This window comes from Gordonia sp. LMA167 (assembly GCF_058130025.1).
Genome location: NZ_CM176708.1, coordinates 4420453 through 4535795 on the forward strand (window position 1 = coordinate 4420453; position 115343 = coordinate 4535795).

Below are 115343 nucleotides of genomic sequence, written 5' to 3' on the forward strand. Positions count from 1 at the left end.
CGGCCCGCCAGGTCGATCTCGGTGCTCTCCACCCCGGCCAGTGGTAGTGCCGTGTCGAGCCACTCCCCGTCGGATTCCTCGGCGACGGCACCGAGCAGGATTCGATCCAGGCCGGCATCGAACGTGCCCTGGCCGAAGCCGGACAACCCGAACCTGGATCGCTGCGCATCGTTGATGCCCCACCGGATGTTGCTGCCCGTGAGCCATTCCCGCACGATGTCGAGATCGTCGTCGGTCATGTCGAAGCGCTGCCGCACCGGTGCGCGGCCGAGTAGGTCGAGGACGGCGCCCGCCGACACGCGTCCGGCGGCGAGTTCGACCACCGCCGCCACCACGTCGAGCACCGGATTGGTGTGCCGCAGCCCGCGGTCGGCGAGGCGGACCCGGAGTTCGAACGCGGGGTGCCCGAGGCCGGGTTGTCCGAAAGCACCGCGGATGAGCGGGGCGAATGTCTCGACATCCGGGCACATGATCAGCACATCGCGGGGTTGCAGTGTCGGGTCGTCAGCGAACAGGTGCAGGAGGCGGTCACGCATCACCTCCACCTGGCGTTCGGGCCCATGACACGAGTGGATCTCGACCGACGAGTCGGCTGCCACCACAGCGGTGTCGAGTCGGTCGTCGCGCAGGCCGGACTGCAGTGCGGCCAGCACCGACGGCGCTTTTGTGCCGGCGGGCGGATGATGCACGACGCGGTCCGCAACGCTTTCGACGCGACGTTGCAGTTCCTGCACATCTCGGGACAACCCGGCCAGCAGCGGATGGGCGAGGGCGGGCGGCGGGTGATCCACTCGCCGGCCACCAGGTGTCGGCACGGTGTCGGCCACCGCGTCCCACAACGCCGGACTCGGGTGCGGCACGAACAGGTGGACGTCGCGGTGCACCGATACCGCCGCCAGGACGGCAAGCAACGATTCGGTGACACGGGTCGGCCCGAAGACCGAGAGCCGCTCCGGCAGGTCGGTGACCGTCGGGTCTTCGCGCAACGTCTCACAACATCCCGCCAACAGCTCGGCCGGGTGGGGCCGGCCGATCTCGCGGCGTACAGCCCGCCAGACGTCGGGCTGCCAGAGGAGATCGTCGGGAACGGCTGCCCCGGCCCCGTCGGTGTCGTCGCCGATCGCCCAGGCGGCGAGCATGGCGGGTCGCTGCCGCCCATAGCCGTCGAACAGCTCCGCGACCTGGCGTGCGGTGGCGAATCGGCGTCCGCGGCGATGTTCGTCGGTGCCGTCGCCGTCGGCCCCCACGTGCCGGGCGAGCACGGCCAGTCGCGGATCCCCGATCATGCCGTCGAGCACGCGCAGGACCGCCCAGGTCATCGCGGCCGGTCGCCACCGTTCGCCGGCCGCCGCGGGGTGTTTCGCATCGCCGGGGCGCCGGTGCTCGGACCCGGCAACGTCGGCGATGATGCGGTCGGTCAGGGCCGCCGGAGAGGCGAAATCGAGGTTCGCGGCCACCCCGTCACCGTCACGCGTGGCACCGAGCCGGGTGGCCAGCCGCTGCTGTAACCAGCGTTCCACGCCGGGGGCGGGAACCGCCACGATCTCGGTCGTCATCGGGTCCGTGAGCGGCACCGCCAGCAGATCCGCCAGGGCGTCGGCGAGAGTGTCCGTCCGTTCGGCCCGGTGGAGGTGGAACATGTGATGCCGCCCTTACAGAGTGTCCGTGTCGGGGTGTCCTCGTCATGGTGTCCGCGACGTACCGGCGATGGTCAGGAACGTACCGGCAATGTGGCCTCGGCGATGAGGTGTGATTCCAGGATCGCGCGGAACTCGTCCGGGATCGGCGTCGGCCGACCGGTCTCCGTGTTCACCGACACCATCGTCGTCGCGGCGACCGCGCACGTGGTTCCGGTGGGATCCATCAAGGTGAGCGAGAGGTGGAAGGACGTGTTGCCGATCCGGCTGACGCATGACCGGACGGTGACCGGCTCGAGCGAGTACTCGAGCACCGCGGTGAACACGATCTCCTGACGGGCCACCAGCACCGAGAACCCGGCCGGCCGTTCGGGCAACCACGTCGCGAAGGATCGAACCCGGGACTCCTCGAAGATCCGCGCGAACTGCACATTGTTGATGTGGTTGTTGATGTCCATGTCGCCCCAGCGCAGCTGGATCGACAGATCGAGGTGTACGTCTGCCACGATCGGCAACCCTAGCGCCTGCCGCCGACATCGGGCCGACCGGACGAGTCGGCCGTCGCGACCTCCGGGCCCGGACCCCACCGGAGGAACACACGACTCGGGGCTCCCCGTGTTCCGGGCCGCGGGACCGTACACTCACCGCAGGCAGTACAGGCGAGGGGGAGATCGTGATCCTGGAGACCGTTCGGTTACGGCTACGTCCGGTCGCGATGTCCGACGTCGACGCACTCGTGGAACTCGACAGCGATCCGGCGGTGATGCGGTTCGTGACCGGCGGCGCGCCGACGTCGCGTGAGGTGATCGAGGAGTGGGTGCTGCCCCGCGCCGAGGCCGAGCGACGGGCCCACCGCACCGGGATGTGGACGGCGCTCGACCGCCGCACCGCCGACTTCCAGGGCTGGTTCGCGCTGCGCACACCCCGGCACAGCCATCGGTCCGAACTCGAACTCAGCTACCGGCTGCGCCGGGAGACATGGGGTCGCGGGCTGGCGACCGAAGCCGCACGGGCCTTGCTGTCGACCTCTTTCCGGGACATCGGCGCCGATCGGGTGTTCGCCAGCACCATGTCCGCGAACACCGCTTCTCGCCGGGTGATGGAGAAGATCGGCATGCGGCTGTCCGCGATCCGCATGTGCGACGACGAGCTCATCTCCGGTTCCGGGGCCGGAGAGGTCGAGTACGAGTTGCTGCGCAGTCATTGGGAGACGATGACGATGAGCTGGTCGCAGGCGCCCGGCCGGCCCTGGACACCGATCCCGACCGCGTCGTGGTCGCCTCGCCATCAGCGCGTGCCCGACCTCACGGCCTGAGTGATCGGGCGGGCGGCTGAAATGCGCCCCTGAGGAGTCCGACGGCGGCGAATCGCCGACGTCGGGCCGGACGTGGGCGGTTTTCAGTGGCCGGCGGATTCGGACAGATCCGGCGGTGGGAGACCCGGGTGGGGTCCCTCGTCCGGAGGTTTCGTCGTTGATTGACTACCGTGAGTGGTGCGAGGCCCGCAGCCCCCTCCCACGACAGGAGATGTTCTTCAGATGAGCAGCCCCACTCCGACCACATCGCGCCCTCATGTCGTCATCGTCGGATCCGGTTTCGGCGGACTCTTCGCGGCACAGCGCCTGGCCAAATCCGATGTCGACGTCACCCTGATCGCGAAGACGACCCACCATCTGTTCCAGCCGATGCTGTACCAGGTGGCGACGGGCATCATCGCCGAAGGCGAGATCGCGCCGGCGACCCGGATCGTGCTGCGCAAACAGAAGAACGCGAAGGTCCTGCTCGGCGATGTGTTCGACATCGATCTCGAGGGCAAGAAGGTGACGTCGCGACTGCTCGAACGGATCACGGTCACCCCGTACGACAGCCTCGTCATCGCGGCCGGCGCCGACCAGTCCTATTTCGGCAATGATCACTTCGCCGAATACGCCCCTGGCATGAAGACCATCGACCATGCGCTCGAGCTGCGCGGTCGCATCCTCGGCGCATTCGAGCAGGCCGAGCTCTCCGACGACCCCGAGGAGCGGGCGAAGTTGCTCACCTTCGTCGTCGTGGGTGCCGGCCCGACCGGTGTCGAGCTGGCCGGCCAGATCGCGGAGATGAGCGACAAGACGCTCAAGGGCACCTTCCGCAACATCGACCCGACGGAGGCGCGGGTCATCCTGCTCGACGCCGCACCTGCCGTGCTGCCGCCGTTCGGGCCCAAGCTGGGCTCGAAGGCCGCCAAGCGTTTGGAAGGCATGGGGGTCGAGATCCAGCTCAACGCCATGGTCGTCGGTCTCGACTACGACGGGCTGGTGGTCAAGGATTCCGACGGCAGCACCCGCCGGATCGAATCCCAGTGCAAGGTGTGGTCGGCCGGTGTCCAGGCGAGCCCGCTGGGCAAGCAGCTCGCCGAACAGTCCGGGGTGGAACTCGATCGCGCCGGTCGCGTGAAGGTGCTGCCGGATCTGACCATCCCGGGCAATCCCTACGTGTTCGTCGTCGGCGACATGATGGCCGTCGACGGGGTGCCCGGCGTCGCCCAGGGCGCGATCCAGGGTGGCCGCTATGCGGCGGACGCCATCAAGGCCGGACTGCACGGGCAGACGCAGGAACAGCGCAAACCGTTCCACTATCACGACAAGGGATCGATGGCCACGATCTCGCGGTTCAGCGCCGTCATGCAGGTGCCGATCCCGGGCTTCAAGAAGAAGTTCGAGACCGAGGGATACTTCGCGTGGCTGGGCTGGCTGGCGTTGCACCTGGTGTACATCGTCGGGTTCCGCAACCGTCTCAACACCCTGATGAACTGGTTCTTCGCGTTCACCACGCGCGGCCGCACACAGCTGGCGGTCACCGAGCAGCAGGTCTACGCACGTACTGCGCTCGGCGCTCTGTCCGAATTGGAGAACAAGCCGGCCCCCGAGGTCGTGGCACAGGTCGCCCAAGGCGACTCCCCACCGTCGGACGGTGAGAAGGCCGAAGCCGAGGCCAGCTGAGCGACGTCTCAGCCGGGCGTCGGGGCCAGCTCCAGATCGTCACACAGCACGCGAGCGGCGTGCGTGGAGTCGGCAAGCGCCGTGGTGAGCGTGGCCCCGGCGATTCCCTCGGGGCGGGCGAGTTCCAGCCGGGAGGCATACGCCGTCGACGACACCTCGGCCGGGCGGGCGTCGGGGTAGCGCAGAATGCTGCTGATGGCGCGGTGGCCGGTGCTCGCGGGCCCGCCCAGACCGAGCCGATGGCGCAGGACGGGCGATCCATCGACATCGAGGTGCAGCAAGCCCTGCCAGCGGGCCCGCGCGATGTGCTCGGCCGACTCCTCGGATCTGCCCAGTTGGGCGTGTTCGGCGATGATCACGGTGCCGGTCCGGTCGCAGCGCACTCGCGTCGACGTGTGATGTGCTGCGCCGCCGGCCACCACCGTGGGTTGCGGATCGACGTGGAGGCGCGCACCGGCGGCGACCTCGATGGTCCAGTCCATCCGCGAGTCGATCCGTTGCCGCGACGGCAGGGCGAGTGTCGCGGCGACGGTCTTGAGGTGCAGGATCGCACCGGGTTCGACGATCACACGGACGTCGATCGTGTCCCCGCCCAGGGGCGTGGCGGCGGTGCTGATCAGGTGGACGGTGTCGGCGCCGGTCTGGCGCGCGGCGAGGCCGCCGATCGCTCGCACACGCGGCGAGCGACCAACGGCCGCCACGATCTCGATCTCGGTGCGCACCGGGTCAGCCGGCCACCGAGATCTCGGCCAGCTGCGTACGCACCCAGGCGAGCACGTCGGTGGCCGTCGGATCGTCGTTCAGGGAGATCATCGCCGTCGGACGTCCCTCGCGAACCCGCTCGGCGTCACGGCGCATGACGTCGAGGTCGGCGTGCACCCGCTCCGCCAGGTCCGTCTTATTGATCACCAGCAGATCCGAGTAGGTCACACCGGGACCCCCCTTGCGCGGCACCTTGTCTCCGCCTGCGACGTCGATCACGAAGATCTGGACGTCGATCAGCCCGGTGGAGAACGTCGCGGTGAGGTTGTCACCCCCCGACTCGACCAGGATCAGGTCCAGCGGTGGGTTGGCCGCGACGAGATCGTCGATGGCGTCGAGATTGGCCGTGATGTCATCGCGGATCGCGGTGTGCGGGCACCCGCCGGTCTGCACGGCGGTGATCCGCTCGTCCGGCAGCACCGCGTTCCGTCGGAGGAAGTCGGCGTCCTCGGTCGTGTAGATGTCGTTGGTCAGCACCGCGACGGAGAGTTCGTCGCGCAGCTGCCGGCACAACGCGGCCACGAGTGCGGTCTTGCCCGAGCCGACGGGACCGCCGACACCGATGCGCAGGGCCTCGCCGGGTTCGCGGCGCCGGCGCGGTCGGCCGTGGTCGTGGCCGTGGGGTTGTCCGTCGATGAGATGCGGGGGCATGTCGTCCTCTCGGATTCGGGTGCATTTTCCTCAGAGTGGGCGCCACCATCGGCGCCCCGCGTCAGGACATGAACAAAGGCATGTCACGGCGCTCGTGACGTTCGGCGAAGACGTCGAACGTCGGGTCGGACAGGTCGGCGAGTTCCACTGCCGCCGCCGCGGCGACACGTTCGCAGTCGACACCGAGGTCGGCGATGACGACGGCGACGTCGGCGGGATCGAGGGCCAGTAGCCGCTGACCTGCGGTCGCCGCCCCACTCATGGTGGTGTAGGCGAGGATCAACGCCGTGTGGAATCCGGACAGGCGGCACACCCGACCGACCGCACCGACGATGACCGGCTGGTGTGTCTGCGGGGCGTGTTCGGACCAGTCGACATCCGGCCACATGCGGCGGGCGAGCCGCAGCATGCCCCTCCCCTGTGCCAGCGACGCCCGCCGTGCCGCGGCCGACGGTGTGCGCGCATCGGTCTCCCGTTGCGCAGCCGGAACCTGCAGGGTGTCGTCGGCGACCGCAGCCGCGATCGACGCGGCCACCAGCCCGGTGGTCGCGACACGTCGGTGCAGGAACTCGGCCAGACTGCCGGCGTCGGTGACCACACGGTCGGCGATGGCCTGCTCGACCCCGCCGGAGTGGACATGACCGCCGACCGGCAGGCGGGAGTCGGCCAAGGTCAGCATCATCGCCAACTGCGACCGGGATTCGGGTGCGGGGTCCATGGGTTCGACCAACTTCTCGACACGTACCTCAGAAGAGGAAATACCGTTGCGCCATCGGCAGTTCCGAGACCGGCTCGCTGTCCCAGATCTCGCCGTCGACGCGCACCGTGAACGTGTCGGGTTCCACCGAGATCACCGGGGTCGCAGAGTTGTTGGGCATGTCGGCCTTACCGATGCCGCGGGTGTTGCGCACCGCGACGAGCCGACGGTCGAGTCCGAGCGTCTCGTCGAGTCCTGCGTCGAGTCCGCCCTGGGCGACGAAACTCACCGACGTCGCGGCGGCGGTCTTCGGCGCCGCACCGAACATCGGACGTGGCAACACCGGTTGCGGCGTCGGGATGCTCGCGTTCGCGTCACCCATCGCCGCCCAGGCGATGGCCCCGCCCTTGATGACCAGGTCGGGCCGAACACCGAAATATGCGGGGTCCCACAGGACGAGGTCGGCGAGTTTGCCGGTCTCGACCGAGCCGATCTCGTGATCGAAACCGTGGGCGATGGCCGGGCAGATCGTGTACTTCGCGATGTAGCGACGCGCCCGGTTGTTGTCCGCGGCACCGTCCCCGGGCAGTGCACCGCGTTTGGTCTTCATCACGTGCGCGGTCTGCCAGGTACGCAGCACCACCTCGCCGATCCGGCCCATCGCCTGGGAGTCCGAACCGATCATCGAGATCGCGCCGAGATCGTGCAGCAGATCCTCGGCCGCGATCGTGGACGGCCGGATCCGGCTCTCCGCGAACGCCAGGTCCTCGGGAACGGTCGGATTGAGGTGGTGGCACACCATCAGCATGTCGAGATGCTCGTCGAGCGTGTTGACGGTGTGCGGCCGGGTCGGGTTGGTGGAACTCGGCAACACGTTGGGATGCGATGCGACGGTGATGATGTCGGGTGCATGGCCGCCACCCGCGCCTTCGGTGTGGTAGGCGTGGATGCTGCGTCCGGCGATGGCTCCGATGGTCTGCTCGACGAAGCCCGCCTCGTTCAGGGTGTCCGAGTGCAGCGCCACCTGGACGCCGGTCTCGTCGGCCACCCGCAGGCACGCGTCGATCGCGGCCGGGGTGCTGCCCCAGTCCTCGTGGAGTTTGAAACCCGATGCACCGGCGACGATCTGCTCGTGCATGGCCTCGGCCGAGACGGTGTTGCCCTTGCCGAGGAGGGCGATGTTCATCGGCCAGTGGTCGGTGGCGGCGAGGATGGAGGCCAGGTGCCAGGCACCGGGGGTGACCGTGGTGGCCTTGCTCCCCTCGGCCGGGCCGGTGCCGCCGCCGATGAGTGTGGTGATGCCGTTGCCCAGCGCCTCGTCCATGATCTGCGGGCAGATGAAGTGGACGTGGCAGTCGATTCCGCCGGCCGTCAGGATCTTGCCGTTGCCGGCGATGATCTCGGTGGATGGGCCGATCACGAGGTCGGGATGGACCCCGTCCATGGTGTCCGGGTTGCCCGCCTTGCCCATCGCGGTGATTCGGCCGTCCCGAATGCCGATGTCGGCCTTGATGATCCCCCAGTGGTCGAGGACGACCACACCGGTGATCACCGTGTCCGGCGCCCCCTGCGCACGCGTCGCGCGGCTCTGGCCCATCGACTCTCGGATGACTTTGCCGCCTCCGAAGACAGCCTCGTCGCCGGCGAGACCCGGCCCTCCGCAACGATCTTCGGTGACCTCGATCAGCAGATCGGTGTCCGCCAGACGAATACGGTCACCGGTGGTGGGGCCGAAGAGTTGCGCATAACGGTCGCGCCCGAGAGTTGCCATCAGTCGATCACCCCTGGTGCGTCGAGCGAGATACCGTGGACCTCGCGGGTGCCGCCGAGCGGGACGAGGGAGACCGACATCTCGATACCCGGCTCGAATCGGACGGCGGTGCCGGCCGGGATGTCGAGCCGGCGCCCGCGAGCAACCGCACGGTCGAAATCCAACGCGGCGTTGGCCTGTGGGAAGTGGACGTGGCTACCGACCTGTACCGGACGGTCCCCGGTGTTGACGACGGCGAGCGTGACGACCTCGGCACCCTCGTTGAGTTCGATGGTGCCCTCGGCGGGCAGGACCTCGCCGGGCACGACCGACGACTGTGTTCGCGACATCTGCAGGGCCTCTCGCCGGGCTAATCGATCGGATTGTGCACGGTGACCAGCTTGGTCCCGTCCGGGAAGGTGGCCTCGACCTGCACGTCGTGCAGCATCTCCGGGATGCCGTCCATCACCTCGTCGCGCGTGAGGACCTCGCGTCCCGAGGTCATCAGCTCGGCGACGGTGCGGCCGTCACGGGCGCCCTCGAGGACGTGATCGGTGATGATCGCGACCGCCTCCGGGTGATTGAGTTTCAGACCCCGACCCTGGCGGCGACGTGCCAACTCGGCGGCGTAAGAGATGAGCAGTCGCTCCTGCTCATGCGGCGACAGACGCACCAGATCCTCTCCTAGCGACACGGATCCGGTCCACGACCCGAATCCACCCGGGACAGCGACACGGCGTGACCCGGCGCTGTCGTAGATGACATCCTGCCACGCAACCCACGCCGCGGCTCGACGAGCGACACTCCCGGCCCGCAACCACGGTCAGGTCGGCAGACCGCCGCCGCTCGCGCGCAGTTCCGCCAGCCGCGCCGGTGTGCACAGTGGTGCGATCGCGACGACTTCGTCGATACCGAACGCTCCGGCGGCCGCGCCGCGCTCGAGGACCAGGGCCAGCGACAGGGCAGTCGCGGGCTCGTCGACGACATCGCCGGACTGTCGATCGAAATACGATTGCAGCCGCTGCGCCGCGGTCGGCATCGCCGACCGGAAGAATCCGATCACGGCAAGCCAGCGGGTCACCAGATGGCCCGGATGCATGTCCCAACCCTGGTAGATCCCGCGCTCGAGCGAACGCACCACCAGCCCGTGGTGCCGCCGCAGGGCCGAGTCGATCTGCTCCGGCGAGCCTGACGGCATGACCTGGGTGGATCCATCGCTGATCCAGACGCCGGTCTGTGCGGCCGCGGCCTGCATCACCGATTTCGCATGGTCGGCGACGGGGTGTGTCAAGGACTGCTGCGACGACACGATCCCGCAGGCGGCACTGTAGTCGTAGGTTCCGTAGTGCAAGCCGGTCAGACGGGGCGTGCCGCGGTGGATCGCCTCGGCGACGGTCGCCCGACCGTCGGGCCCGAGCACCGCCTGGGGGATCTCGACCTGCAGCTCATAGCGCAGCTGACCGTCGGGGAGGCCATGGGCGCGTTCGAATGCCGCACACAGGTGGTTGACCGCGTCGACCTGCCGTGGGTCTCGCAGCTTGGGCACCGTGAACACGAATCCGTCCGGGACACCGCCGGCAGCCTCCAGAACCAGTTCCAGCGAGCGCAGGCCGCGGGCGCGTTCACGCTCCCCCAGGCCTTTCGCCCGGACCCCGGCGCTGCGCGGCGCATGCGGTCGCATCTGCGTCCATTCGGCGAGGATCTCACCCGCGCGTCGTGCGTGCGCATCCTCGGTGGCGTCGTCGCGCCAGCCGTAGCCGTCTTCGAGGTCGATGCGCAGATCCTCGATAGGGTTGTCCTGCAGCCGCTTTCGGGCCAGTCCCACCACCTCGGAGCCATCTGGGGACAGTTCGGTGAGCAGGTCGAGCGTCGAGGTCGCCAGCACGCCGGCGGCCTCGCCCCACACGGTGGGCGTGGCGGACTCGACATCGGCCGCACTCACGTAGACGGTGTGCGCAGGCTGCGCGGAAGCGCGGTCTCCCGGATACCCCGCGGCCAGGTCGGCGTCGACGGGACGCAGGATCGCTTCCAGCTCTGCCCGTTCCCTGGCCGAGAGCGTGCCGCCCGTCATGGAGCGGGAGGGAAGGTCGGTACCTCGACCCCCTCGGGAAGTTCGATGTTCTGCAGCCGCACCTGAGACGCGGCGACCAGACGACCCTGATCGTCGGTCATCGTGACACGCCACAGTTGCTGCCGACGTCCACGGTGAATCGGTGTCGCGGCGACCGTCACCGTGCCCGAACTGACCGACTTGATGAAGTCGGTGTTGTTGTTGACGCCCACCGCGGTGCCGCCGATCCCGGTCGTCTGCAGCCAGGTGAAGGCGCTGCAACTGGCGACGCTCTCGGCCACCGCGCAGTAGACACCGCCGTGCACGATGCCGAAGGGCTGGTGATGCCTCTCGGACAGTTCGAGCGACGCGGTCACTCCGTCCGGCCCGACGTCGGTGAGTCGGAGCCCGAGTGAGGTGTCGAACCCGCGTTCGAAGGTGTCCTTGATCATCTGTTCACTGTCCACGCTCATACCCATGAGATTGTCACGGAAGCGCGACGGGGGCGTGTCCAGGTGGCGGGACCCGGTCTGCCGGCGGGCTGCCGGGTTCCTCCCCCGGGTATCACCAAACTCTCCACAAACATGTGGAGGAAGTGACGACGCCCGGAGGAGGAACCGAGCTGGGCTCGGCCCGAAACGGGGTCCGGGAACGGATGTGCCCCACGCCTCGTTGAGGAAGCGTGGGGCACATCCGTCGTGGACCGGGGGTCTCTGCAGCCCTCAGGACTCTCGCGCGGTCCGACGTGCCATCAACGTAGGGTAGCCTTACCAATATTGTCAAGCCGTGGCGCAGGCGAAGCGGAACCGGTCGGCGACGTAACGACGGTCGGCATGCACGGGTAGGAGAAGCAGAAGTAAAATGCGAAGAATGAATGGGCTGGGCGACCTCGAACGCGCTGTCATGGACACCTTGTGGGCGAGTTCGACGCCGCAGACGGTGCGACAGGTCCACGAAACGCTGTCACATGACCGTTCGCTGGCCTACACCACCGTCATGACGGTGCTGCAGCGGCTCGCGAAGAAGAATCTGGTCACCCAGATCCGTGACGACCGCGCTCACAAGTACGTGCCCACCCACCCTCGCGAGGACCTCGTGGCCAGCCTCATGGTCGATGCCCTGAGTGAAGCCGAGGCGCCGGGATCGCGGCATGCTGCGCTCGTCTCGTTCGTCGGGCGGGTCGGTGCCGACGAGGCCGCGGCTCTGCGTCACGCGCTCGATGAGCTCGAAGCGGCCCGCGGGACGCACGAGACAAGCTAGATTCGGCCCCACGACAAGTTCCACACAGAACCAGATCACCCCACCATCAGCAGCGATACCAGACAGCCCACTCAAGGACGTTTTCGATGACCGCGCTCTTCTTCGGCATCCTGACCTTGGCGCTGGTCGGCCCTGCCGCGGAGTCGTTGTCCCGCGCGTCCTGGCCGGTCAAGGCACCTCGGGCGGCGATGACGTTGTGGCAGGCGATAGCTCTTGCCGGCGTGCTGTCCGCGTTCAGTTGTGGCCTCGCCATCGCGTCGAACCTGCTCGCACCCGGTGAGGACGGCGCTCCCACCACCAACCCGCTGCACGAGATCGAGCGACTCGGTCTGCCGATGTGGCTCACCCTGGTCGGTGTGTTCGCGCTCACGCTCATGGTCGGCGCGCGCCTCATGTACACCGTGATCCGCGTGGGTGTCCGCACCAGGGCCCGCCGCTACGCCCACCGACAGCTCATCGACATCCTCGATCGCTGCGATCGCAGCGCGACGAGTGACAGGTCGCACCCGCTGTTCGCCAGCGACGTCCGCATGATCGACGTCGAGCAACCCCTCGCCTATTGCCTGCCCGGCCTGCGGCAGCGCGTGGTCATCAGCGAAGGCGTCGTCGCCCGCCTCTCCCGGGAGGAACTGACCGCCGTACTGACGCATGAACGTGCTCATCTCCGGGCGCGTCATGACCTCGTCCTCGAGGCGTTCATCGCGCTGCACGAGGCTTTCCCCCGGTTCGTCCGGAGCCGCTCGGCGCTCGGGGCCGTCGAACTTCTGGTCGAAGCCCTCGCCGACGATCAGGCCGTCCGGGCGACGGCCCCGACGACGCTGGGTCGCGCGCTCGTCGCATGTGCCGACGCGGTCGCCCCCCGCGGCGCGATGGCGGTCGGCGGACCAACGACGCTGGCCCGGATCCACCGACTCCGCGACGAGCAGCCCACCCGCCTGATCGCGCTGACCGCCTATGCCGCCGCCGCCGCGATCCTCGTCGTCCCGACGCTGGCGGTGGCGATTCCGTGGCTGACCGAACTCAGTCGACTGATCTCGGCGACATGAGTCGCGCCACCCTCCGGGTCGTGGGGCGATCGTCCACACAATAGGCTTGGTGCCATGACCACTCCCGCCTCATCCGGCTCTGCTTCCACCGACCCGACAAAGGCCCAGATCGGCGTGACCGGCCTCGCCGTCATGGGTTCGAACATTGCCCGCAACTTCGCCCGCAACGGCTACACGGTCGCCCTGCACAACCGGAGCATCGCCAAGACCGACGCGCTGCTCGAGAAGCACGGCGGGGACGGTTCCTTCATCCGCACCGAATCGATGGCGGAGTTCGTCGCCGCGCTCGAGCGACCGCGGCGGGTCCTGATCATGGTGAAGGCCGGTGACCCGACCGATGCGGTGATCGAGGAACTCGCCGACCTCATGGAGGACGGCGACATCATCATCGACGGCGGGAACTCGCTGTACACCGACACCATCCGCCGCGAGGCCGCGATGTCCAAGCGCGGACTCAACTTCGTCGGCGCAGGTATCTCCGGTGGAGAGGAGGGCGCTCTGAACGGTCCGTCGATCATGCCGGGCGGGCCCAAGGAGTCCTACGAGTCGCTCGGCCCGCTGCTGGAGCAGATCTCCGCGCACGTCGACGGTGAACCGTGCTGCACCCACATCGGCCCGGACGGTTCGGGACACTTCGTGAAGATGGTCCACAACGGCATCGAGTATGCCGACATGCAGCTCATCGGCGAGGCCTACGACCTCATGCGCAAGGCCCTGGACCTGCCCGTCTCGGAGATCGCCGACGTGTTCCGCGAGTGGAACTCCGGCGACCTCGACAGCTACCTGGTCGAGATCACCGCAGAGGTGCTCTCCCAGGTCGACGCCGAGACCGGCAAGCCGCTCGTCGATGTGATCGTCGACGCCGCGGGCCAGAAGGGCACCGGCCGCTGGACCGTGAAATCGGCCTTGGACCTGGGTATCCCGACAACCGGTATCGCGGAGGCCGTGTTCGCGCGGGCACTGTCCAGCGCCACCGATCAGCGCAAGCAGGCGCAAGGTCTCGAGTCGGGCACCCTCGCGGCCGCGCCCACCGACAAGAAGACCTTCATCGACGACATCAACAAGGCGCTCTACGCGTCCAAGGTGGTCGCCTACGCCCAGGGCTTCGACCAGATCGCCGCCGGCAGCGCCGAGTACGACTGGGACGTCCACCCCGGTGACCTCGCCACCATCTGGCGGGGCGGCTGCATCATCCGGGCCAAGTTCCTCAATCGCATCCGGGACGCGTATGCCGAGAATCCGGACCTGCCGAGCCTGCTGCTCGCCCCGTACTTCCGCAGCGCCGTCGAGGACGCGGTGGACAGCTGGCGGCGAGTGGTCGCGACGGCCACCACGATGGGCATCCCAGTCCCCGCGTTCGCATCGTCGCTCGCCTACTATGACGCGCTGCGCAGCGAGCGGCTCCCCGCCGCCCTCACCCAGGGACTGCGCGACTTCTTCGGCGCGCACACCTATCAGCGCATCGACAAGCCGGGCACCTTCCACACATTGTGGAGTGACGACCGGTCCGAAGTGACTGCGTGAGAGGAGCGCTCGAAACATCGTGCAATTCCTGGAAGGCCATGCGCCCACCCACGATCTGACCTACGACGACTTGTTCATCGTGCCGAACCGGTCGGATGTCGCCTCGCGATTCGACGTCGACATGTCCACGAGTGACGGTAGCGGCACGACGATCCCGATCGTGGTGGCCAACATGACCGCCGTCGCGGGCAAACGCATGGCCGAGACGGTGGCACGACGGGGCGGATTGGTCGTTCTGCCCCAGGACCTGCCGATCTCGGCGGTCGCCGCGTCGATCGACTACGTCAAGACACGGCACCTCGTCGCCGACACCCCGGTGACGCTGACCGCCGAGGACTCCGTGTCGGACGCGCTGGCGCTGATACCCAAGCGTGCGCACGGTGCGGCCGTCGTCGTCGACGACGGCCGTCCGATCGGCGTCGTGACCGAGAAGCGCTGCCGCGACGTCGATCGTTTCGCCCGGGTGCGCGATGTCCTCGATCCCGACATCGTCACGCTGCCGGCCGACACCGCACCCCGCGAGGTCTTCGACGCCCTGGGTGACCTGCATCTCGGTCTGGCCGTGCTGGTCGACGACACCGGGCGGCTGGCCGGGGTGGTGACACGCCTCGGCGCGCTGCGGCAGGGTATCTATCGCCCGAACACCGACGCCGACAACCGGTTGCGCATCGCGACCGCCGTCGGTATCAACGGCGACGTCGTCGGCAAGGCCAAGGCGCTGGCCGCCGCGGGTGCAGATCTACTCGTGATCGACACCGCCCACGGCCATCAGGAGAAGATGCTCACGGCACTCGAGGCGGTGGCGGCCGCCGATCCCGGCGTGCCCATCGCCGCAGGCAACGTCGTGTCCGCGCAGGGCACCCTCGACCTGATCAACGCAGGTGCCTCGATCATCAAGGTAGGCGTCGGTCCGGGCGCGATGTGCACCACACGAATGATGACCGGTGTCGGGCGGCCACAGTTCTCCGCGGTCGCCGAGTGTTCGGCGGTGGCCCGTGAACACGGGGCACACGTCTGGGCCGACGGTGGCGTCCGGCATCCGCGCGACGTGGCGCTGGCCATCGCGGCCGGTGCGTCCAACGTGATGATCGGCTCGTGGTTCGCGGGCACCTACGAATCGCCCGGCGACCTGCAACAGGATGCGGACGGGCGTTACAAGGTGAGCTTCGGGATGGCGTCCAAGCGAGCCGTCGCCGCCCGGTCCGCCACCGACAGCGCCTACGACCTCGCACGCAAGTCGCTGTTCGAGGAAGGGATATCGAGTTCGCGAATCCGCATCGATCCCGAGCGGCCCAGCGTCGAGGACCTCATCGACCACATCTGTTCGGGTGTTCGCAGCACCGCGACCTACACCGGCGCCCGGACGCTGGGCGAACTCCATGACAAGGTCGTGCTCGGCATCCAGTCGGCAGCCGGATTCGCCGAAGGACGACCCCTGCCGGGTGGGTGGTGACGGGTGGAGACCCTCCTCCTCGTCGCCAGCCTCATCGGTTTCATCGCGCTCACCCTGGGCACCGCGGTCTTCGTCGCCGCAGAATTCTCGCTGACCGCGCTCGAACGGTCCACGATCTCCGACGACGTGGCCACTCGGGCCGACCGTCGGTCCCGCCTCGTCCAACGTGCGCATTCGACCCTTTCGTTCCAGCTGTCCGGCGCCCAGCTCGGCATCACCATCACCACCCTGATCACCGGCTACATCGCCGAACCGGTCCTGGCGCGGATCTTCAACCCGGCCCTGACCGGGCTCGGCCTCAGCGATTCGGCCGCGTCGGGCGTGTCACTGGCACTCGCCCTGATCCTCGCGACGTCGTTGTCGATGGTGCTCGGCGAGTTGATCCCCAAGAACCTCGCGATCGCCAAGCCGCTCGCGGTGGCCCGCGCCACCGCCGGCGTCATGACGATCTTCTCCGCCGCGTTCCGGTGGGCGATCAACGGGCTCAACGGCTCGGCCAACTGGCTGGTCCGCCGGTTGGGCATCGAACCGGCCGAGGAGTTGCGATCTGCGCGATCCCCGCAGGAACTCGTCTCGCTGGTACGGAATTCGGCCCGTCAGGGCTCCATCGACCCCGGCACCGCCGCGCTCGTCGACCGATCGCTCAAGTTCGGCGAACTCACCGCCGAGGATCTGATGACGCCGCGGGTGACCGTCGAATGCCTCGACCGCGAGGACAACATCCGCGACCTCGTCATGGCGTCGTCGCGGACCGGTCATTCCCGGTTTCCGGTCGTCGTCGACGGCGACCTCGACGACCTGGTCGGCGTCGTCCACATCAAACAGGCATTCACGGTTGCACCCGAACGCGCCGCCGACACCACGGTCGCGTCGATCGCGCGCAACGTGCCGCGGGTACCGGCGAGCCTCGACGGCGATGCCCTGATGGAACGTATCCGCGCGGACGGGATGGAGCTGTGTGTGGTGATCGACGAGTACGGCGGGACCGCCGGCATCGTCACCACCGAGGATCTGATCGAGGAGATCCTCGGTGATGTCGTCGACGAGCACGACCACGAACGCGCCGACATCGCCGAGGACGGCGACGGCTACCTGTGCTCCGGACTGCTGCGCATCGACGAGGTCTTCGAGGCGACCGGCTATCGGGCCCCGGAGGGTTCCTACGACACGCTCGGCGGACTGGTCATGTTCTGCCTGGGCCGGATCCCCTCGGCCGGCGACACCGTGGATCTGCCGAATCGTTCGTCGGTCGGCGACGGAGACGACGACGAAGAGGACACGCCCATGCCGGGCACGGAGACCGTCTGGCGCGCGACCGTGACGCAGATGGACGGCAGGCGCGTCGACGTGGTGTCACTGCGACCGGTCACCGATCCGGCGGGACCCGCGGATGAGTGATGTCTGGGCCGTACTGCTGACCGTCGTGCTGCTGGGCGGCAACGCCTTCTTCGTCGGCGCCGAGTTCTCCCTGATCTCCGCACGCCGCGATCGTCTCGAGGCACTCGAGGACGCCGGCAAGAAGCGCGCACGAACCGTGATCCGGGCCAGTGAACGTCTGTCGCTGATGCTGGCCGGGGCGCAATTGGGCATCACCATCTGTTCGATCCTGCTCGGCCGCGTCGGTGAACCCGCGGTGGCACATCTGATCGAGAAACCGCTGGACCTCGCTCATGTGCCGGAGGCCCTGTTACATCCGATCTCCTTCGCCATCGCGCTGTCGCTGGTCGTGGTGCTGCACATCCTGATCGGCGAGATGGTGCCGAAGAACATCGCGCTCGCCGGGCCGGAGCGGTCGGCCATGCTGCTGGTCCCCGCTCACCTCATGTTCCTCCGGCTGGCCCGACCGCTGATCGCCTTCTACAACTGGCTCGCCAACATCTCGCTGCGTCTGATGCGGGTGGAACCCAAGGACGAACTCGCCTCGAGCGTGTCACCGGGCGAGTTGGCGCAGATGCTCGGCGAATCGAAGCAGGAGGGTCTCATCGACGCCGAGGAACACGAACGGCTGACGCGTGCCCTGCAGTCGGTGAGCCGGATGGTGAGCGAGGTGATGATCCCGCTCGACCAGCTGCACAGTGTCGCCGTCGAGGTCGACGCGGCGACAGGCGGCACCGGCCCCACCCTCGGCTCCGTCGAACATGCGGTCAGCGACACCGGGTTCTCCCGCTTCCCGGTGCGCGGACCCGACGGCACGTTCACCGGCTACCTGCACCTCAAGGACATCCTCGACGACATCCTCGACGAGCGGATCGGCCCCGACACCATCATCGGTATCGACAAGGTGCGCACCCTGCCGGTCATCGCGTCGACGACCCCACTCGACGAGGCGACCGCGGCGCTGCGCCGGACCACCGCACACCTCGGAGCGGTGGTCGACGACAGCGGCCGTACCGTCGGCATCGTCGCGATGGCCGATCTGGTCGAAGAGTTCGTCGGCACCGTCCGCGACGAGACGCACCGGGTGTGAGCTCATGACCGCCTCCACCGCCTCCCGAGAAGTGCAGCGCCGACTGCACCGGTCCGAGTGGCACGCCCTGCGTGACGCTCACCGTGCCCGCGTGGACGAGCTGATCGGACCTTATCTGCGCGCCCGGCGAACCGGCGTGAAACATCCGGTGATCGACTTCCTGTTCACCTACTACGCATCCCGACCGGGCCACGTCCGCCGGTGGCATCCCGGGTACGGCGTCGCCCTCGACGGCGGGGATGAGTACCTGAGCCTGCGCGGGTACCGGCGGGTCGAGACGGGGACCGATCACCACGGTGTGAGCGTCGACCCGGCATACCTGCGGCGTCGCGTCGGCGCGCTCGAGGCCACATCGGCGCTGCTGCGGGCCACCGCCTCGCGTCCCGCTCATCTGAGCTGCTTCGGTCTGCATGAATGGGCGATGGTCTATCGGACCGCGGACACCCGCCATCAGATCCCACTGCGCCTCGGTCCCACCGGCACCGACGCGGTCGTCGAGGACATGTCGTTGCGGTGCACGCACTTCGACGCATTCCGTTTCTTCACTCCGCAGGCGCGCGGGCGCAACTCCGACGAACTGTCCCGGGAACGCCAACTCGCCGATGAACAGCCCGGCTGTCTGCACGCGACGATGGATCTCTACCGAGTCTGCTTCACACTGGCGCCGCTGCTCGAATCCGACCTGACCCTCGCCTGTTTCGAATTGGCGCTGCGGGCACGCGAACTCGACATGAGGGCGAGCCCGTACGACCTGCGCGACCTCGGCTATGAACCCGTCGCGATCGAGACCCCGGCCGGCCGTGCACACTACGTCCGTGAGCAGGTGGCGATCGCAGCAGACGGCGCGGTCCTGCGCGAGGCGATCATTCACCGTTGTACCGAGCTGTCGAGCCTCCCGCTGGTCGAGTAGCCGACGAGCGTAGCGAGGAGATGTATCGAGACCCTCCCGACCCGAGCCACCACCTGCCGAAGCGCTGATTACCGGCGAGTAGCATGTAGGGGTCGATTCATCGCTGGAGAAAGGCTGTCATGTCTGACCGGATCAACGTCAACGGGCTACAGGTCGCTTCCGTCCTGTACGACTTCATCAACAACGAGGCGTTGCCCGGCACCGGTGTAGACCAGGACGCCTTCTGGGCCGGTGCGGCATCGGTCATCTCCGATCTCGCACCCCGCAACCGCGAGCTCCTCGGGGTCCGCGACGACCTGCAGGCCAAGATCGATCAGTGGCACCGTGACAACAAGGGCGAGTTCGACTTCGACGCCTACAAGTCGTTCCTGACCGAGATCGGATATCTGGCCGAGGTTCCCGCCGATTTCCAGGTCGGCACCGAGAACGTCGACCGGGAGATCTCCGAGACCGCCGGACCGCAGCTCGTCGTCCCCGTGCTCAATGCGCGCTTCGCCCTCAACGCGTCGAATGCGCGCTGGGGTTCGCTGTACGACGCGCTCTACGGCACCGACGCGATCCCGGAAACCGACGGCGCCGAGAAGGGCACCTCGTACAACAAGGTGCGCGGTGACAAGGTGATCGCCTACGCCAAGGACTTCCTGGACAAGGCGGTCCCGCTCGAACAGTGCAGCTACTCCGACGTCACCGCCTTCGCGGTGGTCGACTCGGCGTTGCAGGTCACCCTCGCCGAGGGCAAGACATCGTCGTTGGCCGACCCGTCAGCGTTCGCCGGATACCGCGGCGAGCCGAGCGCACCGACGTCGATCCTGTTGCGCAACAACGGTCTTCATCTCGACATCGAGATCGACGCCGAGTCGCCCATCGGCACGACCGACCCGGCAGGCATCAAGGATGTGGTCGTCGAGTCGGCGATCACCACGATCATGGACTTCGAGGACTCGGTGGCCGCCGTCGATGCCGACGACAAGGTCCTCGGCTATCGCAACTGGCTCGGCCTGAACAGAGGGGATCTCGCCGAAGAGGTCACCAAGGGCGGCAAGACGTTCACGCGTGTGCTCAACCCCAACCGCGACTACCTCGCGCCGGACGGATCGTCGTTCGACCTGCACGGCCGTTCCCTGCTGTTCGTCCGCAACGTGGGTCACCTGATGACCAACCCGGCCGTCCTCGACGCCGACGGCAACGAGGTGCCCGAGGGCATCCTCGACGGCCTGTTCACCTCGCTGATCGGCATCCATGGGATGAACGGTGCCGGAAGCGAAGCGACCGGGCCGGGTGTCTCCGCCGAGGGGCTGCAGAACTCCCGCACCGGCTCGATCTACATCGTGAAGCCGAAGATGCACGGCCCCGACGAGGTCGCCTTCACCGTCGAGCTCTTCGACCGCGTCGAGAAGGTCCTCGGCCTGCCGGAGAACACGCTCAAGGTCGGCATCATGGACGAGGAGCGCCGGACCACCGTCAACCTCAAGGCCTGCATCAAGGCCGCTGAGGATCGCGTGGTGTTCATCAACACGGGCTTCCTCGACCGCACCGGCGACGAGATCCACACCTCCATGGAAGCCGGCGCGATGATCCGCAAGGGCGAGATGAAGCAGCAGAAGTGGATCGCGGCCTACGAGGATTTCAACGTCGACACCGGTCTGGCCGCCGGCCTGCAGCACAAGGCGCAGATCGGCAAGGGCATGTGGGCCATGCCCGACCTGATGGCCGACATGCTCGAGCAGAAGATCGGTCATCCCAAGGCCGGCGCGACCACCGCCTGGGTGCCGTCGCCGACCGCGGCGACGCTGCACGCCCTGCACTATCACCTCGTCGACGTGTTCGAAAGGCAGGACGAGATCGCCAAGCGCGACCCGGCGTCCGTCGACGACATCCTGACCATCCCGCTCGCACCGAAGACCGACTGGTCGGCCGAGGAGAAGAAGGAGGAACTGGACAACAACTGCCAGTCCATCCTCGGCTACGTGGTGCGCTGGATCGATCAGGGCGTCGGCTGCTCCAAGGTCCCCGACATCCACGACATCGCGTTGATGGAAGACCGCGCGACGCTGCGGATCTCCAGCCAGCTCCTGGCGAACTGGCTGCACCACGGGATCGTCACCACCGAGGACATCGTCGCCGCGCTCGAGCGGATGGCACCGGTCGTCGACCGGCAGAACTCGGGGGATGCGTCCTATCGGCCGATGGCCCCGGACTTCGACTCGAGCATCGCCTTCCAGGCGGCCAAGGAGCTGATCCTCGAAGGCGCGAAGCAGCCCAGTGGCTACACCGAGCCGATCCTGCATCGCAAGCGGCGGGAATTCAAAGCCGCCAACGCCTGATCGGCCGGTGTTCCGCGCTGCGCAGCGGTGCGCATTGTCGCCACCATGGTGTCGTCGGTCCTGATGTCCGCTATCGTCGTCGTTTGTCACCCCGGTCACAACCGGACCGGGGTGACAGATGACGGACCGAGCTGCGGAAGGCGGGGGGTTGGCACACCATCGGAGTACTGACGGCCGCTCATCGGGGCGTGGACGCGGAGTCAGTCGAGGTCTGGTCGGCTCCCTGTTGGGGGTGGTGCTCGTCGCCGCCCTCGTCGTGGTGTGGGTTCAGCTCGGCGACCACATCGACCGGCAGGGTGATCAGGCCGCGGCGAACTGCGTGGAAGGCAGGACCACGGTGCCCGTCATCGCCGACCCCGACATCGCCGCTGCACTGGGCACCATCGCTCAGGAATACTCGAAGACCGATCCCGTCGTGCGCGATCATTGCATCGCCGTCGAGGTGCGCCCTGGTGACGCCAAGATCACCCTCGACGGCCTCGCCGGCACGTGGGACACCGCCTCACTCGGCGCGTACCCGGCGGCGTGGATGCCACAGTCCTCGATCTGGGCGGCCGACCTCATGACCGCACGGCCCGACATCGTCGACGGCGATCCCAGATCGCTGGTCAGCTCGCCGGTCGTGCTGGCCACGGCGCCACAACTCGCTTCCGCCTTCGACGGCAATCTCGATTGGCGCCAACTACCGACCCTGCAGCAACGCGATTCGAGCCTGGGCGACGTCGGACTCGGCAGCTGGGGATCGATTCGCCTCTCGATGCCCACCGGGGCGCAATCCGACGCGACTGCCCTCGCCGCCCAGGCGGTGGCGATGCAGGTCACCCGAACCACCGGGACGCTCACCGAACAGGACGCGAGTTCACCCCGGGTGGAATCCAGTGTCGAGGCCATGCTCTCGGGTGCCCCGCAGTCGCCCGACGGCTCGCCGGTCGGGGCGGCCCGGTTGATCGCCGACGCCGACGACCCGGCCACCGCGTCCATCCATGCGGTCGCCATCACCGAACAGTCCCTGTACCAGCTCACCCGCGCCGACACGACGCAGCGGCTCGCCGAGGTCATCCCGGGCGGTCCGACGCCCATCGCCGACTACCCCATCATCCGGCTCACCGGACCCGACGTGGCGCCCGAGCAGACCGACGCCGTCGCCGAGTTCGTCGAGTTCGCGAGTCAGCCGGAGCAGCTGAAGAAACTCACCGGGCTCGGGTTCCGCGGCGACGCGCCGATGCCGGCGAAGACCGCGACTGTCGGGTTCCCGGTCACCGACGACCCGATGCCCAACCCCGAGACCGCCGCCACCGTCACGATCAATCGACTCGTGTACGGCCCCGACAGCGGCCCGCCCATTGCGCCGAAACCGTCGGCCCCGGCATCCTCGACCGAACCCGCCGCGACGAGCCCCGCGGCCGGAGGCTAGTCGCTGAACGCCTCGACCGGCGGGCAGCTGCAGACCAGGTTCCGGTCGCCGTAGGTGCCGTCGATGCGTCGCACCGCCGGCCACACCTTGGCCCGCGCGCCCGCCGACGGCAATCCCTGCGGATACACCGCGACCTCCCGCGAGTAAAGGTGATCCCAGTCCGCGACGAGAGCCTCCGCGGTGTGCGGTGCATTGCGCAGCGGGTTGTCGTCGGCCGGCCACTCCCCGGCCCCGACCCGATCGATCTCGGCGCGGATGGCGATCATCGCCTCGCAGAAGGCGTCGAGCTCATCGAGGTTCTCACTCTCGGTGGGTTCGACCATCAACGTGCCGGCCACCGGGAAACTCATCGTCGGGGCGTGGAACCCATAGTCCGCCAAGCGCTTTGCCACGTCGTCCACCGTGACACCGGTGGCCTTGGTCAACGGCCGCAGATCGAGGATGCACTCGTGGGCCACGAATCCGTTCTCGCCCGCATACAGCACCGGAAAATGATCGGCCAGTCGCCGGGCGATGTAGTTGGCCGACGCGATCGCGGTCAGCGTCGCCCGACGCAGGCCGTCTGCGCCCATCATGGCGATGTAGGCGTACGTGATCGGCAGGATCGAGGCCGACCCGTACGGGGCGGCCGAGATCGTTCCCTCATCGGGCAGGTCGTCGGCCAACGGATGTCCGGGCAGGAATGGCGCGAGGTGTTCACCGACGGCGACCGGTCCGACGCCCGGGCCGCCCCCACCGTGTGGGATGCAGAACGTCTTGTGCAGGTTCAGATGGCTGACGTCGCCGCCGAAGCGTCCAGGTCGGGCCACGCCGACCAGCGCGTTCAGGTTCGCGCCGTCGACGTAGACCTGGCCGCCGGCGTCATGGACCGCGGCGCAGATCTCCTCGATGTCATGCTCGAACACACCGTGCGTCGACGGGTAGGTGATCATGATGGCCGCCAGCGCATCCCTGTGCTTGCCGATCTTGGCGCGCAGGTCATCGACGTCGACGTCACCGTTCTCCCGGCAGGCGACCACGACGACCCGCAGACCGGCCATCACAGCTGACGCGGCGTTGGTTCCGTGGGCGCTCGAGGGGATCAGACACACGTCACGTTCGACGTCCCCACGGCTGACGTGGTAGCGCCGGATGGCGAGCAGGCCCGCATACTCGCCCTGCGAGCCGGCATTCGGCTGGACGCTGACGCGGTCGTATCCGGTGATGGCGACCAGCCAGTCCTCGAGGGTCGAGATGAGTTCACGGATGCCGACCGTATCCGACGACGGAGCGAACGGGTGCAGACGCGCGAAACCGGGCCAGGTGATCGGCTCCATCTCGGCCGTGGCGTTGAGCTTCATCGTGCACGACCCCAGAGGAATCATGCTGCGGTCCAGGGCGATGTCCTTGTCCGAGAGCCCGCGTAGGTACCGGAGCATCGCGGTCTCGGTGCGGTAGCGGTTGAACGCCGGATGCGTGAGGAACTCGCTGCGGCGGGTCTCGATCGGCTGGGAGAACGCATGGCTCCGCACACCTTCCGCGCTGAAGGCGCGCAGAACCGCTGCGAGGTCGTCTCCCGATGTCGTCTCGTCGCAGGCGATGCCGATGGTGTCGGCGTCGATCAGCCGGAGATTGATGTTGCCGTCGCGCTTGGCGTGGGCCACCACAGCCGCGGCCTGACCCGGCGCCCGAACCACGATGGTGTCGAAGAACGAGGAGTGTGCCACGGAGAACCCTGCGACCGTCAGGCGATCCGCCAGGAACACCGCGGCGTCGTGAACGCGTCGTGCGATGGCACGCAGACCGTCGGCGCCGTGATAGGACGCGTACATTGCGGCGACGATCGCCAGCAAGACCTGCGCAGTGCAGATGTTGCTGGTCGCCTTCTCCCGACGGATGTGCTGTTCGCGGGTCTGCAGCGCGAGCCGGTAGGCGAGGTTGCCGTCGGCGTCCTTGGAGACGCCGACCAATCGGCCCGGCAGCTGCCGCGCGTGCGCGGAGTGGACCGACAGAAAGCCGGCGTGCGGTCCGCCGAATCCCATCGGCACCCCGAATCGCTGCGTGGTGCCGAAACAGACGTCGGCGCCGGCCTCGCCCGGTGGGATGATGAGGGTGAGCGCCAACAGATCCGCGCCGACGGCGACGAGCGCGCCGGCCTCGTGCGCCGCGGCGATGATCGGCGCGACATCGAGGATGCGGCCGGAGGCGCCGGGCGTCTGCAGCACCACACCGAAAAAATCACCGTCGGGCAGACCACACCCGGGCATCGCGGGATGCAACGACGCCTCGACCACCTCGATGCCGAGTGGTTCTGCGCGTGTCTCGATCAGCGCGCGGGTCTGCGGGAACAGATCGGTGTCGACCACCAAGCGGGACGAACGCGACTTGCCGGCGCGACGCATCAAGGTCATCGCCTCGGCCGCCGCGGTCGCCTCGTCCAGCATCGACGCGTTGGCCACCTCCATGGCGGTCAGATCGGCGACCATCGTCTGGAAATTGAGCAGCGCCTCGAGGCGCCCCTGACTGATCTCGGGCTGGTACGGCGTATATGCGGTGTACCAGGCTGGGTTCTCCAGCACGTTGCGCAGGATCACCGGTGGCGTGAACGTGTCGTAGTAGCCCAACCCGATCATCGACCGCGCCACCACGTTCCGTGCGGCGAGTTCGGCGAGTCGGTCATGGACGCTCTGCTCGGAGATGGCGTCGGGCAGCGCGGCCAGCCCGTTGGCGCCCGGGTCGTCGGCGATCACGGCCGGCACGACTTGCCGGGCCAGATCGTCGAGGGTGGGCACGCCGATTTCGGCGAGGATGCGCTCGGTCTCGTCGGCGTCGGGTCCGACGTGGCGGTCGACGAACTCGGCCGGCTCGGTGTGGGGAGTGGCGGACATGACGGGCTACCTCTCGGCGGTCTGCGGCCCTCCCCCTCTGTCATGTTCGTCGGTCCGCTCGCGGACACCGAAACGCCTGAGAGATTCGGCCGGCCCGCTGTGGGCCGACCTTTCACCGTGGGCGGACCCGGGTCACCCCGGGTCACTTTCCAGAGACGCCGTCAACATCACGGTCCTGGGTGCCTGAGAGTTTGACGAGGAGGTGTTGCTCCTTCGGCGGCCACCTCGAACCCGATCGGTGGCTCTCTCCCGCAACGCAGCGACGTCCAGCCAGTATACGTCGATGCCCGGGCACCGCAGTGCACGCGGGAGGTGAGCGGGCTGCCTCAGCCGGTACGGCGGGTGCGGCTCTTGCGACGTGCGGCCAGTTCGTCCTCCGGAGCGGTTTCGGTCACACCTCCGTCGGCGCGCTCGCCCGGGAAATCTGCGATGGTGCCGGTCAATTCGCGCATGGCTCCGCTGACCGCGATGCCGAAAACGCCCTGACCGCCCTGAAGCAGGTCGACGACCTCCTCGGCCGACGTGCACTCGTAGACGGTGGTGCCATCGGAGAAGAGGGTGATGCGGGCGAGGTCCTCGACGCCACGCTTGCGCAGATGGTCCACCGCCACGCGGATGTTCTGCAGCGAGATCCCGGTGTCGAGCAGTCGCTTCACGATCTTGAGGACGAGGATGTCCTTGAACGAGTAGAGACGCTGGCTCCCCGAGCCGGCCGCACCGCGGATCGACGGCACGACGAGTGAGGTCCGGGCCCAGTAGTCGAGCTGGCGGTAGGTGATGCCGGCGATCTGACACGCGCTCGGCACCCGGTAGCCGATGAGTTCATCCGGCACGGTGTCGTTCGGGAACAGTCCCGGCGCGATGTCGTCGAGGCTGCCCTGGGTTGCCGTACCGGGACGGACATCGCGGCTGTCACCATCGCGGGTATCACTGCCAGGCGACCCCTCCGTCGGTGACGTCACCTCGTCGTCGAACGGCTCATCGCCCACTGCAGACTCCCTCGCAACGCCTGGATCGACTCGACAGACACCGAACCCCGGGCGTGAGCCTCGAGGACTGGTTCAACAGTACGCGCCTGACGGACGATCATCCTCCGTCCCCGCTGAAATCGGGAGACGTGTCGACGGTAGGTTGCTCTCGAGAACCAATCAACGCGACGCGCCCGCGAGCCTCAACCTCAACTTGAGATCGAGCAAATGGTGACCTCGCGGTGCCCATTCCGTGACCATTCGCGGCTCATGCGCCGCCACTGGCCTTGAAATCGTCCGGGGACACGTTGTCGAGGAATTCTTTGAACTTCTCGACCTCGTCTTCCTTGGCATCCGCCGGTGCGCCCGCGTCACCGTCCTCGTCGGGGATCAACAATCCTGCTTCGGTGAGGACGTCCTCATCGGCGATGATGGGCACCCCGGCCCGCATGGCGACGGCGATCGAATCAGACGGTCGCGCCGACACACGTAGATCGTCGCCGAAGACCATCTCCGCGTAGAAGGTGCCTTCCTGCATGTCGACGATCCGAACCTCGCGCAGGGTCTGGCCGAACTCGACGATCAGATTCACGATCAGGTCATGTGTCAGCGGCCGAGGCGGCTCGATCCCCTTTTGCTGCAGCGCAATCGACGCGGCTTCACTCTGCCCGATCCAGATCGGCAGATAGCGTTCACCCTCGACCTCGCGCAGTAACAGCACGGGCTGGCTCTGCGGCGGCTCGACCCGAATGCCCACGACTCGCATCTCGCCCATCTGGCACCCGCCTCCTCATGATCGCCGGATAGTTGACGTCGGCCGACTCGCTGCGGCCGAACCGCTGATCACGACGCTACACCGCATCGGGACCCCACGAGGGCCGCCGAATACCGATCAGTCGAGCACTCCCCGAACCGCAGCCTTGACCAATTGCGTGTGCAGTGTGACCGACAATGCGGCGATCTCGCGAACCAGCTCTTCGGCCCGATCGCGGGCCCCGGTGCCCTTGCCCTTGGCGATCGGGCTGGCGATCTGGGCGACCAGTCCGGCCTCACGATCCGCGGACACCTTGAACGCTCTCAGGTGCCGAGTCTCCACCCCATAGTTCGCCAGGGCGGCAGCGGCCTCGACCAGTCGCACCGCATCCTCGTCGTAAAAACCGGCGGGTCCCGAGATCAGCAACCCATTACGCTGCAGTTCGGTGACGAAGGCCGAGTCGACACCCGTCCGCTCGATGAGCGCCTCGCGGGAGACCCGTCCACCCCGGGCGCCGAAGTCGGTGGCCGGCGCGACCGCGGTCCGGGCGGATGACAGCAACCGGGTGCCGCCGGCACCCGCACCACCGTCGCCACCGTCGATCGCGTCGAGCTGCTCTTTGATCACTTTGAGCGGCAGATAGCGATCACGCTGAGCGGTCAGCACGAACCGCAGTCGTTCGACGTCGGACGAACTGAACCGGCGATACCCCGACGGCGCCCGCTCGGGCGTGATCAACCCCTCGGATTCCAGGAATCGGATCTTCGAGATCGTGACGTCCGGGAAGTCCTCCCGCAGCAGCGCGAGGACCGACCCGATGGACATCGATCCTTCGCCGCGCTGCCCCGCCGACGACGCCGTCACGGGGTCAGGCGCCCGCTTGGCCGTCGCGCGGGCCACTCAGGAAGACGAGGCGGAACTTGCCGATCTGCACCTCGTCGCCGTTGCTCAGCTGGGCCGTGTCGACCGGTTCGCGGTTCACGTAGGTCCCGTTGAGGCTGCCCACGTCGACGACCTGGAACTCGTTGTCGCCAAGCCGGAATTCCGCGTGACGTCGGCTGACGGTCACATCGTCGAGGAAGATGTCGCTGTCCGGGTGCCGGCCGGCCGAGGTCGTCGCCTGATCGAGCAGGAAGCGCGATCCCGCATTGGGACCACGCTTGACGACAAGCAGCGCCGTGCCGGGCGAGAGCCTCTCCACCCCGGTGTCGGCGGGTTCACTCGAGGCGACGGCTCCGGAATCGAGTTCGGAGATGAACTCCTCCCGGAAAACCGATGTGGTCTCCACCGGCGCCTCAAGGTCCTTGTCGTTATCGCTCACCACTTCTCCTTCGTCTGTCTCTGTGCCCGAGAGCCTCGGCGTCCCCACATCCGGCGGTCCCGGACGGACACGCGAACCGCGTGACCATGCGCTGGCGGTGCCGGTGCATCTTCATCGTGCTCGGGCCTCCGGCTCGCCGACTTCGTCGGACATCGAACCGGACCTGCTGTGAGTAACCGTACCGTGTCGCGGTTGCCACACGGGTGATCGAGTCGACCAGAACACCGACGATCATAGTCGCTGCGCCCTGCTCGACATTCCGCTTACGGGTCGGGCGTTGTCGGCTTGTTACTCCCCGGTCCGACCGGGCAGCAACAAGCGTCAGGCGTCGATGACCCCGCGATAGCCGTCCGCGTCGAGAGTCTCCGCGAGCGCCGCATCCAGGGCCCCCTCGTCTGCCATGCTGATCACGACCAGCCAGCCTGATCCGTAGGGATCAGAGTTCACCAGTTCCGGTGACGACTCGAGCTCTCCGTTGATCTCCGACACCGTACCGTCGAGTGGGCCGTAGATGTCCGAGACACTCTTGGTGGATTCCACCTCGGCGAACGACTCGCCGTGCTCGACGGCGTCGTCGACGGCCGGGAGTTGGACGAAGACGACGTCTCCGAGCGCGTCCTGGGCGAAGTCGGTGATGCCCACTCGCACCGTTGTGGGGCCCGTTCTCTCCACCCATTCGTGCTCTGCCGTGTAGCGCAGCGTTGCGGGCACATCGGTTTCGGTCACTGTCGCACCTTTCTGGTCGGAGGCGACAAAACTGCGAACTTCTTCAAACGCAGGACTTTAGGTCATCTGTACCCGGATCGTCGGGCGGGTCGCCCGATTGCCCCGAATCCGTCGGCGATCACGAGCCGGCAGCCACCCGTGGCATACGACGGACGACCAACAGCGTCTGGTAGGCGTACAGCAGGAACGACCAGAGGTACAGGCCCACACCCCAGATCATGAACGCCCACCCGACCGGGTATGCGATCGTGCCCACCACCGAATCGAGTTGTCCCGCAAGCAACCACGGGAACGCGCTCATCAGGGCAAAGGTTGCGGCCTTGCCGATGTAGAGCACCGGCAGCGCCACCAGTCCACGAGAGCGCAGCAGTGGGGCGGTCGCGAACAACGCGAGATCTCTGCCGATGATCACCGCGATCAACCACCACGGCACGAACTCGCGGATCCCGAACGCGATCGGGATGATGACGATGTAGAGCCGGTCCGCCGCCGGGTCCAGCAGCGCCCCGATCTTCGACGACTGGTTCAGCCATCGTGCGAGCTTTCCGTCCGCCCAGTCGGAGAACCCGGAGAACACCAGGATCGCGAACGCCCACCCGTCGGACTTCTGCACCAGCAACAACCAGAGAAACACCGGGATCAGGGCCAGACGCAGCACGCTCAGCGCGTTGGGCACCGTCAGCAACCCGCTGTCGCGGGGCGTCGGCCCCGTCTGGCTGTCGACCGGTTCCACGGCCTCGGCTCCCCCGCCGGAACTCACCGGAAGATGCCGATGATGCCCTGCAAGGTCTTCGCCCCACCCGACGAGAACAGATTGTCGTGCACCATGTACGTCCACGTGGTCGTCGACCGATGCAGATCCGCGGTACCGAGGTCCACACCGTCATTCGTGATCGATGCCTCGCGGAACGTCTCGCACGCCTTGTCGAGCGCGTGGCCCGGGAGGGTGGCGAACTCGTCCAGGATCAGCTTGTGGAACTCGTCGAGCGGGCTCTGCTTGCCCAACGACCGCAGGTGGATGCTCGCGCGTACGTCGGAGACGAAGGCGAGGTGGTCGGCCCACGCCCGGTCGAGGTGATACAGCATGATCTCGCGGGCCGCCTGCGCCAACACGTCCTTCTCGACGGGCTCGGTCGGGGCGACCGGTTCGGTCTGGGTCTGTTCGGTCTCGACCGGTCCGGTCTCGGCCTGTGTGGTTGTCTCGCCAGCGCCGTCGGTCGGACCACTCTCGTCCATCGACGCCTCGGCGTCATCGGCCGAGCCGTGGTCGGTGGATTCGGATTCGACCGCGGGCGATGTCGCCGTCCCGATCAGTTGCGCGTAGCGCTCGGGTTCACGCTCTTGCAATTCGTCGAGTGCGAGGTCGGTGGTGAGGATCTGCATCCGGCGGGCGACGATGATGTCGCGCTGCTGGTTCACCAGCTTGTTGTACCGCCAGGTGTTGGCATGCAACTCGAGCATGACGCCCTCGGCGACGCGCTGGGCCTGCTCGATCAGGTCGATGCCCTTGGCACCCATCGACCCGTCGTCGGCCTGCGACACCGGGTCGCGCTTGAAGGCGAGGTTCTTGGTGACGACCGGGTCCTCGACGCTGGAGAAGAAGACCGACCGGCCCGGATCACCCTGCCGGCCCGCACGGCCTCGCAGCTGATTGTCGAGGCGTTCGGTGTCATGCCGGCCGGTGCCGATCACGCAGAGCCCGCCGAGTTCCACGACGTCGGTGCGCGCGTCGTCATCGTCGGCGGAACCGCCGAGCCGGATATCCGTTCCGCGGCCCGCCATCTGGGTCGAGACGGTCACCGCACCACGCACGCCCGCCTCAGCGATGATCTTGGCCTCTTCGGCGTCGTTCTTCGCGTTGAGCACCACCGGTGGGACGCCGGCCTTGTCCAGGAAGTAGGCGAGCTCCTCGGACTCGGCCACGTCGTGCGTGCCGATCAGGATCGGCTGTCCGGTCTCATGGATCTCCTTGACGTAGGCGACGATCGCCTCGACCTTGTTGGCCTTCGTGTCATAGACCCGATCTGCCTCGTCCTCACGGATGTTGGCCGTGTTCGGCGGGATCTGCGAGACGAGCAGGTCGTAGAACTGCCGGAACTGTTCGCCGGCGGCGAGCGCGGTGCCGGTCATGCCGCACACCTTGGGATACCGACCGATCAGAGCCTGCACGGTGATCGTGTCGATCACCTCGCCCGAATCGGTCTGGCTGAGTCCCTCCTTGATCTCAACCGCGGCCTGTACGCCGTCCGGCCAACGCTGCAGCTGGGCCACCCGTCCGCGCGACGCGTTGATCAGGTGCACGCCGCCGTCGCGAACGATGTAGTGGACGTCGCGCTCGAGCAGGTAGTGCGCGTGCATCGCGATGTTGATGTGCACGAGGGTCGTGCCGACATGCTCTTCGTCGTAGAGGTCGATCCCGCCGAGTTCCTCCTCGACGAACGCTGCGCCCTCCTCGGTGAGGGTCACGTTGCGGCCGTCGGTGTCGACCTCGTAGTGCTTGTTCTTCATCCGCGCGACGACGTCGTGGATGGCCTGATCGGGAACCTCGGCCTCGGTCGACCCGGCGAGAACCAGCGGCACGAGCGCCTCGTCGACCAGCACCGAATCGGCCTCGTCGATGATCGCCACGTCGGGTGTCGGTGACACCAGATCGTCCGCGGAGAGCGCCAGCTGATCGCGCAGCACGTCGAACCCGATCTCGTTGACCGACCCATAGGTGATGTCGGCGGCGTAGGCCGCCTTGCGGTCGCCACGATCGGAATTCTCCGACACCGCTTTCGCGGTCAGACCGAACGCCGCGAACAATGGCGCCATCCACTCGGCATCGCGCGTGGCGAGGTAGTCGTTCACCGAGATGACGTGGACCCGATGTCCCTGCAGCACATATCCGATGGCCGCGATCGCACCCGAGAGGGTCTTGCCCTCACCGGTCGCCATCTCGACGATGTCGCCCTCGAGCAGACGGAGTGCGCCCTGTAGCTGCACATCGAACGGGCGCATATCCAGTGTCCGGTCGGCGGCCTCACGAACCAGGGCGAGAAACCTTGCTCGATCGCCATGGTCGGAACCGATGTCGAGTTTCTGCGCCTCCGCCCCGAACGCGTCGTCGTCGAGACCGGTCGCCCAGGTGGTGTGCCGATCGGCTTCCTTGATCAACGCAACCGACTTCGATTGGTTGCGGGACGACTGAGAACCCAGGAGTCGCCACATACTGTTGCTCAGCTTGCCCACCGAAACACTTCTCCTCCACTTGTGCGTGTCGCGCATGTGTACTGGTCGCGGCACCGATCTCACGGCGACGGGCGTGGCTGCGCGGCCCGCCCGAACCGACCGCGGGTGCCCCGAGGTCGCCGTCCACGGTACGCGTCACGAGACCGCTGTCCGCGCGAACCACCCGGCCGGACCGAAGATCGCCGCGAGCACGACCATCCGCGGCCAGGTGCTCCTATGATCACCTCGACTGCTGTGAGCGACGACGGTCCCACCCGGGGAGGACACCAGGATGAGCTCGACCGGCGTGCGTGTTCTCCGAGCCGGGGTGTCCGGCTGCCTGATCGCCGTCGGTATCGGCGTGGGTGCATTCAATCCGTGGTGGGTGGCCCTGGCCATCGGTGTACCCGCGGTCTTTGTCGGCATGGCCCTCATGCCGCGCCCGTCACGGATCTCCGAGCTGTCCGAGTTCCGCCGGGGCACGTCGAACCGGGCGGTCCCCATCGAGGTGAACGCGATCACGCGGAGCAGCCTCACCGCCTCGGACCTACAACCGACGATGCTCACCGCGACCCTGCGGCCACCCGATGACACCGCATATGACGCACGCTGGATCACCGCCATGAGCCGGGGCCATTTCCAGAGCCTCGTCGAGCGGCCGTTCGGTACGGTCCCGCCCGACGCGCTCCCGCCGCGAGAGACGAGCGAGGTCCCGGAGTTCGGTGACCAGCCGGGGCGTCGGGCCCTGCTCTATCCCGCCGTCACGATCGCGACTGCGGGCGCCGTGCTGTTCGGCGTTCCCGGCACGGTGTGGGACGTCGACCTCTCGATGCCGTCGATGACCGGCGGCGTCGCAGATACCCCGACGTCCGATCGCATCGTCAAGGACCTCACGGGTCGCCTGCAGGACGTGCTCGGGCAGATCTCCGAGCTCGGATCGTCGGCATCGGACAACATCCTCGGCATCTCGCTCGGTGCCGATCAGACATCGCGCGCCGAGGTCTATGACCCGACCACGGGGCAGTCGGTCAACCTGTGGAAGTACGGCGATCGCGGGTGGCAGGAGCCACAACGCACCGAGACCACAAAACGTCGGCCGGACACCTTCCGCGCCGCCGAGATCGCGACCACCGACATCTCCGCGATGGCGTCCACGATGCAATCGCGGGTGGCCGCCGAGGGCGAGGATCTGGCGCCGGCGGGATTCACCGTCGGTCGGCCGGTGCGTGGTCAACCCGTTCTCCTGGTCGGCGGATTCGGAGAGCACGGCATCACCGACGTCGAGATACAGGGCCGCGCCGACGGCACGGTCGCAGCATTCTTCGATCCCGGCGACTTCGACGCCTCGTTCGGCCTGGCCCGCGCCGCACTGACCGACGCGGGGCTCTCGACAGATCAGAAGATCCTGCGCCGCTTCGAGATCCGCGGGACCGCGAACAACACCCCGACGATGTATGCAGGGCAGATCCAGAACAGTGGCGGAGTCCTGATGGAGTTCAGCGACGACAGACGATACGGCACGCTCACGGTCGTACCCGGAGCCTTCCCGGAGTTCTCGACCTATGCGGGTACCGGCGGCGCGGGGTCGTTCTCCTTCGAGGACGTGTCGCCGGAGGTGTTCGCTTCGGTACGTCGCGACGCCATGGCGCGAGGCGTCGTCGAACGTTTCGATGCCGACGCGGTGGACATCCAGATGTCGTCGATCTTCCAACCCGACGGACAGCCGGTCATCCAGGTGGAGTTGGCCCGAGAATCAGCGTCTGCGGGGACGTATTCGCCGGATGGCCGATTCCTCGAAGAGGGCTACTGACCCGGTCCCGCGTCGATCGCACGTCGAGTCGCCGCGGCCAGCTCGGCGATCGCCGGTTCGGGCGGGTGCAGGGTGCCGCGATCGGTGAGTGTGGTGACGATGTCGTGCACCTTCGTGTAGTAGGTCACCTGCTCGGCAGGCGTGGCGCCGCTACGGGCGTGGTCGTACAGCTTCAGTGCGCGGCGTAGGTCGTCCCGATCCTCGGACGCGAGGTAGCCCGTCCCCAGCCGACGGCCGTTCGTCTCACACGCGATCCACGCCCGGCGCAAGGTGTTCACCGCTTGCTGATAGGCGTCGGCACGCGCCCGATCGCCCGGGTAGCGCTCGGTTCGCAGCGCGGTCGCCTCGTCGAGCGCGAGGTGGAAGTCCTGCACGGACGTCAACGTGACGTCGGTGACCGCGGGGAATTGCAGCAGCATCTGTGGCGCCATCTCATAGGTCCCGTAGTCACGCAGCACCCCGTCGTGTCGACGAGTCGCGTCCTCCCACAGTCGTTCGGCCGCTTCGTCGCTGCCGGCGTCCGCCACGCGCGGTGTGGTCGATCGAGCCGGACCCGGTTCACCGGGAACAGCAGTCGATGTCGTGTCGACGAGCGGTTCCGTCCTCGGAGGATGCTGTGCCGGAGGGTGCTGTGCCGGAGGGTGGTGTGCAGGAACCTGCCTGCGCAGTCGGGCGATCACCTCGATCGCGGCCGGATCGCTCTCCACGACCCCGATCCGCCATCGGGAGATCTCCTCGTGGCCATCGCCGGTGGAGTGCGCGAACTCCAGGGTCAGTGTCCGACGCCCGGTGATGGTGAGGTCTTCGACCACCGTCCCGGCCGCCCCGGTCGTCTCCGCCATCGACCCGAGCGACACCGAATGCAATTCGGCCAGCGGACGACTGACGATGCCGCGCACCTCGTCGCCGAGATACACCGAGTCGGAATCCACCGCGAGCACGACCGCTCCCCGCGGACTCAGGTGTCCGACCGCGGCCGCCGCCAACGACAGCACCAGCAGACCCGCGACCGCTCCCGCGGTCGTGTGCCCGTCGACTCCGACCGCATTGAGGACGACGAGTGCGAGCAACCCGGACGCGGTGCATACCCCGGCCACCTGTGCCGCCATCAGGTGGCGTCGGCGCAGATACTCGGTCCGGCAGGTCACCGCGACCGCGGACACGTTCGATTGCGTCATCGTTCATCGCCTGTTCGGTCGGTTCGGCTACCGTAGGCTGCATGGCTTCCATCGGCGAGGGAACAGCCACGAACCGGAACGATCATCGCATCCCACAACGGCCGGCGGCGATCGGAACAGGCACCCGTCCGCGGAGCACCACGGCCGCGGCCGGTGCGTCGCTGCTCGGTGCGATCGTCAGCGCGATCGTCATGGTGCTCGCCATCGGGACCGGAACCGCGGCGGCGCTTCCCGCGCCCCGTCCGCCCGCGCCCATCAGACCCGCGCCGGCACCACCCGTCCTCCCCGATGACCCGTACTCCCTGTTCGTCGGCCGCAGCTACGCATCGGTGGCCGACATCGGCGGCGCCATCCCCGGCGGCGGGCCGATGCGTATCGTGTTCGGACCGGGCCATCGCGTCGGCCTCTATGCCGGGTGCAATCGCCACGTCGGCACCGCTACGATCACCGGCGACCAGATGCGCATCGGCCCGCTCGCATCGACGAGGATGGCGTGCCCGCCGCCGCGATCGGAGTCCGACCGCTGGCTCGCCTCATTCACCTCTGTGCCCCTGACCTGGCATGTGCTGGGGCCGGTGCTGACGCTGTCGAGCCCGATCCAGACCGTGCTGCTCACCGAGACCACCGTGCGCACCGGCTGACGACCCGGACGCAACCGTCGAAAGGATCCGATGTCCTCGATCACTCCCGCCGTGGTGACCGTCACCGGCGCAGCCGGCCACATCGGCTATGCGGCACTGTTCCGGATCGCGGCAGGCGCGATGCTCGGCCACGACCAGCCTGTCCGATTGCGATTGCTCGAACTGCCTCACGCGGTATCGGCTGCCGTCGGCACCGCGATGGAACTCGACGACGGAGCGTACGAACAGCTGTCCTCGGTGGACATCTACGATGATCCGCGCGCAGCGTTCGACGGCACCGACTTCGCGTTGCTGGTCGGGGCGCAGCCGCGCAGCAAGGGAATGGAACGTGCGGACCTGCTGCAGGCCAATGCGGCCATCTTCGCCGAGCAGGGTGCAACCCTCAACGAGGTTGCCGCAGAGGATCTCCGGGTCATCGTGGTGGGTAACCCGGCCAACACCAACGCTGCGATCGCTGCTGCACACGCACCCGACATCCCGTCGGAACGATTCACCGCATTGACCCGCCTCGATCACAACCGGGCGATCGCGCAGCTCTCCCATCGGGCACACTGCGCTGCCCGCGAGATCAGTCGGGTCTCGGTGTGGGGCAACCACTCCCCGACCCAGTATCCCGACATCTTCCATGCCCGTGTGGCCGGGCGCAGCGGCGCCGAACTCGCCGAGGACCGCGCCTGGCTGGAAGACGACTTCATCCCGACGGTTGCGAAACGTGGGACCGCGATCATCGAGACCCGCGGCGCGTCGTCGGCGGCGTCGGCGGCCAGCGCGACCATCGACCACGTTCATGACTGGGTCCTCGGCACGCCCGACGGCGACTGGACGTCGGCCGCTCTCCCATCGCCGGGCAGCTACGGTGTGCCCGAGGGACTCGTCTGCTCGTTCCCGGTGCGTTCGGTGAACGGTCGCTGGGAGATCGTGGAGGGGCTCGACATCAACGAGTTCTCCCGGGCACGGATCGACGCGTCCGTGGCCGAACTGGCCGACGAGATCGCGGCGGTGGGCGACCTCCTCCCCGCCTGAGGGTTCAGAACGTAAGCTCTGTCCTCATGGCGAAGAAGTCGCACGGTGACAAGAGTCCCAAGAAGATCTCCGGCAAGGTCTACGACGCCGAGATCTTCCGACTGCAGACCGAGTTGGTGAAGCTGCAGGAATGGGTGCGCACCACGGGTTCCCGTGTGGTGGTGATCTTCGAGGGACGCGACGCCGCGGGCAAGGGCGGGACGATCAAGCGGATCAGCGAGTATCTCAGTCCGCGCGTCACCCGCGTGGCCGCGCTGCCCGCGCCCACCGATCGTGAGCGTGGACAGTGGTACTACCAGCGCTATGTGGCGCACCTGCCGGCACCGGGCGAGATCGTCCTGTTCGACAGGTCCTGGTACAACCGTGCCGGTGTCGAGAAGGTGATGGGTTTCTGCACCCCCGAGGAACACACCCGCTTTCTGCGTCAGACCCCGATCTTCGAGCAGATGCTCATCGACGACGGAATCCTGTTGCGCAAGTACTGGTTCTCGGTCTCTGACGAGGAACAGCTCAAACGGTTCCGCTCACGCCTGAACGATCCGGTGCGCCAGTGGAAACTCAGCCCGATGGACCTCGAGGCCGTCTACCGCTGGGAGGACTACTCGCGAGCCAAGGACGAGATGATGGTCCACACCGACACAGCGCTGAGTCCGTGGTTCGTCGTCGAGTCGGACGTGAAGAAGCACGCGCGACTGAACATGATCGCTCATCTCCTGTCCACCATCGAATACGAAGACGTTCCGAGGAACAAGGTCGATCTACCCAAGAAACCGATCGACTCGGGCAACTACCGACGACCTCCTCGGTCCCTGTCCAAGTACGTCCCGGATCACGTCGCCACACTCCTCGGCAGCGATCACTGACGACGGCGTCGGCCCACCCGCCGAAGTGGGTAACATCCCGTGGGTGCCTGCGCCCGGTCTGCCCGCCAACGCCATCGCCCGTATCCGCAAACGACTGAGTTCACGGGAGATCATCTACCTCATCGGCCCGTCAGGGTTTCCGAACTACGGTGACGAGGTGATCGCCAGGGCATGGCTGCGGCACCTGGCCCGCGCCCGCCCACGCGCGATGGTGGTCCTCGACTGCCACAGTCCGGGCCAGGCGTCATTGCTGCTCCGGGGCATTCACCCCGGCGCCGTATTCGTCGACACGTTGTGGCAGCTGACCAACTACGCGGCCGACCGTACCCGCACCGACGGTCCGGACCCGGACATCCCGTGGACCTGGGTCGCCGAGGCGGCGACCCGCTTCGGCCCCGCACCGCGACTCGCCGAAGGAGTCGACGTCTTCCGGCGCGCCTCGTCGGTGCATCTCCTGGGTGGCGGATACCTCAATCAGGTCTGGCCACACCATGTCTCGCTGGTGGCTGCCGCGGCCGAACTGGTCCGCACCAGCGGTGCCGTCGCATACGCCACCGGTCAGGGGCTGCTCCCCCGTTTGGACGGACCGGGATGGTCGGTCCTTCGTGACGCGGCCGACGTGTTCACCGTGTTCGACGTGCGCGACGCCGCCTCAGCCGATGCTCTCGACGGCGCGACGGCCCGGCGGCGGACCGGCGACGACGCCTGGCTGGCGGTGGATGAACTGACTGCCCCGCCGTCCCGGGACATGGGATCTCCACGAGACGGCGTGACATTGTGCCTGCAGTCCGACCTGACCGAGGAGTTCGCCGCGAACGGGACCACGGGGCTCGACGCTCTCACCCGCTTCGTCCACGACACCCTCGACGCGTGGCAGGTCCCGGGCGAGGCCGTGACGGTCGTCGAGGGAATTCCTGGGCGAGACCTGGAGATCCCGACCCGGTTGGCCGACCGTCTGCAGGGGTCCACCCGGATACCGTTCCTCGATGTGTGGCGTTCCGGGCTACCGGTAGGGCGGGGCGACACCTGGATCAGCACGCGTTTCCATCCACATCTGATCGCCGCCGCCGCCGGTGACTCGGGCGTGGCCATCATCGGCCGCCCCGATTACTACGCCACCAAGCACCATTCGCTCACGGCGTCCGGTTCACGCTGGACCGTCGTCGACGATCCTGATCAGATCCCGCAACGCCCCACCGCCGGCGGCTTCTCACCACAGGACCGGGCCCGCGCCGTCGCCGCCAAGAAGGATCTGGCGCATCTGCTCTATCCACGTCGACTGACTCGTTGACGGCGTACTCACCCGGCCCCAGACAAGCCACATCAGGACAAACCACACGTCACCACCCGGCCCCTGAGGAGCCTCGCGAGGAACGAGCGACGCGTCCCACCCGATCCCCGAGGAGCCTCGCGAGGAACAAGCGACGCGTCACGAAGGGCGCCCTTCGTGACGGCCCTCCGCTAGCGCTCCGGGCCTCCTCAGGGATCGGGGGTCGCCCCAGCGAACGGGGTCGCCCCAGCGAACGGGGTCGCCCCAGCGAACGGGGTCGCCCCAGGGATCGGGGTCGCCCCAGCGAACGGGGTCGCCCAGCGAACGGGGCCTCCCCAGCGAACGGGGTCGCCCAGCGAACGGGGTCGCCCCAGCGAACGGGGTCGCCCAGCGAACGGGGTCGCCCCAGGGATCGGGGGTCGCCCAGCGAACGGGGTCGCCCCAGCGAACGGGGTCGCCCCAGCGAACGGGGTCGCCCCAGCGAACGGGGCCTCCCCAGCGAACGGGGCCTCCCCAGGGATCGGGGGTCGCCCCAACGGCCCGGACCACAAGTGGAGCTGTTCCTGTCCCACAGCGGCCGGCCGATACAATCGGCACCACGATGTGGATCGGTTTCGCAGAACTCGACTACCTGCTCGGCGATGTGCATTCGCTGAAGCACAAGCGGTCCGTCGTCCGGCCGATCGTCGCCGAGGTTCGGCGACGGTTCGCTGTCTCGACCGCCGAGGTCGGCTTTCTCGACGTACACCGGCGCACGGTGATCGGGGTCGGCGTGGTGGCCGCCGACCGGGCGCATGTCATCGACGTTCTCGACGCGGTCGAGCGTTTCGCCGGTGGCCGTCCGGAGGTGGAGCTGCTCTCCGTGCGTCGTCGAATCATCTCGTCGACCGACATGTGACAGCTCACCCCAGAACTCCGGCAGCCCGCGCCGCCCGCGCATAGGCCGCGGCGAGCGATTCGACGGTTTCGTGTGCGTTGAGGCCACTGGGGTTGGGCACCACCCACACCGCGGCACCGTGCCACTCTTCGGACTGAGGTCCGACGACGGCGCGAGGTAGGTCGAACGCCGAGCGATAGGCCGTGATCCCAGCGATCGCCACCACCCGAGGCGCGACGCGTTCGACCGTCTCGCGAAGCCGCCGACCGCCGGTACGCAGTTCGTCGGCCGACAGTTCAGCGGCAGTCGCCGTTGCCCGCGCCACCACGTTCGTGATGCCGATACCACGGCTGCACAACAGGTCCCGGTCCTCGTCGGACATGCCGTCGGACGCGTCGATAAGCCGGTCGACGATGCCCGATCGGTACAGAGCCGGATAGAACCGGTTGCCCGGCCGTGCGAAGTGCGCCCCGACCGCCGCCGTCCAGAGACCGGGATTGATGCCGACGAACAGCAACCGACAGTCGTCGCCGATCAGATCGGCCACCTCGACGCCGCGGTACGACAGGAGTTGCTCGCGGGTGAAACCCATCACGAACCGCCGTCGACGTCGCAGACGGTACTCGCATCGGCGGAGGCGAACATGTCGTCAGGCTACGCGTCCGATCCGGGGCGACCCAGGACGATCCGGACTAAACTCTCGCTGTGGCTCGGCTCGCGTACACCGTCCTGGGCGGCCTCGGCGCGCAGATCGATTCCGAGACCGTCGAACTCGGCACGCGCAAGCAACGCGCGGTCCTCGCGCAGCTGATCCTCGCCGACGGTGATCCGGTCAGCGTTGGCCGACTGATCGACGGCATCTGGGGTTCGAGCGCACCCGACCGGGCCGAGGTCTCCGTGCAGGCCTACATCTCCGGCCTCCGCAAGGCTCTGGAGCCCGACCGCAAACCACGGAGCCCGTCGATGGTCCTCGTCACCCGTGGGGCCGGCTACGCGCTGGTCGCCGACGTGGCGCAGGTGGACGTACGACGACTCGTCGGTGCGATCGCCGACGCGCACGATCTCCATCGGAGCGGCGGCGCAGACGCGGCAGCGAGAACCCTGCAGACCGCGCTCGCGACCTATCGGCCCCTGCTGCCGGAGTTCGAGGGTCTGGCATTCCGGGACGAAGCCGCAGCGCATCTGGATCGCACCATCACCGAGGCGAGGGAGTTCTCCTTCGAGGTCCGGCTGGAGCTGGGCGAGCACCGGGCCCTCGTCACCGAACTCGAGGAAGCGGTGCGTCGGTCGCCGCTGGACGAGGGTCTCTGGGTTCTGCTGGCAACGGCACGGTATCGTCTCGGTCGCCAATCGGACGCCCTCGCCGCGATCGCCGACGCGCGCCGGATTCTCGCCGATGAGATCGGCGTGGATCCCGGACCACGACTGCGCGCGGTGGAACGCGACATCCTCGACCATTCCCCGACGCTCGAGACACCACATCGCCCGGGCGCCGCGTCTGTCGGCCGGCCCTCTCCCGCAGTCGATCAGGCATCACCAACGCCCCGAGCTCGAGAAATCCGAGTCCCCGAGACCAACGCCGCGACCGATGAGAAGCACACCCCGACGCTGATCGGCAGAACAGACGAGCTGGCCGTACTGCACCGTGCTGTGCTCGCGTCCCTGCACGGCCCTGGCGGGATCGTCATCGTCGAAGGTGACCCGGGCGCCGGAAAGACGGCACTGCTCGACGAGGCCACACGACGCGCGGCAGCCGCCGCGGATCTCACCGTCCTCTGGGGACGCTGCGTCGAAGATGCTGCCGCGCCGTCGATGTGGCCGTGGGTTCAGGTGCTCGGATCGGTGCTACCGGAGATACATCCCGATCATCGCTCGGACCTGCTCGACAACGACCTGGGCCGCATGGTCACCCAGGGCACCACCGTCATTCCTCCCCCGCGCGAGATGCCCGACTCCACCGCGCGATTCCGTTTCTACGACGAGGCCGCGAACCTCCTGGAAGGCGTCGCGGCAGCACAGCTGCTGGTCATCGTGCTCGATGACCTGCAGTGGGCGGACAGTGCGTCGCTGGAACTCCTCGTCCACATGGCAAGCCGTCGTGCTCCCGGTGTCACCTTCTTCGCCACGCTGCGTACACGGTCCCGTCGATCGGCCGTCACGAACACCCTCGCCGCCCTCGCCCGCCTTCCCGAACATCGACGCATCGAGGTGGGACCGCTGTCCGACGACGACATCGCCGAACTGGTCCGCCGGGAGACCCACGAGTGGCCTGCGGCGGGCACCACCGCCTCGATCGCCCGACGTACGCGTGGAAACGCCTTCTTCGTCCGTGAACTGGCCCGCATCCTGGCCGATCGTGGCAGCATCCCCGACAACTCGGTACCGGCGGGGGTACGCGATGTGGTCCGCGAGCGGCTTCGCCCACTCCCCGACGCCACGGTCGAGTTACTCGAGGTCGCCTCCCTGATCGGCAGTCGTGTGGACATCTCCCTGCTGGCCGGGGCAACCGGACGGCCGGTGGACGAGGTCCTCGAAACGCTCGAGCCCGCGGAGACCGCCGGACTGATCGGGACCGAGCGGGACGATCCGTTCGCCTTCGGCTTCGATCACGACCTCATCCGGGAGGCGATCCTCGGCCGCGTCCGGGCTGCCCGGGCGTACCGACTACACCTGGCGCTCGCCGACCAGTTCGAGGACTCGAGCACTGCCGCCGCGGCCACACAACGGGCCCGTCATCTCTGGGCGGCCGGCCCACTCGCCGATCGTGCCCGAACTGCCCGGGCCCTGCTCGATGCCGGCCGAATCGCACTGCGCAGCTACAGTTTCGACACCGCGGCCCGTCAATTGACCGATGCCTCGGGTCTCGCGAAAGCCATCGGAGAGCACGACATCGAGCTGCAGGCGATCCGTACTCTGCTGGCGAGCGACGTCGCACGCAACGGCTATTTCGCGGCCGATCGTGATCTGTTGCGGCGCGCCCGGGAACTCGGCGAGGCGACCGAGAACCAGGAGTTGCTCGCGCAGCTGGATTACGCACGCTTCGCCGCGCACTCACAGGTCGCCGAGATCCGCATGTCTCATCGCTACGCCGACGAATTGTCCGCGCGTGCAGAACCTTCCGAGAACCCTGTGGTCGTTCATCTCGGGATGCAGGCCGCCGGAATCGATTTGTTCGACCGCGGCCGGATCGGTGAGGCATCTCGACTGCTCGACCAGTACGCGCCACTCGGTGCCACGATCGAGGGGCTGCAGAACGACCAATTGATGATCGCCCGCGGCTTCCGGGCGCTCGCGGCGACCCTGCATACCGGGACAGCCGTCGGACGGGAACTCTTCGAACGGATCGACGCCGGGCCCGACGAGCCGATGTCGTACCTCGGTACCGCGATCTTCTCCGTCACCGCGGCCGCGATCGCAGGCGACGTCGGCTGGGCGCGCGAGGTGGGTGGACGACTGGTGTCCGATTCCGGCCACACCGCCCTGGAGTATCTGCGTCGCGGCGGCGAGCGGATCTACTGGTGGGCACGTGCACTGGCGGGATCTGCGGACGAAGCGCTCGAGAACATCGACCGGTTGGAGCACCCGGGAAATCCGCAGCGGACGGGTGTGGGACTGTGGTTTGCCCTGCACGCGGAGGCGATGATCGCGGCCGGCCGTCTCGATGCGGTCCCGGCGCTGCTCGAGAAGGCACACTCGTTCGCCGAGCGCACCGGGCAGCGGTACCCCGATGCTCATCGGCTGCTGGTCTGCGCCGAGTTCCAGCACGCCACCGAACAGCCCGGCGCAGTGGTTCTCGACACCCTGCGTGAGGCCAGGCGGGTCGCGGCCCGCCAGGAGGCGATGGCCGTCCATGCGCGGGTCGAGGCCTTCGCGATCGATCACGGCTATGCCCCCGACCTGCCCTGATCCGTCGGCCTGACCAACCCGCTCGCGACTTGGACCGCCCCTCCAAGTCGCTTCCAAGTAGCCCTCAAGCGTGGTCGACGAGAGTTCTTCACATCCGGGACAGCCGGAGAGAACGGACCCGCCGGAGACACCGGCCCACAGTGAGGAACCATCGATGACCATCCAATACACGCGCCCCGCCGAATCCGAGAACCCCGACCTGGCGGTACGTCCCGGCACCTCGGTGCTGGCCGAACTCGCCGACCGCATCGCCGGCGACGTCTTCGGACCGGGCGACCCCGGATACGACGCGGCACGTGCCGGATTCAATCTGCTCGCCGATCAGCGCCCGGCGGTGATCGCAGTCCCCGTCAACCATTTTGACGTCGTCGAGGCGGTTCGGTTCGCTGCCGAGGAGAACCTGCGGGTGGCCATCCAGGCAACCGGTCACGGCCCCGGTTCGTCGACCGCCGGTGCGCTGCTGATCAACACCTCGGCGATGACCGACGTCACCGTCGATCCGATCACACGCACCGCCACGGTCGGCGCCGGCGCGAAGTGGGCACCGGTGCTCGAGCAGGCCCAACGACACGGGCTGGCACCGCTTGTCGGATCGACCACCGATGTGGGCGTCGTCGGCTACACGCTCGGCGGCGGATTCGGCTGGCTCGGCCGCAAATACGGCCTCTCGTCGGACGCGGTCCGCTCCTTCGACCTGGTCACTCCCGACGGCAACCCGTTGCGGGTCAGCGCGACCAGCCATCCCGACATCTTCTGGGCACTGCGCGGCGGCGGCGCCGGCAGTCTGGGAGTCGTCACCGATGTCGTCATCGACCTCTTCCCGGTGAGCACGGTCTACGCCGGGAACCTGATCTACCCCGCCCAGTACGCGACGGAGATCCTGCAGCGATTCGCCCAGTGGGCCCCGGAGCAGTCCGAAGATCTGACCTCGGCGGTGACACTGATGAACTTCCCGCCGCTGGAGTTCGTGCCCGAACCCTTCCGCGGGAAGAGCTTCGTCATGGTGCGCGGCTGCTGGTCCGGGGACATCGCCACCGGCAAGGCGGTCATCGACGAGTGGCGGGAGTGGAAGGCACCAGAGCTCGACATGTGGGTCGAGATGCCGTTCGCGGCCGCCGATGCGATAAGCATGGACCCGACGGATCCGATGCCCGCGATGATCACCACCGAATGGATGAACGAGATCCCTGCTGCGGCGATCGACATCCTGACCTCGCGCGTTCTTCCGGCGGCAGGCGCCATGCCGCTGATCCTGTTCGCGGAGATCCGCCACGCGGGCGGCGCTGTGGCCCGGGGTGCTGCGGGGTCGCCGAATGACACCGGACGAGACGGAACGTTCCTGCTCGAGTTGGGCGCGGTGGTGCCCGATCCGCACGTCGGACTCGCCATCGAGTCGGCGATGCGGTTGACCCGAGAAGCGCTGGCGCCGTATGTGACCGGAGCCGCCTATCTGAACTTTCTGGAGGGAGAGGAGAAGACGGCCCGATCGGCGACCGCGTTCAGTGACACCAATCGCCGTCGACTGGCAGCCATCAAGGCCGCGCTCGACCCACAGAACCGCTTCTGCCACGGTGTCGCCTTCGGCTGAGCCGACCCGGATGATTTCGGCCCCGACCGCATGATGCGGCCGGGGCCGTCTCCTGTCCACAGTCCACCGCGAACACCCTCGGGCTCAGGTCTGCATCGGCGCATGACCCGGTGCCCGGTAGGCTCGCCCCGACAACACGAGGAGGACTCCGATGCAGTCAATCGACCGACGTCTGCGGCCGTGACACCCGACGCGAACCCACTCGTCGTGGTCGACGCGGCCAATGTCGTGGGCTCGGTACCGGATGGCTGGTGGCGCGATCGCAAAGGCGCCACCGAACGCCTCCGTGATCGTCTGGCAGGCCTCGTCGAAAATGGCCTGACCGCTATCGACGGTCCAGCCGACGTGGTCATGGTCGTCGAAGGACAGGCCCGAACGGTCGAGTCCACCGCGTCGGTCGCCACGATCGCCGCGACAGGGTCCGGTGACGACCGGATCGTCGAACTCGTCGCCGAACATCCCGGCCGGCGCCGGATCGTCGTCACCGCCGATCGAGAACTGCGTCGGCGGGTGGTCGCGCTCGGTGCCGAGGTACTCGGTCCGTCGACACTGACGCACGGAGCGAACCACCCGGGACCGAAAACGGACTAACGGGCTCGTCGATCCGGGTCACTCGAGGGTGCGGGGGCCCGGTCGGCGGGTCGCCACGTGAACCGGCGATCGAGTCCCGTCACCCGCACCTTCCCGGTGACCCGTAGCTTGCCGGTGACCCGGATTCTGCCCATCACACACCACCCTTCGTCCCTGTGCGGGACACGAGGCCTTGACGACGCCAGGTTACCCGGTGAGGTGGGCCCGCCGAAGCGGCGCGAATCCCGCTGTGCAGGATCGAGGTCAGCGGTACATCCGGACCAGCGGGCACGTGAACGGATCACGCTCGCCGAGACCGGCCTGATTCAGGTAAGCGATCACGATCCGATACGACCCGATCAACGAGGTCTCCGTGTACGACACGCCGTATCGGGCGCAGTGCGCACGCACCAGCGGTTGCACCTTCACGAGGTTCGGGCGGGGCATGCTCGGGAACAGGTGGTGCTCGATCTGGTAGTTCAGTCCACCCATCATGAAGTCGGTGAATCGCCCGCCCCGGATGTTGCGCGACATCAGCACCTGGCGGCGGAGGAAGTCGACGCGCATCCCCTTGGGCACCAGAGGCATTCCCTTGTGATTCGGAGCGAACGAACCGCCGAGGAGCAGACCGAACAACGCCAGGTGCACGACGATGAACACGGCCGCGATATGCACCGGCATGACCACCAGGGGCAGGATGAGCCCGAACAACAGCCGGGCCACGATCAGGGCGAGTTCGAGGAGGCGATGGGCCACGGGCGCTTTCCCTACCAGGCCTTGGACACTGGCGATGTGCAGAGCGACACCTTCGAGGGTCACCAGCGGGAAGAACAGCCATCCCTGACGCCGGGTGAACCATTTGTAGAATCCGGAGCGGTCGTTGGCATCGGCAGGAACGAATGCCAGCGGCCCCGGCGCGATATCGGGATCTTCGTCGATCATGTTGGGCGCCTTGTGATGCCGATTGTGCTTGGCGCGCCACCAATGGAGGGACAGGCCTGCGAAAGCGCCGGCCAGGATGCGCGCGGTCCACTCGTTGGCGGCCGACGAGGCGAACATCTGTCGGTGCGCTCCGTCGTGGCCGAGAAACCCGAATTGGGTACTGATCACGGCGAGGATCGCGGCGAGGCCGACCTGCCACCACGAGTCCCCGACCACCAGGACGCCGGCCCACACTGCCACGAACGCCGCGACCGTGACTGCGATCCGGCTGATGTAGAAACCGCGCCGGCGGTCGAGGAGACCGGACGCGCGAACCTCGGCGACGAGTTCGGAGTACGAACTGACGAATCGGTCGCGGACAAGCGTGGGACTGTTCTGGTCGGGCACGGAGGAGCCTCGTTGCTTTCTGCTTTGGCCTGGCGCCACGGACTCGATCCGTGAAGGGCGCCCTACGAGACTCAAGACCTTTGGGACAGCAATGCATCGCGTCGGCGCCCTCCAGTGTGCCAGATACCCCGGCCCCTGGCACCCCTCGACGCCGCGGGTCAGCCCATCCGTCGGACACGAGCCGGGGAGGTGTCGAGGAAATCCTCGAGTATCTGCACGACCTCGTCCGGCGATTCGGCATGCGGATAATGACCGACGCCGGGCAGCACGGCGAGGCGGCTGTCGGGGATCGCCTCGTGTGCCGCCTCGCCGTGTGCGACCGGGATGATGTTGTCGCGCTCACCCCAGATCAGCTGGGTGGGCAGGGACGCGTTGAGATAGAGCCGGTTGAGCGCGCTGACGGCCTGCCCGCGATGATCGACCACGGATCGCAGGGTCCGCAGGAACGCCTGCCGCGTGGCACCATCCGAGAGCGATGAGTAGGCGCGCCAGGTCTGATCGGCCCGTGGCGAGTGAATCCCCGCCGCCGACGCCCACGAGCGCAGCTTGTCACCCACCCGCAGAACCGGTTTCGGCGCGATGATCGGCAACAGTAGCTCGGCGCCGGGTGCCGCCAGCAGACGTAGCATCCAGCTGACGTCCGGCCCGAGTCCACCGCTGCTGATCAGCACCAGACGCTCGCAGCGATCGGGATGCTGATAGCTGAACTGCATCGCGATTCCGCCACCCAGCGACTGGCCCACCACGGTCACCCGCTCGACCTCCAACTCGTCGAGCAGATCACGGAGAAAAGCGGCGAACGCGCCCAACGAGTAATCGCCGCGAGGTTTGGCCGATTCGCCGTGCCCGGGGAGGTCGGGAGCAATGACCCGGTAGCGGCGCGACAACGCAGGCAGGATCGCGTCCCAGGTGGTCGCGCTCCCGGCCATGCCGTGGATCAGGAGAATCGCGTCCCCGGAGCCGGCGTCGCGGTATGCAACCCGGTCGCCGTGCAGGTCCAGGTGGTGGTAAGAGGTCACTGACATCACTCCCAGGCGGTTTGGTCAGAGTCGAGATCGGTCAGGCCACGCCCTGGGGACCGATGAAACCACGAACATCGGATCTCGGCTCTGCCCCCCGAACGAGACGTCGTCGCCATGAGACGGGATGCACCGATTGTCATCGTGAGTACGGACGCGGTCAACGTGAACCGCGTCGCCGCACGTCACCAGGGGTCTGGCGGCGCGCCCGGCGCCCGGGCGCAGTCACTCGGAGCGCGAGAACTCCGACGCCCGGGTCACCTGGTCGGCGGTGATGGCGACCCCGGTGTAACGCTCGAACTGGCGTGCCGCCTGTAGCGCGATGACCTCGGCGCCGGTGATCACGCGCTTGCCCGCGTCCCGGCCGGCCCGGATCAACGGCGTCTCACTCGGAAAGGCGACGACGTCGAAGACGACGTCGGCGGCCGAGATCTGCGATCGGTCGAATGCCAGGGCACCCTCATCGGCTCCGCGCATCCCCAGCGGAGTGACGTTCACCAGAATCGATATGGCCGCTTCCGGCACCGTGGACGCCCAGACATATCCGTACTTCGCCGCCAACGCCGATCCCGCGTCGGCATTACGCGCGACGACTGTCACCTGATCGAAGCCGGCACCGCGAAAGGCGGCGACGACGGCCTTGGCCATGCCGCCGGATCCGCGGATCGCCACCGATGCCGACAGGTCGAGGTCGTGCTCGGCGATCAGCTGTGCGACCGCCTCGTAGTCGGTGTTCGATGCGGTGAGCCGTCCGGCATCATTGACGATCGTGTTCACCGATTCGATGGCCGACGCAGACGGCTCCATCTCGTCGACGAGCGGGATCACCGCCTCCTTGAACGGCATCGACACCGAACAGCCCCGAATCCCCAACGCACGCACCCCACGGATGGCGCCGTCGATGTCGTCGGTGCCGAACGCCTTGTAGATGAAGTTCAACCCGAGTTCGTCGTAGAGATAGTTGTGGAACCGGGTGCCGATGTTCGACGGGCGTCCCGACAGCGAGATGCACAGGGTCATGTCCTTGTTCAGGATGGGCATGCGGCAACCCTAACCGCCGCGGCGCCCGACACAACTACGCTCGCCGTCATGAGTGAGATGCGCAGTCGTCATATTTCCGTCGTCATCGGCGCCGCCCCGGACGATGTCTACACGTTTGCCGCTGATCCGCAGAATCTGCCGACGTGGGCATCGGGATTGGCCTCCGGCGTCCGGGTCGATGGCGATGACCTGATCACGGAATCGCCGATGGGCCGGGTACGGGTCCGATTCGCGCCGCCGAATCCGTTCGGAATCCTCGACCACGATGTGACCCTTCCCAACGGTGCCGTCGTCGCCAATCCGCTCCGCGTCATGGCGCATCCCGACGGCTCCGAGGTCGTGTTCACCGTCCGCCAACGCGACCTCGCCGACGACGAGTTCGATGCCGACTGTGCTGCGGTGGCGCACGACCTCGCAGCGCTGAGGGATGCGGTGGTGGCCGGCCTGCACTGACGCTCAGATCGTCGCGCCCCGGCGCGAAGCCCGTGAGACCAGATCGTGACGTCGTCGTGCGCCAAAACACGATACCAATGATTCACAATTACCCCATTGGTCACATTGGTAACATCCGTCACAGTCGGAGGTCATGTGCGGCGACGATTCATGCACGGCGCTCATCTCTCGCTCGTGGGTGTCCTCGCGATATCCGCGTGCCTGCTGGCGACGACGCACAGGGCGGGCTACGCCGACGCGGCCCCGTGCGGCAATGGGGGCTTCGGTTCCAGCATCCCCGACACCGGATCGTTGGGCTCCAGTGGTTCGCTGGGGTCCAGCGGCTCATCGGGGTCCAGCGGCTCGAGTGGTTCGAGCGGTTCCCTGGGTAGTTCGGGCATACCGAACATCGGTCCGCAAGGCCCGTTGTCGCCGTACGTCGGCTTCAGCACCCGTTCGGTCGCGTGGGTCACGGGCCCCCTCAGCATCAACAGGACGTTCAGCCGTTTCGCCATCAGCGGCACCGACCTCGGCGTCAGCTGGGACAACGGCCGTGGGCAGACCCTCATGGCCTTCGGCGACACCTTCGGCAACTGCAATGCCGTCGGCCAGCAATGGCGCCACAATGTCCTGCTACGGACCGATGACGACCGCCTCGCGGACGGGATCCGGGTACCGGACGGAATCGCCGGTGACGTCCGCTCGGGGTCGGTCATCGCGCCCGGAGAGCCGAACTATGCCCAGGAACTCATCCCGGCGCTGGGAATCTCCGCCATCGAGGTCACCACGATCCCGACCGCCGCAATCTCGCTTCCCTGGGGATCCGGCTTCCGGCAGTTCATCAACTACATGTCCGTGCGCTCCTGGGGATCCGCGGGCAACTGGGTGACCAACTTCTCTGCGATCGCCTATTCGGACGACAACGGCCAGACGTGGCAGACCGACCAGAGCACGATCCTGATCAACGCGCCCGTCGCGCTGAACCTGCCGACGGCGATGCCACCGATCGAGTACAACAACGGAAAATACCAGCAGAACGCCTACGTCAAGGGGCGCGCCGACTCTGCCGCGGACAAGGACTACATCTACCAATTCGGCACGCCGAACGGACGATTCGGCGCCGCGTTCCTGGCACGCTTCAAGCCCGCGGACATCTTGTCGCTCGATCGATATCAGTACTGGGCCGGCAAGGGCCTCGGATGGGTCGACGACATCACGCAGATCCCCGACGACGGTTCGGCGATCGTCGTGCCCCAACCCGTGACCGAGTTGTCGGTGGCATTCAGTCCCTACCTCGGCAAGTACGTGATGCTCGACGGCGACAACGGCATCCGCCTACGCACCGCCGAGCACCCCGAAGGACCGTGGAGCGCGCCGACCTACATCGTGACGCCCGGCGCCCTCGTGGTGTACGGCCCGATGATGCTCCCCAATTCCCCTGCACTCCAGGGAAGTTCGAAGGACCTCTACTTCAACGCATCTCGGTGGAGCGACTACAACGTCCTGCTGATGCACACCGATCTCAGCCGCGTACCGAAGTAGCGACAGCACTCGCCACGGCCTACTTCCCGAAACCGGCGTCGCGCAGGGCCTGTGCCATCGATCCGCTCGGCTGAGTGCGATTGCCACCTCGTCCACCGTCACGTCGCCCCTTGGCGCCTCCCTGCCGTTGGTTCGACCGTTGTCCACGGCCCTGTCCGCGATCGCCTGCCGCCACCTTCGACGGGCCCTTGCCGGCGCCGCCACGAGGCTCGTCGTCCAGCCGCAGACTCAGACCGATGCGCTGCCGTTCCACATCGACGTCGACGACCTTGACGCGAACCACCTGACCCGATCGGACCACCTCATGCGGATCGGACACGAACTTGTCCGACATGGCCGAGACATGGACCAGGCCGTCCTGGTGCACGCCGACGTCGACGAACGCGCCGAACGCGGCAACGTTGGTCACGACGCCTTCGAGCACCATGCCGGCCCGCAGGTCGGCGACCTTCTCCACTCCCGCGGCAAAGGTGGCCGTGGCGAACGCCGGACGCGGGTCACGACCCGGCTTCTCCAACTCCGCGAGGATGTCGGTCACCGTGGGGATACCGAAACGGTCGTCGGCGAACTCTGCCGGGCGGATCGCGCGCAGGGCCCGTGAATCGCCGATCAGCTCGGTGATCGCCAGACCGGAACGGTCCAGGATGCGGCGGACCACCGGATAGGCCTCGGGATGCACACCCGACGAATCCAGCGGGTCGTCCCCCTCTCGGATGCGGAGGAATCCAGCACACTGCTCAAATGCCTTGGGCCCCAGACGCGGAACGTCGAGCAAGCTCTTTCGGCTACTGAACCGGCCGACCTTGTCGCGGTGGTCCACGATGGCCGCGGCGAGGCCCGGGGTCACCCCGGACACCCTCGACAGCAACGGGACCGACGCGGTGTTGAGGTCGACGCCGACGGCATTGACAGCGTCCTCCACCACAGCGTCGAGGCTCCGGGCCAGCGTGCCGGGCGTGACGTCGTGCTGATACTGGCCCACGCCGATGGACTTCGGGTCGATCTTCACCAGTTCGGCGAGCGGGTCCTGCAACCGTCGGGCGATCGACACCGCGCCGCGCAAGGACACATCGAGCTGCGGCAGCTCCTGTGACGCGTACTCCGACGCCGAGTACACCGAGGCGCCGGCCTCGCTGACCACCGCCTTTGCCGGCGCGGTCGCCCCGGACGTGCGGATGTCGTCGATCAGTTCGGCCGCCAGCGCATCTGTCTCCCGGGACGCGGTACCGTTGCCGATCGCGATCAGCTCGACACCGTGCCGAGCGACCAGGGCGGCCAGGGTCGCCTTGGCCTGGTCCCACTGCTTCTGTGGCTGATGCGGGAAGACCGCGCAGGTGTCCAACACCTTGCCGGTCGCATCGACGACCGCAACCTTGACCCCGGTGCGGAACCCGGGGTCAAGCCCGAGCGTGGGCCGCGTACCCGCCGGCGCCGCCAACAGCAGATCCTTGAGATTCGTCGCGAACACGGCGACGGCGTCGGCCTCGGCGCGCTGTCGCAGCCGCACCCTCGCCTCGATCGACGCCGAGACCATCAACTTGGTGCGCCAGGCCCACCGAGCGGTTGTCACCAGCCATCGCGTCGCAGCCCCGGGGTGGGAGCCGTCGATGCCCAGCGTGGCCGACACCATGGCCTCATAGCCGTCGTCATCCCCGCCATCGAGGGTCAGGGTGAGTGCCTCTTCCTTCTCACCGCGCAGAACAGCCAGCACCCGGTGTGACGGCATCGACTCGAGTGGCTCCGAGAAGTCGAAGTAGTCCCGGAACTTCTGCGCGGGAGCCGCCGTCTGAGCGGCCTCCGAGCGCGCCGCGGTGCGCATCGAACCGTCGGCCCAGAACTTCTCTCGTATCGCGCCCACCAGTTCCGCGTCCTCGGCCGCTCGTTCCACCAGGATGTGGCGAGCACCGTCGAGTGCGGCGCCCGAATCGCCGACCGCCTCGCAGACGAACTCCGCCGCCACCTCATCGGGCACCAGCGACGGATCGGCCAGCAGCCGGTCCGCCAGCGGCTCGAGACCCGCCTCGCGGGCGATCTGCGCCTTGGTGCGGCGCTTGGGTTTGTAGGGCAGGTAGATGTCCTCGACGCGAGCCTTGGTCTCGGCGGCGAGCAAGGCCGTGCGCAACTCGTCGGTGAGCTTGCCCTGTTCCTCGATGGAGGCCAGCACCGCGTCCCTGCGTTCGTCGAGCTCACGAAGATAGCGGAGTCGCTCGTCGAGTGTGCGGAGTTGCGCGTCATCGAGGCTGCCGGTGACCTCCTTGCGATACCTCGCGATGAACGGCACCGTCGAGCCGTCGTCGAGGAGCCGCACCGCGGCGGCGACCTGGCCCTCCCCGACCGACAGTTCCTCGGCAATGCGTGCGTTCACGGACTTCACAGCTGAGCTCGAATTCACCTCGTGGACCCTACCGAAGTCCGGTGACACCGGCCCGCAGGCGTCGCCGCGGCGGCGACCGCCGACTGCCGAAACGGCCGAACGCCCATGGTCACCGTCGGTGTGCGGCGATAATCGAGGGCGCCGATGGCCCGCGGAAGGGTGAAACCCATGAACGATGTCGACGTACTGGTGGCCGGTGCCGGACCGATCGGCCTCACCGCCGCGATCGAACTCCGTCGCCGCGGTGTGCGCGTACGGATCGTCGATCCGCTGATCGAGCCACCGCAGTACGCGAAGGCCGTAGGCGTGCAGCCGCGTACTCTCGAGGTCTTCGAGGGCATGGGCGTACTGCGCGACATCCTCGACGCCGGCCTCGAGATGCGCGGACAGGTCGTCTACGTCAACGGGACCGAGGTCTCCCGGATCGACCTCGAGGTGCCCGACGACGTCCCGTTCCGCTTCCACTCGATACCGCAATACGAGACCGAGCGGGTGCTGCGAGGGCGACTCGCCGATCTCGGCACCACCATCGAGCGCGGATCCGGCCTCACCGGGTTCACGCAGGACGCGGACGGTGTCACGGCGACCCTGTCCGGACCGGGCGGTGAGGAATCGCTCCGGGCCGGCTACCTCGTCGGCTGCGACGGGGCCCACAGCGTTGTCCGGAAGACGCTGGGCCTCTCCTTCGAGGGTGCGGCGTTCGAGGAGCAGTACATGCTGGGCGACGTCGCGGTGGACTGGTCGCAGCCACGTGGTTACGGGGTGCGGTCGATGCACCAGACCGAGGGGGTCACCGATGACCTGCTGGTGTGCATCCCGCTGCCCGGCCATGGCCGCTACCGCATGTCCATGCTGGTGCCCGACGACCTGGCGGCGCAGCCCACCGTCTCCCCGGACGGAATCGCCCACGGCTTCGAAGGTGCACGCACACCGGAGCTGTCGCACATCCAGGCCGTGGTCGATCGACTCTCGCCGGAGCCGGCCACCGTCTCCGACCTCCGATGGTCCTCGGTGTTCCGGATCAGCCACCGGATCGTCGACTCCTATTCGAGAGGAAGGGTTTTCGTCGCCGGCGATGCCGCGCACATCCATCCGCCGACCGGCGCCCAGGGGATGAACACCGGCATTCAGGACGCCCACAATCTTGCCTGGAAACTCGCTCTGGCGGTGCAGGGCGCGGCCGCGGACGGTCTGCTCGCGACATACGACGCGGAACGACGTCCCGTCGGGGAGGAAGTGGTCGGCAGAACCGTCCGTAGCGCGCGGGAGGGGATCGGCGCGGACGCCACCGACCCCCGGTACATCATGCGCCGCGAGGCGCAGCTGCTCATCCGCTACTCCGACAGTCCCATCGTCGGCTCCCCGTCGGGATCGGCCGGTCCGCAACCCGGAGAACGAGCGCCCGACGCCGCCGGGTTGTCCCGCGAGGTGGTGAACTTCGGACTCCGTCTGTACGCACTTCTCGACCGACGTGATCACACCTTGCTCCTCTACGCCGGCGACTCGGCCGGAGCCGGCGACGTCGGCACCTTCGAAGCAGTCGCGGCGGAGGCGATCGCGGCCGCGCGCGGACGTCTCGGCGTCTACCTCGTCGCATCACCGGAGGCCCAGGTCGGCAGTACCGTTCTCCCACTCATCCGGGACGCCGACGGACTGTTCGCCACCGGGTACCGGCCGGATGGGAACTCGGCCTTCATCGTCCGCCCCGATGGCTATCTCGGGTATCGAGGCGGCGTCGACGGCGGTTCGGTGACGAAATATGTGGCCCTGACCTTCGGTTGACCCGGCGTCGGCACAACTCGCACCACCGGCGCTCGCCGATGCCGCCCTCCCCATGGCCGACAAGCGCACCTTGAAACCCACACAGCACCACCCGCCAGGTGTCACTAGCCTTACCGTTGCATTTCCAGTATCTTCGACTGCACATGGATTCCGCCGGGCAGCAGCACACCTTCACCGGGGCGTGCGCGATCGGGACAACCGACTTGGACAAGTTTACCGAAAGCACTACCGGAACCCTTTCCCCAATTGTTACGGTGCATGCTCAGCGGGCAGCGTCGGCCCCACCGGTGCCCGGCGATGCCGCCGCAGGCAACTTCGCAGGGAGGACGAGATGGTCGTAGGGGACCCACACGTCACCGCCTTCTCGGCCGGGTCCGCGACCGCCACGTCCTCGGCCACCGACACGGACACGGCCCATGACGAGGGGGCACCGGCCGGCACGCCTGCCAACGCCGCGGGTCGAGGACGCGGTGACCTACTGGGAGCAGATACCGCACCTCAATCACCTGGACACCGACGGACAGGGGTAGTCACCACGAGCCTGAATACCCTCGGCCGGGCCGTACGGATGGGGTTCGAGGCGTTGCGATTCGGTATCACCGACCTGGTCACGATGCGGTTCCAGTGGCGCGAGACACTCACTCAGGCGTGGTTCATCATCTCCGTGACAGCGATCCCCGGCATTCTCATGGCGATCCCGTTCGGTGTCATCGTCTCCGCGCAGGTCGGCAATCTCGTCTATCAGCTGGGAGCGAACTCGCTCATCGGCGCCGCCGGCGGGCTGGGCGTGATCAAACAGGGTGCGCCCGTCGCAACCGGCCTGCTGCTCGGCGGAGCCGGAGCAGCCGCCATCGCGGCCGATCTGGGGGCACGCACGATTCGCGAGGAGGTGGACGCGATGCGGGTCATGGGGGTCAACCCGGTGCAGAGGTTGGTCGCGCCCCGGATCGCCGCGATGGTTCTCGTCGCACCCCTGCTGAACATACTCATCATCGCCATCGGTATCGGCGCCGGCTACATCGCAGCGGTGGCCGCACTCGATGTCGCTCCGGGCAGTTACTGGATGTCGTTCGGCGCGTTCACTTCTGGCATCGATGTCTGGGTCTCACTGGCCAAATCGATCATCTTCGGCCTGCTGGTCGTGGTGATCGGCTGCCAGCGCGGACTCGAGGCGCGCGGCGGACCACGAGGTGTCGCCGACGGCGTGAATGCGGCCGTCGTGCTGTCGGTCGTCTCGATCATGGTCGTCAACACCGGCATCACCCAGGTCGTCAACATGTTCTTCCCGATGAGGATGGGGTAGCCATGACCGCACCGTCCTCACACAAACCCTTGCGGCCCTTGACGTCGCTGCCGTCGCGTCTGCACCTCGGTGCCGCCGTCGACACGATCGGGTTCGCAGTCGCGTTCACCTGGCAGGTCTTTGCCTCCATCCCGCTGACGCTGCGGCAGTACCGCGCCCAGACGATGCGGACCATCACCGACATGACCTGGGGCCGAGGTTCACTGATCGTGGGCGGCGGGACGGTCGCGGTGATGGTGGTGATGGGCGCGGCAGTCGGCGCCTCGATCGGGATCGAGGCCTACACGGCATTGGAGTTGGTGTCGCTCGGACCGCTGAGCGGCGTCATCTCCGCCTTCGCCAACACGCGCGAGCTCGCCCCGATCGCGGCAGGAGTCGGGTTCGCCGCACAGGCCGGCTGCCGGATGACCGCCGAGATCGGGTCGATGCGGATATCCGAGGAGATCGACGCCATCGAGGCACTCGGAGTCCGATCCGTCGGATTCGTCGTCACCACCAAGGTCATCGCGGGCGTGGTCTCGATGATCCCGACGTTCATCATCGCGCTCGTTGTCGGATACCTGTCCACCCGACTGATCGTGACCACCTTCCATTCGGAGCCGTCCGGGGTCTATGACCACTACTTCACCCAGTTCGTGGTCGGCTGGGACATGGTCGCCGCGGTGATCAAGGTGTTCGTCTTCACTGTCGCGATCATCCTGATCCATTGTTACCAAGGATTTTTCGCGACCGGAGGCCCGGAAGGTGTCGGCATGGCCTCCGGACGTGCGATACGTGCCAGTCTGGTCGCCATCATCGCGTTGGACATGCTCATGACGATCGTCCTGTGGGGCTTCCAGTCCCCGTTGAGCTTCACGGGGTGAGGGCGTGCCCGCATATGGACTGCCCGGTGTCGCGACGTCCCGTCAGGGGGCACGGATCATCGGCTTCGTCGTGGTGATCGCAGTCGTCGTAGCGGTCGTGGCCTGGCGGGCGGTACCGTCCGGCAGCCCCACCGGCCCCGGCCAGATTTCGATCACACTGGTCACCGACGAGGTCGGCGAAGGTGTGGAACCGGGCACCGAGGTGCGTCGCGACGGCGTCCGGATCGGTACGGTGCACTCCATCGATCGGTCGGGAAACACCCAGCACCTCACAGTGTCATTGGACGACACCGCGGTGTCCGGGCTAACCGACACGATGGCCATCGACTATGCACCGGCAAATCTCTTCGGCATCACGCAGATCAGTGTGCACACGGGGACGGGTGGTGCCCCGCTGGTCGACGGAGCGGAGGTACGCCTCACCGGCGCCGATCGCGTCCATGACGCGACGACCTCGACCCTGCTGCTGTCCCTCGGGCAGTTGACGGGTGACGTGCTCACCCCGCGACTGGCCGGCCTCATGGACCAGATCGCCCGGGACACAAGAGCATTCACTCCCCTGCTGCAAGCGATCGTCGTCACCGTCGAATCGATCGCCGACACCCAGAAGATGCCGTATGCCAAGATCGTCGACGGCCTCGGGGAAGCCTTCCTCGGCCTTCCGTCGACACTGCACGGTGGACTGGTCCTGCTGGACTCGGTCTACAACGAGCCGTACCTGGAGTCCCCGGTCCGGCGGGCGAATTTCGACGCGACGATCAGCATGTTGGGCACAAAACTCATCCCGTCGGTGGCCGGGCTGCTCAGGTCGATCCGGCCGTACTATTCCGGCCTCGCCCAGGCCCCCGTGCCCCTGCTCGATGCCGTCGCCGACACGGTCGGAGGGCCGACAACCGGTTCAGACCTCGGACTGTTGCTCACCCGGTTGTCGCACTCCTTCCATGACTCACCGGCCGGTCCGATACTGAATCTCGCGGTCGAGCTCAACAGCGGTGTGGCGACCCACGCGTCCGGAGGACGCCCGTGAGATCCATTCCGTCACTCCTGCTCCGGGTCGGTGCCTTCGCCGCCGTGATGATGCTCGTGCTGTTCATGATCTTTCGGACCATCGAACGGCCGGTGGCCGACGCAAACGACACCTTCACGGCGGAGTTCACCGACGCCAACGGCCTCCATCCCGGCGATGATGTCCGGCAGTTCGGTGTCGCGGTCGGGAACGTCACGACGATCAGTCTCGACGGGACCAACGCCCGGGTGGTGTTCACCATGCAGCCGTCGCATCGGCTCACCACCGCCACCGTCTTGGCGATTCGGTACCAGAACCTCACCGGGCAGCGCTACATCGACATCCAGCAGCCGTCGCAAGCGGGTTCGACGTCGCCGAGTTCGGTACCGCTGACGACCGGTGCGACGATCGACACATCCCACACGGTCCCGTCTTTCGACATCACCACCCTCTTCAACGGGCTGCAGCCGGTCTTACGGGACCTCTCTCCCGCCGACCTCAACAAATTCACCGGAAGCCTCCTGGCGGTCGTCCAGGGCGAGGGCGCCGGCATCGGACCTGCCCTGGATGCCATCGAGAAGCTGAGCGAGTACACCACCGACCGCCAAGCAGTCATCTCGACCCTCGTGCACAATCTCGCAGCGGTCTCCGATGAGATAGGCGGCAGGTCGGGTCACGCCGTCGCGCTGATCAACGAACTGACAACTCTGTTCGTCAACCTGGACAGGAAGCTTCCCGGACTTGTCAGCTTCGCAGCTCAGATCCCACCCGTCCTCGATCCACTCGACCATCTGATGGGCCAGATCGGTCTGGTCGGCGACCCGAACCAGCCACTCGACCGATTGATCAACCAGGCATTCGGCGATCCGGAGGCCGCGGTCGACACCCTCAACCGGCTACCCGGACTTCTCCAGTCGTTGGCGGCACTCACACCGGGGTCAGGTGGGTTCGCCTGCAGCAAAGGCACAGTCGACCACGGACGTGCGATCGACGTCCTGTTGGGCGGGCAGAGGATCACGATATGTCGAGGATGATCAACCGGCGAAGCCGGAGTGGACACCAGCGCAACGACCACCGGTGGTCGGACCTGCGCTGGGGCATCGCAGGACTCGCAGTCCTCGTTGCAACAGCGCTCACGATCGTACTGATCAGCACGATCGATCTCGACAGCCACGAATACCGCGCGCAGACGACCGACGCCGGTTCCATCAAGGTCGGGGACGACGTCCGGGTGGCCGGCATCAACGTCGGCTCGGTCACCGCGGTCGATCTCGGTTCCGACCATGTCGACGTGCGGTTCATCGTGAAGGACACGGTCTTTGTCGGCGCCGAGTCCACCCTCGCCGTACGTATGCTCACGGTTGTCGGTGGCTACTACCTCGCCCTGACGCCCGCCGGGACGGTGCCGCTGAGTGATCAGACGATTCCTCCACAACGAGTCCTGTTGCCCTATAACCTTCCCGAGCTCTTTCAGGACGCGGTGACCCCCCTCGACGACATAGACGGCACCACGATGCGCAAGACACTGGCGCAACTTCAGTCCGCAACGGTGGCCAATCCGTCGTCGATACGGCGTGCCATCGACGCCACAGGCACCATCGTGCAGCTGCTCAACCGGCAGAACGCCGACATATCCCGAACATTGGCGATGGCCGACGAGTACGTGACCGCGATCAACGGCATCAGATCTCAGTTCGGCCGGATCATCGCGAGCTGGAACAGCCTCGAGGACAGTGCCGAGGAGTCCATGCTCTCGGTCGGCTCCGCACTGAGCACGGTGGCCCGGCTGCTGGCGCGTCTGAGTCCGATCGCACGACAGTGGAACAGCAAGTTCCGGCCGATGGCCGAAGCGTTGTCGAGATCGGTACCCCCGTTGCAGGAGCTCGCGGCGAAGTTCAACGAGTTCCTCGAGTCCGTCCGCCGGATCGGCGGAGAACTACGGGCATTCGCCGATGACCCGCAGCCTGCGCGGATCTGCATTCCCGCCCCCGGAAGGTCATGCTGATGATCCGTCGAATCTTCCGGTCGCGACTGCTCGTCGGCATCGTCGTCGTGGCAACCATCGCCGGCGCGGGTATCTCGATGTATCGCGCGACTGTCACGAAGGAATCGACGACCGCCTACTGCGCGCTGATGCCCGACAGCATCGGTCTCTACAACGGGAGTGCGGTCACGGTGCTCGGTGTGCCCGTCGGTCACGTGACTTCGGTCGAGCCCGACGGCACGAGGGCCCGCGTCGACTTCCAGATCACCGTCGATCGACGGCTGCCCACCGATGTGGGCGCGACCACGCTGTCACAGACCGTGATCGCCGATCGACGTCTCGCACTGATCGGGACCGAGCCCGGTCACGACGAGCCGGCATGGAAGCCGGACGATTGCATCACCAAGACGACGACACCCAAATCGATCACGGAGACACTCGCCGCCATGTCGAGTCTGGCCGACGAACTCAACGGGGCGGACGATCCGACCGAAAAAGGAGCTCTGGCAGGCGGTTTGGCCGAGCTGGAGCGGTCGACGGCGGGTACCGGAGATCAGATCAACGCAATCGTCATGGGCCTGGGGAAGGCCTTGAACTCCCCTGACGCGGCCATCGGACACATCGGCGCGCTGCTCGATGCCCTCGCCGATCTCTCTTCGGCGGCAACCAACGGGTGGGGCGACATCAAGCGGATGCTGACCCGCCTACCACGCACGATGGACTCCGTCGACGAACACCTCATCGGTCCTTCTGTGGAGATCATCGACCGGCTTCGCGACGTGCTGCCGATGTTCAACGACATCACCACCCTGTTCGGCGGCACCATCATCCGACAGATCCAGTCGATCCAGAACCTACCCGCGATGATCGCGGCCGGAGTCACCTCACTGGGACAGACACTGCAGATGATCCCGGTCTTCACCGGGGCCTTCGAGAAGGCGATCGACCCGATGACCGGACATCTGTCGCTCACCTACACCCCGCCGCCGGACGTCACCCCGGCCGCGGTGCAGACCGCGCTGTGTGGCCTCACCTACGCCACCAACCCGAGCGCATGCAGGGAGCCGAAGCCGATCACCGATCTGATGCCCTACCTGCTCGGTTCGGGGGCGCACCGATGACGACGCGGAATTGGCGGCGGCGAGCCGTCGCCATCGGTGCGGTTGCCGTGACCCTCGCGACCGGCATCACGGGCTGCAGCACCGACCTCGTCGGCACGGCCATCCCGGTGGTCGGCTCCTCCGACCGAGGCACCTATCCGCTGCACGTCCAGTTCTCCAATGTGCTGAATCTGCCCGCAGGGGCACCGGTCGTCGCCAACGGCGTTCAGGTCGGCACGTTGACCGGGCTGCACGTCGAGGATGCCGCATTCGTCGTCGCCGACATCGCTGTCGACGACGGTGTGGACCTGGCCCGCAACACCACCGCGATGCTGCGCCAGGCAGCGCCGCTGGCCGACGTCCACATCGCACTGCGCACACCGACAGATGCCTCGACCGACACGCTCCGGCCCGGCGACACGATCGGGCTGAAGCAGACCACCGAGGCACCGCAGATCGAGGACACACTGGCCGGGTTGGCGACCGCCACCGGCAACGGGACCTTCACCAATTTCATGGCCACGGTGCGCCAGATGAACCAGGCGTTCCCCGATGACATCCGACGGACCGCCCGCATGTTCGACGTCATCGGCAGGGATCTCGATGATCTGGCCGCTCATCAGGATTCGATCACCAAGCTCCTCGACGGGATGACCGCCACGACCGGTCAGGTGATCGACGAGAAGGACCGACTGCAACCACTGCTGACCTCGCACGGGGTCACGCACACCACCGAGGCCATGAGTTCGATCGTCGGCATCCTGTACATCCTCACCGACCTCGGTCAGATCGCCCCGCCGGCCCAGTGGCTCGCGCCGATGCTCGGCTCAGCGGATCGGGCCGTATCGGCGGTGATGCCGATGCTCTTCTCCAGCAATCCACTCGACACCACCGCACCGTCCAACCTCCGCAGGCTCACCGACCTGATCCGCGACGACCTGATCCCCTTCGTCGCATCGGGAGCGAAGGTGGACATCTCCTCGCTCTCGACCGGACACGATGTCTCGATGTCGGCGAACACGCAGAGCGCACAGATGATTCGCGTGCTCCGAATGATCGGTCTGGTCCGATGAGCAGGGGTTCGACGCTCTCGCTCGTGGCGATCGTCGCCGTCCTCATCACCGGCATCTCGTACTTGACGTTCGGTGTGCTCGGCGTCGCCCCGCTGCAGCAGGCGTCGTCGGCCACATTGGTGATGACCAATTCGGGCGGCCTGGAGGTCAATTCGCCGGTCCTGATCACCGGTTACGAGATCGGGAGCGTCACCGATCTGCGCGTCGGACAGGCCGGGGTCGAGGCCGACATCCGTTACCGCACCGAGTATCCGATCCCGACGTCGAGCATCGTGAGCGTCGCGACGCTCTCCGCCCTCGGTGAGCCCTATCTGGAGTTCACTCCGACGACCGAGGGCGGCCCTTACCTGGGGGATCGTCAGGTCGTCGACACCCGGCAGACCACGAAGCCGGTGACCATCGCCGAAACCGCCACTCGCGCAGTCGACATGCTGGACCAATTCGATCCCGCGGTGATCTCACGACTCGTCGACACCATCGACACGGCATTGGCCGGAACCGACACGGTGATCCCCACACTCGCACGATCGACCCGCCTGCTCGCCGAGACACTGATGGCCCAGAATCCGCAGTTCGAGAAGCTGCTCACCAGCCTGCAGTCCGTCGGAGACGATCTCGCCTGGCTCGGACCGACACTCGAAGAGGGCGGCCCGGCGTGGGCGTCGGTCGGCGACCGCGTCATCAGTCCCCTGGCCACCTCGATGGGCGCACTCACCGACGAGCGCGACCCGAGCGTCTACACCACCGGAGACGGACTGATTCCGTTCCTGCACCGCACCAATGACCTGCTCGTCGAACTCGGCCCCAGCCTCGAACCGCTGGCGCCGATACTGCAGCCGGTCATGAGGAACGCGGCCACCGGCCTGGCCGGTCTGAACATCGGCGTGCTCGTCACCCAGGCACTCGGGACGGTCGGCGCCGATGGGGCGATCCACCTTCAGCTCGATATTCGACAGCCCCAACCGAAGTGAGGAACCATGTCCACAACGACCAGCGAGTCTGACACCACGACCGACACCACAGACACGGTCGAATCCACGACACCCGAAGCGCCTGAGCGATCCTGTGGCCCCGATACCGCGCCGAGCGATGTCACACGGTCGCGCCGACAGCTGTCCGTGTCGGTGTCGACCGTTGTCGTCGGAATTGTCATCGCCGCATTGCTGGCGGCCTGCTGCACGTTTGCCGGCCTCTGGTTGTCCGCGCGCTCGACGGTGTCGGCCGCCGAGGCCCGAGCGGCCGACACCCGGCACGCCGAACAGGTGGCCACCGACTACGCGGTCGGCGCCGCCACCACCGACTATCGCGACCTCAGCGCATGGTTCGACAAATTGAAGAGCAACACCAGTCCCGCACTGTCGGCAAAGTTCGATGCCACCGCACCACAACTCCAGCAGATCTTGACCCCTCTGAACTGGGTCTCCACTGCGTCTCCGATCACCTCCACGGTGTCATCGAGTGCCAACGGTGTCTACCAGGTCGACGCATTCGTCACTGTCAGCTCCACGAGCAAGCAAGCGCCCAACGGCGCGAAGACCACGGTTACCTACAAGGTGACCGTGGACGGCAACAACGGGTGGACGATCACCGACGTCGGCGGACTCGACGGCGGCCTGCCGAACTGAGGTCTGCTGCTGTCACGCCCGGCTCACACGCTGCCGGCAGGACATCCGGACCTGTGCGCAGCTCACTTCCCCGGATGCCGGTACTCGTACCGCACGTCGGATATCGTGCCACCCTGCTCGACCGAACCCAGAACGTGCCGCCACACCGAATCGGCTTCTGCGAGTAGAACATCAGTCGCGCGCAGGATCACCGGGTGCGAATCGCCGGCGACCACGGTCGTGCGGGAGTGACGGGCTCGACGCACCGTGCGGTGCGCGACGATGTCGCCTGTCGAGGGCAGGGGGTCTGCCCCGGAAGCCGGGTGGAAGAGAATGTCCCACTCCATGGCCCACCTTGGCTCCGCCACGAAGAAACGTGACTGCGCAGAAGTCGAATGACGCCGACAGTAGCCCGTCAGATGTTCGATTCGACTGGCCAAAGTCAACTCCGAGTCACCGCCGGTCACCCCAGGCGGCGGATCAACTCGAGGAACACCGCACGCTCCCGCTCGTCGAGAGGTGCGAGAAACTCACTCTGCACGCCGCCGAGCACCTCGCTCAGTCGCTGCAACTCGATCCGACCCGCATCGGTGATCCGCACGACATTGCGTCGACGATCGTCGGGATCGCCCATGCGAACCGCGAATCCGGATTCCACGAGCAGCCCCAGCGAAGTCGCCACGTCGCTACGGTCGAGCGACGCGGCCCGACCGAGGTCGGCCTGGCTGACCGGTCCGATCTCATCGAGTGCGGCCAGGACGCGGAAGTAATAGGCCCGCGACCCCGCAGCGGTGAACGCGCGCTGCAATTCGGCATGCGCACGCAGATGCGCGCGGCTCACCAACCATGTCGCCTGATCGTCGAGGCGTCGCACCATGGGCCCATCATAACAAGTCGTTGGCCGCACCAACGAAATCAGGGTATCGTTGGCTATGCCAACGATTACTGTGACAAGGAGCCCCCGATGATCCCGTTCGGACCCCAACTCATCGGCCAGACGGAGAAAACCCTCAACGCGCTGCTGACCATCGCGCTCGGCGGCGCCGACATCTCCGAACAGGAGTGGGTGACGCTGCGTCTCGCCGACCAGAACGAGCACCGACGACCACTTCCCGAACACGTCCGCGACATGACCGGGATCGCCGGTGCCGAGACTCTCGTCGACGGCCTCACGGCGCGCGGTTATCTCGCCGACGGAAGCCCGACCGAGCTCGGTCGGGCATTCCTGGATGCCACTGGCCGGCGGATCACCACACTGACCGCGCCGCTCTGGGCCAGTCTCTCCGACGACGACGTCGCCGCAGCGACCCGGGTGCTGAATGCGGTCGTCCTTCGCGGCCGCGAGATCGCCGCGGGTGCGACCGTCCCACGCTGACCGCGCAGCCGGGGTCCCCCGTCGTCGACACCGCGACGAGTTCCGGCTACCCCGTGTCCACCGGAAGTCCGGTTCGCTCACGCGCCGCGTCGATACCCCCGGCGTCCGTGACATCGGTGAAGCCCTGTGACCTCATGATCGCGACGGCACGCGCGGATCGGTTCCCGGTCCGGCAGTACACGATGTACGGCGCATCTTTGGGCAATGTGGAAATCGCCTCCGCGAATGTCCCCGACTCCAGGCTGATGTTGCGGGCCCCCTGCAGATGTCCGGCCGCATACTCGGCCGGGGTCCGCACGTCGATGACAACCGCGCCGGTCGACAGAGACGACGAGGTCGTCTCGGCGGTGGTGTTCTCCGATGAGGTACCGCACGCCGCAAGGAGGACCGTGCCGACGAGTATCGACAACAGGATTTCGGCGATGCGGGCGCGCACACGTCCATTCTGCCTCCGCGCAGTATCGTCCGGCCTGATCCCACTTCATCTCGCCCCAGGGCGTCGCGTAGTTAGATGATCTGGTGGCGACGCATACGATTGTCGGTCGGCGAGACACAGCGTGACGGGGTCCCGGGTGATCCTGCTGGCAGCCTTCGCGCTGTCGGTGATGGCCGATCCGGTCTCGTCCGTCGCCTACGCGATCGAATCAGCTCTGCGCGCCCTGCACGGCGACGTCGGCCTGTTGATACCGACGATGCTGCTGGTGTTGACGATCATCACGATCGTGGTGCTCAACTATCGCCAGTTGATCGACCGCTACCCCGAGGGTGGTGGAGCCTCGGCCGCCGTCGGTGAAGCGTTCGGGGATGGCTGGGCGTTCGTGCCCATCGGCGCGTTGATCGTCGACTTCGTGCTGACGATCGCGATCAGCGTCTCCGCGTCGTCGTCCGCGATGATCTCCTACGCACCCGCGCTCTCCCCTTGGCGCATCCCGATGGCGCTGGCGTTGACGCTGGCCGTGGCCGCGGCGATCCTGCTCGGCCACCTGGGCCGACTCCTGTTCGCACTGATGACGATCTCTTTCGTCGCGGCGGCGGCCACGGTTCTGCTGATGGGGATCGGTTCCTCCCCGCACACAGGGGTCGCCGCATCGGCCACCGCGGAGTCGGCCACCTCCGGCGCACCCGTGTGGTCGGTTCTTCTGGCCTTCCCCGTCGCGATGGCACTCGCCACCGGCGTGGAAGCACCGTCGACGGCAATCGCCGAACTCGGTCGCCTCGACAGCAACGAACGCCGTCGTTTCGGGAAGGCCACGCTCTGGCTGACCCTGGCCACCGTCGGTGTTCTCACCACCGGCATCGCCGTGGAGGTCACTGTTCTCGACATCGGGATTCCCTCTGGTGATACGACACTGATCGCCGAGCTCGCCCGAGCAGTGACACCTGGAGCATTCTTCGGCATATTCCAGCTCGTCACACTCCTGCTGTTGCTGGCAGCAGCCAGCTCGTCATTCCAGGCCGGGTCAGGGTTGTTGAGCGCGCTGGCCAGGCGGCAGACCACCGATGGCACGACGCACGGGATTCTGCCCGCCTTCCTGGCGCGCACCAATGGCCGCCAGGTGCCGTATTGGGGTGTCATGGTCTTCACCGCATTGACTCTTCTCGTCACCGTCGCCGCGGGCGCTCGAGACCAGACATTGGTGCTCTACTACGCGATCGCCGTGTTTCTCAGTTTCTTGGGCGGCCTGCTGGCGATGGCAGCTTTCTCACGTCGAGAACGTGAGTGGGGTTCATTCGGCCTCAACGTGTTCGGGGCGGTGGTTGTCGCCTTCACCCTGGTGATCAACTTGCTGCGCGTGGTTCCGTTGGCCGCTCTCGCCGCGGCGCTGGCAATCGCCGGGATCCTGTACCTCGTCTGGATCACCTCCGGCCGCCCACCTGGCGTCAGGGCGACGCCGGCCGCCGCATGGGCACCCGAGCGCCGAGCCTCCCCCGAGAACCCGGCCGAACCGCTGTCCTGATCATGGAGCCGCGCGTACGGCCGGACGTCTGATGAAGCGAACGGGATCGCCGCCCGATCTCCGGTGGCCGACATGCCCGATGGTGCCGATCCGGTGCCCGCTCACGCAGAGTTTCCTCCGCGTCCGCAGCCCGTGCCCCAGACTGACTTCATGCACGGACGCGCCGACCCCGGACGACGGCCCCCACAGTCCATGTCGGGCACTCGGTCGGCCGCGGAGCGCGCGTCGACGCGCACCGACGGTCGGCGAACTCCATCCGACCAGTTGACCGATTTGCAGCAGACAGCGGGCAACCAGGCGGTGTCCTCGCTCGTGATGCGGTCCGCCGAACGCCGGAACAGAGGCGGCGAGGGTGTCGGGGACGTCATTGTTCAGCGGGCCCCGTTGAGCCCGGCCGAGAAAGCCTTGAATCTCACCTCTCGTCGCTACGCAGGTGACCCGGTTCTGGAAGCGGCATACGACAACTCACCACCCCTCCGGAAAGGTCGGACGGACCCGGCGATCGCCAAGGTGCAGCAAGGTTTTGTCGCGAACGGATTCGCGATGCCGAAGTCGACGAAATCCGACGGGACGATGGACGGCGTTTTCGGGACCGAGACCAGGGCGACGGCGGTCGCCTTCCAGAACAAGCACGGATTGGCGTTGGAGGACGGCGCGGTCGGCCGCCAGACGATGGGGAAGCTCGACGAGATCGCCGGAGGTGGCGGCAAGGCCGGTGCGCCGGAGATCAATGCCTCGACCGACGAGATGGGCGAGCGCGTCGTAGCCGGGATGACGAAGGCGAACACGGAGTTCGGTCCCGACAAGGGGGTCTGGTACGACTACAACTACCACGCCGAGCATATGCGGGACCCGGCCAACTATCCGTGGAACGACGACTGGCGCAGTGGCCTTGCCGACCCGACCATGTTCGACCGAGTCGGCTGGATGGATTGGAAGCTGAAGCCGGGCACGAGCGCGTCGGCGGGCGTCAAAGCGTGGCTCAAGGGACTCACGATCGCCGAATGCCTCAGTTGCATCGTGGCGATCGAGATCGACACGATGCGAGCGGCGATCGGTGACGACAAGTTCGACACGCTGTTCGGATCGACCAACGGTTCGGTGGCCGACGACAAACGGTTGCGGATCCACACCGGAACCGAAGGCACTCCGATAGAGGGGATGCTGACCTCGGCACACGGTGCCGGCCCTGGCGAGGCCGGCACGATCGGGAGTCGGCCGACCAAGAAGGGAGACTGGGTGTACTTCTACAACCACCCGAAGTATCTGCTGAAGCACCCCGGTGGCGCCTGGCAGGGCGAGAACGCCGTGTTCATGGGCGAGACCGGGGGCGAGCAGATGTGGGCCGGCCTCGGCGCCGGACCGATGACCGAGCGAGACATGCTGCAGGAGATGGCCGACGCCTACAACGGGCCCCGTGACGGCGCCGACTACGCCGGGCTGCTCGGCAGCTACGCGAGCGACGCGCCAGAGGTGTCGTCGCCGAACCAGGCGTACCGCGACCGTGACACGGCGTACCTCAAGAGCCTCTATCTCAAGTACAAGAGCCGAATCCCCACGCAATACCACGAGGGTGGTGGCGAGTTCTCCGACACCGTGACGGTGGCGGACATCCTCAACGATCCCGCATACACGCTCGGCGGAACCGAACGCAAGGGCGGCTATTTTCCAGGAGCTGCCGCCCGACTCGACCCGTCCCGCGTCCAGGCCCTCCGCCAGCCATGACAGACTTCATCGCCTCTGCGACGCTCGTGTCCACCGAGCGCAAACGACCACCGAAGCAGGTGCTTCGGATGGACATCACCGTGGACGGAGGGCCTCGAGACGGTTGGCTCGTCGTCGCGGACTGTGTCCGCACCGACCTCGACGTCTCGCCACGGGGCATTCACACCATCGACCGCTACGAGATCGCGCCTGGATGCGACCTGGTGTGGTTGAAGGGCGACCACGGTGTGTTGGTCTTGCGAGTCGGGCCCGAGCCGTTGATCATTCGTGGCCTCCCGGTCAATCGGTGGTCGGATGCGAACGTCGTCGGCATCGGCGTCACGCGCGGGATCACGGTCGACGGGAAGGACCTGGACGGCGTTTTCGACGGACCGATTCGGCGGCCGAACAGCGAGGTCGATGCGCGGGCACTTTCTGCGGGAGCCGCGATCGGTCAGCGGTTGGCCGGCGACTTCGACCACACCTTCGATGTCGTCGTCGACGAAATGATCACGCGCGCCATCGAACTCGACTGATCGCGCCCAACAGGCACCGCGGATCCACCCGCGATCACCCCGGGCACCGGCCTCCAGATTGCCACCCGGGCGACGGGTGGCCGCACTGCGATCCGCCGGCCGACACGCCCTCGCTGGCGATACGACATCGCACGTTCAACGTCTGCGGGCAAGTAGTTGCGCAGTGTGCCCGGGACCGCGATGCTCATAGCCGAAGCCCTGCGAGCAAGGTTTCGCCCACGACAGCACGAGGACACGGGGTACCGATGAAACACCGAGGTTCGCTACATCGCCGCCCGCGGTCAGGGCACCGTGATGGCTGAGGTCGGCTCGGCACCAACGAGCATCGGAGTTCTGACCAGTGGTGGCGATGCCGCGGGGATGAACCCGGCAGTCCGGGCGGTGATTCGCACCGCGCTGCACCACGGGATCAACGCCTACGCGATCCACGAGGGGTATCAGGGCCTGGTCGAGGGCGGCGAGTTGATCCGGCGCATGGAGGTCGCCGACACCGACGGCATCCTACGCAAGGGCGGCACAGTCATCGGAACAGCACGTTCACAGCAGTTCCGCACCCGGGAGGGCAGGCGGGCCGCGGCCCGCAACATGCTCGAGCGCCGAATTGACGCGCTGGTGGTGATCGGGGGCGACGGCAGCCTCACCGGCGCGAACACGTTTCGCGCCGAGTGGCCGGACCTTCTCGCCGAGGCGGTGGACGCGGGCGAGATCGCCAAAGAGGTCGCCGAGGCCCATCCGTTCCTTCGTCTCGTCGGCCTGGTGGGCTCGATCGACAACGACATGTCCGGTACCGACATGACGATCGGGGCCGACACCGCGTTGCACCGGATCGTGGAGGCGATGGATGCCCTGCGCAGCACGGCGTCCAGCCATCAGCGCTCGTTCGTGGTCGAGGTCATGGGCCGGCACTGCGGTTACCTCGCACTGATGGCATCGCTGGCGACCGCGGCGAACTGGGTGCTGATTCCCGAACAGCCGCCGGCCGACGGCTGGGCCGAGCAGATGTGCCGTGACATCCGGGCGGGCCGACTCATCGGGCGCCGACAGAGCGTCGTGGTCGTCGCAGAGGGCGCCGAAGACCGCGACGGCAACCCGATCACCGCCGAGCAGATCAGAAAACTCCTCGAGGACGAACTGGGCGAGGACACCCGCATCACCACCCTCGGGCACGTGCAGCGCGGCGGTTCACCGTCCGCATTCGACCGGTACCTGGCGACTCTGCTCGGACACGCCGCTGTCGAGCGCCTGCTCACCGACGAACCCCAGTCCCCCGCCCAGTTGATCGGCCTGCGCGGCAACCGGGTGGTCACCTCCCCGTTGATGGAGTGCGTCGAGCAGACACAGGCAGTCGCCGAACGCATCAAGGCCCACGATTACGACGGCGCGATGTTGTTGCGCGGGGGAAGTTTCCGGCAATCCCACAAGATCCTGCAGACGGTCCAACAGGCCGCGCCACGGCCCACTCCCGCGGGCCGGCGACGGTTCCGGCTCGCGGTGATGCACGGCGGAGGGCCCGCACCGGGCATGAACACCGCGGTGCGGGCAGCCGTACGGCTCGGGCTCGACCGCGGCTACGCGGTACTGGCGGTCAAGAACGGCTTCCGCGGACTCCGGCGGGGCGAGGTCCAGGAGATGGGCTGGATGGATGTCAGCGGCTGGGTGTCCGACGGGGGCGCTGAGCTCGGCACCAACCGGTATGTGCCCTCGGGCGCGGCCATCGGGCAGATCGCCGAGCAGATCGTGGCCCACAAGATCGACGGTCTCCTGATGGCCGGCGGATGGTCGGGCTACGAGGCCGCCCACGCATTGCATCTGCACCGCGACGAGTACCCCGCCCTCGACATCCCGATCGTCTGCATGCCGATGACGATCAACAACGACGTGCCCGGAACCGAACTCAGCATCGGCAGCGACACCGCCTTGAACAGCATCGTGTCCGACGTCGACAAGATCCGGCAATCTGCGGTGGCCACCCGCCGGGTCGTCGTCGTGGAAGTGATGGGACGCGACTGCGGATACCTGGCCCTGCTGTCCGGGATCGCCTCCGGCGCCGAGCGGATCTACATGCCGGAGGACCGGATCACCATCGACGATCTGACCACCGACATCCACTCGATGGCCGAGGGATTCCGGTCGGGGAAACGGCTGGGATTGATCATTCGCAGCGAGGGCGCCGACCCTGTGTACAACACCTGGTTCATCACATCGCTGTTCGAGAAGGAGGGCGGCGAACTGTTCGATGCCCGGCAATCGGTACTCGGGCACGTACAAGAAGGCGGCGACCCGTCACCGTTCGACCGCGTCCACGCGACCAGCCTCACCGCCCGCTGCATCGAGTTCCTCTCCGAGCAACTCGAGTCCGGCGGCCGAGCGAGTGCGATGATCGGCTTCCAGTCGGGCCGGCTGCAGTTCACCGACCTCACCTCTTACCCCGCGCTTATCGAGGCGGATGTCAAGCGGCCGGTCGAGCAGAGATGGATGGACCGCCGTACCCTGGCAGAGATCATGCGTCGGTGAGGCTCATCGCCACCCGGCCGCAGCCATCATTGCCTCGGCCCAGGCGATGTGCCCCTCGAAGCCCAGAGACCGGGCCATCGCGAGATACCGGCGCGCCAGGTCCTGGGAAGCCTCCTCGTCGCCTACCGCTGTGGCCAGCAGAGCGCGCAACTTCAGCACGGTGATTTCGGGTATCGCCGCATCCGGGCCCGACGACAGATCCGCCACCCACTCGATGGCCCGGCGCGCCTCGGCGAGCTCGCCACCGGTTGGTCGCTCCAGTAATGTCTCGACGAACAGCGCGGTGCCCGCGACGCCCCATCCGGGCCGTCCCTCACTGCGCAAGTCCTCCACAGCGGCACGCATCGCAGGTATGGCGCGGGCACGATCACCGCGTCGGGCCTGCTCTCGAGCCGCCAACAACTCGAGCACAGGGGCAAGCGACGGAGCACGTTCACGCACGAACCCCCCGGCATCTCCCAACAGTGCCAGCCCCTGGTCTCGCTCGGCCGGCGTGTCGCGATAGAGCAACGCCAGCACTCGCAGGTAGCGCGCCCCCAGGAGTCCGAAGTCGTTGACCACCGCGTGCGCGGGCCCTTCGGTCTCCTCCAGAACCCGCATCATGGAGTCGTCGGCGCGAAGCACCCCGTACATCAACGCGGGTCCGAACGTCCATGTGACAACGAGTGCGAGGGTGCCCGGGTCGCTGTGACGGGCGATGACGCGGGAATCGTCGAGATCCTCCCGCCACCCGGGATGACCGAACCACCATCGGGCGATGCCCCGAAACGCCGTCGCCATCGCCAGTGGCGATCCCAGTCCGAAACCGCTTCCTTTGGCGGGGTCGCCGTCGGCCAGATCGATGACGATCTGCGACCACCGGAGGATGTCACCGAACTGCCCGGCATTGAACCAGTTGGCAAAGGCCAAGAAGGACAATCCGATTGTCAATCCTGGATCTCCGATCGAATCCAGAAGTTCCATCTGGTCGGATGCCTGCCTGGACCCCTCCCCGGGGCGTCCCGCGTAGAGCAGTTCGGCGACCAGGCCGCTCATGCCGATGGCCAGCGACACCTTGTCCCCGGCCAGGGTGCAGAGCTCGCGTAGTTCCGCGAAGCGGCCCCACGTGTGCTGTACCGGTCGTGCCTGCCAATCGGTAGCGCACAACATCGAGCGTGGAGCGATGCGCATCTCCAGAATGTCGGGGGCATCGCCGGGCAACCCGTCGGCGACTCGGCAGGCGCGCTCCCAGCCGACCCGCGCCGCGCCGAGATCGCGACTCGCCGACCAACTCGCGCCACGCATGTGCCAGCCGTAGGCCGCAGGTAGCTCGCCGGCGGCTTCGAGGTGACCTGCGATCAGGGCCGCGTGCTCGTCCTCGGCTCCGCGGTCGCGAATCGCGGCGGCCAGACGCCGGTGTCGGCCGGCGCGGTCGGACCTCAGTTGCGACTCGTAGGCCACCGCACGGATCAGCGGGTGGCAGAACGCATACTCCACGACTGGGAGCGACCGCACCTGATCGATGAGCTCGGCGTCGAGCAGCTCGTCGACCGCCGGCTCGGCCTCCACCTCGGCGAGCAGGTCCGCACCGAATCGGGCCCCCACCACCGCCGCCATGTGCAGGGTGCGCTTGGCTCGGGCGGGCAGCGCGTCAATACGTGCCTCGATGGCCGCCTGCACCGTGACCGGCACACTGACATCAGCGATGTCGAGTTGGCATACGTGGTCTCCGCGTTCGCCGGCAAGCACCCCGCGCTGCTCCAACTCCCGCACCATCTCCTCGGCGAAGAAGGGATTGCCCGCGGCCCTCTCGACGACGATCTCGGCCAGTTCGGCGACCGATGGATCGGAGCCGAGGAGCTCGTCGACCAGCGACGCCGTGTCCGATGCGTCCAGCGGGGACAGGGTCATCTGCTGCAGACCCGATAGATTCAGCAGGCCTCCCCGGTACTCGGGGCGCGAGGTGATGACAACAACCGACGGTGTATCAGGGAGAACTGCCAGAAAGTCGACCAGTAGCGACTCGCTCACCGAATCGATCCAGTGCACGTCCTCGATGATGAGCAGCACCGGCCCGGCGCGTTGCCGCGACGCGGCATTGATCAGCGCGGTCAACCGGCGTCGCCGGGCATCCGGATCGATGTGCGGCAGAGCCACATCGGGGTCGGCGATGCCGAGAAGGTCCTCGAGCAACAACAGATCCTCCGCGTCGGCATCGGAGAGTCGGTTCCGGACCCGCCTGCGCGCGGTCTCCCCATCGAGATCCGCCACACCGAGTCCCGTCCGCAACAGGCCTGCCACGGCGTGGAACGGAACGTCTCGGGCATGCGATTCGCAGAAGGACCACAGCACCTCGACGTCGCGGGCGACCGCGAGGTCGGCAACCTCCCGTGCAATACGGCTCTTGCCGATACCGGGCGGTGCCACCACGTTCACGATCGAACCGCGCCCGGCGATCGCGCCGTCGACGAGAGTGTCGAACAGTGCCATCTCCCGATGCCGGCCGACCAGTCGGGCCCCGGTACGCCCAACCACCCGGTGGCGTCGGCGAACCGCCAGCAACCGTCGTGCACGCACCGGTTCATCCGCGCCCTTGATGTGTACCCACTCCGGCTCCGCCAGCACGGCGAGGCCGTCGACCAACCGAGCGGTCGACTCCGACAACATCACGCCGCCCGGCGGGGCCACCGACTCCATGCGTTGCGCGAACCCGACCTGCTCCCCTATCGCTGTGTAGCCGAACGATCCCGAGCCGAGTTCTCCTGCGATCACCTGACCTGAGTTCAGCCCAACCCGCACGCGCAAGTCCACTGCATCGATGCGAGATACTTCCGCCGCGAGGCCGTCGGCTTGCCGTTGGATCTCCAAGGCCGCCAGGCACGCCCGCGCAGCATGGTCCTCCACTGCGACCGGCGCACCGAACACCGCCATCACTCCGTCACCGGTGTAGTCGACGGTCCCTCCATAGCGTTCGACAACGATCGCCGCCCGCTCGACCAACCCGGTCATGATCTCCCGGAAGCGCTCCGGTTCGACTGCGGCAGCGATACCCATCGATCGGACCACATCGGCGAAGAGCACCGTCACCTGCTTGTACTCCGCACGATCGGCGACCGTTGCCACCGGAGCCCCGCACCGGTCGCAGAACCTGGCGCCGTCGCGCAGACCCGTGCCGCAGGACCCGCACGTGACACCTGCGGCCATAGGGCACCACCGATCCAGAGTTCGCAGCCCCCGACAGTGGTAAGGATAGGGCTTTCACCAGTGCGGAATGGTGTGATCCCCGCCGACTTGGTGCCGTCGATATGGTTACGAACTCTGTCGATCAGGAGCTTGTCGGAGTAACAAATCTGCTGTACTCTCGAACATGCATTCGAATGATGGTCCGCTGGGGGGTGGGTATGGCCGAGCCGAACACGCACGACACGCTGAACACACAGGATGTGCGGGAGTCGTTGTCGGAGGTGCCGGGTCTGCTCACCGAGTTGCATGCGGTGTTGGATCGGTTGGCGGCGGCGGATCTGACGCGCTGTAGTGATGCGGAGGTGCTGGCGGTGGCGCGGGCCTCGGAGCGGGCGGTCAATCGGCAGTTGTTCGAGGGTAATCGCCAGATTCTGGAGTTGTCGGATCGGGGTGTGCCGCGGGCGATGGGGTTTCGGAGTTTGACGAACTTCCTCAATGTCGAGGTGCGGGTCTCCGAACCGGGTCGGCGGAAGGATCAGATCGCGGCGACCGGGCGGATGCGGCAGTTGGGTGGGCAGTGCGCCGAGCCACGCTATCCGGAGTTGGCGGCGGCGTTCGCGCGCGGTGAGGTCGGCCCGGCGCATCTGAGTACGGTGATCGACATTCTGGAGACGATCCCGCAGCAGGCGCCCCACGACAAGAAGGTGGCCGCCGAAGCGTCGTTGGCCGAGTTGGCGGTCAAACACACTCCGGATGAGATCGTGATCCTCGGTCAGCGGGTGTTGGCGCATCTGGATCCGGATGGCGAGTTGACCGACGACAGTGATCGTAAACGTAAGCGGAATCTGTGGCTGAATCGGCAGAACGCGCAGCAGATGTCGAAACTGACCGGCCATCTGGATCCGGAAACCCGGGCGTTGCTGGAGATGATGCTGGCCGCGTGGGCCAAACCCGGCCTCAACAACCCCGAGGATCCCGACGCCCCTTCGGGTGCCGAGGAGGACGCCGACCCCGAGGCGCTGAAGGCGGCCGCCGCCCGCGACACCCGCACCCAGGCGCAGCGCAATCATGATGCGTTGGCGGCGTTGTTGCGGGCGGTGTTTGCAGATGGGTTGCTGGGCAAATCCCATCGGGGGTTGCCGGTGCAGCTGATCGTCAAGGCCGAGCTGAATGATCTGATCCGGGAGACCGGGTTCGGCACCACCGCGACCGGGTCGGTGTTGCCGATCACCGATGTGATCCGGTTGGCTGCCGAGGCCCAACAGTATTTGGCGGTGTTCGCCGATGCGAGCCCGCAGCCCTTGTATTTCGGGCAGGCCAAACGGTGCGCCACCCGGGCTCAACGGTTGGCGTCGTTCGCCCGCCCGGATGGGGAGGTGTGCTCGGCACCCGGCTGTGATCAGCCGGCCTCCCACGTCGAACTGCATCACGCCCGCCGCGACTTCGCTGATGGCGGGTTGACCGACATCATCGATCTGGCCCCGGCGTGTCCGAAACACAACCGGATGGTCGGACCCGGGATCGGCCAGTTCACCACCGGCATCTACGAGGATGGCCCCCACACCGGCCGCACCTGGTGGCGCCGCAACAGCGCCGACGGTGCACCGCCGAACCCGCAGGAGTTCAACCGGCGCCCCGACATCGCGGTGTTGTATGCGCAGCACCTCGAACAGGTCCGCGCACAACTCCACCCACCACCGCAACCAGACGCGCCGCCGCCGGACGGCCCGCACCTACATCTCACCGAGACGATCCCCACACCGATCTCGGTCATCGAAGCACGCCTCGCACTCGCGCTGCTCACAACCCACGCGTGACTGACGACCGATCCGGAACAGCTCGACGCGATGGAGGCCGTCGAGACCTGGATGGCCGGTCGTCGCGTCGATTCGGTGCGCGATGCCGTCGTAGGCTCGGTCGGTGTACCTCGCCGTATAGGTCTGCCGGTCAAAAGGTTCGGAACCGAGTTCGGAACCTCGACCACCGGACCCGAAACATCTCGATATCCTCTGGCCTCGTCTGGAGGAACGTCGCCACCGCCATCGGCGCGCCGCGCCTCAGGGCTGGTTCAAGTGCCGAAGCTTCGCGGGATTTCCGATGCCGTGCACGATGTCGATGCCATCCGGGCCCAAGGTGAAGGCGATCACCACCACAACTCTGCCCCCACTGCGGATCACCACACCGGGTTCACCATTCACCATCGCGACCACGAACTCCAGTCCACGGCCGGACAGCGACCGGATCAACTGCGCGGCGATGGTTGCCGCTCCCCTCAGCTCCGCGACCGGCGCCTCGAAGATGAGGCCTCCCGAGTCGAAATCCCCTGCGGCTCCAGGCGCCAGGACCGAGATGAGGCCGTCGAGGTCACCGTTACCGCACGCCCGCGCGAAACGTTCGCAGAGCTGTCGCGCCTCCTGCGGGTCCGGCACGAATCGGGCACGGCCATCGGCGGCTATCGCCCGGCGGCCACGACTCGCCAACTGCCTTGCGGCATCGGCCGATGTGCCGGGCTATCGTTGTGAACTCGAGCTGGAAGACGTCATGCAGCAGAAATGCCGTCCGCTGCTCCGGCGTCAATCTCTCCAGGACCACCAGCAGGGCCATGCGAACCGAATCGTCCAGGGTGATCCGGTCCTCGACCGGCAGCGCATCATCGGCGACCACGAGCGGTTCGGGCAGCCACGGACCGACGTAGGCGCGGCGGCTGTGCTCGTGGGCACGCAGCCGGTCCAGCACCGCGCGCGAGGCCACGGTCGTCAGCCACCCTTTCGGATTCGACAGCGGGCCACGATGTTCCGCGAGCCGAACGTAGGTGTCCTGGGCCACGTCCTCGGCGTCGGACACCGAACCTCCGATCCGGTAGGCGACGTCCCAGACCAGACGGTGGTAGCGGGTCCACCACTCCGCGATGAGATCGGCCGCCAGCGGCTGCGGTGTATCGGTCATGGGTATCAGACGATCGACATGGTCCGGATGTGACGGTTCGTCACATCGGTGATGCTACAGCCGTCTCCTGTGCGCCCGTCCCGCAAGCGAGGAGAGTCATGAGCACCACCGGCCGCCGCATCACCACGGCCCCGATCGAGCGTCCCACCTGGCTGGACCAGACCACCTGGCCGTTCGCGATCCGAACCCACGACACGGGTCGCGGACGGATCGCCTACACCGACGAGGGAATGGGCCCAACGCTTGTCCTTGTCCACTCCGGTACCTGGAGTTTCATCTGGCGCGATTTCATCGGCCGGCTGAGCAGCCGCTTTCGCGTCATCACCTTCGACCCGCCGGCGATGGGTCTGTCCGACGGCGGCGAGGGCGCGGGCATCAGCCAGACCGCGCACGCCCTCGACTCCCTCGTCCGAACGCTCGGGCTCACCGACCTCGTGTTGGTCGCACACGATCTCGGCGGACCTGCCGCCCTCGAGGCGGCGAGCAGCTGGCCGGAGCGGGTCAGCGGTTTCGCCGCGATCAACTGCTTCGGCTGGCGTCCATCAGGATTCGCGTTCCGGGCAATGCTCGGCGTCATGGGCAGCCCGCTCATACGCGAGTCCGACACATGGACAGGCTGGCTCCCCGCAGCGTCGTCGACCGGTTTCGGTGTGGGCCGACATTTCTCCCATACCGACCGACGTGTCTTCCGGATCGGGATGGATCGTCGCGGGCGACGGAGTTTCCACCACAACATGCACTCCGCGCTGCGGCACGACTACGCGGACGTGGATCGCGGACGCGATGCGATCGCCGAGGGACCAATGCTGACCGTTTTCGGTCAGCGCAACGACCCGCTTCGGTTCCAGCCGAAGTGGCGAGCAGTCGGTGAACACGTGGAGCAGGTCGTGGTGCCGGGCGGGTATCACTTCCCGATGTGCGATGAACCGGCCATGGTCGCGCGCGCACTCGTCGGCTGGTTCGACCGCACCGTCGCCGGATGAATCAGCCCGCCCACGTGCTGTCTGACGTCGGCGGCAGCCTCACCCAGCATGTTCAGCAAGGTCCAAGTGCAACGCCTGGTGGGCATCGAGCATGTGCCGCAGACCCGTATCGAGCGGCCACGGATAGGTGAGCTCGTGTCCGAACCGGTCATCGACGGCGGCGACCGATCCCTGCCGAAGGGAGGTGGCATCGACACGCTCGACGATCGACTCGAACAATTCGATCGGGGTGGCGAGGTAGTACAGCGGCCGGTGCGCGCCGGGTGCGTTCATCCCCGCGGCGTACACCAGTCCGTGCGATGTGATGACCAAGCGATCCGCGGCGATCACGACTTCGCCGGAGATCTCGGCTCTCCCCCACTCCACGGCGGCAGCGCGGGCCTCGTCGACCCGTCGTCGGGTGTCGTCGGTCAGCAACTGTTCGACGTGGTCGCGGTCCATCCTCGCCGCAGAGGTGTACTCCGGACCGAAGTGCCGTTGGAGCACCTCGTCGACGAAATCCAGCAGTGGATCGCTCATCGACTGTTCGTCGCTCATGGCGCGCGCCTTTCGTCCGACTCACGCAACTGCCGCTCAGCGTGCCTCCGACACTACGCCGCCTGACCGGGGCCCTCGGCGGAAAATCTGGAACTCCTCAGGCGGATACCTGCACCAGTGCCCTCGGGTCCCGCATCGTCACTCAGAACGGACTGGAGCCAAGCCTGTCTCGTAATCCCCGGGTCTCGTATCAGAATCAGACCCTGGATACGAGACACAGCGTTGTGTGCATCGTGCTTTTGTACGCGACTCCGCAGCGGAGGTCGAAGGGCATTCAGAATCTGTCTCAAAATCAGAGTCGTGGCGCCTTCCCTGTTTCGCGACATTTTGAGATACAGTGCTCGGCATGAAAGCGGACACGGCGGGCGGATACGCGGGCATGCTGCTCGGCTACGCCCGCGCGGGCGAGGGCGCCCACACGCTCGAATCGCAGTTGGACGCCCTGACCGATGCAGGCATCGATCCGAACCGGATCTACAGCGACGAGTTCGTCGCGATCGCGGCCGGGCAGCGCCGTCCGGGGTGGGCAGCCCTGCTCGACTACGCACGGCCCGGCGACACCACCGTCGTCGTCGGCATCGATAGGCTGGGCCGTACCACGCCCGAGGTTCTGGCGTCCGCGCGTGACCTCGCCGATCGTCAGATCGGCCTGCGTTCCCTTCGCGAGGGGATCGACACCGACGACCCGGCGGGCGCGATGATCGTCGGGGTACTCGCATCGTTGGCCGAACTCGATGATGAACGCAGCAGCGTGGTTGCCGCCACCTCGCATCCGAACAGTTCGTCCGTCGGCCGACCGCGGGCGCTCGATGACGATCAAGCAGCGCTTGCCGAACGGATGCGTGCCGGTGGTCAGCCGGTGCCGACGATCGCCGCGGCCCTCGGCGTCAGCCGCGCCACCTTGTACCGCACGCTGGCCGAAAGGCGTTCGGTCCATTGACAACAACCGAACCAGATGCACCGGACCTCGACATCGTGACACCTCACGGAGTCGTCACCCGGCTGCCGACATCGTTTCCGATCTTCGACGCCGAACTCGACGGCCACCTCGACCCGGACCTGTTCCAGAAGGGCTTCGAGGACGCCAACGCCCGACTGGACGCGCTTCCTCGAACCTGGGCCCGACATCACGCGTCGTCGACCATGGCGTCAGCTCCGGAGCCGGACGACGACGAACCGAGCTATACGCGTGGCTATCGGGCCGCGTTGTACGGGTATATTCGCCACTCGAGCGACTGAGCGCATCCCGGGCATGATCCGTGAACGTTCACCCCGCCTGAGTGGGCAGCTCGTTCAGGAACTCGAGAATCGCGGGCACCGTCTTCTTGCGTGCCGATCCGCCGACCAACAGTCCGACGTGTCCGGCCTTCAGGACGCGTTCGGCGCCCATTCCGTCGCCGACGAGCGCAGTCAGCGGGGCCACCGACGTCGGCGGCGTCACATGGTCGCTGATGCCGTAGACATTGAGGAACGGTGCCGTGATGGAGTCCAGCAACCGCACCCTGCCGCCCATCATCACCTTGCCGGTGACGAGGCTGTTGTCGCGGTTCAGCACTCGTATCATCTCGACAAAGACCGCACCCGGAAACGGCACGTGGTCGTGCGCCCAACGGTTGAGCGCCCAGATGGCCTGTGTCGCTTGATGATCGTGAAGCCTATCGATCATGGTGACGTAACCGGTGAGGTCACCCAGCGGGCGGAGCATCTGGAAGACTCGCAGCAGGGCCGCCGGCGGCACATTGCCCATCTCGTCGAGCACGTCCTCGGGCTCGATGCGTCCCTGCTGGGTCAACCAGGACAGCGGCCCCATCTCCGACCAGTTGGTGGGCGCCGCGAGAGTGATCAGCGCACGCGGTTGCCGTGGCGGATCGGATGCCGCCCACAGCAACGCGATGAGCCCACCAAAGCAGTGTCCGGCAACCACCGGTTCCCGGCCCGACAGCTCGATCACCCGGTCGAAGGCCTGTTGCATGTAGTCGTCGACGTAGCGACTCATGGTGGCCGATGCATCCCGCGCGTCCGGGATACCCCAGTCGAGCAGGTACACGTCGTAGCCGGCGGCCAACAGATGCTCCACGACGCTGTCGCCCGGACGTAGATCCCAGATGTAGCTGCGGTTGACCAGGCTCGGCACCAGCAGGATCGGCGACCCACTTCCGACCCCGGCCCGATAGCGGTTCATGGATGCTCGTCCGTCCGACCAGACGACCGTGCTCGGCGTACACCCGACCCCCGGACGATCCAGGCCGGCGAGGAGCCGGAGCCCGTTCACCGCACGAAGACGGGTTCGACCAACACGGCCGCTGATGACGTCGGGAACTTTCACTCCGGCGATGGTCATGAGCGCACCCCCGGTGCGTCGACCGCCGCTCCCGGTGACTGCGCCGGCGCAACCTGCGCCAGCTGTTCGATGGCGCGGGTCAATCGAGCGACCTGCCGTCCGGTGGGAAACCCGAGCGAACCGGCGATCGCTGTTTGGCCATTGCGGACCATACCCTTGGCGATTCGCTGGACCGAGGTCCAGCCGGTCAGCGCATCGAGGAAGATGTCGGTCCGCACGAAATCCTCGAGCGGTGGCGACACCCTGCGTTCGAGTGTGTAGTACACCTGCGCGGGATTGATGATCCATCCGAGATCGACTGTCATCGGAATCCTTTCTGGGGGAGTTGAATCTCAGGGCTGCGAGCGGGTCTTGATCGCATGGGAGGCGCGTGTCATCGCACCGAGGACTGACGGCCGGGGCCGTCGCCAGTATTCGGCGACGAGCGTGGACGTGATACGACCCGTATTCACCATCGGTGTGCGGAGCCAGCTTTCGTCCAGTCGCCGCACAGTCTCGGCCGCACGCGGATACCAGCGGATCGGATGGTCATGGCCCGGCGGTCCGCAAGTCGGCACCGGAGCGACCCCGGACACGGTGTTCGCCATGCTCTTCAAGGCGGAGTAACCCGACGGGAACATCGCATCCATGTCGACGAAGCCATGGATCTGCCGTCCGTACTCCTCGCAGAGAACCTGATTGCCAGCGTACTCGAGACGCCTACCGTACTCGTGTCCGTCGGGACAGAATGGATCCGCTCCCCCGAGCACGATGTGTGCGGGCGGGAGGCCCGCATGCGAGGCGGCGAACATCGGCGAGATCGACGAATCGGTCCGGTCGATACCGTTCAGCGAGTACTGGCCGAACCAGTCGACCGCGGCAGCATCGAAGAACCCGGTGGCAGCCCGGTCATCCATATGCGCGAGAGTGAGATCGGTTGCCGGATAGACCAATATCTGCCCCGCGATCGATGCGCCCGGATGGTCGCGGAAGTAGCAGCACGCCGAGGCCGCCAGGGTTCCACCGGCCGAGTCGCCGGCGACGATCAGCCGCCTGCGATCCGCTCCGAGTTGGGTTGCATGTCGGTACGCCCAGGCGATTGCCGTCCGCGCGTCTTCGTGGGCGGCGGTGATCGCGGCTTCCGGCGACCGGCGGTAGTCGACAGACACGACGACCGCCGACGCGTAGTTGGCCAGCTTTCGGCAGGTGGCGTCGGCGGTGAACAGGTCACCGACGACGAACCCACCGCCGTGCAACCACACGACGATGGGCGATTCGACCCGACGACGGCGGGGCCAGTACACCCGAACCGGCACTGCATGGCCATCATCGCTGGTTGCCGTTGTGGAACGCGAAGTTCCTCCGATCGTGCGCCGAGTCGTCGTCGCCACCAGAATCTGATAGTCGGCGCGGGCCTGTTCAGGGGTCCGGCCGGAAATGGTCGGCCAGCCTGCGAGGTCGAGCCACGCGGCGAGGGTACGACCTCTGGGATCCATTGTCTTTCGACTCTTCACAGTGTGCTGCGTCACGATCCATAGTATACTGACCGCACGTACGGTTAGTCAACCGCTCCGCCGTCTGCGCTCCCCTGCGAGGGTCTGCCGACATATGCCGGAGCCGTCGGCGGCCTCAACCGCGGGGAGAGCTGCCGCTACATCCCGAGGCGGCGGCGTCCCTTTGCTGCGCCTGCCCGGATGAGTCCCAGCGCCACCTTCACCTTGCGCGGCACGTAGGGATACCAGACCAGTTCTTTACTTTGAGTCGGGATGCGCGGGCTGGTGATGGCCTGCTGACGGCAATATTTGAGGATTCCACTCTGGCCGCCCCAGCGGGCGCCCACACCGGATTGTTTCCAACCACCCATGGGTAGAGCGAAATTGAACACGTTCGAGAAGGCGTCATTGACATTCACGGCACCGACCTCGAGGCGGCGGGCGATCATCTGTCCACGCTTCTTGTCTGCGGTCCACACCGATGCGGACAGGCCGTAGCGAGAATCATTCGCCAGCGCAATGGCTTCGTGCTCGTCTTGCACCTTCACCACGGGAAGAGTCGGTCCGAACGTCTCCTCGCGGATACAGGACATCGAGTGGTCGACGTCGGCCAGGACGGTGGGCGCGAAAAACGTGCCGACTCCGGTGGGAGCACCGCCGGTCACGACCCTGGCGCCACCGGCAACCGCCTCGTCGACGTGACGCGCGACGATGTCCCGCTGCGCGGACGTGGCAAGGGCGCCGACGTCGAATGCGTAACCACGGTCGTCCTGGCCCGTGCGTAATTCGTTCACATTCTCGGTCAGCTTGGCGAGGAACTCGTCGTAGACTGGTTCCTCGACGTACACGCGTTCGATCGAGACACACACCTGCCCGGCGTTGAAGAACCCGCCCCACGCGATTCCGTTTGCGGCGCGGTCGATGTCGGCATCGGCCAGGACGATCGCCGGGTCCTTGCCGCCCAGTTCCAGGCTGTACGGTATCAGCCGGGTGGCGCACTGCTGCGCGACCGCACGACCGGTGGCGGTGGAACCGGTGAACTGTACGTAGTCGACAGTGTCGACGAGTGCCGCACCGGTGCCCCCATACCCCGTGGCCAGAGCCAGGACCGGTGGCGCGCCGATTTCGGTCCAGCCGCGGACGAACTCTGCCGCCGCCAACGGTGTCACCTCGGACGGCTTCAGCAGCACCGCAGCGCCGGCGGCCAGTGCGGGAATCACGTCGAACGCCGGCATGAGGAACGGAAAATTCCACGGCGTCACCACACCGACCACCGGATGCGGGCGGTAGGCGATCTCGAGATTCTTCACCAGCCCCAGCGGACCGTGCGGTCGAGGATGCTTGTCCGCCAGAAACTTCGCGGCGTTCTTCGACCAGTAGTTGAGTAGGTCCGCAGCCATCACCGGCTCGAAGCTCGCGTCGACGCGGGATTTACCGGTTTCCGACTGGAGCACGTCGTTGATGTGCTCGGCGTTGTCGAGGATCCACTCCTGCAGTGCGAGCAGCCACCTCTTGCGCCCCTTGGCCCCCAACGCCTCCCATGCGGTTTGCGCCTCCCGGAGCGCCTGGACCTTTGCCGCGACGGTGTCGGCCGAATCGTTGGGGACGTGGCCCACCACCGTTCCGTCTGCGGGGTTGCGAATCTCAATTGTCTCGGCGAACTCTGGTGCTTTTGCGGTCATGACGGTTCCTTCTCGGTCTGCGGCTGATCGGGTCACTGGGACAGGAGCTTCTTTGCGATGACCTCGTTCATCATCTCGTTGGTGCCGCCCCCGATGCCGAAGACGCGTGCGTCCCGGTAATGGCGCTCCACCTCGGATTCACGCATGAATCCCATGCCGCCATGGATCTGGACGGCTTCGTCGACGACGTGGTCGCAGGCGTAGACAGCAGTGTTCTTGGCCATCGCCACCTCTGCGGTGACATCGTCACCGTTGCACCACCGCGCCACCACGTCACGGACGTAGACCCGCGCCGTGTCGATCTGGCGACTCATCTCGGCGAGCCGGTGGCGGATCACCTGCCGTTGCGACAGCGCGCCGCCGAACGTGTGCCGGTTGCGGGCCCAGTCGATGGTCAGATCGAGGCAGCGTTGTCCGGTGGCCACCGCCTGCACGGAAAGCAACAACCGCTCGGATTCGAAGCGCTGCATGATCTGCCGGAACCCGGTCCCCTCCTCGCCGACGAGATTCTTCGCCGGCACACGCACCCCGTCGAACGTCAGCTCGGCGGTGTCCGAACAGAGCCAGCCCATCTTGTCCAACTTCGATGCGACCCGGAAACCTTCGCTGCCGGTGTCGATGACCAGCAACGAGATCCCGCGGTGGCCCGCTTCACCGGTGCGGACCGCGGTGGTGACGAAATCCGCGCGGGTGCCCGAAGTGATGAAGGTCTTCGCACCGGTCACCACATACTCGTCGCCGTCGCGGACCGCTCGGGTACTGATCGCGGCCACATCCGATCCGGTGCCCGGTTCGGTCACGCCCAAGGATCCGATCAGTTCGCCGGCCAATGTCGGGCGGACATACCGATCGATCAGATACTGATCGCCGCTGGCCGCGATGTGAGGTGTGCTGATGCTGTGGGTCATCAGCGCTGAGCACAGACCGCTGCTTCCGCCGGCGAGGATGAGTTCCTCGTTGGCGATCAGGAAGTCGATGAAATCTCCGACGCCGCCGGCGTCCTCCGCGGCTCCCAATTCCAACAGGCCGAGATCAGCGGCCTTGCGATGTAGTTCACGCGGGAGGGCGCCATCGCGCTCCCACTCGGCCATGAATGGGACGATTTCTTTCTTCGCGAAGCCGTTGACCATCTCGCGCAGCGCGCGACGCTCGGGTGTGTCCCAACCCGACGAGTTCACCATGTTGTCGTTCATCGGGTCACCGCCTGGGCTGCGCCGGTGTACTGCTGACGCAGGGTGCGTTTGAGGAGCTTGCCGGTGGCGTTGCGAGGCAGTTCCTCGGTGAACACCACACGCTTGGGAGCCTTGAACGCCGCGATCCGGGTTCGGCTGAATTCGATCAACTCGGATTCGGTCAGGGTGGCGTCGTCACGGATCACGACCACCGCCGTGACGGCTTCGCCCCACTTCTCGTCCGGAGTTCCGATCACTGCGGCGTCGAGGACCGACGGATGCTCGTACAGGGCCTGCTCGACCTCGATCGGGTAGACGTTCTCGCCCCCACTGATGATCATGTCCTTTTTGCGATCCACGATCGTCACGAAGCCGTCGGAGTCCCTTCGCGCGAGGTCACCGGAGTGGAACCACCCGCCCCGCAACGCCTGCTCACTGGCCTCCGGCAGGCCCCAGTACCCGGCCGTCATCGTCGGCCCTCGCAGGATGAGTTCACCGACCTCCCCGGTGGGCACCGGCCGATCGTTTTCATCGACGATCTGCACGTCGACGTGGAGGAAGGGTCGACCGACGGTGCCCGCATGCGACACGATGTGGTCGTTGTCCAGCAGCAGTGTGCTCGGGCCGAACTCAGTCATTCCGAAGCCTTCGAGAAATGCCCAACCCTTGCCCTGGAAGAAGCGGATCACGGGCAGCGGGCAGGGAGCACCTCCGCTGAGCACGAACCGCATCGCGGACACGTCATGATCGTCGAAGTTCTCGATCTGACTGAGCGCGGCCCACATCGCGGGCACTAGGAAGGCGACCGTGGTGCGGTATCGCGCCAGTGCGGCCAGGGTGTCGGCAGGCGGAAAGGCCTGCTGCAGAACAACTGTGCCTCCCACGTACAGAATTGGCGTGGTAAGCAGGCCGAGCGCCCCGATGTGGAACAGCGGCGCGACGGTCAGCGTGACGTCGTCGCTGCTGAGTCCACCGCCGACGGTGATCATGTTGAAGGCATTCCAGCGGAGGTGCCCGTGAGTGATCATTGCACCCTTCGGGCGGCCGGTTGTCCCGGAGGTGTACATGATCAAGCACACGGCGTCGTCGGTGACAGGTTCGAATGCGACGGGCTCCCCGATCGGCGGGACCGGGCTCGCATCGACGTCGATCAGGGTGCTGACCGGATTGTCGGCCTCGGAGTTGGCCGATGTCGCCAACTCGGCGAGACGGTTCGACGCGACGACGACCTGCGGTTGCGCATCGTCGATAATGTACGCGATCTCGGGTGCTGCGAGCCGGAAGTTCACGGGCACCGACACTGCGCCGAGCGCGGCGGTCGCGAACAAGTAGTCGATGAACTCGATGCTGTTGTCCATCACCATGACCACCCGATCGCCCTGACGGACGCCGTGCGACCGGAGGAACGCTGCGGTGTCGGCGATCCGGGCGCGCAGTTGAAGGTAGGTCACCGACTGCTCGGTGCCGGAGTCGATGAGCGCGATGCGATCCGGTGACCGGTCTGCGCGACGGGTGATCCAATCGGCGATACCGCCGGTGAGCTCGAGTGAGGGGGGCATTGATTCTGCTCCTTGTGATTGATCGATTGCCGGGCGTCGAGTCGCCTGAGCGTGTGATGCAGACCACCATACACATTGACCGTACGAGCGGTCAATTAGTTGAGTGATGATTCGATCCCGGCACACAGTCGAGTGCCGGCGCGCGAGCCGTCCACCCGCCCCCGAGGAACGAGCTTCACGAAGAGCCGTCCGCAACGGAGACCTCACGACCGCAATCGTGGCCGCGAGAGGAGCAGCGAGGAAACGCCTATCGGGCGTCGGCCTCGAGGACCTTGTAGACGGCCGCACGTACCGGGCCGTCGACGTCGACGAGTTCGTCGACGCGCTGTGGTTCACGCATGAGACCGCGCAGGATCAGCGCCACATACGACTGCGCGACCGCATCGTTGGAGATCTGTCCGTCCGGATCGAACCAGGTCCACATCCATTGTGTGCCACCGAAGATCTGCAGAGCCCAGACGGACGCGGGACCGTCGTGGAACAAGCCGGAGTCGATGCCTGCCTGCAAGATGTGTTTGATCAGGTCACGGTATTCGACGCGCAACTCCCTGGAACGCCGCATCGAGTCGGCGTCGTTGAATCGGATGATCTCGCGCTGGAACGCAACCGTCTCGGTCCGGCCATAGGTCTGATACATCGAGAAGGCCCAGACGATCCCGGCGAGTTGCTGGTCAGGACTGGCCAGGCTGCCGGCGATCGCGCGGGCTTCGGTGAGACGCCGTTGCATGTATTGCTCGTGCGCGTCGGCGAAGAGTTTCTCCTTCGTTCCGAAGTGGTGGACGATGGTCCCCTTGCTGATGCCCAGTTCGTCGGCGATGGCGCCGAAGTTCGTTCCGTCGTAACCGTGTTCGGCGACGCGGCGGGTGAAGGCATCGCGGATCTCGTCGCGACTACTCGGGCGGGCCTTGGCCGCCGGTCGCCCCTTGGCCGACGTTGTCTGACTCACGCGGTCGCCTCCCTTTCGCAGGTTCACCGAAGTTGTACGGCAACACAACCCTACCGGTTCGACTGACCGTACGTACGTGTGACTCTCCGTCGAGAATCAGCTCTTCGGAACCGGCTCGAACGCGGGCACGGGTTCACCCTCGTCAAAGGTCACGATCCGTAGCGTGACCTCCTTTCCGGGTGGTAGGAGGCCGTCTCCTGGGCCGGCGAGGATCTGCGCGGCCACCCACGGCCCCTCGTCGAGTTCGACCAGTCCGAGAATTCGTTCCCCCTCCGCCACCCGGTGGTCGACGATCGTGCACACGATGCGCCCCTTCCCTGCCGTCGTCACGGGCGTCACCGCGTCGCTGCCGCACTCGGCACACAATGACGCCGAGGTCGGACGCGAGCAGTGTCCGCACGCGACGCAGCGGGGCACTTCGAGGCGACCGGCCGCGAGGGCGTCGAAATACCATTGCGAGTCGGCCGAGGCGACAGCTCCGCGTCGTGTCATGTCAGTTTTCCCAACCTTGTTCGGGCGCGCCGAGGACGATCGTGCCGTGATGGTCCAGCACTCCACCGTTGCCACTGACGATCGCGGTGGCGTGCTGATCCACCTGGCGCACACCAGCGACTCCGCGGAGCTGGTCGATTGCCTCCATCAGCGGCGTCATCCCCCACAGGTAATACGACGACAGTTGTCCCCCACCGGTGTTGGTCGGCAACGCGCCGCCCGGCGCGAGAGCGCCATCGGCGGCGAGCGCACCGGCCTCACCCTTGTCACAGAAGCCGTAGTCCTCGAGGGTCACCAGCATCGTGTAGGTGTAGCAGTCGTAGATCTCGCGGATGTCGATGTCGCCGGGCTTCAATCCGGCCATGGTCAACGCGGCCGGACCTGCCTGAGCCGCACCCGTGACCAAGCCGAAATCCGAGCCGCGTTCCCACGAGTATCCCGGATGCGACTGTGCCCAGCCGGCGATAGCGACCGGGGGCCGGGGCGTATCGGCCGCGCGTTCGGGAGTGGTGACGACGATCGCCGCGCCACCGTTGCTGACCAAGCAGCAGTCAAGCAGGTGCAAAGGTTCCACGATCCAGCGCGAGGCATGGTAGTCCGCCAGGGTGATCGGCGTTCGCATCGTCGCCACCGGATTGTCGACCGCCCACGCCCGTTGACTGACCGCGACCGCACCGAGCTGATCCTGCGTGACCCCGTAGGTCGACATGTACCGACTCGCCGCCAGTGCATATCGGTGGGTGACGCTGGTGAAACCCGATGCGGTTTCGGCGCTCCGGAAGCCGGTGGCCATCGATGACGACCTGCGGTATGCGGCACCGGTGTCGCCGGCCGGCTTGAGTGGATCGTCGGCAAAGACGCACACCACCACCTCGGCCTCGCCCGACAGCACAGCGTTTGCCGCCTGCGACACCATCAGCGCCGCCGAAGCGCCGAACGCATTGACCTCGGCGAGTATGCGGAGGTCGTGCAGATTGAGCGCCTTCGCCAAGCCGATGTTGAGATCGGTGCCGCCACGCGCATTGACCAGCAAACCGTCGACGTCGCCGAGCGCCATCCCGGCGTCGGCAACCGCTCGGCGCACGGCGTCGGCGGCGAATTCCCGTGCGGTGCGCCCGAACACCTTCCCCACCTCGGTCAGGCCGGCGCCTACGATCATCGCTTGACGGATCATTCGCCACCCTCCTCGTTTCTGTTGGTCACCAGTCTACCACTGACCGTACGTACGGTCTATACTGGGTCGGACGCAACCCAGCGGGAGGACAGAAAATGAAGAGCACAATGCAGGACGTCGCACTGAACGTCGCCGGCCTTTTCGAGCACGGACGCGTAGCTCATCCGGCCAGCATGATCGTCCACTACGACGACGACGCGGTGACCGAACGCACCTTCGCGGAGTTCGGCGACGACGTCGTACGACTTGCAAATGCTCTGCGCAGCATCGGGATTGGCGACGGCGACGTGGTGGCCACCCTGTGCTGGAACAATCCGGCTCACCTCGCCGCCTACCTCGCCGTTCCCTCGATGGGCGCGGTCTTGCACACGCTCAATCTGCGACTGCATCCCGACCAGCTCGCCTATATCGTCGAACACGCCGGCAACCGTGCCATCATCGTGGACCAGACCCTGATCCCGACGCTCGAGGCGATCATCGACCGACTCACCGTCGAGCACGTGATCGTGGTCGGCGACGCTGAGATCGCCACCCCACCGTCGATCACCGTGCACCGGTACGACGAGCTGCTTGCCGGTGCGCCCACCACGATCGACTGGCCTGTCGTCACCGAGACCAATGCAGCCGCAGTGTGTTACACGAGCGGCACGACCGGTAACCCGAAGGGCGTCGCCTACAGCCATCGTTCGATCTACCTGCACACGCTGCAGATCTCCACCGGCAGTGCCTTCGGGTTCAGTGACGCCGACCGGGTCTTTCCGATCGTGCCGATGTTCCACGCCAACGCCTGGGGCTGGCCGCATGCCGCATGGGTGGCCGGGTCCGATATCGTGCTCGGCGACCGGCATCTCGGTGTCGACCACCTCGCTCGCGTCATCACCACACTTCGCCCCACCGCTGCCGCCGCGGTGCCGACCCTGTGGTCCGGTCTGGACACGTATGCGCGAGAGAACGACGTGGACTACTCGGGCCTGCGGCTGGCCGTGTCTGGCGGATCGCCGCTGTCGACCGCTCTGGTGAGGCGACTCGCCGACCACGATGTCGCCCTCACCCAGGGCTGGGGCATGACCGAGACCAGTCCCCTGCTGACCTTCTCCCGCCCCGAACCCGACACCGCTCCCGAGGACCAGGTCACCAAGCAGGCGATGACCGGACACATCGTCCCAGGGGTGTCCGCACGGATCGTCGGTGAGGACGACTCGGTACTGCCGTGGGACGGCGAATCCGTCGGGGAGATCCAGCTGCGTGGCGCAACCATCACCGGCGCTTATGTTGGTGGCGACGGAGCAGACGCCTTCGACGACGGATGGTTGCGCACCGGGGACCTCGGCGCCATCTCGCGCGGCGGCTGGATCTCGATCAAGGATCGACTCAAGGACGGCATCAAGAGCGGCGGTGAGTGGATCTCGACGGTCGAGCTGGAGGCCGCGCTCGCCGATCACCCTGCCGTTGCCGAAGTTGCGGTCTTCGGGGTTCCCGACGACAAGTGGGAGGAACGGCCGCTGGTGTGCGTGGTGGTCACGGAGGGTGAACAGATCGGCGCGTCGGACCTCACCGAACACCTGCGCGACCGCGTCGCACGCTGGTGGCTACCCGAGCGGTGGAGCTTCGTCACCGAGATCCCGAAGACGACGGTCGGCAAGCTGGACAAGCGGACGCTGCGCAACCGTTACGACGCCGATCAGCTTGAGGTGGTGTCGCCCGCGCACTGAACGCCCAACACGACAGGGCCGCCCCGACGACCGGGGCGGCCCTTCGTGTGTCTGCCTGTCGGACTACTTCCGTTGTGGTCGAAGGTAGATCGATTGACTCACCCGATAGGCGCCGAGGCCTTCGGGCCCGAGCTCGCGCCCCAGTCCGGATGCCTTCACTCCGCCGAAAGGTGCTCCGATGTCAAGACTGAAGAAGTTGATGCCGACCGCGCCGGTTGCGATCGTGCGGGCGATGTCCAGTGCGTGGTCCTCGTCGCAGGTCCAGATAGTGCCGCCGAGGCCGTAGTCGGAGTCGTTGGCGATGGCGATCGCCTCGTCGATGGCGGCATAGCCGATGACGCACAGCACCGGCGCGAAGAGTTCCTGCCGTGCGATGGCGAAGGTGTTGTCGAGGTGGGTGAGCACGGTCGGCGCGAGGTAGTTGCCGCCGTCCAATCCGGGCGGCACGACTCCGCCCGTCGCAATCCGGGCACCTGCCGCGGCGGCATCGGCGATGGCGGCCATCGCCCGCTCGCGCTGCGTACGCGAGATCAGCGGTCCGACCCGCGTCCTGGGATCGCCGGGATCGCCGATGGGCATCGACTCGACCATCGCCACAATGGCGTCGACAGCTTCTTGATATCGGCTGTTGGGCACCAGGATTCGAGTCGAGGAGTAGCAGGTCTGGCCCGTGTTGAGCAGGCTTGCCGAAGCCAGACCGCGGGCCATCGACGTCATGTCGGCGTCGTCGAGCACGATCGCGGCACTCTTGCCACCCAGTTCGAGCGTCACTGGTCGCAACAGGCGCCCGCACACCTCACCGATCTCGCGACCCGCGGCCGTCGAACCGGTGAACGCCACTTTGTCCACTCCGGGATGCGCGACCAGGTGGCGACCGACCTCGACATCACCGGGCACGACGCTGAGAACGCCCACGGGCAGGCCCGCGGCATACGCGGCGTCGGCGAGCAGCAACGCGTCCAGGGGGGTCTCCGGCGCCGGTTTCATCACCACCGGACAACCTGCGGCCAGCGCCGGCGCGAGTTTGAACATCGCCAGCGACTGGGGGAAATTCCACGGGACGATCGCTGCCACCACGCCGATGGGAGCTTGGCGGACGACTGTGCTGCCCGGCCGCCCGACCGCAGGCCGTCGCGTCTCGAGTTCCTCATCGAGGATCAGATCGGCATAGTAGCGCAGGATTTCGGCCGGTCCGTGGCCCTCGGCGGGCACCGACAAGCTGATCGGCATGCCGTTCTGCGTCGTGACCAGTGCGGCAATATCTGTCGCGCGGACACTCAGTTCGTCGGCGAACCGATGCAGGACGGCCGACCGATGCACGGCGGCCAACCCCGCCCAGCCTGCGGCCGCAGCACGCGCGGCCGCAACGGAAGCGTCTACGTCGTCGGTGCTGCTGACACTGACCCTGCCGATGGGTTGTCCGGTTGCCGGCGAGCGAACCGTCTGTGAGCGCGAACCCCCGGCGCGCCACGCGCCGCCGACATAGATCTGGTCACGCTGGGTCACAGCCGCGGAGAGTGCCACGGGCGCAGAAGTGGTGGACATGGTTACTCCAGTCAGATCGGATGGAAGTCAGGCGAGATCGGGCACGATGACAGGTTTGACCACCGCGCCGGATCGTAGGTCGGCTTCGGCGCGGTTGATCTCCGCCAGCGGATAGGTGGTGGTCAGGTCGTCTATCGGGAATCTTCCGTCGCGCCACAGATTGATGAGTTCAGGCAGGAACTCGCGGGGGACGGCGCCACCCTCGATGATGCCGAACAGGGTCTTGCCGGGGCCGAGTGCACCCCCCGGGATCGAGAGCTCACGGTCTACAGTGCCGACCATCCCGACCCGGCCGCCCGGCCGTACCGCGCCGATCGCGGCCTCGATCACCGCCGCGCTGCCGGTGGTGTCGATGATCGCGTCGACACCACCGCGCACCGTCGACCGGATCGCGGTGTCGAAGGCCACCGCAGACGAGTCCAGCACGGTGGTCGCGCCGACTTTCTCGGCGACCTCGAGGCGTTTCGGGTTGCGATCGACGGCGATGATCTCGACGCAATCCGCCGTACGGGCGGCCATCACCGCGGCAAGCCCGACTGCTCCGACTCCGACCACCGCGATGGTCGACCCGGCGGGCGCGCGGAGCGCCCGCAGGACCGCACCCGCACCGGTCTGGAAGCCACAACTCATCGGAGCGAGTAGCTCCAGCGGCAGATCATGTTCCACCCGAACAACATTCGACGCCGCGACGACGGTGTGGGTGGCGAACGAGGATTGCCCGAACCAACTCGACGCAACCGGGCTGCCGGACTCATCGGTCATCGGGCCGGCCGAGTCGCCGGCCCGACCGGTCATGTTGAGCGCGAAGAAACGGTAGCAATTGAACGGCTGCCCGGCCCGGCAGGTCTGACACTGCCGGCAGGACGTGTAGGAGATCAGGACGTGGTCGCCCTCCTGCACATCTGTGACATCGTCACCGACCGCGGTGACGACCCCGGCTCCCTCGTGGCCGAGTACCATCGGTGGGCGCGCGAAGAATCCCGCGCGGCGCGGCAGGATGTCGGTGTGGCACACGCCGGTCGCGGCGATCTCGACGAGAATCTCGCCGCGGCGCGGTGCCCTCAGTTCCAGCGTCTCGATCCGTAACGGTGCGTCCCGATCGCGCAGCACTGCAGCCTGAATATGCATGGATATCCCCCTCGTGTTCGATTTCGCGAGTATGGCGATCAGCCGACCGCCCACACGTCGACGTGGTAGCGCGGCGACGCGGACAGGTTGGTGAACCATTTCCGGGCGACCTCGGCGTCGACACCGTGGCGGTTCTGGTGTGCGGTGATGAGCGCGTTCGCGACGCCATCGGCCATGGCACTGGCGCCACACAGGTAGACGTGCGCGCCGGCGTCGAGCCGGTCGAGTATCTCGTCGGCCAAGTCGATGACCCGATCCTGCACATAGACCTTCGGTGCACCCGGGATCCGGGAGAACGCGTGCTCGACCCGGGCGACACCGGCCCGGGCGAAGGCGCGGAACTCGTCGGCGTAGAGCAGGTCTGCCTGCGGGTGGCGGGCTCCGGCGATCACGAGCGCTTCGCCGAACACGACGCCCTCGGCCGCCTGTCCGGCCCGTTCTGCCAGAAACCCCCGGAACGGTGCGAGGCCGGTACCCGCGCCGATCATGATGACCGGCACCGACGGATCTACGGGTAGCCGGAAAGTCGAGGAGGTGTCCCGCACGAACGCGTAGACGTCGTCGCCGGACCGCTTGCCGGCCAGGAAGTTCGAGCACACGCCGCGGTAGCCGCGGCCAGAGCCGTTGCGGGCCTGCTCGGCGAGCACACCGACGGTGATCGAGCACACCTCGGGCTGGCCGTGCGGCGACGACGAGATCGAGTAGTACCGGGGCGCCAGCGGCCCCAGCGAGTCGAGGTACGTCTCGAAGGGCAGTTCGCACGACGGATGCTCCTCGAGCAGATCCAGCAGTGACTTGTGCTCGACGACGTCGGCGCGGAACGCATCCGGGCACGCCAACAGCGCTGACAGCGCTTCCCGCGTCCAGGGGTAGCGGGTGTGTTCCAGCATCGCCTCGACGTGTCGCCGCGACGCAACACCCTGCAGTTCGACATAGTCGCGCAGCAGTTCGCCGATGCTGATCCGCTCCCCGATCGGCAGGAAGGTCGAATTGACATCGCCCGAGCGCAGCACGACGATGGTCCGCGGGTCGAGACCGAAGCGATCGGTCACTCGACTCACGAGCTCGTCTTCGTTGTGCGGGATGACACCGAGGTGGTCGCCGGCCGCGTAGGTGGTGCCTGCCGGCAACGCGAACTCGAGGTGGCGCACGGTCTTGATCGGCAGATCGTCGATCGGGCGGGTGAGATCGGCGGAGGCCGTGAGCCGCATCGGCACGGCACCCCGGGTCGCGACGAATGGTCCCGGGCGCGTCGGCGAAACCACCTCCATCGTGAAGCGGTTCTGCTTGGCTCCCGCGCTCAGGTCGTCGGCCGACAGGTCGACCGCGGTGGCCAGTGCCGGCCACAGCGACTCGAGCCACCCCTCGAAGCTCGCATCGAAGTCACCGGCCGCGTCACCTTCTCCCCGATAGTGCAGTCGAGTACCGCCGGCGGCGTCCAGACCGGCGTCGACGGCTCGTGGGAAGTGTTGGAAGGTCTTGTCCCACTCGGAGTTGCCACACCCGAAGACACTGAACTTCACTCCGGTGGTGTCGATGTCACCCGCCGCGATCGCGGCGGCGAACCGGACCGCATTGTCTGGCGGTGTGCCGTTGTAGGTGGCGGTCACGATGATCGTCACGCCGTCTGCAGGCAGGGCCCTCGCTGCATCGTCCAGGTCGGCGAGCACCGGCGCGAATCCACGGCGCTTGGCCTCGTCGGCGACTATCTGTGCGGTCTCTTCGGCGGTGCCGAAGTTCGAGCCGAAGAAGATGTGCAGCGGGGTCTGGTGGGTGGGGGCGGTGGATTCGACAGCCGGCTCGGATGTCTCGGCCGATCCGACCGCAGTCGACACCGATCCGTCGGTCTCCTCCGGTGCTGCTTCGCGGCGCTCGGCGGGTGTGAAGGCGACCGGCATCCGCTTGATGCCGTTGATGAAATTCGATCGCATCCGCTCGGGTTCGCCGTCTGCGTGGATGTCGGGCAGACGGGTGAGCAGTTCGGTCAGCAAGGTGCGCACCTGCAGACGAGCGAGGTTGGCGCCGAGGCAGAAGTGGGTACCGTCTCCGAAGGAGACGTGCGGGTTGGGATCGCGGCCGATGTCAAACACATCCGGGTTCTCGAAGACCGCGGGGTCGCGGTTGGCAGAGGCGTAATTGATGATGACGCGGTCGTTTTCGCGGATCTGCACGCCGCCGAACTCCATGTCCCGGGTTGCGTTGCGGCGGAACTGGATCACCGAGGGGTTGAACCGCAGCATCTCTTCGATCGCCAACGGCAACAGCGACATGTCCGCGCGCAGCCGATCGAACTGATCCTGATGGGTGAACAGCATATTGATCCCGCCGGCGATGAGGTTTCGAGTGGTCTCGTTGCCGGCGATCATCAGCAGCTGGAAGAAGCGGTCGAGGTCGTCGTCGGTCAGGCGCTCGCCGTCGACCTCAGCGTTGACCACGGTGCTCCACACATCGTTGGTCGGGTTGGCGCGTTTGGCAGCGGTCTGCGCGCGGGCGTAGGTGAACATCTCGGCGAAGGCCGTCAAGAACACCTGCGGATCGCCGCCGTACTCGGGGTCGTCGATACCGACCAACGCGTTGGTCCACGAGTACAGCAGGTGTCGGTCTTCGGCGGGTACACCCAACAGCTCGGCCAGGATGAGTAGCGGCATCTCGGCTGCGACGTCACCAAGAAAGTCGATGTCTCCCCGTTCGCAGACCGAGTTGACCACGTCGCGGGCGGCCCGCGTGATCGAGTCCGAGAGGGTCTTGCGGATCGCCATCGGGGTGAAGGCCTTGTTGACGATCTTGCGGAGCTGCGTGTGCTGGGGCGGATCCATGTGCAGCATCATGCGACGCAGGACCTTCACGTCCGTCGGACGCTGTTCGCGCAGGAACGCCGTGCCACGCCACGACGAGAAATCTGCCGGGTTCCGCGACACCTGTTGGACGAGTTCATGCGACAGCACCAACCAGTACCCTGGGCCACCCTCGAAGGACCCCGAAGCCGGTTCATCCACCCACTGCACCGGTGCCCGGTCGCGCAGGGCGGCCAGCTCTGCATGCGGGATGCCATCGGCGTAGATGGACGGGTCCAAGAAGTCGGGGACGGATGCCATGGCTGCTCCTCATGCTCATCGGCTGGTATCAGGTCTTGACCAACCATACTGACCGCACGTACGGTTAGTCAACGCATCCGCTCGAAGACCTGGCAGACCGCCTGCGAGCACCGCATCTCACCCGACGCCCTGCCACCCAATGAAGGAAGTCAGATGACATCCACCATCGATCCGCCCCCGGCCTCATCCCAGTTCGACGGGAGCCTCGTGTCCGAACTTGTCGACCCATGGGCGGCCACCACACCGGACTACATCGCCGTACGCTACGGCGATCGGTCCTGGACCTGGCGTGAGTGGTCGGACCGCATCGGGCGACTGGCCGCGGGCCTGTCCTCGTTGGGCATCGGCCGCGGCGACCGGATCGCCTTCCTCGACAAGAACCATCCGGCATGCCTTGAGACGGCGTTTGCCACCGCGACCCTCGGCGCGGCGGTCGCGATCCTGAACTGGCGACTGTCCGGCGACGAGCTCACGTATGCGTTGGCCGACAGCGGTGCTCGCGTCCTGATCGCGGGTGACGAGTTCGCCGACCTCGCGGCTTCGGCGCTGACCGGCGTGCCGGGTGTCGAGCGACTGTTGATCCTCGCCGAAGCCGGCGACGACGAATACGAGGCGTTCCTCGCCGCACACGAACCGCTCGGCACAGTCCCTGCGGTCGAGCCGGAAGACGCCACGTTCGTGATCTACAGCTCCGGGACGACCGGCCGACCCAAGGGGGTCGTTCTCAGTCAGCGGGCCCTGATCGCCCACACGCGCAACGTCGGGACCCGATTCCCGTTCGCGCCCGGCGACGTCAACCTCGTGGCGATGCCCATGTTCCATGTCGGCGGTGTGTGTTGGGCGTTCCTGGGAATGCGGTCGGGCAACCCGAGCATCGTCCTGCGCAACCCCGATGCAGCCTCTCTGCTCGGCGGAATTACCCAGGGGGCCACACACACGTTCTTCGTGCCGCCCGTGATCAGCGGCCTGCTCGCGGCCGGCGAGACGGCCACGACCGCACTCGCCGGCTTGAAGCGCATGGGGTACGGCGCGGCGCCGATGCCGCTGTCCACCCTGCGCCAGTCGCTCGATGCCTGGCCGCACATCGACTTCGTCCAGGTCTACGGGCAGACCGAGATCGCCGGAGTCGCGGTCACGCTGCAACCCGAGGATCATCGTGATCCGCGACGAGCGCACCTACTGACGTCCGCCGGGGTACCCGTGCCCGGCGTCGAGGTGCGCATCGTCGACGTCGAGAGCGGCGAGCAGGTGCAAACCGGCGCCCAGGGTGAGATCTGGTTCCGCTCCGACCAGGTCATGAACGGCTACCTCAATCGCTCCGACGCGACGGCCGAGACCATCACCGCCGACGGCTGGCTGCGCACCGGCGACATCAGCCGCGTCGACGCAGAGGGGTACGTCTTCGTCGAGGACCGACTCAAGGACATGATCATCACCGGCGGTGAGAACGTCTACAGTCCCGAGGTTGAACGCGTGCTGGCCGAACACCCCAGCGTCGTCGATGCCGCCGTCATCGGTGTGCCCGACGAGAAATGGGGCGAATCCGTCAAGGCCCTCGTCGCGGTCAATGCCCCGGTCTCCGCCGAGGACATCATCGCGTTCTGCCGCGAACACCTCGCCCGCTACAAGTGCCCGAGCAGCGTGGACTTCGTCGACGCGCTGCCCCGCAATGCCAGCGGCAAATTGCTCAAACGCGACCTGCGCACGCCGTACTGGTCGAAGTCCGCCCGCACCATCTGAACACCAGGAGACCACCGATGGAAATCACGACCCTGCACCACGAACTCGCCGACAGTGTCCGGGCGTTCGTCCGCAAGGAGATCAATCCACACGTCGACAAATGGGAAGCCGACCAGATCTTCCCGGCCCACGACCTGTTCAAGAAGATGGGCGACGCCGACCTGCTCGGCATCAAGTACGACGAGAAGTACGGCGGCCTCGGCCTCGACCTCACCTACGCAGTGGTCGCCACCGAGGCGATGGGCGAATCCCGTTGCGGTGGAGTTCCCTTGGCGATCGGCGTGCAGACCGACATGTGCACCCCCGCACTCGCTAACTTCGGCTCCACCGAGCTGAAAGAGGAGTTCCTCAAGCCCGCCATCGCGGGAGATCTGGTGGGCTGCATCGGCGTCAGTGAGCCCGGAGCCGGTTCTGACGTGGCGTCCCTGCGGACCACCGCGGTACGCGACGGCGATCACTACGTGATCAATGGGACCAAGATGTGGATCACCAACGGAATGCAGGCGGACTGGTGTTGTCTGCTGGCCAACACGTCCGATGGCCCCGTGCACAAGAACAAGAGCCTGATCGTCGTGCCGATGGACACACCGGGGATCGAGCGCACCAAGATCGCCAAGCTGGGAATGCACTCGTCGGACACGGCGCAGTTGTTCTTCGATGATGTCCGCGTGCCCGTCCGCAATCTGATCGGCGAGGAGGGCATGGGGTTCATCTACCAGATGAAACAGTTCCAGGAGGAGCGCCTCTGGGGTGCCGCGTGGAACCTGGGCACTGTGGATCGCCTGGTCACCGAGACCATCACCTACCTGCGTGACCGAAAGGCCTTCGGCCAGAGCCTGCTCGACAATCAGGTGATCCACTACCGATTGGCCGAGCTGCGGACTGAGATCGAGGCGCTGCGAGCCCTGACCTACCGCGCGGCCGCAAGCTACGTCGCCGGTCAGGACGCCACCCGCCTCGCGTCGATGGCCAAACTCAAGTCAGGCCGGCTGATGCGCGAGGTCACCGACACGTGCGTCCAGTACTGGGGTGGAATGGGCTTCGCCAACGAGTCACAGGTCTCGCAGTTCTACCGTGACGGCCGCCTGAGCTCGATCGGCGGCGGCGCCGACGAGGTCATGCTGTCCATCATCGCCAAGATGGAGGGTACGCTGCCGGCACGCACGCACTGAGGTAGCGAACAGGCGGCGGACGGCGCGCGGCGTTCTGGTTCGCCGCCTTACGAGAAATCGCGGTCAACCACGCTGAACGAGTACGGCGACGTGACCACCGGGAGTCGGGCCGCCCACATCAAACGAAGGACAAACGGCCGGTAACGCCGACCTGCCTGCCGACCCACCGAGCGACTACGGAACGATAGAGGCCACACGACGTAGGCCGATAGGACACGACCAGGTGGGCGACACACACGCCGGTGAGGCAATCCCGGTCTTCTTCCTGTCCGACAGCACCGGTATCAGCGCCGAGACCATGGGTAACGCGCTGCTGCTGCATTTTCCCGATCATCGGTTCGACCGGACGCTGATCCCGTTCATCACCACCCCCGACGACGCACGGGAGGTCGTGCGTACCATCGACGCCACGATGGACCGCGGCATGACACCGCTCGTCTTCGCGACAGCCGCGCTCGACGACGTGCGTATCGAACTGGCCAAGACCCGCGCACCCCTGATCGACTTCTTCGACATGCACATGCAGCAGGTCGAGGCCATCCTCGGGACCCGCGGCGCCCGAACACCCGCTCGACTCCACGGCGTCGGCGACGTCAAGCGGTACAACGCGCGTATGCAGGCCGTCGAGTACGCGATCGAGCATGACGACGGTCAGAGCATTCGCTCGCTGGAGAAGGCCGACGTGATCCTCGTGGCACCGTCGCGCTGCGGCAAAACCCCGACGACCATGTATCTCGCGCTGCAGCACGGTCTGCGCGTCGCGAACTACCCCCTGATCGACGACGATTTCACGAGCACGGACCTGCCACGCCCGATCCGGCATCTGGCCGACCGCTGCTTCGGGCTCATGACCAGCGCTGCCCGTCTGAGCGCGGTCCGCACGGAGCGTCGCCCGGACTCGACGTACGCGTCCTTGCGCCAGTGCACCTACGAGCTCAAGCGTGCAGAGGCGCTGTACCGCGCACACGACCTACCGATCATCGACTCGTCCGCGAAATCCGTCGAAGAAATGTCCACACTCATCCTGCAAGTGCTCGCCCGCAGGCCCCACCCCGAGAATTGAGGAGCCGTTTCATGAACAGCAACGTCCGGTGGTTCGCCGACCTCGGCCTCGCCGACCTCGAGCAGGTCGGCGGCAAGAACGCGTCCCTCGGTGAGATGGTTCGCAACTTGACCACCGTGGGGGTCCGGGTGCCCAACGGTTTCGCGACGACAGCCGACGCCTACCGCCGATTCATGACCCAACCCGGTTCAGCCGACACCAGTCTGGCCGCCCGTATCAGTGCGCGTCTCGCCGACCTGGACACCGACGACGTACAGGCGCTGGCCGAGGCAGGCCGAGAGATCCGTGCGGCGGTCATGGATCAGCCGTTCCCCTCAGATCTCGAGGCCGACATCCGGACGGCGTTCGCGGAGCTGTCGGGCGGCTCTGACGAGGCGTCGTTCGCCGTGCGGTCCAGTGCGACCGCGGAGGACCTTCCGGACGCGTCGTTCGCCGGCCAGCAGGAGACATTCCTCAACGTGCGAGGTATCGATGCGATCTTGCAGGCGATGCGGGAGGTCTTCGCATCGTTGTACAACGATCGCGCCATCGCCTACCGGGTTCACCACGACTTCGACCACGACGCCGTAGCCCTCTCGGCGGGCGTGCAGCAGATGGTGCGCTCCGACATCGGCACGTCGGGAGTGATGTTCACCATCGACACCGAGTCAGGTTTCCCGGACGCCGTGTTCGTGACGTCGTCGTACGGCCTCGGTGAGGCAGTCGTGCAGGGTGCGGTGAACCCCGACGAGTTCTACGTCTACAAACCTGCCCTGCGTGCCGGCCGTCCCGCTGTGCTCAAGCGCGGCATCGGGTCGAAGGCGACCAAGATGGTCTACACCACCGACCGCTCGGTCGGCCGAACGACCGAGTTCGTCGACGTCGAGCCTGCCGATCGGCGACTGCTGAGCCTCACGGACGCAGAGGTCGAGGCGCTTGCGCGCCAGGCGCTGTTGATCGAGGAACACTACGGGCGACCGATGGACATCGAGTGGGGTAAGGACGGTGTCGACGGCGAGCTGTACATTCTGCAGGCCCGACCGGAGACCGTGCAGTCGCGGGCGGCGGTCACCGGCCAGCAGCGCTTCCGGCTGAACGAGACCGGCTCGGTGCTCGTCGAGGGCCGCGCGATCGGTGCACGTATCGGCGCTGGCGCTGTCCGGGTGCTGGAGTCGGTGGAGCAGATGCACGAGTTCCAACCCGGCGAGGTACTCGTCGCCGACATGACCGACCCCGACTGGGAGCCGATCATGAAGCGCGCCAGTGCAATCGTCACCAATCGTGGCGGACGTACCTGTCACGCCGCGATCATCGCCCGTGAGCTCGGCATCCCCGCAGTCGTCGGTTCCGGCGGGGCCACCCGGTCGCTCGAAGCCGGCCGCGAGGTGACCGTCTCGTGCGCCGAGGGCGATACCGGTTACGTGTATGACGGGTTGCTCGACTTCGACGTCACCGAATCGTCGATCGAGGCGATGCCCGAGATCAGCACCAAGATCATGATGAACGTCGGCACCCCTGAGCAGGCGTTCGCGTTCTCGCGCCTACCCAACAGCGGTGTCGGCCTGGCGCGGCTCGAGTTCGTGATCAACCGCCAGATCGGGATTCATCCCAAGGCCCTGCTCGATTTCGACACCCTGGATGGTCCGCTGAAGGAGCAGATCGGTGAGGCGATCGCGGCCTATCCGAGTGCCCGCGAGTTCTTCGTCGACCGGGTGGCCGAAGGGGTCGCGACGATTGCCGCCGCCTTCGCGCCCCACCCGGTGATCGTGCGTATGTCGGACTTCAAGTCCAACGAGTACGCGAAGCTGGTCGGCGGCGACCTCTATGAGCCCGAGGAAGAGAACCCGATGATCGGCTACCGCGGCGCGTCGCGGTATCTGTCCAAGGACTTCGCCGACTGCTTCGCCATGGAATGTGCCGCACTGCGCTACGTCCGCGATGAGATGGGCCTGACCAACGTCAAGATCATGATCCCGTTCGTCCGCACGCTCGCCGAGGCCGAGGGCGTGATCGCGCTGCTCGACTCGCACGGCCTGCGTCGCGGCGAGAACGGACTCGAAGTCATCATGATGTGCGAGGTGCCGTCCAACGCGGTCATCGCCGACGCTTTCCTCGATCACTTCGATGGCTTCTCCATCGGCTCCAACGACATGACGCAGCTGACGCTCGGCCTCGACCGCGATTCCGCGCTCGTCGCCGACTCGTTCGACGAACGCGACCCTGCTGTCAAACACATGCTTGCTGCGGCCATTTCGGCGTGCAAGGCGCGCGGCAAGTACGTGGGGATCTGCGGACAGGGACCAAGCGATCACGTCGATCTCGCCGAGTGGCTGCTCGAGCAGGGCATCGAATCGATGTCGCTGAATCCCGACACCGTGGTCGACACCTGGACACGCTTGGCCAACCTGGGCTGACAGCGAAAACTCCCAACGCAGTTCGTCGTGCGAACTGCGTTGGGAGTCAGGGGTGATGTCGGTGTCAGCTCATTCGAGCACGAAGACCGGGATCAGTCGGTCGGTCTTGGTCTGGTACTCGGCATACGGCGGATAGGCCGCAACGGCCAGGTCCCACCAGTGCTCTCGCTCGGCGCCTTCGACCTCACGTGCGGTGAGCTCTTGCACCGTTGTACCGTCCTGCACCGAGATCTGCGGGTGTGCCTTCACGTTGTGATACCACGACGGATGGCTCGGGTCCCCGCCCTTGGAGGCGACCATCGCGTACTTGCCGTTCTCCTCGACCCGCATCAACGGGACGTAGCGCTTCTTGCCCGACTTCGCCCCGGTGGTGGTGAACAGGACGACCGGGCGGTCCATGATCAGGACGCCATCGGTCGTCCCCTGTTCCAGGATCTTCTCGGTCTGGTCACGGACCCACCCCTCGGGGCTGAGTTCTGGTTGATCGCTCATGCCAGTCGACAACGCCTTCGTGGCGCTCATCATTCCACGGCGTTCTTGGTTGGGGGACGACCGCGAGTTCAGGACGGCCGGGGTGCGTACGTGATCACGGCGACCCCGAGCAAGCAGATCGCCGCCCCGGTGATGTCCCATCGGTCGGGGCGGAAACCGTCGAGCGCCATTCCCCACGCCAGGGATCCGGCGACGAAGACACCGCCGTAGGCGGCGAGAATACGGCCGAAATGTGCATCGGGCTGGAGGGTCGCGACAAACCCGTACGCCCCCAAGGCGATGACACCCAGACCTGCCCACAGCCACCCGCGATGCTCACGCACTGCCTGCCAGACCAACCAGGCGCCGCCGATCTCGAGCACGGCGGCGAGGACGAAGAGCAGTATCGACTTGGTGACGGTCATGGCGGTTTTCTATCAGGTGTGACGATGCGCTGTGGGTGAAGGTGTGACGGGTCACCGACAGCGCGGACAGCGCTCGACGAGATCGGCACGCATCCCCAGCGACACGGCGGCGTCGACGACCCGCGGCCAGATGGTCGCGGAGTTCAGGGAAAAATCCTGGCCTCGGCCGTCGGCCGCTCGGACCACCTCGACATCGTCGTCGGTGTTCCACAACGCCAGTGCCCTGCCGTTGGAGTGAGCCGCGTGGTAGTAGACACCACGCACAGTTCGGCGCGCGACACGTTGATCCTCATAGATTGCTCGAGCCCATTCCTGGGTACGTGCGCGCGGATAGTCGCCGGTCGCCAGAGAGGGCAGCGCGCCGATACGCATGGCCGCCCCTTCGCCTCGTAGATCGAGCACACTGATCGGCGACGTCGGTTTCACCAGCGCCACGCGGTGATTCGGACAGACCGCCGCAGCTGTCAGATCGCCGAAGACCTCGCCGAACGCCGTGGCCAGAGTTCCGGCGACGTACAGGACCGATCGGCCGTCGGGGCATTCCCGGGCGGCGCCCGAACTGGTCGGGATGTGGTGATCGAGTCGGTGAAGCGGACCGAAGGATCGGTGGGCTGCACCGTCCGGCGTGTGCGTGGCCCGGTGGTAGATGCGACACCAGTACCACGGGTGGGTCGACGCCGGCGCGCGCCATCGCCACGTCCAGGCCCGTCCCCCGGCGATCGGGCGAACCGGTGCTGCAAGCGCCGCTACCACGCCGCCGATGTGCTGGTGGCGGCGATTGCGACTACCTCGTCGACCCGGTTGGATGCGAGGGCCTGGGCGGGCGTCGCGCCGTCGAGGTCGACGTTGGGTTCGCCTGCCCACTCGGTCAGCGACACCACCCCGCCGGGAAACGAGTCCCGTAGTCGTGCCAGCCCGGGCACGAAGCCGTGGGCGGAGCCGGCATTGAACTGCCACAGCGGAAGGCGCCACTCCCGGCCCTTCTTCAGCCCGAGCAGGTCACCCGACTTGATCCGGTCGAGCACGGCCTGTTCGGACACCTCGAGCAGGTCGGCGGCCTCGGCTCGGGTCAGCGAGTGGTCGAGCACCGCTGATCGTGCGGTGAACTGCCGCCGCAGATTCTCCAGCGCAGCCTGTTTGCGTTGTGCCGGTGTCGGGCCCCGTCCCCACAGCGAACTGTCGAGTTCGTCGTCGCCGGTGACACCTCGCAGGAAGCTGTCGCGTGCGGGCTCCGGAACGCTGCGTAGCGCGTCGTCGAGCGCCTCCGTGAAGGCTGTCGATCCTACGGTGGCCGTCGGACTCGACGCTGCCCGGCCGCGGGGCCGAGCGGACGTGTTCTCGGCCCGCGACGCGCACTTGGTCGTCGTGCGGCCGTCACCAGCCGTCGTGGTAGCCATGTGCCCATGCTACTGGCCGCCATCCGCAGAGCAAGTAAAACAAGTTGCGAAAGTTCGACCAGCGAGGTCTGCCACCACGGCGGCAGACCACCGTCGGCGTCACCATTTCGTATGCGTCAGTAGTTCGATGGGCACCACGAAGGCGATACCGACGTCGAACGGCTCGACTCCCCACTCGCGGAGGGCGCCAACAGCGAGTGACGCAGCCTCCGCGCGCATGCTCGATGACAACGTGCCCAGCAAGGTCACTCGGCCATCGACCGGTTCCGACACGCACCAGCGGCCCACTTCGGGTGGTGGCGATGCCGAGACGACAGACAGGGTACGAGCGTCCCACGCCCTCGTACCCAACAGGACGGACGGGCCTCCGACGCGCGGATACGGCCCGGCACCGACCACGACGACATCACCACGACCTTGGGCCTCGTCCGCTGCCCGGGCGAGTAGCTGCTCAACCGCAGCCCAGGATGGGTCACCACCGTTCACATCCCGCAGCGCCGGCGCCACCTCCATGAACAACGCCGAACCCAGGGTCGACCCATAGTCGCGCACGCGAACGGTATTTCGCACGGCCACAACCGAACTGACCGGATCATACGTCGCGGTCTCGCGGCACAGGCCGGCATCGTACGAGTCGGTTGAGATCGCACCCGTGCACGACAGATCGGTGTACTCGCCGAACGCCGCGGTATCGGCGACCCGCCACAACGACGGCTCGTCGCCTTGCCACATGCGCAGACATCCACCCAGCCCGACGCCCAAGGCAACCGGGACTGCTCGTGATGACTCGAAACCCAACGTGCGTTCGAACATGTGCCCCTCCGATCCGTGTTCAACGGATTCGATCATTCCCCGGAATCGACGCGATGCGATGAATCCATCCACAGGGGCACACCGAGATGGTGCATGCGGTCTCGCGTGTGGCTCGCCGAGCCGGCGGGTGATCACGGGCCGAGTACGTCGTCCTCGATGTATCGGCGCAGCGCTTCGGCATCCACCAGGGCCGTCCACACCTGGTGGTAGTCGAGGTTTCGATACCGGTGCGCGACGATGATTCGGATGCCCACGATCAGACTCCAGGGCTGTCCGTCGAACTCGTCACGGAACTCCTGCGGTAGATGAGCCGCGGTGTCCCCGATGCGGCCGAGTACCGCCTCGGCGATTCGCTGCTGACGCCATTCCGACAGCAGCATCGACTTACCGTCGGCCACCAGTTGCTCTGCCTCGCGGCAGTATTCGATGAGGTCGTCGAGTCGGTCGAGGATCCGCTCCCCGTAGCGCTCCACGATGGTGCGACGGTTCCCTGCCCCCATCAGAGCGGCACGGCATCCGCAAGCACACGCCGGGAGAACCGATTGCCGGTGAGCGCGCCGTCGCTCACCACGTCCACATCGATCCCGAGGAGTTCACGCAGTTCCGCGACGAGAATCCCCACCTCGCCGATATGGGTGTCAGGCAGAAAGCTCACGAGCAGATCGAGGTCGCCGTCGCCGGTGTCCGCCCCCCGCGCAACCGAACCGAAAACCCGCACGTTCGAGCCGCGGTGAACGGCCACCAGGTCGAGGATCTCGTCGCGATGCCGGTCGAGAAGGATCGACGGGCGCACTTTCGTCGCCGCCTCCACACGGGCGGCGACCTCGGGGGTGATCGTTCGCCGCCCACGTTCATAGGCGGAGATGTGCGGCTGGGCGATACCGCTCACAGCCGCCAACTGCGCCTGCGTCATCCCCGCACGCCGACGGAGACGACTGATGTCCGCACCCTCCATATCCGCACCATATACCAGAATTGGTATCTGCTCCGTGGTTGGCGTGGGAGACAGAATCGATAGGCGCCCACAACAACAAAAGTCCCGGAACCTCGGGGTTCCGGGACCAGTTCTGTCGGGCTGACAGGATTTGAACCTGCGACCACTTGACCCCCAGTCAAGTGCGCTACCAAACTGCGCCACAGCCCGTTGCCCCTCGAAAAGGGGCGCTGATGACATTAGCCGACGAGCACCACTTCTATCCAATCGCCTGGTCAGGCGCCTCTTGGATGCCCGCCCAACGCATCTACAACGCCTGTGGCCAGATACACGTCGCGCGGCGCTTGTATCTGGCCACAGGCATTGTGAACGGATCAGTTCGCCGTGGAACGGCTCTTGAAGTACATCCAGCCGGCGGTGATCAGGATCGCGCCCACGATCGAGCCGATGATGCCACTGGCCCGAAAGTTCAGACCGTCACCCGAGAGCAGGCTGATGAGTAGGCCGCCGACGAACGAACCGATGAGTCCCGCGACAATCGCCAGCCCCCAGTCGATCCCCTTGGCTCCCCTACCGAGGATGAGTTGCGCACCCGCGCCGATCAGCATTCCGAACAGGATGATTCCGATGATGAGCACGAGTGGCAGTATCGCACGGCCGGCGGCCTCCGCCGCGGAAGGTCACCGTTTGCGGCGCTGCTCCCGTTTGTCGCGGACGCGGACGTTGACCCGCACCGGCGAGCCGTCGAAATTGAACTCCTCGCGGAGTCGACGCTCGAGGAAACGACGGTAGCCTGCCTCGAGGAAGCCGGTGGTGAACAACACGAACGTGGGCGGTCGTGTCGCGGCCTGCGTGGCGAACATGACCCTCGGCTGCCGCCCACCACGCAGCGGCGGTGGTGTCGCGGCGATGACCTCTTTGAGCCAGTTGTTGAGCCGGCCGGTGCCGATCCGTTTGTCCCACGACTCCAACGCGCCGTCGAGCGCCGGGACCAGCTTCTGCACGGAACGTCCGGTACTCGCCGAGATGTTCACCCGGCGCGCCCACGGGACACGCGCGAGCTCCCGGTCGATCTCCTTGTCGAGCTGATAACGCCGGTCCTCGTCGACCAGGTCCCACTTGTTGAAGGCGATGACGAGCGCCCGCCCGCTGTCCACCACCATCGACAGCACCCGCAGATCCTGCTCGGTGATCGGCTCGGACGCATCGATCAGCAGGATCGCGACCTCGGCCGCGTCCAGCGCCGCCCGGGTCCGCAACGAGGCGTAGTACTCATGTCCGCTGGCCGTGCGCACCTTCCGGCGCAAGCCGGCGGTGTCCACGAACTGCCAGGTCTCGCCGCCGATCTCGATGAGTTCGTCGACCGGGTCGACGGTGGTTCCGGCCACGTTGTCGACGACGGAGCGTTCCGAGCCGGCGAGCTTGTTCAGCAAGGAGCTCTTGCCGACATTCGGTTTCCCGACCAACGCGACCCGACGAGGCCCGCCGAGCGACGGCGCCTCGCGTGGCGTCTCCGGCAGCACCTCGAGGATCACGTCGAGCAGGTCACCCGCCCCACGTCCGTGCGCCGCCGACACCGGGTACGGCTCACCGAGTCCCAGCGACCACAGGGAAGCGACGTCGGCTTCCGCCCGCTCGCTGTCGATCTTGTTGGCCACCAGGATGACCGGAGTCTTCGACCGGCGCAGCACCCGGGCAACGGCCTCGTCGGTCGTGGTGGCGCCGACGGTCCCGTCGACCACCAGAACGATCGCGTCCGCGGTCCGCATGGCGAGTTCGGCCTGGTTCGCGACGGCCTGCTGCAGCCCCTTGGCGTCGGGTTCCCATCCGCCGGTGTCGACGACCGTGAATCGCCTGCCCGACCAGCTCGCGGCATAGGAGACACGGTCTCGCGTCACCCCGGGAATGTCCTCGACGACGGCCTCGCGACGGCCGAGGATCCGGTTGACCAACGTCGACTTGCCGACGTTGGGCCGTCCCACGATGGCGACGACGGGTACCGGCGTGGCATCGATCGGTTGGCCGTCGACGTCGAAATCGGTGAGCTGCCAATCGGCTTCGTCCGACCATGTCCCGTCGCCGGGAAGGGCGAGCTCCTCCCCCACTCCACTGTGTTCGGTCACGACTGCACTCCGATCCGGTCGCGGACCAGGCCATCGAGGGTGTCGACGACCTGGTCGAGGGTCAGGTCACTGGTGTCGACGATGACGGCGTCGCCGGCGGGACGCAGCGGCGACACCGTCCGCGTCGAGTCGAGGTGGTCGCGACGGTTCACGCTCTGCAGAACCTCGTCGTAGTCACTCGGCCGCCCGGCGGCCAGGTTCTGCCTGTGCCTGCGGGTTGCGCGGGCCTCCGGGGTCGCCGTGAGGAACACCTTGAGGTCGGCGTCGGGGAACACGACGGTCCCGATGTCACGACCCTCGACGACGACAAACGAGCCCTGCGCCTCGCGGCGTTGCACCGCAACGAGTTTGGTGCGGACGGCGGGAACGGCCGAGACCGCGGAGACCGCGTTGGTCACCGCGTCGGTCCGGATGGCGACTGACACGTCGACGTCGTCGAGGTAGCTGGTGCAGCCGTCGACCCCGATGTCGAGCCGGATGTCGGCACGTCCGACCACCTCCGCGATCGACGGGGTGTCCTGCAGCGACACACCGGCATTCAGCACGGCGAGCGTTGCCGCCCGATACATGGCGCCGGTGTCGAGGAACCGAGCGCCGACCCGATCGGCGAGCACCTTGGACACCGTCGACTTGCCGGTACCTGCTGGGCCGTCGATGGCGATCACGCGGGTGGTCGACGAATCGCCTTCGCCCACAAATCCTGTGCGTGCAGCGTCTTCGCTCACAAGCCGACCGCCTTGTACAGCGCGCCGATCTCGTCGCGACCCAGCACCCGGAGGCTGCCGGGCCGTTGCTCGCCCAGTGCGACCACACCGACATGCGTCCGCACCAGAGCGGTCACCGGAAAGCCGACCTCTTCCATCATGCGACGCACGATCCGGTTCCGGCCTTCATGGAGCGTGATGCGCACCAGCGACTGTCCGTCATGGACTTCGACCGGGCTGAAGGAATCAACCGTGACCGGCCCGTCCTCGAGTTCGACACCGGACTTCAGCACACGTCCCAGCGACCGCGGCACCTCACCCTTCAGCGTGGCCAGATAGGTCTTCGGTACCTCATAGGAGGGATGCATCAACCGGTGAGCGAGCTCACCATCGTTGGTCAGCAGCAACAGGCCCTCGGTGTCGGCATCGAGGCGACCCACATGGAACAGTCGCTGCCCGGCCATGACACGTTCGGCGACGATGTCGCCGACACAGGGCCGCCCCTGATCGTCGGACATGGTCGACTGCCAGCCCCTGGGTTTGTTGAGGGCCAGGTACTGCTTGTCCTCGTCAATGATCACTCGGGCCCCGTCCACGCGGATGACCGCGGTGTCCGGATTGATGCGCATGCCCTGTTCGGTGACGATCTCACCGTCCACCTCGACGCGACCGGCCGCGATGAGCTCCTCCGCACCACGCCGTGACGCCACCCCGGCGGCGGCCAGCACCTTCTGCAGGCGCACGCCGTCGGCGACGTAGGTGGCACCCGACTCGGCGGACTCGGAATCGGAGTGCTGGTGGCGGGCCGGCTTGGCATTGTTGAGCCGGACCTTGCCCGAGCGGACATCGGGTTTCGACGAGCCCTTCCGATGGGTCTTCTTCGTCGAACCGCCGGTGACCTGCGGGTTTCGTTTGCCCGCGCCCTTCGGCGCAGCGCGGTTGGACCCGGTCGTCTTTCCCCCGGTCTTCGGTGTGTTCTTGCGGGTCCCCTGTGCGCGCGCCGGCTTCTTGCGCGGGCCCGGTGTGCCGTCTCGGCTAGCGGATGCCATGTCATCAGTCCTGATCGTCTGTGTCCGGGGTGGGCGCCGACGTGTCGTCGGCCGCCGCTCCGGACGAAATGTTCTCTGACGAGTCTGACCGGTGAGCACCGAGTTTGGCGAATCGCGGGTCGAGCGACATCTCCTCGTGGAGGTCGTCGATGACGTCGACGTCCGGTAAGAGCGGCGCCAGATCGGGCAATTCGGTCAGTGAGGCGAGGCCGAGACGCTCGAGAAACATCTCGGTGGTGCCGTAGGTGGTGGCGGTGGTCTGAGGGTCGGTCCCGACCTCGTTGATGAGACCGCGGGCGACCAACGTCCGGATCACACCGTCGACGTTGACCCCGCGAATGGCACTGACACGCGCCCTGGTCACCGGTTGCCGGTAGGCGATCACAGCGAGGGTTTCCAGCGCGGCACGGGTGAGTTTGGATCGGGCGCCGTCGAGCAGCAACCGCTCGACGTACGGGGCGTACTCGGCTCGGGAGTAGTAGCGCCAGCCATCGCCCGCGAACCGCAGGTCGATACCGCTGTTCGCGGCGGTGAGTTCGTCGGCCATCCGGTTGAGCATCGTGCGGACCCGAACCACGTCCTGCTCGACCGCGGTCGCGAGCTCGTCGCTGGTCACCGGGGTATCGACCACCAAGAGCACCGCCTCGAGCGCCGATCGGAGTCGGGCGTCGTCGATGGTGAGCTCGTCGTCGATGTCCAGGGCGGACTGCCCACCCCCGGTCTGGTCGCCCACGTCCGCGACGGCGCCGCCGTCCTCGGTCATCCGTACTCCTCCGCTTTGTCCATGGCCAGGTCGTCCACCGAACGGTCGCCGGTCCAGCTGACCCGCAGATCACCCAGCGCCTCCGGCTGTTCGAACGCGACCGCCTGCTCTCGGTACAGCTCCAACAGTCCCAGAAAGCTGCCCACCAGCTCGAGCCCGCTCTCACAATCGGCCACCAACTGGTGGAAGGTCAGCCAGGAACCCGGGCTGGCGGTCAGCAACTCGGCCATCCGTCGGGCCTGCGCGGGCACCGACACGCTGTGCACGTCGTGAAGGTGATCCAGGCCGACCGTGGGCGTCGGCCGGGGCGTCAGCGCGGTCGCCGCGACCTGCGCAAATCCTGCCGCATCCACGCCAAGCGTCACTTCGGGAAGAAGCTCCTCGAATTGCTTCTCCAACGAGACCGCACGCGGATAGCGCTGTAGCGCAGCCGCTTCCAGCTCTCCGAACAATGCCGCCACCTGTTTGTAGGCGCGATACTGCAGGAGGCGGGCGAACAGCAGATCGCGCGCCTCGAGCAGTGCGAGGTCCTCGGGGTCGTCGACCTCCCCCGACGGCAGCAGGCGCGCCGCCTTCAAGTCGAGCAGGGTGGCCGCGACCACCAGGAACTCGGTGGTCTGCTCCAGTCCCATCTCCGGTCCGAGTTCGCGCGTGTAAGCGATGAAATCATCGGTGACCTCGTGCAGTGCCACCTCGGTGACGTCCAACCGATGCCTGCTGATCAGGTCGAGCAGCAGGTCGAACGGTCCTTCGAAATTGCGCAGCCGAACCTGGAAGCCGACGGGCTTGTCCTCCGAGGATCCGGCGTCGGACGCCGACTCGGCCTCGGCTCTCACCGCAGGAGGCGGCCCCGAGTCGAGCACCAGGTCGTCACCGCCGGCGGCGCGGTCGGTCATGCCGAGGGTGCATCGCGGGCGATGACCTCGCGGGCCAGCGCCCGGTAGGCCTTCGCACCCGCGGACTTCGGCGCCCAGGAAGTGATCGGTTCGCCGGCGACACTCGTCTCCGGGAATCGGACGGTACGGCTGATCACCGTGTCGTAGACCGCGTCCCCGAACACCTCGACCACCCGTTGCATCACCTCACGGGAATGCAATGTGCGGGCGTCGAACATCGTGACGAGGATGCCACCGAGCGACAGCCGCGGGTTCAGTCGGTCGCGGACCTTGTCGATGGTGTCGGTGAGCAGCGCCAGTCCACGGAGGCTGAAGTACTCGCATTCCATCGGGATCACAACGGTGTCCGCGCAGGCCAGCGCATTCACGGTCAGCAGGCCCAACGATGGCTGGCAGTCGATCAGCACGAAGTCATAGC

103 protein-coding genes, 1 tRNA gene and 1 riboswitch (2 of these 105 only partly in view) are annotated in these 115343 nt (G+C 66.8%); of the genes, 46 read left to right on the top strand and 58 right to left on the bottom strand.

The window, feature by feature from the left end:
* Positions 1-1640: the 5' portion of an exodeoxyribonuclease V subunit gamma gene (gene recC / locus ACVT6V_RS20135; protein ID WP_489895860.1), read on the bottom strand. Its footprint begins 1771 nt before the window's first position; only the first 1640 of its 3411 coding nucleotides appear in the window; it begins with the start codon at positions 1638-1640; its stop codon lies off the left edge, out of view.
* A gap of 71 nt (positions 1641-1711) precedes the next feature.
* Positions 1712-2143 (bottom strand): acyl-CoA thioesterase, encoded by a 432-nt coding sequence (locus tag ACVT6V_RS20140; protein ID WP_489895862.1) that lies wholly within the window; start codon positions 2141-2143, stop codon positions 1712-1714.
* 167 nt (positions 2144-2310) lie between these two features.
* On the opposite strand from ACVT6V_RS20140, the gene ACVT6V_RS20145 reads away from it, so the two are divergent.
* Both ACVT6V_RS20145 and ACVT6V_RS20150 read left to right on the top strand, forming a co-directional pair.
* Positions 2311-2952 (top strand): GNAT family N-acetyltransferase, encoded by a 642-nt coding sequence (locus tag ACVT6V_RS20145; protein ID WP_489895864.1) that lies wholly within the window; start codon positions 2311-2313, stop codon positions 2950-2952.
* Between the two features lie 222 nt (positions 2953-3174).
* Positions 3175-4617: an NAD(P)/FAD-dependent oxidoreductase gene (locus ACVT6V_RS20150; protein WP_489895866.1), complete on the top strand. Its 1443-nt coding sequence runs from the start codon at positions 3175-3177 to the stop codon at positions 4615-4617.
* Between the two features lie 8 nt (positions 4618-4625).
* Here ACVT6V_RS20150 and ACVT6V_RS20155 read toward each other — a convergent pair whose 3' ends face one another.
* The 8 genes from ACVT6V_RS20155 to ACVT6V_RS20190 form a co-directional block, all read right to left on the bottom strand.
* The gene (locus ACVT6V_RS20155; protein WP_489895868.1) at positions 4626-5339 is read right to left on the bottom strand and encodes an urease accessory protein UreD; all 714 of its coding nucleotides are present in this window, start codon (positions 5337-5339) and stop codon (positions 4626-4628) included.
* Positions 5340-5343: 4 nt separating this feature from the next.
* Positions 5344-6030 (bottom strand): urease accessory protein UreG, encoded by a 687-nt coding sequence (ureG, locus tag ACVT6V_RS20160; protein ID WP_489895870.1) that lies wholly within the window; start codon positions 6028-6030, stop codon positions 5344-5346.
* 61 nt (positions 6031-6091) lie between these two features.
* Positions 6092-6748 (bottom strand): urease accessory protein UreF, encoded by a 657-nt coding sequence (locus ACVT6V_RS20165; protein WP_489895872.1) that lies wholly within the window; start codon positions 6746-6748, stop codon positions 6092-6094.
* Between the two features lie 28 nt (positions 6749-6776).
* On the bottom strand, positions 6777-8498 hold the full coding sequence (locus ACVT6V_RS20170; RefSeq protein WP_489895874.1) for an urease subunit alpha: 1722 nt from the start codon (positions 8496-8498) through the stop codon (positions 6777-6779).
* Positions 8498-8827 carry an urease subunit beta gene (locus ACVT6V_RS20175; protein WP_489895876.1) on the bottom strand — a complete coding sequence of 110 codons (330 nt, stop codon included), beginning with the start codon at positions 8825-8827 and terminating at the stop codon, positions 8498-8500. Before ACVT6V_RS20175 ends, ACVT6V_RS20170 begins: the two co-directional genes overlap by 1 nt.
* 20 nt (positions 8828-8847) lie before the next feature.
* Positions 8848-9150, bottom strand: coding sequence for an urease subunit gamma (locus ACVT6V_RS20180; RefSeq protein ID WP_489895878.1), 303 nt, complete (start codon positions 9148-9150; stop codon positions 8848-8850).
* A gap of 150 nt (positions 9151-9300) precedes the next feature.
* Positions 9301-10548, bottom strand: coding sequence for a DUF6986 family protein (locus tag ACVT6V_RS20185; RefSeq protein ID WP_489895880.1), 1248 nt, complete (start codon positions 10546-10548; stop codon positions 9301-9303).
* The gene (locus tag ACVT6V_RS20190) at positions 10545-11000 is read right to left on the bottom strand and encodes a PaaI family thioesterase (protein WP_489895882.1); all 456 of its coding nucleotides are present in this window, start codon (positions 10998-11000) and stop codon (positions 10545-10547) included. Before ACVT6V_RS20190 ends, ACVT6V_RS20185 begins: the two co-directional genes overlap by 4 nt.
* A gap of 388 nt (positions 11001-11388) precedes the next feature.
* Between ACVT6V_RS20190 and ACVT6V_RS20195 the strand changes: the two genes are divergently transcribed.
* From ACVT6V_RS20195 to ACVT6V_RS20235, 9 genes are all read left to right on the top strand, one after another.
* Positions 11389-11787, top strand: a complete 399-nt coding sequence (locus tag ACVT6V_RS20195; RefSeq protein ID WP_489895884.1) for a BlaI/MecI/CopY family transcriptional regulator — start codon at positions 11389-11391, stop codon at positions 11785-11787.
* An 86-nt stretch (positions 11788-11873) separates the two neighbouring features.
* Positions 11874-12833 carry a M56 family metallopeptidase gene (locus ACVT6V_RS20200; RefSeq protein ID WP_489895886.1) on the top strand — a complete coding sequence of 320 codons (960 nt, stop codon included), beginning with the start codon at positions 11874-11876 and terminating at the stop codon, positions 12831-12833.
* Between the two features lie 54 nt (positions 12834-12887).
* A complete protein-coding gene (gene gndA, locus ACVT6V_RS20205; protein ID WP_489895888.1) occupies positions 12888-14357 on the top strand; it encodes an NADP-dependent phosphogluconate dehydrogenase in 1470 nt (489 codons plus the stop codon).
* 19 nt (positions 14358-14376) lie between these two features.
* Positions 14377-15810, top strand: a complete 1434-nt coding sequence (gene guaB1 / locus ACVT6V_RS20210) for a GMP reductase (RefSeq protein WP_489895890.1) — start codon at positions 14377-14379, stop codon at positions 15808-15810.
* Between the two features lie 3 nt (positions 15811-15813).
* Positions 15814-17208, top strand: coding sequence for a hemolysin family protein (locus ACVT6V_RS20215; protein ID WP_489895892.1), 1395 nt, complete (start codon positions 15814-15816; stop codon positions 17206-17208).
* A complete protein-coding gene (locus tag ACVT6V_RS20220) occupies positions 17201-18277 on the top strand; it encodes a hemolysin family protein (RefSeq protein WP_489895894.1) in 1077 nt (358 codons plus the stop codon). The genes ACVT6V_RS20215 and ACVT6V_RS20220 overlap by 8 nt, the downstream gene beginning before the upstream one ends.
* A gap of 4 nt (positions 18278-18281) precedes the next feature.
* A complete protein-coding gene (locus tag ACVT6V_RS20225; RefSeq protein ID WP_489895896.1) occupies positions 18282-19187 on the top strand; it encodes a 3-methyladenine DNA glycosylase in 906 nt (301 codons plus the stop codon).
* A 119-nt stretch (positions 19188-19306) separates the two neighbouring features.
* Positions 19307-21511 (top strand): malate synthase G, encoded by a 2205-nt coding sequence (locus ACVT6V_RS20230; RefSeq protein WP_489895898.1) that lies wholly within the window; start codon positions 19307-19309, stop codon positions 21509-21511.
* Between the two features lie 148 nt (positions 21512-21659).
* The gene (locus ACVT6V_RS20235; protein ID WP_489900911.1) at positions 21660-22925 is read left to right on the top strand and encodes a hypothetical protein; all 1266 of its coding nucleotides are present in this window, start codon (positions 21660-21662) and stop codon (positions 22923-22925) included.
* Here the strand turns inward: ACVT6V_RS20235 and gcvP are convergent.
* The 8 genes from gcvP to secA2 all read right to left on the bottom strand — a co-directional run bounded on the left by gcvP (position 22922) and on the right by secA2 (position 32792).
* Positions 22922-25792 (bottom strand): aminomethyl-transferring glycine dehydrogenase, encoded by a 2871-nt coding sequence (gene gcvP, locus ACVT6V_RS20240; protein ID WP_489895900.1) that lies wholly within the window; start codon positions 25790-25792, stop codon positions 22922-22924. The genes ACVT6V_RS20235 and gcvP overlap by 4 nt on opposite strands.
* Positions 25793-25952: 160 nt before the next feature.
* A riboswitch (glycine riboswitch) is annotated at positions 25953-26054 on the bottom strand.
* A gap of 64 nt (positions 26055-26118) precedes the next feature.
* Positions 26119-26781 carry a MerR family transcriptional regulator gene (locus ACVT6V_RS20245; protein ID WP_489895902.1) on the bottom strand — a complete coding sequence of 221 codons (663 nt, stop codon included), beginning with the start codon at positions 26779-26781 and terminating at the stop codon, positions 26119-26121.
* Between the two features lie 247 nt (positions 26782-27028).
* The gene (locus tag ACVT6V_RS20250) at positions 27029-27535 is read right to left on the bottom strand and encodes a bifunctional nuclease family protein (RefSeq protein ID WP_489895904.1); all 507 of its coding nucleotides are present in this window, start codon (positions 27533-27535) and stop codon (positions 27029-27031) included.
* 117 nt (positions 27536-27652) lie between these two features.
* Positions 27653-28378, bottom strand: coding sequence for a transcriptional regulator FtsR (gene ftsR, locus ACVT6V_RS20255; protein WP_489900913.1), 726 nt, complete (start codon positions 28376-28378; stop codon positions 27653-27655).
* A 4-nt stretch (positions 28379-28382) separates the two neighbouring features.
* Positions 28383-28838 carry a glycogen accumulation regulator GarA gene (gene garA, locus ACVT6V_RS20260; protein WP_489895906.1) on the bottom strand — a complete coding sequence of 152 codons (456 nt, stop codon included), beginning with the start codon at positions 28836-28838 and terminating at the stop codon, positions 28383-28385.
* Between the two features lie 318 nt (positions 28839-29156).
* Positions 29157-29561 (bottom strand): glycine cleavage system protein GcvH, encoded by a 405-nt coding sequence (gcvH, locus tag ACVT6V_RS20265; RefSeq protein ID WP_489895908.1) that lies wholly within the window; start codon positions 29559-29561, stop codon positions 29157-29159.
* A gap of 118 nt (positions 29562-29679) precedes the next feature.
* A complete protein-coding gene (locus ACVT6V_RS20270) occupies positions 29680-30294 on the bottom strand; it encodes a CDP-alcohol phosphatidyltransferase family protein (RefSeq protein ID WP_489895910.1) in 615 nt (204 codons plus the stop codon).
* A 23-nt stretch (positions 30295-30317) separates the two neighbouring features.
* The gene (secA2, locus tag ACVT6V_RS20275) at positions 30318-32792 is read right to left on the bottom strand and encodes an accessory Sec system translocase SecA2 (protein WP_489895912.1); all 2475 of its coding nucleotides are present in this window, start codon (positions 32790-32792) and stop codon (positions 30318-30320) included.
* Between the two features lie 271 nt (positions 32793-33063).
* Between secA2 and ACVT6V_RS20280 the strand changes: the two genes are divergently transcribed.
* Positions 33064-34581 carry a hypothetical protein gene (locus ACVT6V_RS20280; RefSeq protein WP_489895913.1) on the top strand — a complete coding sequence of 506 codons (1518 nt, stop codon included), beginning with the start codon at positions 33064-33066 and terminating at the stop codon, positions 34579-34581.
* Here the strand turns inward: ACVT6V_RS20280 and ACVT6V_RS20285 are convergent.
* The gene (locus ACVT6V_RS20285; protein WP_489895914.1) at positions 34575-35759 is read right to left on the bottom strand and encodes a hypothetical protein; all 1185 of its coding nucleotides are present in this window, start codon (positions 35757-35759) and stop codon (positions 34575-34577) included. The two genes, ACVT6V_RS20280 and ACVT6V_RS20285, sit on opposite strands and share 7 nt — an antisense overlap.
* A 41-nt stretch (positions 35760-35800) precedes the next feature.
* On the opposite strand from ACVT6V_RS20285, the gene ACVT6V_RS20290 reads away from it, so the two are divergent.
* The 5 genes from ACVT6V_RS20290 to ACVT6V_RS20310 all read left to right on the top strand — a co-directional run bounded on the left by ACVT6V_RS20290 (position 35801) and on the right by ACVT6V_RS20310 (position 40454).
* Complete coding sequence (locus ACVT6V_RS20290) at positions 35801-36400, top strand: META domain-containing protein (protein WP_489895915.1); 600 nt, start codon at positions 35801-35803, stop codon at positions 36398-36400.
* Between the two features lie 30 nt (positions 36401-36430).
* Complete coding sequence (locus ACVT6V_RS20295; RefSeq protein WP_489895916.1) at positions 36431-37423, top strand: malate dehydrogenase; 993 nt, start codon at positions 36431-36433, stop codon at positions 37421-37423.
* 26 nt (positions 37424-37449) lie between these two features.
* Positions 37450-38286, top strand: coding sequence for a polyphosphate kinase 2 (ppk2, locus tag ACVT6V_RS20300; RefSeq protein ID WP_489895917.1), 837 nt, complete (start codon positions 37450-37452; stop codon positions 38284-38286).
* 43 nt (positions 38287-38329) lie between these two features.
* Positions 38330-39577, top strand: a complete 1248-nt coding sequence (locus tag ACVT6V_RS20305) for a polysaccharide pyruvyl transferase family protein (RefSeq protein ID WP_489895918.1) — start codon at positions 38330-38332, stop codon at positions 39575-39577.
* A 580-nt stretch (positions 39578-40157) separates the two neighbouring features.
* Positions 40158-40454 (top strand): DUF503 domain-containing protein, encoded by a 297-nt coding sequence (locus ACVT6V_RS20310; RefSeq protein WP_489895919.1) that lies wholly within the window; start codon positions 40158-40160, stop codon positions 40452-40454.
* A 4-nt stretch (positions 40455-40458) separates the two neighbouring features.
* On the opposite strand, the gene ACVT6V_RS20315 is transcribed toward ACVT6V_RS20310, so the two are convergent.
* Positions 40459-41025 carry a mismatch-specific DNA-glycosylase gene (locus tag ACVT6V_RS20315; protein WP_489895920.1) on the bottom strand — a complete coding sequence of 189 codons (567 nt, stop codon included), beginning with the start codon at positions 41023-41025 and terminating at the stop codon, positions 40459-40461.
* 113 nt (positions 41026-41138) lie between these two features.
* Here ACVT6V_RS20315 and ACVT6V_RS20320 point away from each other — a divergent pair, with 113 nt between their 5' ends.
* From ACVT6V_RS20320 to ACVT6V_RS20330, 3 genes are all read left to right on the top strand, one after another.
* Positions 41139-44339, top strand: coding sequence for an ATP-binding protein (locus ACVT6V_RS20320; protein ID WP_489895921.1), 3201 nt, complete (start codon positions 41139-41141; stop codon positions 44337-44339).
* A gap of 154 nt (positions 44340-44493) precedes the next feature.
* Positions 44494-45927: an FAD-binding oxidoreductase gene (locus ACVT6V_RS20325; protein ID WP_489895922.1), complete on the top strand. Its 1434-nt coding sequence runs from the start codon at positions 44494-44496 to the stop codon at positions 45925-45927.
* A gap of 180 nt (positions 45928-46107) precedes the next feature.
* Positions 46108-46518 carry a PIN domain-containing protein gene (locus ACVT6V_RS20330; RefSeq protein ID WP_489895923.1) on the top strand — a complete coding sequence of 137 codons (411 nt, stop codon included), beginning with the start codon at positions 46108-46110 and terminating at the stop codon, positions 46516-46518.
* A gap of 243 nt (positions 46519-46761) precedes the next feature.
* Here the strand turns inward: ACVT6V_RS20330 and ACVT6V_RS20335 are convergent, their stop codons facing one another.
* The 3 genes from ACVT6V_RS20335 to ACVT6V_RS20345 all read right to left on the bottom strand — a co-directional run bounded on the left by ACVT6V_RS20335 (position 46762) and on the right by ACVT6V_RS20345 (position 49886).
* Positions 46762-47826 carry a fatty acid desaturase family protein gene (locus tag ACVT6V_RS20335; protein WP_489895924.1) on the bottom strand — a complete coding sequence of 355 codons (1065 nt, stop codon included), beginning with the start codon at positions 47824-47826 and terminating at the stop codon, positions 46762-46764.
* Positions 47827-47984: 158 nt separating this feature from the next.
* The gene (locus ACVT6V_RS20340; protein ID WP_489895925.1) at positions 47985-48851 is read right to left on the bottom strand and encodes an alpha/beta fold hydrolase; all 867 of its coding nucleotides are present in this window, start codon (positions 48849-48851) and stop codon (positions 47985-47987) included.
* Between the two features lie 219 nt (positions 48852-49070).
* Positions 49071-49886 carry a shikimate 5-dehydrogenase gene (locus tag ACVT6V_RS20345; RefSeq protein WP_489895926.1) on the bottom strand — a complete coding sequence of 272 codons (816 nt, stop codon included), beginning with the start codon at positions 49884-49886 and terminating at the stop codon, positions 49071-49073.
* Positions 49887-49943: 57 nt separating this feature from the next.
* On the opposite strand from ACVT6V_RS20345, the gene ACVT6V_RS20350 reads away from it, so the two are divergent.
* Both ACVT6V_RS20350 and ACVT6V_RS20355 read left to right on the top strand, forming a co-directional pair.
* Positions 49944-50339, top strand: a complete 396-nt coding sequence (locus ACVT6V_RS20350; RefSeq protein WP_489900914.1) for an SRPBCC family protein — start codon at positions 49944-49946, stop codon at positions 50337-50339.
* Between the two features lie 150 nt (positions 50340-50489).
* Positions 50490-51860 (top strand): glycoside hydrolase family 183 protein, encoded by a 1371-nt coding sequence (locus ACVT6V_RS20355; protein ID WP_489900916.1) that lies wholly within the window; start codon positions 50490-50492, stop codon positions 51858-51860.
* 19 nt (positions 51861-51879) lie between these two features.
* On the opposite strand, the gene ACVT6V_RS20360 is transcribed toward ACVT6V_RS20355, so the two are convergent.
* Positions 51880-54234 (bottom strand): Tex family protein, encoded by a 2355-nt coding sequence (locus ACVT6V_RS20360; protein WP_489900918.1) that lies wholly within the window; start codon positions 54232-54234, stop codon positions 51880-51882.
* Between the two features lie 168 nt (positions 54235-54402).
* Here ACVT6V_RS20360 and ACVT6V_RS20365 point away from each other — a divergent pair, with 168 nt between their 5' ends.
* The 10 genes from ACVT6V_RS20365 (at position 54403) to ACVT6V_RS20410 (ending at position 64970) form a co-directional block, all read left to right on the top strand.
* Entirely contained in the window at positions 54403-56016 is a 1614-nt protein-coding gene (locus tag ACVT6V_RS20365) for an FAD-dependent monooxygenase (RefSeq protein ID WP_489895927.1), read from the top strand.
* Positions 56017-56347: 331 nt separating this feature from the next.
* A complete protein-coding gene (locus ACVT6V_RS20370) occupies positions 56348-57319 on the top strand; it encodes an MlaE family ABC transporter permease (protein WP_489895928.1) in 972 nt (323 codons plus the stop codon).
* A gap of 2 nt (positions 57320-57321) precedes the next feature.
* Positions 57322-58182 carry an ABC transporter permease gene (locus ACVT6V_RS20375; RefSeq protein WP_489895929.1) on the top strand — a complete coding sequence of 287 codons (861 nt, stop codon included), beginning with the start codon at positions 57322-57324 and terminating at the stop codon, positions 58180-58182.
* A gap of 4 nt (positions 58183-58186) precedes the next feature.
* Positions 58187-59209: an MlaD family protein gene (locus tag ACVT6V_RS20380; RefSeq protein ID WP_489895930.1), complete on the top strand. Its 1023-nt coding sequence runs from the start codon at positions 58187-58189 to the stop codon at positions 59207-59209.
* Entirely contained in the window at positions 59206-60222 is a 1017-nt protein-coding gene (locus ACVT6V_RS20385; protein ID WP_489895931.1) for an MlaD family protein, read from the top strand. The genes ACVT6V_RS20380 and ACVT6V_RS20385 overlap by 4 nt, the downstream gene beginning before the upstream one ends.
* Positions 60210-61193, top strand: a complete 984-nt coding sequence (locus ACVT6V_RS20390; protein WP_489895932.1) for an MlaD family protein — start codon at positions 60210-60212, stop codon at positions 61191-61193. Before ACVT6V_RS20385 ends, ACVT6V_RS20390 begins: the two co-directional genes overlap by 13 nt.
* Entirely contained in the window at positions 61193-62293 is a 1101-nt protein-coding gene (locus tag ACVT6V_RS20395; RefSeq protein ID WP_489895933.1) for an MlaD family protein, read from the top strand. Before ACVT6V_RS20390 ends, ACVT6V_RS20395 begins: the two co-directional genes overlap by 1 nt.
* Complete coding sequence (locus ACVT6V_RS20400; RefSeq protein ID WP_489895934.1) at positions 62290-63345, top strand: MlaD family protein; 1056 nt, start codon at positions 62290-62292, stop codon at positions 63343-63345. Before ACVT6V_RS20395 ends, ACVT6V_RS20400 begins: the two co-directional genes overlap by 4 nt.
* Positions 63342-64316 (top strand): MlaD family protein, encoded by a 975-nt coding sequence (locus ACVT6V_RS20405; protein ID WP_489895935.1) that lies wholly within the window; start codon positions 63342-63344, stop codon positions 64314-64316. Before ACVT6V_RS20400 ends, ACVT6V_RS20405 begins: the two co-directional genes overlap by 4 nt.
* A 6-nt stretch (positions 64317-64322) precedes the next feature.
* The gene (locus ACVT6V_RS20410; RefSeq protein WP_489895936.1) at positions 64323-64970 is read left to right on the top strand and encodes a hypothetical protein; all 648 of its coding nucleotides are present in this window, start codon (positions 64323-64325) and stop codon (positions 64968-64970) included.
* 62 nt (positions 64971-65032) lie between these two features.
* On the opposite strand, the gene ACVT6V_RS20415 is transcribed toward ACVT6V_RS20410, so the two are convergent.
* The gene (locus ACVT6V_RS20415; protein WP_489895937.1) at positions 65033-65296 is read right to left on the bottom strand and encodes a hypothetical protein; all 264 of its coding nucleotides are present in this window, start codon (positions 65294-65296) and stop codon (positions 65033-65035) included.
* A 116-nt stretch (positions 65297-65412) separates the two neighbouring features.
* A complete protein-coding gene (locus ACVT6V_RS20420) occupies positions 65413-65826 on the bottom strand; it encodes a MarR family winged helix-turn-helix transcriptional regulator (protein WP_489895938.1) in 414 nt (137 codons plus the stop codon).
* Between the two features lie 87 nt (positions 65827-65913).
* On the opposite strand from ACVT6V_RS20420, the gene ACVT6V_RS20425 reads away from it, so the two are divergent.
* Positions 65914-66324, top strand: coding sequence for a hypothetical protein (locus ACVT6V_RS20425; protein ID WP_489895939.1), 411 nt, complete (start codon positions 65914-65916; stop codon positions 66322-66324).
* A gap of 46 nt (positions 66325-66370) precedes the next feature.
* Here the strand turns inward: ACVT6V_RS20425 and ACVT6V_RS20430 are convergent, their stop codons facing one another.
* Positions 66371-66760 carry a rhodanese-like domain-containing protein gene (locus tag ACVT6V_RS20430; RefSeq protein WP_489895940.1) on the bottom strand — a complete coding sequence of 130 codons (390 nt, stop codon included), beginning with the start codon at positions 66758-66760 and terminating at the stop codon, positions 66371-66373.
* A gap of 121 nt (positions 66761-66881) precedes the next feature.
* Between ACVT6V_RS20430 and ACVT6V_RS20435 the strand changes: the two genes are divergently transcribed.
* The 4 genes from ACVT6V_RS20435 (at position 66882) to ACVT6V_RS20450 (ending at position 73036) form a co-directional block, all read left to right on the top strand.
* Positions 66882-68282, top strand: coding sequence for an amino acid permease (locus ACVT6V_RS20435; RefSeq protein ID WP_489895941.1), 1401 nt, complete (start codon positions 66882-66884; stop codon positions 68280-68282).
* 150 nt (positions 68283-68432) lie between these two features.
* A complete protein-coding gene (locus ACVT6V_RS20440) occupies positions 68433-70007 on the top strand; it encodes a peptidoglycan-binding domain-containing protein (RefSeq protein WP_489895942.1) in 1575 nt (524 codons plus the stop codon).
* The gene (locus tag ACVT6V_RS20445; protein WP_489895943.1) at positions 70004-70522 is read left to right on the top strand and encodes a hypothetical protein; all 519 of its coding nucleotides are present in this window, start codon (positions 70004-70006) and stop codon (positions 70520-70522) included. Before ACVT6V_RS20440 ends, ACVT6V_RS20445 begins: the two co-directional genes overlap by 4 nt.
* Before the next feature lie 294 nt (positions 70523-70816).
* Entirely contained in the window at positions 70817-73036 is a 2220-nt protein-coding gene (locus tag ACVT6V_RS20450) for a 6-phosphofructokinase (protein WP_489895944.1), read from the top strand.
* Between the two features lie 3 nt (positions 73037-73039).
* On the opposite strand, the gene ACVT6V_RS20455 is transcribed toward ACVT6V_RS20450, so the two are convergent.
* Positions 73040-76219 (bottom strand): AAA family ATPase, encoded by a 3180-nt coding sequence (locus ACVT6V_RS20455; protein WP_489895945.1) that lies wholly within the window; start codon positions 76217-76219, stop codon positions 73040-73042.
* Between the two features lie 197 nt (positions 76220-76416).
* Here ACVT6V_RS20455 and ACVT6V_RS20460 point away from each other — a divergent pair, with 197 nt between their 5' ends.
* Positions 76417-78015 (top strand): HNH endonuclease signature motif containing protein, encoded by a 1599-nt coding sequence (locus ACVT6V_RS20460; protein WP_489895946.1) that lies wholly within the window; start codon positions 76417-76419, stop codon positions 78013-78015.
* Positions 78016-78255: 240 nt separating this feature from the next.
* On the opposite strand, the gene ACVT6V_RS20465 is transcribed toward ACVT6V_RS20460, so the two are convergent.
* Entirely contained in the window at positions 78256-78627 is a 372-nt protein-coding gene (locus ACVT6V_RS20465; RefSeq protein ID WP_489895947.1) for a sigma-70 family RNA polymerase sigma factor family protein, read from the bottom strand.
* Entirely contained in the window at positions 78569-79144 is a 576-nt protein-coding gene (locus tag ACVT6V_RS20470) for a sigma-70 family RNA polymerase sigma factor (RefSeq protein WP_489895948.1), read from the bottom strand. The genes ACVT6V_RS20465 and ACVT6V_RS20470 overlap by 59 nt, the downstream gene beginning before the upstream one ends.
* Before the next feature lie 98 nt (positions 79145-79242).
* Here ACVT6V_RS20470 and ACVT6V_RS20475 point away from each other — a divergent pair, with 98 nt between their 5' ends.
* Entirely contained in the window at positions 79243-80127 is an 885-nt protein-coding gene (locus ACVT6V_RS20475; protein WP_489895949.1) for an alpha/beta fold hydrolase, read from the top strand.
* A 39-nt stretch (positions 80128-80166) separates the two neighbouring features.
* On the opposite strand, the gene ACVT6V_RS20480 is transcribed toward ACVT6V_RS20475, so the two are convergent.
* Positions 80167-80664 (bottom strand): glucose-6-phosphate dehydrogenase, encoded by a 498-nt coding sequence (locus tag ACVT6V_RS20480; RefSeq protein WP_489895950.1) that lies wholly within the window; start codon positions 80662-80664, stop codon positions 80167-80169.
* 379 nt (positions 80665-81043) lie between these two features.
* Here ACVT6V_RS20480 and ACVT6V_RS20485 point away from each other — a divergent pair, with 379 nt between their 5' ends.
* Together ACVT6V_RS20485 and ACVT6V_RS20490 are read left to right on the top strand one after the other, a co-directional pair.
* On the top strand, positions 81044-81604 hold the full coding sequence (locus ACVT6V_RS20485; RefSeq protein ID WP_489900920.1) for a recombinase family protein: 561 nt from the start codon (positions 81044-81046) through the stop codon (positions 81602-81604).
* Complete coding sequence (locus ACVT6V_RS20490) at positions 81601-81903, top strand: hypothetical protein (protein ID WP_489895951.1); 303 nt, start codon at positions 81601-81603, stop codon at positions 81901-81903. The genes ACVT6V_RS20485 and ACVT6V_RS20490 overlap by 4 nt, the downstream gene beginning before the upstream one ends.
* 28 nt (positions 81904-81931) lie before the next feature.
* Here the strand turns inward: ACVT6V_RS20490 and ACVT6V_RS20495 are convergent, their stop codons facing one another.
* The 9 genes from ACVT6V_RS20495 to ACVT6V_RS20535 form a co-directional block, all read right to left on the bottom strand.
* Positions 81932-83005, bottom strand: coding sequence for an alpha/beta fold hydrolase (locus ACVT6V_RS20495; protein WP_489895952.1), 1074 nt, complete (start codon positions 83003-83005; stop codon positions 81932-81934).
* The gene (locus ACVT6V_RS20500; protein ID WP_489895953.1) at positions 83002-83310 is read right to left on the bottom strand and encodes a hypothetical protein; all 309 of its coding nucleotides are present in this window, start codon (positions 83308-83310) and stop codon (positions 83002-83004) included. Before ACVT6V_RS20500 ends, ACVT6V_RS20495 begins: the two co-directional genes overlap by 4 nt.
* Before the next feature lie 27 nt (positions 83311-83337).
* Complete coding sequence (locus ACVT6V_RS20505; RefSeq protein WP_489895954.1) at positions 83338-84513, bottom strand: alpha/beta hydrolase; 1176 nt, start codon at positions 84511-84513, stop codon at positions 83338-83340.
* Between the two features lie 122 nt (positions 84514-84635).
* Positions 84636-86159 (bottom strand): aldehyde dehydrogenase family protein, encoded by a 1524-nt coding sequence (locus tag ACVT6V_RS20510; RefSeq protein ID WP_489895955.1) that lies wholly within the window; start codon positions 86157-86159, stop codon positions 84636-84638.
* Positions 86160-86191: 32 nt separating this feature from the next.
* On the bottom strand, positions 86192-87340 hold the full coding sequence (locus ACVT6V_RS20515; RefSeq protein ID WP_489900922.1) for an acyl-CoA dehydrogenase family protein: 1149 nt from the start codon (positions 87338-87340) through the stop codon (positions 86192-86194).
* A gap of 8 nt (positions 87341-87348) precedes the next feature.
* Positions 87349-88890 carry an acyl-CoA synthetase gene (locus ACVT6V_RS20520; RefSeq protein WP_489895956.1) on the bottom strand — a complete coding sequence of 514 codons (1542 nt, stop codon included), beginning with the start codon at positions 88888-88890 and terminating at the stop codon, positions 87349-87351.
* A gap of 247 nt (positions 88891-89137) precedes the next feature.
* A complete protein-coding gene (locus ACVT6V_RS20525; RefSeq protein WP_489895957.1) occupies positions 89138-89836 on the bottom strand; it encodes a TetR/AcrR family transcriptional regulator in 699 nt (232 codons plus the stop codon).
* Between the two features lie 96 nt (positions 89837-89932).
* Positions 89933-90328 (bottom strand): Zn-ribbon domain-containing OB-fold protein, encoded by a 396-nt coding sequence (locus ACVT6V_RS20530; RefSeq protein WP_489895958.1) that lies wholly within the window; start codon positions 90326-90328, stop codon positions 89933-89935.
* Between the two features lies 1 nt (position 90329).
* On the bottom strand, positions 90330-91502 hold the full coding sequence (locus ACVT6V_RS20535; RefSeq protein WP_489895959.1) for a thiolase family protein: 1173 nt from the start codon (positions 91500-91502) through the stop codon (positions 90330-90332).
* 95 nt (positions 91503-91597) lie between these two features.
* Here ACVT6V_RS20535 and ACVT6V_RS20540 point away from each other — a divergent pair, with 95 nt between their 5' ends.
* Entirely contained in the window at positions 91598-93214 is a 1617-nt protein-coding gene (locus ACVT6V_RS20540) for a fatty acid--CoA ligase (protein ID WP_489895960.1), read from the top strand.
* Between the two features lie 63 nt (positions 93215-93277).
* Here the strand turns inward: ACVT6V_RS20540 and ACVT6V_RS20545 are convergent, their stop codons facing one another.
* The 3 genes from ACVT6V_RS20545 to ACVT6V_RS20555 are packed head-to-tail and all read right to left on the bottom strand — an operon-like array spanning position 93278 to position 98982.
* Positions 93278-94759 (bottom strand): aldehyde dehydrogenase family protein, encoded by a 1482-nt coding sequence (locus ACVT6V_RS20545; protein WP_489895961.1) that lies wholly within the window; start codon positions 94757-94759, stop codon positions 93278-93280.
* 27 nt (positions 94760-94786) lie between these two features.
* Entirely contained in the window at positions 94787-95887 is a 1101-nt protein-coding gene (locus ACVT6V_RS20550; protein ID WP_489895962.1) for an NAD(P)-dependent alcohol dehydrogenase, read from the bottom strand.
* Between the two features lie 38 nt (positions 95888-95925).
* Positions 95926-98982, bottom strand: a complete 3057-nt coding sequence (locus ACVT6V_RS20555) for a cytochrome P450 (protein ID WP_489895963.1) — start codon at positions 98980-98982, stop codon at positions 95926-95928.
* A gap of 153 nt (positions 98983-99135) precedes the next feature.
* Between ACVT6V_RS20555 and ACVT6V_RS20560 the strand changes: the two genes are divergently transcribed.
* The 4 genes from ACVT6V_RS20560 to ppsA all read left to right on the top strand — a co-directional run bounded on the left by ACVT6V_RS20560 (position 99136) and on the right by ppsA (position 105350).
* A complete protein-coding gene (locus ACVT6V_RS20560) occupies positions 99136-100722 on the top strand; it encodes a long-chain-fatty-acid--CoA ligase (RefSeq protein ID WP_489895964.1) in 1587 nt (528 codons plus the stop codon).
* 17 nt (positions 100723-100739) lie between these two features.
* The gene (locus ACVT6V_RS20565; protein ID WP_489895965.1) at positions 100740-101894 is read left to right on the top strand and encodes an acyl-CoA dehydrogenase family protein; all 1155 of its coding nucleotides are present in this window, start codon (positions 100740-100742) and stop codon (positions 101892-101894) included.
* Between the two features lie 223 nt (positions 101895-102117).
* Complete coding sequence (locus tag ACVT6V_RS20570) at positions 102118-102957, top strand: pyruvate, water dikinase regulatory protein (RefSeq protein ID WP_489895966.1); 840 nt, start codon at positions 102118-102120, stop codon at positions 102955-102957.
* A gap of 11 nt (positions 102958-102968) precedes the next feature.
* Complete coding sequence (ppsA, locus tag ACVT6V_RS20575) at positions 102969-105350, top strand: phosphoenolpyruvate synthase (protein ID WP_489895967.1); 2382 nt, start codon at positions 102969-102971, stop codon at positions 105348-105350.
* 69 nt (positions 105351-105419) lie between these two features.
* On the opposite strand, the gene ACVT6V_RS20580 is transcribed toward ppsA, so the two are convergent.
* The 15 genes from ACVT6V_RS20580 to ACVT6V_RS20650 all read right to left on the bottom strand — a co-directional run.
* Entirely contained in the window at positions 105420-105842 is a 423-nt protein-coding gene (locus tag ACVT6V_RS20580) for a nitroreductase family deazaflavin-dependent oxidoreductase (RefSeq protein ID WP_489895968.1), read from the bottom strand.
* 68 nt (positions 105843-105910) lie between these two features.
* Positions 105911-106246, bottom strand: a complete 336-nt coding sequence (locus tag ACVT6V_RS20585; protein WP_489895969.1) for a YnfA family protein — start codon at positions 106244-106246, stop codon at positions 105911-105913.
* A gap of 51 nt (positions 106247-106297) precedes the next feature.
* Positions 106298-106999: an RES family NAD+ phosphorylase gene (locus ACVT6V_RS20590; protein WP_489895970.1), complete on the bottom strand. Its 702-nt coding sequence runs from the start codon at positions 106997-106999 to the stop codon at positions 106298-106300.
* Complete coding sequence (locus ACVT6V_RS20595) at positions 106993-107643, bottom strand: helix-turn-helix domain-containing protein (RefSeq protein WP_489895971.1); 651 nt, start codon at positions 107641-107643, stop codon at positions 106993-106995. The genes ACVT6V_RS20590 and ACVT6V_RS20595 overlap by 7 nt, the downstream gene beginning before the upstream one ends.
* 99 nt (positions 107644-107742) lie before the next feature.
* Positions 107743-108492, bottom strand: a complete 750-nt coding sequence (locus ACVT6V_RS20600) for a hypothetical protein (RefSeq protein ID WP_489895972.1) — start codon at positions 108490-108492, stop codon at positions 107743-107745.
* A 95-nt stretch (positions 108493-108587) separates the two neighbouring features.
* The gene (locus ACVT6V_RS20605; protein WP_489895973.1) at positions 108588-108956 is read right to left on the bottom strand and encodes a HepT-like ribonuclease domain-containing protein; all 369 of its coding nucleotides are present in this window, start codon (positions 108954-108956) and stop codon (positions 108588-108590) included.
* Positions 108956-109411, bottom strand: coding sequence for a helix-turn-helix domain-containing protein (locus ACVT6V_RS20610; RefSeq protein ID WP_489895974.1), 456 nt, complete (start codon positions 109409-109411; stop codon positions 108956-108958). Before ACVT6V_RS20610 ends, ACVT6V_RS20605 begins: the two co-directional genes overlap by 1 nt.
* A gap of 115 nt (positions 109412-109526) precedes the next feature.
* Positions 109527-109600 (bottom strand) — tRNA-Pro (locus ACVT6V_RS20615).
* 164 nt (positions 109601-109764) lie between these two features.
* Positions 109765-110028: a GlsB/YeaQ/YmgE family stress response membrane protein gene (locus tag ACVT6V_RS20620; protein WP_489895975.1), complete on the bottom strand. Its 264-nt coding sequence runs from the start codon at positions 110026-110028 to the stop codon at positions 109765-109767.
* Between the two features lie 42 nt (positions 110029-110070).
* Positions 110071-111513: a ribosome biogenesis GTPase Der gene (gene der / locus ACVT6V_RS20625; protein ID WP_489895976.1), complete on the bottom strand. Its 1443-nt coding sequence runs from the start codon at positions 111511-111513 to the stop codon at positions 110071-110073.
* On the bottom strand, positions 111510-112238 hold the full coding sequence (gene cmk, locus ACVT6V_RS20630) for a (d)CMP kinase (RefSeq protein WP_489895977.1): 729 nt from the start codon (positions 112236-112238) through the stop codon (positions 111510-111512). The genes der and cmk overlap by 4 nt, the downstream gene beginning before the upstream one ends.
* A complete protein-coding gene (locus tag ACVT6V_RS20635; RefSeq protein WP_489895978.1) occupies positions 112235-113266 on the bottom strand; it encodes a pseudouridine synthase in 1032 nt (343 codons plus the stop codon). The genes cmk and ACVT6V_RS20635 overlap by 4 nt, the downstream gene beginning before the upstream one ends.
* Before the next feature lie 4 nt (positions 113267-113270).
* Positions 113271-114029 (bottom strand): SMC-Scp complex subunit ScpB, encoded by a 759-nt coding sequence (gene scpB / locus ACVT6V_RS20640; RefSeq protein ID WP_489895979.1) that lies wholly within the window; start codon positions 114027-114029, stop codon positions 113271-113273.
* Positions 114026-114925: a segregation and condensation protein A gene (locus tag ACVT6V_RS20645; RefSeq protein WP_489895980.1), complete on the bottom strand. Its 900-nt coding sequence runs from the start codon at positions 114923-114925 to the stop codon at positions 114026-114028. Before ACVT6V_RS20645 ends, scpB begins: the two co-directional genes overlap by 4 nt.
* On the bottom strand, positions 114922-115343 hold the 3' end of the coding sequence (locus ACVT6V_RS20650) for a ParA family protein (protein ID WP_489895981.1). It continues 520 nt past the right edge of the window; only the last 422 of its 942 coding nucleotides appear in the window; its start codon lies beyond the right edge, outside the window; it ends in the stop codon at positions 114922-114924. The genes ACVT6V_RS20645 and ACVT6V_RS20650 overlap by 4 nt, the downstream gene beginning before the upstream one ends.

Coding starts and splice junctions, on each gene's coding strand:
- ACVT6V_RS20485 (WP_489900920.1), top strand. CDS start 81,044: ATGCTGCTCGGCTACGCCCGCGCGGGCGAGGGCGCCCACACGCTCGAA.
- ACVT6V_RS20185 (WP_489895880.1), bottom strand. CDS start 10,548: ATGACGGGCGGCACGCTCTCGGCCAGGGAACGGGCAGAGCTGGAAGCG.
- ACVT6V_RS20340 (WP_489895925.1), bottom strand. CDS start 48,851: ATGTCAGTGACCTCTTACCACCACCTGGACCTGCACGGCGACCGGGTT.
- ACVT6V_RS20195 (WP_489895884.1), top strand. CDS start 11,389: ATGCGAAGAATGAATGGGCTGGGCGACCTCGAACGCGCTGTCATGGAC.
- ACVT6V_RS20150 (WP_489895866.1), top strand. CDS start 3,175: ATGAGCAGCCCCACTCCGACCACATCGCGCCCTCATGTCGTCATCGTC.
- ACVT6V_RS20515 (WP_489900922.1), bottom strand. CDS start 87,340: ATGGTGAACTCGTCGGGTTGGGACACACCCGAGCGTCGCGCGCTGCGC.
- ACVT6V_RS20345 (WP_489895926.1), bottom strand. CDS start 49,886: ATGCCCATCCTGAACAAGGACATGACCCTGTGCATCTCGCTGTCGGGA.
- ACVT6V_RS20565 (WP_489895965.1), top strand. CDS start 100,740: ATGGAAATCACGACCCTGCACCACGAACTCGCCGACAGTGTCCGGGCG.
- ACVT6V_RS20375 (WP_489895929.1), top strand. CDS start 57,322: ATGACCGCACCGTCCTCACACAAACCCTTGCGGCCCTTGACGTCGCTG.
- scpB (WP_489895979.1), bottom strand. CDS start 114,029: ATGACCGAGGACGGCGGCGCCGTCGCGGACGTGGGCGACCAGACCGGG.
- gndA (WP_489895888.1), top strand. CDS start 12,888: ATGACCACTCCCGCCTCATCCGGCTCTGCTTCCACCGACCCGACAAAG.
- ACVT6V_RS20595 (WP_489895971.1), bottom strand. CDS start 107,643: ATGGCTACCACGACGGCTGGTGACGGCCGCACGACGACCAAGTGCGCG.
- ACVT6V_RS20165 (WP_489895872.1), bottom strand. CDS start 6,748: ATGGACCCCGCACCCGAATCCCGGTCGCAGTTGGCGATGATGCTGACC.
- ACVT6V_RS20420 (WP_489895938.1), bottom strand. CDS start 65,826: ATGGTGCGACGCCTCGACGATCAGGCGACATGGTTGGTGAGCCGCGCG.
- ACVT6V_RS20460 (WP_489895946.1), top strand. CDS start 76,417: ATGGCCGAGCCGAACACGCACGACACGCTGAACACACAGGATGTGCGG.
- ACVT6V_RS20200 (WP_489895886.1), top strand. CDS start 11,874: ATGACCGCGCTCTTCTTCGGCATCCTGACCTTGGCGCTGGTCGGCCCT.
- ureG (WP_489895870.1), bottom strand. CDS start 6,030: ATGCCCCCGCATCTCATCGACGGACAACCCCACGGCCACGACCACGGC.
- ACVT6V_RS20190 (WP_489895882.1), bottom strand. CDS start 11,000: ATGAGCGTGGACAGTGAACAGATGATCAAGGACACCTTCGAACGCGGG.
- ACVT6V_RS20500 (WP_489895953.1), bottom strand. CDS start 83,310: ATGACAGTCGATCTCGGATGGATCATCAATCCCGCGCAGGTGTACTAC.
- ACVT6V_RS20520 (WP_489895956.1), bottom strand. CDS start 88,890: ATGCCCCCCTCACTCGAGCTCACCGGCGGTATCGCCGATTGGATCACC.
- ACVT6V_RS20290 (WP_489895915.1), top strand. CDS start 35,801: ATGGCTTCCATCGGCGAGGGAACAGCCACGAACCGGAACGATCATCGC.
- ACVT6V_RS20250 (WP_489895904.1), bottom strand. CDS start 27,535: ATGGGCGAGATGCGAGTCGTGGGCATTCGGGTCGAGCCGCCGCAGAGC.
- ACVT6V_RS20220 (WP_489895894.1), top strand. CDS start 17,201: ATGAGTGATGTCTGGGCCGTACTGCTGACCGTCGTGCTGCTGGGCGGC.
- ACVT6V_RS20475 (WP_489895949.1), top strand. CDS start 79,243: ATGAGCACCACCGGCCGCCGCATCACCACGGCCCCGATCGAGCGTCCC.
- ACVT6V_RS20295 (WP_489895916.1), top strand. CDS start 36,431: ATGTCCTCGATCACTCCCGCCGTGGTGACCGTCACCGGCGCAGCCGGC.
- ACVT6V_RS20400 (WP_489895934.1), top strand. CDS start 62,290: ATGACGACGCGGAATTGGCGGCGGCGAGCCGTCGCCATCGGTGCGGTT.
- ACVT6V_RS20545 (WP_489895961.1), bottom strand. CDS start 94,759: ATGTCCACCACTTCTGCGCCCGTGGCACTCTCCGCGGCTGTGACCCAG.
- ACVT6V_RS20280 (WP_489895913.1), top strand. CDS start 33,064: ATGAGCTCGACCGGCGTGCGTGTTCTCCGAGCCGGGGTGTCCGGCTGC.
- ACVT6V_RS20580 (WP_489895968.1), bottom strand. CDS start 105,842: ATGAGCGATCAACCAGAACTCAGCCCCGAGGGGTGGGTCCGTGACCAG.
- ACVT6V_RS20450 (WP_489895944.1), top strand. CDS start 70,817: ATGGCTGAGGTCGGCTCGGCACCAACGAGCATCGGAGTTCTGACCAGT.
- ACVT6V_RS20470 (WP_489895948.1), bottom strand. CDS start 79,144: ATGACCGATACACCGCAGCCGCTGGCGGCCGATCTCATCGCGGAGTGG.
- ACVT6V_RS20350 (WP_489900914.1), top strand. CDS start 49,944: ATGCGCAGTCGTCATATTTCCGTCGTCATCGGCGCCGCCCCGGACGAT.
- ACVT6V_RS20410 (WP_489895936.1), top strand. CDS start 64,323: ATGTCCACAACGACCAGCGAGTCTGACACCACGACCGACACCACAGAC.
- ppk2 (WP_489895917.1), top strand. CDS start 37,450: ATGGCGAAGAAGTCGCACGGTGACAAGAGTCCCAAGAAGATCTCCGGC.
- ACVT6V_RS20605 (WP_489895973.1), bottom strand. CDS start 108,956: ATGGGGGCAGGGAACCGTCGCACCATCGTGGAGCGCTACGGGGAGCGG.
- ACVT6V_RS20455 (WP_489895945.1), bottom strand. CDS start 76,219: ATGGCCGCAGGTGTCACGTGCGGGTCCTGCGGCACGGGTCTGCGCGAC.
- ACVT6V_RS20370 (WP_489895928.1), top strand. CDS start 56,348: ATGGTCGTAGGGGACCCACACGTCACCGCCTTCTCGGCCGGGTCCGCG.
- ACVT6V_RS20440 (WP_489895942.1), top strand. CDS start 68,433: ATGCACGGACGCGCCGACCCCGGACGACGGCCCCCACAGTCCATGTCG.
- ACVT6V_RS20365 (WP_489895927.1), top strand. CDS start 54,403: ATGAACGATGTCGACGTACTGGTGGCCGGTGCCGGACCGATCGGCCTC.
- ACVT6V_RS20390 (WP_489895932.1), top strand. CDS start 60,210: ATGTCGAGGATGATCAACCGGCGAAGCCGGAGTGGACACCAGCGCAAC.
- ACVT6V_RS20285 (WP_489895914.1), bottom strand. CDS start 35,759: ATGACGCAATCGAACGTGTCCGCGGTCGCGGTGACCTGCCGGACCGAG.
- ACVT6V_RS20550 (WP_489895962.1), bottom strand. CDS start 95,887: ATGCATATTCAGGCTGCAGTGCTGCGCGATCGGGACGCACCGTTACGG.
- ACVT6V_RS20495 (WP_489895952.1), bottom strand. CDS start 83,005: ATGACCATCGCCGGAGTGAAAGTTCCCGACGTCATCAGCGGCCGTGTT.
- ACVT6V_RS20170 (WP_489895874.1), bottom strand. CDS start 8,498: ATGGCAACTCTCGGGCGCGACCGTTATGCGCAACTCTTCGGCCCCACC.
- ACVT6V_RS20540 (WP_489895960.1), top strand. CDS start 91,598: ATGAAGAGCACAATGCAGGACGTCGCACTGAACGTCGCCGGCCTTTTC.
- gcvP (WP_489895900.1), bottom strand. CDS start 25,792: ATGTCCGCCACTCCCCACACCGAGCCGGCCGAGTTCGTCGACCGCCAC.
- ACVT6V_RS20425 (WP_489895939.1), top strand. CDS start 65,914: ATGATCCCGTTCGGACCCCAACTCATCGGCCAGACGGAGAAAACCCTC.
- ACVT6V_RS20635 (WP_489895978.1), bottom strand. CDS start 113,266: ATGGCATCCGCTAGCCGAGACGGCACACCGGGCCCGCGCAAGAAGCCG.
- ACVT6V_RS20175 (WP_489895876.1), bottom strand. CDS start 8,827: ATGTCGCGAACACAGTCGTCGGTCGTGCCCGGCGAGGTCCTGCCCGCC.
- ACVT6V_RS20355 (WP_489900916.1), top strand. CDS start 50,490: ATGCACGGCGCTCATCTCTCGCTCGTGGGTGTCCTCGCGATATCCGCG.
- ACVT6V_RS20315 (WP_489895920.1), bottom strand. CDS start 41,025: ATGGGTTTCACCCGCGAGCAACTCCTGTCGTACCGCGGCGTCGAGGTG.
- ACVT6V_RS20510 (WP_489895955.1), bottom strand. CDS start 86,159: ATGACCGCAAAAGCACCAGAGTTCGCCGAGACAATTGAGATTCGCAAC.
- ACVT6V_RS20535 (WP_489895959.1), bottom strand. CDS start 91,502: ATGATCCGTCAAGCGATGATCGTAGGCGCCGGCCTGACCGAGGTGGGG.
- ACVT6V_RS20395 (WP_489895933.1), top strand. CDS start 61,193: ATGATCCGTCGAATCTTCCGGTCGCGACTGCTCGTCGGCATCGTCGTC.
- ACVT6V_RS20325 (WP_489895922.1), top strand. CDS start 44,494: ATGACCATCCAATACACGCGCCCCGCCGAATCCGAGAACCCCGACCTG.
- ACVT6V_RS20445 (WP_489895943.1), top strand. CDS start 70,004: ATGACAGACTTCATCGCCTCTGCGACGCTCGTGTCCACCGAGCGCAAA.
- ACVT6V_RS20225 (WP_489895896.1), top strand. CDS start 18,282: ATGACCGCCTCCACCGCCTCCCGAGAAGTGCAGCGCCGACTGCACCGG.
- ACVT6V_RS20405 (WP_489895935.1), top strand. CDS start 63,342: ATGAGCAGGGGTTCGACGCTCTCGCTCGTGGCGATCGTCGCCGTCCTC.
- ACVT6V_RS20560 (WP_489895964.1), top strand. CDS start 99,136: ATGACATCCACCATCGATCCGCCCCCGGCCTCATCCCAGTTCGACGGG.
- ACVT6V_RS20415 (WP_489895937.1), bottom strand. CDS start 65,296: ATGGAGTGGGACATTCTCTTCCACCCGGCTTCCGGGGCAGACCCCCTG.
- ACVT6V_RS20645 (WP_489895980.1), bottom strand. CDS start 114,925: ATGACCGACCGCGCCGCCGGCGGTGACGACCTGGTGCTCGACTCGGGG.
- ACVT6V_RS20480 (WP_489895950.1), bottom strand. CDS start 80,664: ATGAGCGACGAACAGTCGATGAGCGATCCACTGCTGGATTTCGTCGAC.
- ACVT6V_RS20610 (WP_489895974.1), bottom strand. CDS start 109,411: ATGGAGGGTGCGGACATCAGTCGTCTCCGTCGGCGTGCGGGGATGACG.
- ACVT6V_RS20600 (WP_489895972.1), bottom strand. CDS start 108,492: ATGATCGAATCCGTTGAACACGGATCGGAGGGGCACATGTTCGAACGC.
- ACVT6V_RS20585 (WP_489895969.1), bottom strand. CDS start 106,246: ATGACCGTCACCAAGTCGATACTGCTCTTCGTCCTCGCCGCCGTGCTC.
- ACVT6V_RS20530 (WP_489895958.1), bottom strand. CDS start 90,328: ATGACACGACGCGGAGCTGTCGCCTCGGCCGACTCGCAATGGTATTTC.
- ACVT6V_RS20230 (WP_489895898.1), top strand. CDS start 19,307: ATGTCTGACCGGATCAACGTCAACGGGCTACAGGTCGCTTCCGTCCTG.
- ppsA (WP_489895967.1), top strand. CDS start 102,969: ATGAACAGCAACGTCCGGTGGTTCGCCGACCTCGGCCTCGCCGACCTC.
- ACVT6V_RS20310 (WP_489895919.1), top strand. CDS start 40,158: ATGTGGATCGGTTTCGCAGAACTCGACTACCTGCTCGGCGATGTGCAT.
- ACVT6V_RS20555 (WP_489895963.1), bottom strand. CDS start 98,982: ATGGCATCCGTCCCCGACTTCTTGGACCCGTCCATCTACGCCGATGGC.